88 protein-coding genes are annotated in these 112,578 nt (G+C 34.2%); 39 read left to right on the top strand and 49 right to left on the bottom strand.

Annotated elements, in window-relative coordinates; translation table 11 throughout:
* The coding region (locus tag ABXT06_RS19460; protein ID WP_354592233.1) for a hypothetical protein at nucleotides 1-226 on the top strand (226 nt) is incomplete at its 5' end.
* Between the two features lie 115 nt (nucleotides 227-341).
* Here ABXT06_RS19460 and tnpA read toward each other — a convergent pair.
* The 4 genes from tnpA to ABXT06_RS19440 form a co-directional block, all read right to left on the bottom strand.
* Complete coding sequence (gene tnpA, locus ABXT06_RS19455) at nucleotides 342-776, bottom strand: IS200/IS605 family transposase (RefSeq protein ID WP_354592232.1); 435 nt, start codon at nucleotides 774-776, stop codon at nucleotides 342-344.
* Nucleotides 777-801: 25 nt separating this feature from the next.
* Nucleotides 802-2,160 (bottom strand): oxygen-dependent tRNA uridine(34) hydroxylase TrhO, encoded by a 1,359-nt coding sequence (gene trhO, locus ABXT06_RS19450; RefSeq protein WP_354592231.1) that lies wholly within the window; start codon nucleotides 2,158-2,160, stop codon nucleotides 802-804.
* A 160-nt stretch (nucleotides 2,161-2,320) separates the two neighbouring features.
* The gene (locus ABXT06_RS19445) at nucleotides 2,321-4,000 is read right to left on the bottom strand and encodes a SulP family inorganic anion transporter (RefSeq protein ID WP_354592230.1); all 1,680 of its coding nucleotides are present in this window, start codon (nucleotides 3,998-4,000) and stop codon (nucleotides 2,321-2,323) included.
* 63 nt (nucleotides 4,001-4,063) lie between these two features.
* Nucleotides 4,064-5,026: a polyphosphate kinase 2 family protein gene (locus ABXT06_RS19440; protein WP_354592229.1), complete on the bottom strand. Its 963-nt coding sequence runs from the start codon at nucleotides 5,024-5,026 to the stop codon at nucleotides 4,064-4,066.
* A gap of 257 nt (nucleotides 5,027-5,283) precedes the next feature.
* Here ABXT06_RS19440 and ABXT06_RS19435 point away from each other — a divergent pair, with 257 nt between their 5' ends.
* From ABXT06_RS19435 to ABXT06_RS19425, 3 genes are read left to right on the top strand one after another with little or no spacing between them, the layout of a single operon-like run.
* A complete protein-coding gene (locus ABXT06_RS19435; RefSeq protein WP_354592228.1) occupies nucleotides 5,284-6,429 on the top strand; it encodes an efflux RND transporter periplasmic adaptor subunit in 1,146 nt (381 codons plus the stop codon).
* 18 nt (nucleotides 6,430-6,447) lie between these two features.
* Nucleotides 6,448-9,621 (top strand): efflux RND transporter permease subunit, encoded by a 3,174-nt coding sequence (locus ABXT06_RS19430; protein WP_354592227.1) that lies wholly within the window; start codon nucleotides 6,448-6,450, stop codon nucleotides 9,619-9,621.
* Nucleotides 9,614-10,981, top strand: coding sequence for an efflux transporter outer membrane subunit (locus ABXT06_RS19425; protein WP_354592226.1), 1,368 nt, complete (start codon nucleotides 9,614-9,616; stop codon nucleotides 10,979-10,981). Before ABXT06_RS19430 ends, ABXT06_RS19425 begins: the two co-directional genes overlap by 8 nt.
* A gap of 132 nt (nucleotides 10,982-11,113) precedes the next feature.
* Here the strand turns inward: ABXT06_RS19425 and ABXT06_RS19420 are convergent, their stop codons facing one another.
* The 3 genes from ABXT06_RS19420 to ABXT06_RS19410 all read right to left on the bottom strand — a co-directional run bounded on the left by ABXT06_RS19420 (nucleotide 11,114) and on the right by ABXT06_RS19410 (nucleotide 13,620).
* Nucleotides 11,114-11,524 (bottom strand): BrxA/BrxB family bacilliredoxin, encoded by a 411-nt coding sequence (locus tag ABXT06_RS19420; protein ID WP_111284876.1) that lies wholly within the window; start codon nucleotides 11,522-11,524, stop codon nucleotides 11,114-11,116.
* A 101-nt stretch (nucleotides 11,525-11,625) separates the two neighbouring features.
* Nucleotides 11,626-12,420 carry a tetratricopeptide repeat protein gene (locus ABXT06_RS19415; RefSeq protein WP_354592225.1) on the bottom strand — a complete coding sequence of 265 codons (795 nt, stop codon included), beginning with the start codon at nucleotides 12,418-12,420 and terminating at the stop codon, nucleotides 11,626-11,628.
* Nucleotides 12,421-12,423: 3 nt separating this feature from the next.
* Nucleotides 12,424-13,620 (bottom strand): lycopene cyclase family protein, encoded by a 1,197-nt coding sequence (locus tag ABXT06_RS19410; protein WP_354592224.1) that lies wholly within the window; start codon nucleotides 13,618-13,620, stop codon nucleotides 12,424-12,426.
* Between the two features lie 140 nt (nucleotides 13,621-13,760).
* Here ABXT06_RS19410 and ABXT06_RS19405 point away from each other — a divergent pair, with 140 nt between their 5' ends.
* The gene (locus tag ABXT06_RS19405; protein WP_354592223.1) at nucleotides 13,761-14,981 is read left to right on the top strand and encodes a glycosyltransferase family 4 protein; all 1,221 of its coding nucleotides are present in this window, start codon (nucleotides 13,761-13,763) and stop codon (nucleotides 14,979-14,981) included.
* 316 nt (nucleotides 14,982-15,297) lie between these two features.
* Here the strand turns inward: ABXT06_RS19405 and ABXT06_RS19400 are convergent, their stop codons facing one another.
* The 4 genes from ABXT06_RS19400 to ABXT06_RS19385 all read right to left on the bottom strand — a co-directional run bounded on the left by ABXT06_RS19400 (nucleotide 15,298) and on the right by ABXT06_RS19385 (nucleotide 19,668).
* Nucleotides 15,298-15,762 carry a thioredoxin family protein gene (locus tag ABXT06_RS19400; protein ID WP_354592222.1) on the bottom strand — a complete coding sequence of 155 codons (465 nt, stop codon included), beginning with the start codon at nucleotides 15,760-15,762 and terminating at the stop codon, nucleotides 15,298-15,300.
* A gap of 167 nt (nucleotides 15,763-15,929) precedes the next feature.
* A complete protein-coding gene (locus ABXT06_RS19395) occupies nucleotides 15,930-18,182 on the bottom strand; it encodes a TonB-dependent receptor (RefSeq protein ID WP_354592221.1) in 2,253 nt (750 codons plus the stop codon).
* Between the two features lie 216 nt (nucleotides 18,183-18,398).
* Entirely contained in the window at nucleotides 18,399-19,304 is a 906-nt protein-coding gene (locus tag ABXT06_RS19390) for an NAD(P)/FAD-dependent oxidoreductase (RefSeq protein WP_354592220.1), read from the bottom strand.
* Between the two features lie 10 nt (nucleotides 19,305-19,314).
* Complete coding sequence (locus ABXT06_RS19385) at nucleotides 19,315-19,668, bottom strand: MerC domain-containing protein (RefSeq protein ID WP_160783758.1); 354 nt, start codon at nucleotides 19,666-19,668, stop codon at nucleotides 19,315-19,317.
* A 93-nt stretch (nucleotides 19,669-19,761) separates the two neighbouring features.
* Here ABXT06_RS19385 and ABXT06_RS19380 point away from each other — a divergent pair, with 93 nt between their 5' ends.
* The 3 genes from ABXT06_RS19380 (at nucleotide 19,762) to ABXT06_RS19370 (ending at nucleotide 22,856) form a co-directional block, all read left to right on the top strand.
* Nucleotides 19,762-20,154, top strand: a complete 393-nt coding sequence (locus ABXT06_RS19380) for a Fur family transcriptional regulator (protein ID WP_095930227.1) — start codon at nucleotides 19,762-19,764, stop codon at nucleotides 20,152-20,154.
* Between the two features lie 74 nt (nucleotides 20,155-20,228).
* Complete coding sequence (locus ABXT06_RS19375) at nucleotides 20,229-22,097, top strand: Nramp family divalent metal transporter (RefSeq protein ID WP_354592219.1); 1,869 nt, start codon at nucleotides 20,229-20,231, stop codon at nucleotides 22,095-22,097.
* Nucleotides 22,098-22,202: 105 nt separating this feature from the next.
* Nucleotides 22,203-22,856 (top strand): metal-dependent transcriptional regulator, encoded by a 654-nt coding sequence (locus ABXT06_RS19370; RefSeq protein WP_354592218.1) that lies wholly within the window; start codon nucleotides 22,203-22,205, stop codon nucleotides 22,854-22,856.
* A 180-nt stretch (nucleotides 22,857-23,036) separates the two neighbouring features.
* On the opposite strand, the gene ABXT06_RS19365 is transcribed toward ABXT06_RS19370, so the two are convergent.
* The 9 genes from ABXT06_RS19365 to ABXT06_RS19325 all read right to left on the bottom strand — a co-directional run bounded on the left by ABXT06_RS19365 (nucleotide 23,037) and on the right by ABXT06_RS19325 (nucleotide 31,024).
* Nucleotides 23,037-24,263: a hypothetical protein gene (locus ABXT06_RS19365; protein WP_354592217.1), complete on the bottom strand. Its 1,227-nt coding sequence runs from the start codon at nucleotides 24,261-24,263 to the stop codon at nucleotides 23,037-23,039.
* A gap of 154 nt (nucleotides 24,264-24,417) precedes the next feature.
* Nucleotides 24,418-24,816 carry a hypothetical protein gene (locus tag ABXT06_RS19360; RefSeq protein WP_354592216.1) on the bottom strand — a complete coding sequence of 133 codons (399 nt, stop codon included), beginning with the start codon at nucleotides 24,814-24,816 and terminating at the stop codon, nucleotides 24,418-24,420.
* A gap of 220 nt (nucleotides 24,817-25,036) precedes the next feature.
* Nucleotides 25,037-25,819 carry an enoyl-CoA hydratase/isomerase family protein gene (locus tag ABXT06_RS19355; RefSeq protein ID WP_354592215.1) on the bottom strand — a complete coding sequence of 261 codons (783 nt, stop codon included), beginning with the start codon at nucleotides 25,817-25,819 and terminating at the stop codon, nucleotides 25,037-25,039.
* Between the two features lie 11 nt (nucleotides 25,820-25,830).
* Complete coding sequence (locus tag ABXT06_RS19350; protein WP_308067912.1) at nucleotides 25,831-27,246, bottom strand: ATP-binding protein; 1,416 nt, start codon at nucleotides 27,244-27,246, stop codon at nucleotides 25,831-25,833.
* 221 nt (nucleotides 27,247-27,467) lie between these two features.
* Nucleotides 27,468-28,016 carry a CopD family protein gene (locus ABXT06_RS19345; RefSeq protein ID WP_286969792.1) on the bottom strand — a complete coding sequence of 183 codons (549 nt, stop codon included), beginning with the start codon at nucleotides 28,014-28,016 and terminating at the stop codon, nucleotides 27,468-27,470.
* Complete coding sequence (locus ABXT06_RS19340; RefSeq protein ID WP_354592214.1) at nucleotides 28,016-28,588, bottom strand: hypothetical protein; 573 nt, start codon at nucleotides 28,586-28,588, stop codon at nucleotides 28,016-28,018. The genes ABXT06_RS19345 and ABXT06_RS19340 overlap by 1 nt, the downstream gene beginning before the upstream one ends.
* Nucleotides 28,589-28,603: 15 nt before the next feature.
* Nucleotides 28,604-29,623, bottom strand: coding sequence for a ferrochelatase (gene hemH / locus ABXT06_RS19335; RefSeq protein ID WP_354592213.1), 1,020 nt, complete (start codon nucleotides 29,621-29,623; stop codon nucleotides 28,604-28,606).
* 159 nt (nucleotides 29,624-29,782) lie between these two features.
* Nucleotides 29,783-30,145: an FEKKY domain-containing protein gene (locus ABXT06_RS19330; RefSeq protein WP_354592212.1), complete on the bottom strand. Its 363-nt coding sequence runs from the start codon at nucleotides 30,143-30,145 to the stop codon at nucleotides 29,783-29,785.
* A 3-nt stretch (nucleotides 30,146-30,148) separates the two neighbouring features.
* Nucleotides 30,149-31,024 (bottom strand): helix-turn-helix domain-containing protein, encoded by an 876-nt coding sequence (locus ABXT06_RS19325; protein WP_198855130.1) that lies wholly within the window; start codon nucleotides 31,022-31,024, stop codon nucleotides 30,149-30,151.
* A 227-nt stretch (nucleotides 31,025-31,251) separates the two neighbouring features.
* On the opposite strand from ABXT06_RS19325, the gene hemA reads away from it, so the two are divergent.
* From hemA to ABXT06_RS19275, 10 genes are all read left to right on the top strand, one after another.
* Entirely contained in the window at nucleotides 31,252-32,502 is a 1,251-nt protein-coding gene (gene hemA, locus ABXT06_RS19320; RefSeq protein WP_354592211.1) for a glutamyl-tRNA reductase, read from the top strand.
* Nucleotides 32,503-32,618: 116 nt separating this feature from the next.
* On the top strand, nucleotides 32,619-33,542 hold the full coding sequence (gene hemC / locus ABXT06_RS19315) for a hydroxymethylbilane synthase (protein ID WP_354592210.1): 924 nt from the start codon (nucleotides 32,619-32,621) through the stop codon (nucleotides 33,540-33,542).
* Nucleotides 33,542-34,207, top strand: a complete 666-nt coding sequence (locus ABXT06_RS19310; protein ID WP_354592209.1) for a uroporphyrinogen-III synthase — start codon at nucleotides 33,542-33,544, stop codon at nucleotides 34,205-34,207. The genes hemC and ABXT06_RS19310 overlap by 1 nt, the downstream gene beginning before the upstream one ends.
* 106 nt (nucleotides 34,208-34,313) lie before the next feature.
* Nucleotides 34,314-35,339, top strand: a complete 1,026-nt coding sequence (gene hemE / locus ABXT06_RS19305; protein WP_354592208.1) for a uroporphyrinogen decarboxylase — start codon at nucleotides 34,314-34,316, stop codon at nucleotides 35,337-35,339.
* A 106-nt stretch (nucleotides 35,340-35,445) separates the two neighbouring features.
* Nucleotides 35,446-35,997, top strand: coding sequence for a transposase (locus ABXT06_RS19300; RefSeq protein ID WP_354592207.1), 552 nt, complete (start codon nucleotides 35,446-35,448; stop codon nucleotides 35,995-35,997).
* Nucleotides 35,998-36,112: 115 nt separating this feature from the next.
* Nucleotides 36,113-36,490, top strand: a complete 378-nt coding sequence (locus ABXT06_RS19295; protein ID WP_354592206.1) for a hypothetical protein — start codon at nucleotides 36,113-36,115, stop codon at nucleotides 36,488-36,490.
* A 1-nt stretch (nucleotide 36,491) separates the two neighbouring features.
* The gene (locus ABXT06_RS19290; RefSeq protein ID WP_354592205.1) at nucleotides 36,492-37,037 is read left to right on the top strand and encodes a GNAT family N-acetyltransferase; all 546 of its coding nucleotides are present in this window, start codon (nucleotides 36,492-36,494) and stop codon (nucleotides 37,035-37,037) included.
* A complete protein-coding gene (hemF, locus tag ABXT06_RS19285) occupies nucleotides 37,034-37,936 on the top strand; it encodes an oxygen-dependent coproporphyrinogen oxidase (RefSeq protein WP_354592204.1) in 903 nt (300 codons plus the stop codon). Before ABXT06_RS19290 ends, hemF begins: the two co-directional genes overlap by 4 nt.
* A gap of 153 nt (nucleotides 37,937-38,089) precedes the next feature.
* Entirely contained in the window at nucleotides 38,090-39,025 is a 936-nt protein-coding gene (locus ABXT06_RS19280) for a DUF4421 family protein (RefSeq protein WP_354592203.1), read from the top strand.
* Nucleotides 39,026-39,107: 82 nt separating this feature from the next.
* Nucleotides 39,108-40,004 (top strand): fructose bisphosphate aldolase, encoded by an 897-nt coding sequence (locus tag ABXT06_RS19275; RefSeq protein WP_354592202.1) that lies wholly within the window; start codon nucleotides 39,108-39,110, stop codon nucleotides 40,002-40,004.
* 94 nt (nucleotides 40,005-40,098) lie between these two features.
* Here the strand turns inward: ABXT06_RS19275 and ABXT06_RS19270 are convergent, their stop codons facing one another.
* The 5 genes from ABXT06_RS19270 to ABXT06_RS19250 all read right to left on the bottom strand — a co-directional run bounded on the left by ABXT06_RS19270 (nucleotide 40,099) and on the right by ABXT06_RS19250 (nucleotide 45,053).
* Nucleotides 40,099-41,976, bottom strand: a complete 1,878-nt coding sequence (locus ABXT06_RS19270) for a hypothetical protein (RefSeq protein ID WP_354592201.1) — start codon at nucleotides 41,974-41,976, stop codon at nucleotides 40,099-40,101.
* Nucleotides 41,977-41,980: 4 nt separating this feature from the next.
* A complete protein-coding gene (locus ABXT06_RS19265) occupies nucleotides 41,981-42,613 on the bottom strand; it encodes a hypothetical protein (RefSeq protein ID WP_354592200.1) in 633 nt (210 codons plus the stop codon).
* Between the two features lie 106 nt (nucleotides 42,614-42,719).
* Nucleotides 42,720-43,481: a DUF3952 domain-containing protein gene (locus ABXT06_RS19260; RefSeq protein WP_354592199.1), complete on the bottom strand. Its 762-nt coding sequence runs from the start codon at nucleotides 43,479-43,481 to the stop codon at nucleotides 42,720-42,722.
* A gap of 5 nt (nucleotides 43,482-43,486) precedes the next feature.
* Entirely contained in the window at nucleotides 43,487-44,260 is a 774-nt protein-coding gene (locus ABXT06_RS19255; protein ID WP_354592198.1) for a hypothetical protein, read from the bottom strand.
* Between the two features lie 43 nt (nucleotides 44,261-44,303).
* Nucleotides 44,304-45,053: a hypothetical protein gene (locus ABXT06_RS19250; protein ID WP_354592197.1), complete on the bottom strand. Its 750-nt coding sequence runs from the start codon at nucleotides 45,051-45,053 to the stop codon at nucleotides 44,304-44,306.
* A 274-nt stretch (nucleotides 45,054-45,327) separates the two neighbouring features.
* Between ABXT06_RS19250 and hemB the strand changes: the two genes are divergently transcribed.
* The 3 genes from hemB to ABXT06_RS19235 all read left to right on the top strand — a co-directional run bounded on the left by hemB (nucleotide 45,328) and on the right by ABXT06_RS19235 (nucleotide 47,298).
* Entirely contained in the window at nucleotides 45,328-46,323 is a 996-nt protein-coding gene (gene hemB / locus ABXT06_RS19245; protein ID WP_354592196.1) for a porphobilinogen synthase, read from the top strand.
* Nucleotide 46,324: 1 nt separating this feature from the next.
* Nucleotides 46,325-46,723 carry a c-type cytochrome gene (locus ABXT06_RS19240; RefSeq protein ID WP_354592195.1) on the top strand — a complete coding sequence of 133 codons (399 nt, stop codon included), beginning with the start codon at nucleotides 46,325-46,327 and terminating at the stop codon, nucleotides 46,721-46,723.
* A 128-nt stretch (nucleotides 46,724-46,851) separates the two neighbouring features.
* Nucleotides 46,852-47,298: a GyrI-like domain-containing protein gene (locus ABXT06_RS19235; RefSeq protein WP_354592194.1), complete on the top strand. Its 447-nt coding sequence runs from the start codon at nucleotides 46,852-46,854 to the stop codon at nucleotides 47,296-47,298.
* A gap of 56 nt (nucleotides 47,299-47,354) precedes the next feature.
* Here ABXT06_RS19235 and ABXT06_RS19230 read toward each other — a convergent pair whose 3' ends face one another.
* On the bottom strand, nucleotides 47,355-49,412 hold the full coding sequence (locus ABXT06_RS19230; protein WP_354592193.1) for a M13 family metallopeptidase: 2,058 nt from the start codon (nucleotides 49,410-49,412) through the stop codon (nucleotides 47,355-47,357).
* A gap of 226 nt (nucleotides 49,413-49,638) precedes the next feature.
* On the opposite strand from ABXT06_RS19230, the gene ABXT06_RS19225 reads away from it, so the two are divergent.
* The 5 genes from ABXT06_RS19225 (at nucleotide 49,639) to ABXT06_RS19205 (ending at nucleotide 54,145) form a co-directional block, all read left to right on the top strand.
* Entirely contained in the window at nucleotides 49,639-50,304 is a 666-nt protein-coding gene (locus tag ABXT06_RS19225; protein ID WP_354592192.1) for an SCO family protein, read from the top strand.
* A gap of 103 nt (nucleotides 50,305-50,407) precedes the next feature.
* Nucleotides 50,408-50,647 carry a FeoA family protein gene (locus ABXT06_RS19220; RefSeq protein ID WP_008465698.1) on the top strand — a complete coding sequence of 80 codons (240 nt, stop codon included), beginning with the start codon at nucleotides 50,408-50,410 and terminating at the stop codon, nucleotides 50,645-50,647.
* Complete coding sequence (gene feoB / locus ABXT06_RS19215; protein ID WP_354592191.1) at nucleotides 50,647-52,746, top strand: ferrous iron transport protein B; 2,100 nt, start codon at nucleotides 50,647-50,649, stop codon at nucleotides 52,744-52,746. The genes ABXT06_RS19220 and feoB overlap by 1 nt, the downstream gene beginning before the upstream one ends.
* A 6-nt stretch (nucleotides 52,747-52,752) precedes the next feature.
* Nucleotides 52,753-52,878, top strand: a complete 126-nt coding sequence (locus ABXT06_RS19210; RefSeq protein ID WP_201999258.1) for a FeoB-associated Cys-rich membrane protein — start codon at nucleotides 52,753-52,755, stop codon at nucleotides 52,876-52,878.
* 340 nt (nucleotides 52,879-53,218) lie between these two features.
* On the top strand, nucleotides 53,219-54,145 hold the full coding sequence (locus tag ABXT06_RS19205; RefSeq protein WP_354592190.1) for an alpha/beta fold hydrolase: 927 nt from the start codon (nucleotides 53,219-53,221) through the stop codon (nucleotides 54,143-54,145).
* 409 nt (nucleotides 54,146-54,554) lie between these two features.
* On the opposite strand, the gene ABXT06_RS19200 is transcribed toward ABXT06_RS19205, so the two are convergent.
* From ABXT06_RS19200 to ABXT06_RS19190, 3 genes are all read right to left on the bottom strand, one after another.
* Nucleotides 54,555-55,208, bottom strand: coding sequence for an HD domain-containing protein (locus tag ABXT06_RS19200; protein WP_354592189.1), 654 nt, complete (start codon nucleotides 55,206-55,208; stop codon nucleotides 54,555-54,557).
* Between the two features lie 169 nt (nucleotides 55,209-55,377).
* Nucleotides 55,378-56,373: an acyl-ACP desaturase gene (locus ABXT06_RS19195; protein ID WP_354592188.1), complete on the bottom strand. Its 996-nt coding sequence runs from the start codon at nucleotides 56,371-56,373 to the stop codon at nucleotides 55,378-55,380.
* A gap of 45 nt (nucleotides 56,374-56,418) precedes the next feature.
* Nucleotides 56,419-57,165 carry a lysophospholipid acyltransferase family protein gene (locus tag ABXT06_RS19190; RefSeq protein ID WP_354592187.1) on the bottom strand — a complete coding sequence of 249 codons (747 nt, stop codon included), beginning with the start codon at nucleotides 57,163-57,165 and terminating at the stop codon, nucleotides 56,419-56,421.
* 125 nt (nucleotides 57,166-57,290) lie between these two features.
* Here ABXT06_RS19190 and rnpA point away from each other — a divergent pair, with 125 nt between their 5' ends.
* From rnpA to ABXT06_RS19170, 4 genes are all read left to right on the top strand, one after another.
* Nucleotides 57,291-57,695 carry a ribonuclease P protein component gene (gene rnpA / locus ABXT06_RS19185; protein WP_354592186.1) on the top strand — a complete coding sequence of 135 codons (405 nt, stop codon included), beginning with the start codon at nucleotides 57,291-57,293 and terminating at the stop codon, nucleotides 57,693-57,695.
* A 70-nt stretch (nucleotides 57,696-57,765) separates the two neighbouring features.
* A complete protein-coding gene (locus ABXT06_RS19180; protein WP_354592185.1) occupies nucleotides 57,766-58,617 on the top strand; it encodes a DUF4349 domain-containing protein in 852 nt (283 codons plus the stop codon).
* Between the two features lie 2 nt (nucleotides 58,618-58,619).
* Nucleotides 58,620-60,257, top strand: coding sequence for a S41 family peptidase (locus ABXT06_RS19175; RefSeq protein ID WP_354592184.1), 1,638 nt, complete (start codon nucleotides 58,620-58,622; stop codon nucleotides 60,255-60,257).
* Between the two features lie 3 nt (nucleotides 60,258-60,260).
* Nucleotides 60,261-61,064 (top strand): OmpA family protein, encoded by an 804-nt coding sequence (locus tag ABXT06_RS19170; protein ID WP_354592183.1) that lies wholly within the window; start codon nucleotides 60,261-60,263, stop codon nucleotides 61,062-61,064.
* 77 nt (nucleotides 61,065-61,141) lie between these two features.
* On the opposite strand, the gene ABXT06_RS19165 is transcribed toward ABXT06_RS19170, so the two are convergent.
* The 12 genes from ABXT06_RS19165 to ABXT06_RS19110 all read right to left on the bottom strand — a co-directional run bounded on the left by ABXT06_RS19165 (nucleotide 61,142) and on the right by ABXT06_RS19110 (nucleotide 94,818).
* Complete coding sequence (locus ABXT06_RS19165) at nucleotides 61,142-61,588, bottom strand: GNAT family N-acetyltransferase (RefSeq protein WP_354592182.1); 447 nt, start codon at nucleotides 61,586-61,588, stop codon at nucleotides 61,142-61,144.
* Nucleotides 61,589-61,730: 142 nt separating this feature from the next.
* Nucleotides 61,731-62,372 carry a DUF1579 domain-containing protein gene (locus tag ABXT06_RS19160; protein WP_354592181.1) on the bottom strand — a complete coding sequence of 214 codons (642 nt, stop codon included), beginning with the start codon at nucleotides 62,370-62,372 and terminating at the stop codon, nucleotides 61,731-61,733.
* A 220-nt stretch (nucleotides 62,373-62,592) separates the two neighbouring features.
* The gene (locus ABXT06_RS19155) at nucleotides 62,593-63,561 is read right to left on the bottom strand and encodes a DUF4837 family protein (RefSeq protein WP_354592180.1); all 969 of its coding nucleotides are present in this window, start codon (nucleotides 63,559-63,561) and stop codon (nucleotides 62,593-62,595) included.
* A gap of 46 nt (nucleotides 63,562-63,607) precedes the next feature.
* Complete coding sequence (locus tag ABXT06_RS19150; RefSeq protein ID WP_354592179.1) at nucleotides 63,608-65,419, bottom strand: LysM peptidoglycan-binding domain-containing protein; 1,812 nt, start codon at nucleotides 65,417-65,419, stop codon at nucleotides 63,608-63,610.
* Nucleotides 65,420-65,529: 110 nt separating this feature from the next.
* The gene (locus tag ABXT06_RS19145; RefSeq protein WP_354592178.1) at nucleotides 65,530-66,717 is read right to left on the bottom strand and encodes a phosphoglycerate kinase; all 1,188 of its coding nucleotides are present in this window, start codon (nucleotides 66,715-66,717) and stop codon (nucleotides 65,530-65,532) included.
* Nucleotides 66,718-66,875: 158 nt separating this feature from the next.
* Complete coding sequence (locus ABXT06_RS19140) at nucleotides 66,876-67,856, bottom strand: PorP/SprF family type IX secretion system membrane protein (protein WP_354592177.1); 981 nt, start codon at nucleotides 67,854-67,856, stop codon at nucleotides 66,876-66,878.
* A 43-nt stretch (nucleotides 67,857-67,899) separates the two neighbouring features.
* Nucleotides 67,900-86,220 carry a T9SS type B sorting domain-containing protein gene (locus tag ABXT06_RS19135; RefSeq protein WP_354592176.1) on the bottom strand — a complete coding sequence of 6,107 codons (18,321 nt, stop codon included), beginning with the start codon at nucleotides 86,218-86,220 and terminating at the stop codon, nucleotides 67,900-67,902.
* 122 nt (nucleotides 86,221-86,342) lie between these two features.
* Nucleotides 86,343-90,923, bottom strand: a complete 4,581-nt coding sequence (locus ABXT06_RS19130) for a PorP/SprF family type IX secretion system membrane protein (protein ID WP_354592175.1) — start codon at nucleotides 90,921-90,923, stop codon at nucleotides 86,343-86,345.
* Nucleotide 90,924: 1 nt separating this feature from the next.
* Nucleotides 90,925-92,388: a gliding motility protein SprC gene (gene sprC, locus ABXT06_RS19125; RefSeq protein WP_354592174.1), complete on the bottom strand. Its 1,464-nt coding sequence runs from the start codon at nucleotides 92,386-92,388 to the stop codon at nucleotides 90,925-90,927.
* Nucleotides 92,385-92,795 (bottom strand): hypothetical protein, encoded by a 411-nt coding sequence (locus ABXT06_RS19120; RefSeq protein WP_354592173.1) that lies wholly within the window; start codon nucleotides 92,793-92,795, stop codon nucleotides 92,385-92,387. Before ABXT06_RS19120 ends, sprC begins: the two co-directional genes overlap by 4 nt.
* 100 nt (nucleotides 92,796-92,895) lie before the next feature.
* The gene (locus ABXT06_RS19115; RefSeq protein ID WP_354592172.1) at nucleotides 92,896-94,188 is read right to left on the bottom strand and encodes a beta-helix domain-containing protein; all 1,293 of its coding nucleotides are present in this window, start codon (nucleotides 94,186-94,188) and stop codon (nucleotides 92,896-92,898) included.
* A 177-nt stretch (nucleotides 94,189-94,365) separates the two neighbouring features.
* Complete coding sequence (locus ABXT06_RS19110) at nucleotides 94,366-94,818, bottom strand: hypothetical protein (RefSeq protein ID WP_008465732.1); 453 nt, start codon at nucleotides 94,816-94,818, stop codon at nucleotides 94,366-94,368.
* Between the two features lie 447 nt (nucleotides 94,819-95,265).
* Between ABXT06_RS19110 and ABXT06_RS19105 the strand changes: the two genes are divergently transcribed.
* The 4 genes from ABXT06_RS19105 (at nucleotide 95,266) to recA (ending at nucleotide 98,579) form a co-directional block, all read left to right on the top strand.
* Nucleotides 95,266-96,414, top strand: a complete 1,149-nt coding sequence (locus ABXT06_RS19105; RefSeq protein WP_354592171.1) for a DNA polymerase III subunit — start codon at nucleotides 95,266-95,268, stop codon at nucleotides 96,412-96,414.
* A 6-nt stretch (nucleotides 96,415-96,420) separates the two neighbouring features.
* Nucleotides 96,421-96,804, top strand: coding sequence for a DoxX family protein (locus ABXT06_RS19100; protein WP_095930182.1), 384 nt, complete (start codon nucleotides 96,421-96,423; stop codon nucleotides 96,802-96,804).
* A gap of 112 nt (nucleotides 96,805-96,916) precedes the next feature.
* Nucleotides 96,917-97,426 carry an acyl-CoA thioesterase gene (locus ABXT06_RS19095; protein ID WP_008465736.1) on the top strand — a complete coding sequence of 170 codons (510 nt, stop codon included), beginning with the start codon at nucleotides 96,917-96,919 and terminating at the stop codon, nucleotides 97,424-97,426.
* A gap of 145 nt (nucleotides 97,427-97,571) precedes the next feature.
* Nucleotides 97,572-98,579, top strand: coding sequence for a recombinase RecA (recA, locus tag ABXT06_RS19090; protein WP_111368298.1), 1,008 nt, complete (start codon nucleotides 97,572-97,574; stop codon nucleotides 98,577-98,579).
* A 562-nt stretch (nucleotides 98,580-99,141) separates the two neighbouring features.
* Here recA and ABXT06_RS19085 read toward each other — a convergent pair.
* Nucleotides 99,142-99,882: a lysophospholipid acyltransferase family protein gene (locus tag ABXT06_RS19085; protein WP_354592170.1), complete on the bottom strand. Its 741-nt coding sequence runs from the start codon at nucleotides 99,880-99,882 to the stop codon at nucleotides 99,142-99,144.
* A 262-nt stretch (nucleotides 99,883-100,144) separates the two neighbouring features.
* Here ABXT06_RS19085 and ABXT06_RS19080 point away from each other — a divergent pair, with 262 nt between their 5' ends.
* From ABXT06_RS19080 to ABXT06_RS19070, 3 genes are all read left to right on the top strand, one after another.
* On the top strand, nucleotides 100,145-100,522 hold the full coding sequence (locus tag ABXT06_RS19080; protein ID WP_354592169.1) for a GxxExxY protein: 378 nt from the start codon (nucleotides 100,145-100,147) through the stop codon (nucleotides 100,520-100,522).
* A 123-nt stretch (nucleotides 100,523-100,645) separates the two neighbouring features.
* Complete coding sequence (gene trpS, locus ABXT06_RS19075) at nucleotides 100,646-101,620, top strand: tryptophan--tRNA ligase (protein WP_354592168.1); 975 nt, start codon at nucleotides 100,646-100,648, stop codon at nucleotides 101,618-101,620.
* 121 nt (nucleotides 101,621-101,741) lie between these two features.
* Nucleotides 101,742-101,864 carry a hypothetical protein gene (locus ABXT06_RS19070; RefSeq protein ID WP_354592167.1) on the top strand — a complete coding sequence of 41 codons (123 nt, stop codon included), beginning with the start codon at nucleotides 101,742-101,744 and terminating at the stop codon, nucleotides 101,862-101,864.
* Between the two features lie 18 nt (nucleotides 101,865-101,882).
* On the opposite strand, the gene dprA is transcribed toward ABXT06_RS19070, so the two are convergent.
* Nucleotides 101,883-102,983, bottom strand: a complete 1,101-nt coding sequence (gene dprA / locus ABXT06_RS19065; protein WP_354592166.1) for a DNA-processing protein DprA — start codon at nucleotides 102,981-102,983, stop codon at nucleotides 101,883-101,885.
* Between the two features lie 238 nt (nucleotides 102,984-103,221).
* Between dprA and ABXT06_RS19060 the strand changes: the two genes are divergently transcribed.
* Nucleotides 103,222-104,193: an HU domain-containing protein gene (locus ABXT06_RS19060; RefSeq protein WP_354592165.1), complete on the top strand. Its 972-nt coding sequence runs from the start codon at nucleotides 103,222-103,224 to the stop codon at nucleotides 104,191-104,193.
* A gap of 120 nt (nucleotides 104,194-104,313) precedes the next feature.
* Nucleotides 104,314-104,751 (top strand): hypothetical protein, encoded by a 438-nt coding sequence (locus ABXT06_RS19055; RefSeq protein ID WP_354592164.1) that lies wholly within the window; start codon nucleotides 104,314-104,316, stop codon nucleotides 104,749-104,751.
* Between the two features lie 46 nt (nucleotides 104,752-104,797).
* On the opposite strand, the gene ABXT06_RS19050 is transcribed toward ABXT06_RS19055, so the two are convergent.
* The 6 genes from ABXT06_RS19050 to mnmG all read right to left on the bottom strand — a co-directional run bounded on the left by ABXT06_RS19050 (nucleotide 104,798) and on the right by mnmG (nucleotide 112,285).
* Nucleotides 104,798-105,559 carry a hypothetical protein gene (locus ABXT06_RS19050; RefSeq protein ID WP_354592163.1) on the bottom strand — a complete coding sequence of 254 codons (762 nt, stop codon included), beginning with the start codon at nucleotides 105,557-105,559 and terminating at the stop codon, nucleotides 104,798-104,800.
* 78 nt (nucleotides 105,560-105,637) lie between these two features.
* A complete protein-coding gene (locus ABXT06_RS19045; protein WP_354592162.1) occupies nucleotides 105,638-107,917 on the bottom strand; it encodes a helix-turn-helix domain-containing protein in 2,280 nt (759 codons plus the stop codon).
* A gap of 103 nt (nucleotides 107,918-108,020) precedes the next feature.
* Entirely contained in the window at nucleotides 108,021-108,605 is a 585-nt protein-coding gene (locus ABXT06_RS19040) for an OmpH/Skp family outer membrane protein (protein ID WP_066033199.1), read from the bottom strand.
* 238 nt (nucleotides 108,606-108,843) lie between these two features.
* Nucleotides 108,844-109,692, bottom strand: a complete 849-nt coding sequence (locus ABXT06_RS19035) for a class I SAM-dependent methyltransferase (RefSeq protein ID WP_354592161.1) — start codon at nucleotides 109,690-109,692, stop codon at nucleotides 108,844-108,846.
* A gap of 85 nt (nucleotides 109,693-109,777) precedes the next feature.
* The gene (locus tag ABXT06_RS19030) at nucleotides 109,778-110,248 is read right to left on the bottom strand and encodes a GNAT family N-acetyltransferase (RefSeq protein ID WP_354592160.1); all 471 of its coding nucleotides are present in this window, start codon (nucleotides 110,246-110,248) and stop codon (nucleotides 109,778-109,780) included.
* A gap of 165 nt (nucleotides 110,249-110,413) precedes the next feature.
* On the bottom strand, nucleotides 110,414-112,285 hold the full coding sequence (gene mnmG, locus ABXT06_RS19025) for a tRNA uridine-5-carboxymethylaminomethyl(34) synthesis enzyme MnmG (protein ID WP_354592159.1): 1,872 nt from the start codon (nucleotides 112,283-112,285) through the stop codon (nucleotides 110,414-110,416).
* Nucleotides 112,286-112,578: the final 293 nt, after the last annotated feature.

Raw genomic sequence — 112,578 nt, 5'->3', positions numbered from 1 at the left:
GTTTTTCTTTGCGTATATATTGTCAAATATAGCCCGTGGTTTCAACCACGGGAAACGTATCGGATTCAATCCAAAAAAATGGATAATCGTTGAGGAAATTTCTTGCGTCCATGCCGTTGAAACCGCAGGCTATGTTTTTCTTTGCGTATATATTGTCAAATATAGCCCGTGGTTTCAACCACGGGAAACGTATCGGATTCAATCCAAAAAAATGGATAATCGTTAAGGAAATTTCTTGCGCCCATGCCATTGAAACCGCAGGCTATGTTTTTCTTTGCGTATATATTATCAAATATTTCCCGTGGTTTCAACCACGGGAAATGTATCATTAAGTCAAGCTATCATTTATCCTCTAACCCATGCAATTTTACAAACTCATCAAATTCATCTTGTCCATTTTTCTTAAGATGATGTTGCTTTTGATTTTTAATGTAATTGTAAACAGCATTTAACTGAGATTCACTGACAGAGAAAGCACCAAAACCGGTTTGCCATGCAAATTTTTCAAGGATAAATTCTCCTCTATTCATAAAATGAGAAGAACTTCCTTTGATTTGCTTTACAATATCTGTGATTGTTTTTTGTGGATTTTGCAAAAACAAAACATGCACATGATCTGGCATTCCATTAATGATTCTAACTGGGCAACCAAGTTCTGTTAACTCTTGCCAAATATAATCATAGAGGTTTTTCTCAATTGAAAAATCAATTAATTCTTGACGGTTTTTGGTAGCCCAAATTACATGAATCCATAATTTGGTAAACGATTGCGACATAAATAAATTAGCATAAAAATTTTTGCTAATTTACAATTTTATACAACTTATCTGACAAACGAATGCGAAAAGGAACCTCAAAAGTCACCTTATCACCAATTTTAGCAGTTTGAGTTTCTGCACCGTTAACAATGATTTTGTCTAAAACCAATTCCTGTTCACCAGTTGTAGGGCCAGAAATAAGGATTCTATCACCGCTGTTTAATTCGTGATTTTCTACAGTAAATTGTCCAACTTGTGCTTTTACATAATAATGTTCTGCTTTTCCAAGAAGTACTTTCTTTACTTTTATTTTCTGACGGATATCAGCTGGTTTTTGAGCTGTAGCTAAAGCAGTTTCAGGAAGTTCACCTGAATGTTTGAATTTCAAGTTTTCAGATTTTCCTTTTCTAAACACTTTATTTCCAACTTGTTTTCCAGTTCTTAAACGAACTTGGTCAACTAAAGGCATGTGGATGATTTCTAGACATTCTGTAGAACAGCAATTTTCCATTGCGGCTTTACAATCATCACATTGAATGAACAATAAATGACAACCATCGTTTTCACAATTTGTATGATTATCGCAAGGTTTTCCGCATTGATGGCATTGCGAAATAATATCATCTGTGATTCTTTCGCCCAGACGATTATCAAATACGAAGTTTTTACCAATGAATTTGCTTTCTATACCTTCTTCTTTCAATTGTTTAGCGTAATTAATGATTCCGCCTTCTAACTGATAAACGTTTTTGAAACCTTGATGCTTAAAATAAGCACTCGCTTTTTCGCAACGAATACCTCCAGTACAATACATTACCAGATTTTTATCGTCTTTGTGGTCTTTAAGCTGTTCGTTGATAATTGGTAAACTCTCTCTAAAAGTTTCAACATCTGGAGTAATCGCACCTTTAAAATGTCCTACTTCACTTTCGTAATGATTTCTAAAATCTACTACAATTGTGTTTGGATCATCAAGGATTTCGTTAAATTCTTTGGCTTTCAAGTGAACGCCAATATTAGTAACATCAAAAGTATCATCGTTTAAACCGTCGGCAACGATTTTGTGACGCACTTTGATTGTTAATTTTAAAAAGGAATGATCGTCTTGTTCTACGGCAACATTCAATCGTATGCCTTTCATGAAATCGTAAGCTTCAAGCGTTTCTCTAAAAGCTTCAAAATTTTCTGCAGGAACACTCATTTGAGCATTAATTCCTTCATTGGCAACATAAATTCTTCCTAGTGCATCGAGCGCGTTCCAGGCAATGAATAAATCGTTACGAAATTTTTGTGGATCTTGAATTTTGGCATACGCATAGAAAGACAACGTAAGTCGTTGTTGTCCTGCATCATCGATCATGATGGCTCTTTCTTCTGCGCTCAAAGTGTTATACAGTTGCATGCTATAAACAGTTTTAAGTTAAGAATATATATGTTTTTTAGATTTTCTTTAAAATCTGCGGCAAATTTAGAGTTTATTTTGAGATTAAAAATGGCCTTCCCCTAATTATCTGATTTTTTTAACATCTTTCGATACTTTATATATTGATTTACAACACATTTTAATGCTTTTGATGTTCTTTTATAGAAAGCTGTACTAAGTCATCTACAGAAACAGAGCGGCTAATATGTCCAAATAGAATTTCAAGATTTTCTGCCCGCAGGCTATCTCTAACATCAGAACGAGCTTCGGCAATTTTTAGGGTAATGTTCTTTGTCTGCAAATCAATAAATAAGTTTTTTAAGAAACGTGCGCCGGCAATATCTATACGAGGTGAAGAATTGAGGTCTAATATTACTGTTTTTAAAGAATCTTGTTCGTTGTAGATTTTTTCCAAGATTCGTTCTTTGATATATTCCGAATTGAAATAAAATATAGAAGATTCTACTCTCACAATCAAGATGTTTTCCATTTTTTCGTTATCCGGATGTCTTTTCAGGTCTGTATAAACCCTAGTTCCCGGAACTCTTCCTAAAAAAGCTACGTGAGGTTTTGAAGCCGCTTTTAATAAAAGCAATAAGGTTACAAGTGTTGCAAGTAAAACTCCCGCGAGAATTCCCCAGATCAATACTCCTGCAAACGCAATCATTACAACAGCAAATTCTTGTTTGTTTATTTTATAAAGGTGTCTCATTTCTTTCCAATCAAAAAGACCTCTTATCGCTACTAAAACAATAGCGGCCAGAATTACGGTCGGTAGATTTTGAAGATATCCTGTCAAAAACAAAAGACAGCAAGCAATTGTAGCCGAAGCAAACAAAAGTGACAATGGCGTTTTAGCTCCAGCAGCATCATTTACAGCGGATTGAGACAAACCGCCCGCAACAGGATAACCATGCCCGAGTGAAACAGCCGCATTGGCAACTCCAAGTGCTAGAAGTTCTTGTCGCGGATTGATAACATATCCGTTTTTTTGTGCTAAGGTGCGTCCAGCAGAAACACTTTCTATATAAGACAATAAAAAACAAGCCATTGAGAGTGGCAAAACTCCTTCGACATCTCGAATTCGGAGAGAAGGTAAATGAAACTCAGGAAGTCCAGTCGGAATAATCCCAACGGTATGGAATTCGGCATATTTTAATGAAGTGCTCGAAATAAGTATAATAGATAAAATCACTATTAATATGGCAACCGGAAACTGCGGGGCTACTTTTTCTCCTATGATTAATATCAGAATTGCAATTATTCCAAAAATAAAAACAGCAGTATTCATGTCTGGAATTTGATGGAAGAGAATAACAATCCTTTCAATAAAATTATCTCCTCCTCCTTTAACTCCAAACAATTTCGGCAATTGTGTTAAACCAATAGTGATCGCCGCACCCGCTTTGAACCCAACCAAAACAGTCTCACTGATAAAATTAATGATGCCACTTAACCTCAGCAGATAGGCTATGATAGCCATTCCTGCAAACACTAATGCCGTAAGCGAGGCAATTTCTGACCATCGTTGCACATCACCGTTTGCCATGCCTGATATAGTTGTGCCTACTAATAAAGAAATTGCAGATGTTGGACCTATTGCAAGCTGCCTGCTAGATCCTAACAAAGCATAAAATATTCCGCCAATGAGATAACCGTAAATTCCGTATTGGGGAGGTAAACCTGCAAGAGTTGCATAGGCAAGAGAAACAGGAATTCCATAAGCGGCAAGGGTTACACCTGCAATAAAATCTCTTTTGAGATTCTGTTTTTCATAATTTTTAATCCAATATAGTGAGGGTAAAAGCTTAGAAATCATATTAAGAAAGATTAAGATAATACTAATTCACAATTATAAATGAATGTTTATAGTTGTAAAAAGTTACTCTTTCTCTTCTAACAATGCTTTTTTAACTTCATTGAGTTCTGCGATTTTTTCAGCACTTACTTTAGGATATTCCAAATCCATTTCGTCTAAAGCATGAATGATTGCAGAAGCAATTGCAATTCGAGCATACGATTTATTGTCGGCGGGAATTACGTACCAAGGCGATTTTTTGGTAGATGTATTTTTAATCAATTCTTCATATGCGTGCATGTAGTCATCCCAATAGCCACGTTCTTTGGCATCGGCTGCACTAAATTTCCAGTTTTTATCAGGATTGTCGACTCTTTCAATAAATCTTCTCTTTTGTTCATCTTTAGAAACATTCAGAAAAAACTTAATCACAACTGTTCCGTTTCTGTTTAAATATTTTTCAAAGTTTCGAATGTCTTCAAAACGATTCTCCCAGATATTTTCCTTTATCAATTTCTCAGGGATTTTTTGACTCCTTAATATTTGTTCGTGAACACGAACCACCAGTACTTCTTCATAATAAGAACGATTGAAAATCCCTATTCGGCCTCTTTCTGGAAGATGTTTTTGACAGCGCCACAAATAATCATGGTCTAACTCTTCTGAACTTGGTCCTTTAAAAGAAGAAACTTGACAGCCCTGCGGATTAATTCCTGACATCACATGTTTGATTGCACCGTCTTTTCCAGCTGCATCCATCGCTTGGAATATGATAAGAACGGACCATTTATCCTGCGCATATAAAATATCTTGCATGGTAGCGAGGGCCTTTACGCCCATTTGCAGTGTTTTCTGAACCAATTCTTTATCTTCATTCCCCAAATGAGATGTTGGTTTGCCTTTTAAAGTAAAATCTTTATCATCTCCAACACAATATTGCTCAGAAAATTTTTTGGCTCGATGTAATAATTCCTTTTTATTTAATTTTTTTAAATCATTATCATCATCTTCAGTTTTTTTGTGTTTTTTCTTGTTATTTTTTGACATGATTACAAAAGTTTTTGAATTATTATTACTATTCTTTAAATAATTTATTCTTACAAAAATGCAGTTTATCGGCAGTTAGTAGCACTTCATCCGATTTTCAATTATAAACTGATAAACAGATAGATAAAATTTTAACTAAAATTAACAAAATCTGCACAATATTTATTCACCTAAACAAAAAAACGCTAACTTAGCTATTGCACTTTATTGGTTTTTAGTCAGTTGTATTTAATGAATTTTATCTAAAGAATTTAACAATGAACAAAATCTATTCTTCAGCAATTTTATTAAGTTTCTTATTTTTTTCCTGCAAAAAAGAAACCCCGCCAGCGCCCAAACCATTAGAAATTTCAGTTACTTCAGTCTTACAACAAGATGTAGATTTAGAATCTGAATATACGGGGCAGACTTTTGGTCAATCTGACATTCAAATTAACCCTCGAGTTGATGGTATTATCGAAAGTATGAACTTCAAAGAAGGAAGTTTTGTCAAGAAAGGACAAGTTCTTTACACAATTGACCCTTTGCCATACAGAGCAAAACTTAACGAAGCTCAAGGAGTTGCCGCAGAATCGCAGGCGAGATTATCTAAAACTAAATCAGATTTGGATATGATTACTCCTTTAGCCAAAATGAATGCTGTCAGTCAGAGAGAATTGGTTTCGGCAAAAGCAGCGTACAACGCTTCACTAGCACAGATTAAAGCATCTGACGCTTCGGTTCAAAATGCTCAGATAGAATTGGGCTATTGTCAAATTTTAGCACCAATTTCAGGATTAATTGGTATTTCTAAAGTTCGTGTTGGTGATTATGTGAGACCTGGCGCCATGTCTATTCTAAATACCATTTCTGATCTTGGAGATGTGAGAGTACGATTTACGATTAGCGAACAAGAATTTCTGCGTCTCTTTAGAGAGTTTAGCAAACCAAATTCTGCTTTAAAAGGTTCAGGCGCAACAGTCACTATAAAATTGTCTGACGGTTCTATCTATCCAGAAAAAGGAAAAGTAAGCTTTGCTGACAGACAGATTGATCCTTCTACAGGAGCAATCACATTTGAAGCTACATTCCCTAATCCAGATAAATTGCTTCGTCCGGGTCAATATGTAAAAGTTGCATTGCTTACAGATATTCGCAAGGACGCCATTGTGATTCCGCAACGCGCAGTGATTGAAGTCCAAGGAATTTATCAAGTTTATGTAGTAGGTAATGACAACAAAGTTCAAATGCAGATTGTAAAACCAGGACCTTCAGTTAAGAACGGTTATATCATTGAAGAAGGATTAAAACCTGGCGATAAGATAGCCATGGGAGGTACTTCACTATTGAAAAACGGAAGTGTCATTACCCCTAAAATTGTTCAATGGCAATTGGGCGATCCAGAAACTATAGTTGCAAAGTAACCTAAATCACATACTATTATGGGAGAATTTTTCGTCCGAAGACCGATTGTTGCCATTGTAATTAGTATTATTATTGTGATACTTGGATTACTGGCTTTACAAAAAACACCTATTTCGCAATATCCGGATATTAACCCGCCTGTTGTAAAAATTACCACTTCTTTTACTGGAGCAAATGCGCTGAATGTTGAACAGGCAGTTGCTACTCCGATCGAGCAAAAAGTAAATGGTGTTGAAAATATGTTATACATGAAATCGATCAATACTTCTGATGGTGCTTGTACCATTGAGGTAACTTTCGACGTAGGAACAAATCTGGACAACGCCAATATGCTTACGCAAAACAGACAAAACCAGTCTGCTCCCTTTATGCCTTCGAGTGTAAAACAACAGGGGGTTGTGGTAAAAAAATCGCTTTCGTTCCCAATGATGCTTTTTACCATTACATCTACCAATCCGAAATATGATGCTAAGTTTTTAAATAACTACGCTAGTATCAATGTTGTTGACCAGCTGGCTCGTATCAAAGGAGTTGGAGAAGTTGCTCTTTTTGGTGGTAGTGATTACTCCATGCGTATTTGGCTAAAAGCTGACATAATGAGTAAACTCGGTGTAACAGTTGAAGATGTAAAAAATGCGTTAAACGCACAAAACATGATCAGTCCAGGAGGAAAATTTGGAGCTGAACCAGCACCTCCTAATACTGAATTCACATACGGTGTAACACTTCAAGACCGATTGGTAACCGAAACAGAATTTGGAAATATCGTAGTTCGAAGCAAAGAAGATGGAGCACAAGTTTTACTTGCCGATATTGCCCGAATCGAATTAGGAACAGAAAATTACAGTTCAACAGCCAGAAGAAACAGTTCGCCAAGTGCTGTTATTGCTATGTACCAAATGCCAGGAAGTAATGCTCTCGAGGTGGCAGAAATTGCAAAAGCAACGATGAAACAATTGTCTGAAAGATTTCCACAAGACATCGAATACCAAGAATCTTTAGATACAACACTTGCTATCACTGCAGGGGTTGATGATATTGTTCACACTCTTTTTGAGGCTATTATTTTAGTTATTATAGTAGTATTTATATTCCTGCAAAACTGGCGCGCTACTTTAATTCCATTAATTACGGTTCCTGTTTCGCTAATAGGTACTATTGCGGTTTTCCCAATGTTGGGATTTTCGATCAATACACTTTCACTTTTAGGATTAGTACTCGCAATTGGTATCGTGGTCGATGATGCGATTGTGGTTGTAGAAGCTGTAATACATCATATTGAACATGGAAAAACTCCTAAAGAGGCTACCGTTCAAGCGATGAAAGAGGTTTCGGGACCAGTAATTGCCATTGCATTAATTCTCTGTGCCGTTTTTATTCCAGTTGCTATGACACCCGGAATTACAGGACGTTTTTATCAGCAATTTGCCATAACCATTGCCGTCTCGGTCGCCTTTTCGGCATTTAGTGCTTTGTCTTTAAGTCCGGCCCTTTGTGCTATGTTATTAAAACCAACAAAACCTCTCGATCAGCAAAAAGGATGGCTTGCTAAATTCTTTTCTTGGTTTAATAGAGTTTTCGAAAATGTGACAGGAAAATATATTGGTGGAGCAACATTTTTTGCAAAAAAAGCAATGCGTATTGTTGTTTTACTAGCTGTTATTCTGGTTTCTATTGTGCTTTTAGGCAAAAAGATTCCGTTAGGATTTATTCCTGAAGAAGATCAAGGTTATGTTTTAGTAAATATTGCTTTGCCGCCTGCATCATCTTTACAGCGTACCGACGAAATATCTAAAAAAGTAGACAGCTTCCTTAAAGAAGAAAAGTCTATTCTGTCTTATACCACGATAAACGGATTTAGTATGCTTACAAACTCCTATCAGCCAAACAACGCTTTCATCTTTATTTCCTTAAAACCTTGGGAAGACAGAGCTGAAACGGCTAAACAGTTTGTAGATCGATTCAATAAAAAACTGGCTACACAAATTACAACTGCAACCTGTTTTTCATTTGGTCCTCCCGCGATTCAAGGTTTGGGTGCTTCTGCTGGATTTAGTTTGATGCTACAAGACCGCGGAGGAAATACGCCTCAATATCTAGCAGAACAGACGCAAAAATTTATTGCCGCGGCACAACAGCGTCCTGAAATAAAAAGAATTTACACCACTTTTAATGCTGGAACCCCACAAATTAAGCTGGATATCGACAATGACAAGGCAATGAAATTAGGAATACCTGTTTCTAAAGTTACCGAAGCGCTTGGAGCCTTTTTAGGAGGAAGTTATGTAAATGACTTTAACCGTTTCGGGCGTCAATACAAAGTGTATGTGCAGGGAGAAGCCTTTAATCGTGTAAAGCCGGAAGATTTAAACATGATTTATGTCAAAAACAATAAAGGCGATATGCTTCCAGTATCTACACTTGTTACAGCAACCAAAGTATCTGGACCCGATTTCACGAACCGTTTAAATTTATTCCGATCTGCTGAGATTGGAGGAAGTCCGAACGATGGTTATAGTAGTGCGCAAGCTTTAACTGCATTAGAAGAAGTCGCCAAACAAACCTTACCTGCCGATATGAGTTTTGACTACATTAACTTATCTTATCAGGAAAAACATTCACCTGGAGGATCTTCTGTATTTATTATGGCATTGGTGTTTGTATTCTTAATCTTAGCCGCACAATACGAAAGTTGGAAACTGCCATTTAGTGTACTCCTTGGAGCGCCTTTTGCGGTATTTGGAGCATTTTTAGGACTTCTTTTAGCAAGGTTTGGAAGTGATGCTTATGTCAACAACGTTTTTGCGCAAATCGGACTCGTTTTACTTATCGGATTAGTAGCGAAAAATGCCATTCTGATCGTTGAGTTTGCCAAAGAAGAATATGAAAGAGGGAAACCTCTTTACGAATCGGCAATGTATGCAGCAAGACTTCGTTTTAGACCAATCCTGATGACTGCTTTTGCATTCATTCTTGGAGTAGTTCCGTTACTGACTGCTACAGGTGCGGGGTCACAAGCTCGTATAGTAATGGGAATGGCCGTGTTTAGCGGCATGTTGATCGCCACCGTTCTCGGTGTATTAATTGTACCAGGTCTATTTGTTATGATTGAAAAAATTGGACACAAGAAAGAAGAAACAATCGTAGCAGGAGAAAACAATGTAGAATCAAATACTACAGACCATGAGTAAGAAATATAAAATAATCGTTATTGTATTGGCTCTTTCCTTATTTCCAATGGGATGTATGGTTGGTCCAAAATATAAAAAACCTGAGCAGTTAAAATCAGATTCTTATAAAAACGAAAGAAATTTAGACAGTCTCGCTTCGGTAACCAATCTAAAATGGTTTGATTTGTTTAATGATGATGTTTTAAAAGGTCTTATTCAAAAAGGCCTTGAGAATAATTATGATCTAAAAATTGCGGTTTCGAGAATTGAACAGTTTCGTGCTGAATTAGGTTATTCCAAAGCAGATTTATTTCCATCTTTTCAATATGGAGCTACCATAAACAGCAACAAGAAATACATTACTCCATCGACAGCGGGCGCAACTATGTCTTGGGAACTTGATTTCTGGGGGAAATATCGTCATGAAAATAATGCTGTTAAAAATGAACTTCTTGCCACAGAAGAAGCTCGTAAAGTAATATTGTCCGATATCGTCGCCAACATTGCAATAGCTTACTTTCAGATGCGAAATTTTGATGATCAGCTGGAAATAACCAAACATACTCTTGAAACCAGAGAAAAGTACTATCAAATCATAAGCGAGAGATTTGAAAAAGGGTATATCTCAGAAGTTGACAAAGTGCAAATTGAGCAACAGGTTGCCATTGCCGAAGCTGCGATTCCGAATATTGAAAGACAAATAACCTATCAAGAAAATGCAATTGCATTGCTTACTGGTCAGCTTCCTACTGAAATTCCGAGAGGAAAAAGCAATACAGAGTTACAGATAGTCAGTAAAATTCCGTTATCAATTCCGTCTGCCTTATTAGAAAACAGACCCGATGTAAAAGCAGCCGAATTAAGATATGCTGCAGCAAACGAAAGAATTGGCGTAGCTCAAGCAATGCGGTTTCCATCTATCAATCTTGCTGCCATTGCCGGATTTGCAAGTGCAGATTTGAGTAATCTTTTTCTAGGAAGCTCATATATGCAAAATGCTTCTGGCGGAATTGCAGGACCAATATTTGCATTCGGAAAAAACAAAAGAAGAGTTGAAATAAACAGACAACAGGCAGAACAGTTCAAATTTCTTTATCAACAAAAATATATTGATGCCGTTTCTGAAGTAGAACAATCTATACAAAACGTTAGAACTTATCAAGAAGAATGGAAAGCCCGCAATAGACAAGTGCAAGCTGCTTTAATAAACTACAAATTATCTCATGAAAGATATGACAGTGGTTACGTTTCTTACTTAGAAGTTTTAGATGTAGAAACGAATCTTTTTAATGCTCAGTTAAGCCTTGCACAATTATCAGAAAGACAATTAAGTTCAATGATTGAACTGTACAAAGCACTTGGCGGGGGATGGAGTCTCTAAAGGCACAAAGGTTCAAAAGTGACAAAGGTCCAAAGGTTTCTCAACTATTCTAAAAAAACAAAAAAGCACTATAAAATAGTGCTTTTTTTAATCTTTGTACCTCTGTACCTTTGTCTCTTTGAACCTAACGAATTAACAAAATTCGTTAAACGCATCCTGCAAATTCTCAGCAATTAATTCAGCTGGGCGTCCTTCGATGTGGTGACGCTCTAACATGTGAACCAATTCTCCGTTTTTAAACAAAGCCATAGATGGCGAAGATGGAGGAAATGGAAACATATGTTGCCTTGCAGCATCAACAGCTTCTTTGTCAACACCTGCAAAAACAGTGATTAAATGATCTGGTTTTTTAGCATTATCCAAACTCATTTTTGCTCCTGGACGTGCATTTCTTGCAGCACACCCGCAAACAGAGTTTACAACAACTAAAGTGGTACCTTCAGCTTTGATAGCATTCTCAACAGCCTCAGCACTATGTAAATCTTGAAAACCTGCAGCTGTTAATTCAGCTTCCATTGGTTTTACCATATCTAGTGGATACATATTCTTTTGTTTTAAATTGTACTTTTTGAACTGCAAAGTTACAAAGTTTACTCGCAACTAGTTACTTTGAAGTATAAAGTTTTGTTATAGTTTGATTGTTATTATCTTAATTTCTTTTGATACGGATAAGTTTCATAAACTGTATTGTCTTCATTAATTGAAAATCCTTTTTTAGCATCTTGTTTTCCCTCTTCAATCAAAGCCATTATTTCCTCTTTTGGTTTACCTTTTTTATACCAACAGATTGCCTTATAATATTTTACATCTGAAAATTGAGGATATATTTTTAATGCTTTGTCAAAAATTACAATAGCCTCATCTAACTTTTGAAGTTCATACTTTGCAATTCCTTGATAAAAATATGCCGTAGGATGTTCTAATTGATTTCTGTTTTTGTAAATGTCATTCACATAATCATCAAAAAGCTTTTCTGCTTTTTCATATTCATTTAATTGTAAGTAGCAAAGTCCAATGTAAAAACGATATGTATGATCCATAACATAGCTGTTTCCATACAATTTAATGCATTCTTCAAAATCTGTTATGGCACTTTTATAAGTTTTGGCAAAAATACATTTTATAAACCCTCGATACGGGAGCCATTCCTGTTTATTGTACAGAACTGCTTTATCCAAATAAGGCATTCCAACTTCGTATTTTTTACATTTAAAATACGGCATGGCTTTTAACTGCCAGAGTTGAGCAATTGTGCTATCTTTTTTTAAACCTTCATCAAGGCATGCTTGCCATTTGGCCATTTCAATATTGTAGTCATGTTTTTCCGCACAATCGGCTACAAATTCTTTCAAAATTGCGTCCTGAGCTTTATCAAAAGAAACTTGCGAAAAAGATAAAAGAGTAAAAAAGAAACTGAATAATAGAGTAATGTTTTTCAATGGCTACGTTTTTGAGTTAGATTTATTTGAAAGAAAAATCACTCTAAATAACGCCTTAATAAATGGAATTTTTGGACACTTTAAAATAACTTTAACATCTTCAGAAAAACTCGTCTCTTCGTCTAAGAATTTGAAAATCAATTCAGGATTTCCTTTTTTAAATAGAGAAGAGAAAATAGAACTTCCCACTTCGTTATGTCGATAAAGAATATCCAAAAGCAATAAATCGTAAAACCAAAACCTGCTTTTTTTATAAAACGATGTCATGCTGAGCGGAGTCGAAGCATTTTTTTCCTCAAGGAATTCAATCAATTTCGAAGATTTTTTATCTGAATTTTTGAAAGTATAACCTGTGCTAGCTTTTGTCCAACCGCCAGCTGTACCAATATTCAGAACCCTTTTGGTATTTTTTTCCCAGAACGGATAGCAAGTCATGGGAATACTTCCTTCCTCTTTTTCAAGAATTTGATATTGGCTTACACCAAGTTTCTTCAAATAAACTTGAATTTCATTTTCGTACTCTTCTTTTGGAAGTAATTTTTCCGAAAACAAAGTATATTCAACCAAAGCTTCGGTTTTTGAAGTCGGAAGAACGTACATAAATCTTGTATTGCCTTTTTGTTCAACCGAAAAATCCATGAAAGTTACTTCTTCAGGATTGAAAACTTCTTCTTGCGTTTTGACAAACCAACCCACGAAATGCTGCTGCAAAACGGGAAATTTATTTTGTCCTTCGGCGAAAGCCTTAGTATAAATACTATTGAAAAGATAATGGCAAGTGTATCGATTTTCTTCTGTCCCAACAAAAACATGCGTTTCAAGTTCGTTGATATCGGTTACTTTTTCGTTTAAAAAAGTAATGTTGGACTGATTTGAAATAACTTCGAAAACGAAATTATAAAAATCTAAACCGTTGATTTTATTATAAGAATACGGTTTTAGATCCAAATCGCGTCTGAAATTTTCATTGGCAAAAAACGCCAAATCCCATTTTTTTGAAACCACCGAATTCCAAATACTTTCTTCCTTTTCCCAAAAGCACCAAGTTCTGTCGTTGATTTTCTTTGAATCCTGATCTAATAATAAAATCAATTTATCAGAGAATTTCCCAGACAGAATCATTTTATAAACTGTCATCAAAGAAGCGAGTCCCGTTCCTGTAAAAATGTAGTCGAAATGTGGAATTTGCGAAGAGTTCATTTTCAAAAATAAGAAAATTTATTCTTTCCTTTTTTCTAAAAAAATCAAAAAGAGACCGCAATTTATTATTTCACTTTGCCGTTGTTTACAAAATGATTTAATTTTATCCTTTAGTATTACAAAAACAAAATTTCTGCCGGATGCATAAATTAGTCCCTTCCATTAAAACTTATGAGCCTGATCTTAAAACAGTTTATAAACTTTTAGATTCTACTGATGAGTTTAACAAAAACAACATTCCTGTTGTTATTTCTGAAATTAAACCATTCGATAAAAGACTTCAGCTGATAAAAGCAAGAAAAGTTTATTTGGTATTTCTAAACGGAAAATCTAATGCAGGCGGTGCTGAACGCATGGTTCATTATTTGGACGAATATCTCAAAAGCCGAAAGATTCTGACTGAAATAATTGATGAAGACCGTTTAAAAAATAGTTTCATAGGAAACTTATACTGGAAGTTATTCAATATAAGACATTTCGAAAAAAGAAGAGCAAAATATATCGCAAGATATATTACAGCGTTTCTTTGGCTACATTATCGTTCGAACAAAAAGGTTATAAGTAATGGTGAACCCACGGCATATTATCCGACTGATTGTGTAATATCTCACGGCTGTTTTCATAAAATGGAATTGGACTACGGTCGAACAAATCCCAAATTAAGCAGAATTGCAAAACTTCAAATGATAGCCTGCAGAAATGCCAAGAAAATAATCGCTGTTGAAGACAATGTCAAAAAAGACCTGATACAATACTATGGAATTAATCAAGACAAAATAAGTGTAGTGCCAAACTGTATTGATAAAACTAATTTTTATCCAATAAAAAAGCCATCAACTGACTTTAAAACAATTGTATATATTGGCAGACTGGAACACGGAAAAGGCATAGCCGAATTGCAAGAACTATCTAAACTTGTTGAAAAGCAAAACGGTTGGAGGCTTCTTATTGCCTCAAACAATCCATCAAATAGTGAACTTTTTCAAAATTTGCATAACACTGAAATTTTAGTCGGATTAACAATCGACAACATCAACGAACTGACTTATTCTCGAGCAGACATTGTTTTTTATCCTTCCTATTCAGAGAGTTTTGGAATGGTTACTATTGAAGCGCTTGCCTGCGGAAGACCAATTGCAGGAAATCCTGTTGGTGTTTTGCCCAAATTAGCCAAAGACGAACAGCCTGGTGCTTACTTGCTTCCAAAACAAATCGATGAGAATATTTTTCAGTTTTTTGATTATTGCATTGAAGACTCTAGAAAATTTACGCCCGAAGAAATTCATGAATTTGCAATGAAAAAATTTAGTATCGAGTCTTATTTTGAACAAATGGACAAACATTTTCTCAAAAATAGCTGATCATCAAATTATTATTTCATGAAAAGTTATCATTCCTATGAGAGTTTTATATTTCTATTCAGAGAATCCGTTACTTAAAACACAAGAAAAAATGATAAAGCTTTGGCGTTCCTAGAATATTTTAGAAACAGAAATGCTGAAGTCGATCTTGTAGGCGTTGCAACAGACATATACAGCAAAAAAAATCTAATTGATTATCGGAAAATTTTGATTTGTAAAGCTTTACAACAATTTACAAATAAACTTTAAAGCGCGCATCGAAAAACACCTTATTTAATTCATTATCAAAAAACTACTATTTTGTTATCATAAAACACTACTCTTTCAATTTTTCCAAAAGAACTTTAAACTCTTTTGCACTCAAATAAATATTATACTGAAAAATGATTTCGTTTTTATCATTCAAAACACATAAAATTGGATATGCAATTTGATTATTGATTGTTCCCAATTGCAATGCCAGTTCATGAACTCCGACATTATTCCCCGAAGGCTTGTATTTGAAAGTGTGATTCGCGAATGTGATATCTCTCTTTTCCTCTGCATTGAAGTCAATGAAATAGAAATCGGAATTTAATTTTTCTATTATTTCTTGATCTTTAAATGTCGTCGCTTTCATTCTTTGGCAAAACTGACACCAATCGGTATGAATGAAAACAATGGTTTTCCTTTTTTGAATTTGCTGTAGACTGTCTACTTCTTCAAAAGTCCTGCTTTTTAATTGGCAAAATCCTGTTGAAGTTATTCCGAAGAGAAAAATAAATAGAACTAACTTTTTCATTTTTTGTTTTGTTTGCCAAAGATTAAAAGGATTAGAAAAGATTTTTTTTTTTCGTTTGTCTCCCTGAGGGAAGTCGAAGGGCGCTCCAATTGGAACGGGGCTTCGACTTCGCTCAGCCTGACAAAAAGAATAATCCTCTTAATCTGTGCAATCTGTGGCATATAAAATTACCTAAAAGTATATCGTAATCCCAAAAATCCGCGAATTGTTTGGTTTTGTCCATAAACATAAGTCGTGTCAAATGTCAAACCGTACGGATTATCAGGTGTAACCAGCACTTTTCCTGCCGAATCGTATTGCACATTTTTGTCAAAAGGGTCATTTGTTCTTGAAATCAAAAACGGATTATTCTGTTTTGGAGTAAAGTTCAGCAAATTTTTGATTCCGCCATAAACTTCAAAATCTTTCCAACCCGAATAGGTAAACTGAATATTCTGAATACTGTACCAAGGCGAATTCGGACTTCTCGGATCGGTTTCGCTCAACAAAGGCAATTTCATCGGACTGTAAACATTTCCTGTGTAATCAATCGATAAATCCCAAGGTTGAATTTTGTATGAAACACTCCATGTTGCAGTGAAATTCTCCGTTAAAAAAGGTCTTTCAGAAATTCCATTTTCAACATTTTTATTATCCAAAACCGTTGCTCCGACAATAAATTTTAATCCCGAAGGGAAATTAAGATCAATATTTGTGCTGATTCCTTGACTTATTGCATAACCATCAATATTGTCGTAGATAATTTCGTTTGGATTGGTCTCATAATCTGAAATGATTTTATTGCTGAATCTCGTATAAAAAGCTGTGGTTTCAATTCCCATAAAGGTTCCGTTTCCGAAATTGATTTTCTGAATGTAGTTCAAATTCACATTTATAGATTGTTCGGGTTTCAAGTCGTTTTTAATAATGACATCTCTCGAACCTGTTAAGGCAGCATGATCTTCGGTAAACAAATTCACAACTCTGAATCCAGTTCCAGCATTTAATCTAAAAATAGTATTTTCATTTGCTTTAAATCTGTAAGCAAAACGCGGTGTAAAAATAGATCCATGAATCGAATTGTAATCATAACGCATTCCTAGCAAAACCTGACTTTTTGGAGAAAACGTAATTTCATCTTGAACAAAAATTCCTGGAAGCCAAGTATTTTCAGCTTCTTTGGTTGCAGGCGTATTATCATCATAATGCGTATATCGGCTTGCAATTCCCGCCAGCAAATCGTTTCGACCTATTTTTTTATCCCATGTCAGCTGTAAAAACCCAATTTTCTGATTGGCAATATAAGATGTCGTGCCGTAACGGCTGTCTTGATAATGAACATTTCCAGAAAACGAAAGCATCAGTTTTTCTTCAAAAGGCAATTGATAACTTCCAATCAATTCAGCTCTTTTGGTATAAATGCTTTCGCCGTAGATTTCGTCTCCACCACGATATTTTTTCTCCCAACGAATGTCTCCTCCCCAACGATCTTCATACATTCCGCGTGCTGCGATGGTAAAAAGGCGATTATGATTTCGCTGAAAACTCCATTTATTAAAAACCGAAATTCGTTCAGAAAGCGTGACATCGGTAAAATTGTCTTTGTCTTTATCAATTACTTGATCGTAGTTGAAATAATTAACACCAATAAGCGAAATAGCTTTTTTGCCTACATTAAACTTCATTCCCAAATCGAGATTGCTCTCAAAATAAGAAGTCGTAAAATAATCGGCAGAAAAAACAGGAGCATTCGTAGGGTTTTTAGTAATGATATTGATTAAACCTCCAACTGCTTCACTTCCGTAAAGAGATGAAGCTGGACCTTTTACAATTTCTATTCGTTCTACCAAAGAATTCGGAATTCCAGACAAACCGTAAACAGTAGAAAGACTGCTCACAATTGGCATTCCGTCAATCATAACCAAAGTATATGGCCCTTCCAATCCGTTTATATGAATATCTCCTGTATTACAAACACCGCAATTAAGCTGCGGACGAACTCCATTTATATTCTGAAGCGCATCATAAATACTTGGCGTTGGATTTTTCTTGAAGAAAACTGGCGAATAAACCTCAACCGGAACGGCGCTTTCTAATCTCTTAACGGGTTTTAAGGTTCCTGAAACTACCACTTCGTTCAATTCGTTATTATCTTCTTCTAATTCAAAATCAAGATTTAAATTTTCATTTTCTAAAACAGAAATCCTTTGAGTTATAGATTTAAATCCTGATGAAGTTATCGCGATTTTATAATTCCCTTTCGGAATATTTTGGAGTTTATAAAATCCAACCGAATCGGTTTGTGTTTTAAAGTTTGTATTTAATAAACTAACATTAATTTCCTGACCTACAGGAATTGATAATTTGACTTTTCCTGAGATATTTTGCGAGTATAGGCTTTTAGCTGAAATTAATAATATTGTCAAAAATAAATATTTCATTATTATAAAATTAAATTTAGACAAAACTAAAAATTAAATTTGACAAATAATTATTCTTAAAACAAAAATTTTCAAACTGATTGAATTCAATATGTTACATTTCTATTTTTAAGAATCGTAGACATTTTTGTTTAATCTCGCAAAGACGCTAAGTCGCAAAGCTTTTTTATAAAACTTGGGGACTTAGCGTCTTTGCGAGAGAATTTTACGAATGCATTAAAAATCTTCGTCAATAAGTTCTTTATTTATCACCGCTCCAGCGAAAGAACCGGTCGAAACAGCAATCGCCACAGATCGCATTTGAGTTGTGCAATCTCCACTTGCAAAAACACCTGAAATATTTGTTTTTTGCATAGCGTCCACTTTTAACAAACCTTGTTCATTTATATCGCAACCTAAATCTATGGGCAACGAACAATGCTGTTCAAAAGGCGGTCTTGCGTAAATAGCTTTAACCTCAACTTTTTCTCCATTTTTAAAAATGATGTTTCTAACATAACCTTCATTATGTTCAAAAGAATCTATTTTTTCTTCTAAAATTAAAACGCTATGATCTTTAAGCGTTTGTATTTGCTTCGAAGTCAATTCCGATTTTCCGTTGGTACATAATCTCAAGTCTTTTGTCCAATTGGAAATCAGTTTCGCGTATTCAAACCCCATTTCTCCGTTGGCAATAATCGCGGTTTTCTCATTTTTAACTTCATAACCGTGACAATACGGACAATGCAAAACCGAAATTCCCCAACAAGCTGCAAAACCTTCAATTTCTGGCAGCAAATCTTTAACTCCCGTTGCAAACAATACTTTTCTTGAAGTAAAAACAGCGCCAGATTCGGTTGTGATTTCAAAACCTTTGCCTGTCTTTAATACTTTTACAGCAAGCCCATTATAAAATTGAACTGTTTTATAAATGTCTACTTGCAATTTGGCTTTCGCCGAAATAACCGCTGGCTTTTCGCCATCTTGTGTAATAAAATTATGAGAATGCGGTGTTTGTCTGTTACAAGGCAAACCGCTGTCAATGACTAAAACCTGACGTAAAGAACGTCCCAAACTCATTGCGGCAGACAATCCGCTGTAGCTGCCGCCAATGATAATCACCTCAAAATGCTTCTGTTCCATATTTCTATTTTTAATGATTTTGATTTCTATGTAATTTATAGTTGATTAAGTGCCCGATGATCATTCCGAATCCTCCGAAATAAATCAAATCAAGATGAATATCTAAAAGAAGTTCTGTCAAAACACTAATCCAAATCAGCGCCATCGAAACAACTAAAATGGACGATACCAAAAGAGATGATTTTTTTATAATTTTGAGAATTGCAAATAAACCTATCGAAGCAAATAGTAAATCTATAATTGGATTGTGACTCAACCCTAAAGGTAGAATCGTTAAAAGAGGAAAAATCAAACAATGAACCAAACAGATGGTCGCGCTTGAAATTCCTAAAATATCGTAAAAGGATGTGCTTATTTTCTTCATTTCGTGTACATTTGCTTAATGCAATTTTGTTGCAAATATATACAATTTTATCAATTGCAACATTGTTGCGTTTAATTTTTAATTTCATAAAAGATGAAAACTACACGTAATACCGCAGCAAAGACAGCTGTTTTAGAGGTATTTGAAAAATCTAAGACGGCTCTTTCGCATACCGAAATTCACAAACAATTAAATGATTTGTGCGATCGCGTTACCATTTACAGAATTTTGGATCGTCTCATTAATGAAGATGTTATTCATAAAATTTCGAATCTTGACGGAACAGTAAAATATGCAAAATGCAACCATTCGCACCAGCGCGTGCACATTCATAATCATGCACACTTTAGCTGCGAGAATTGTCATGAGATTACGTGCCTTGAAACGGTTAAACCGAGTTACATTATGCCACATAATTATAAAGTGAACGAAATCAATTTTACGCTATCAGGATTGTGTCCGAATTGTTTAAATTCTAACATTTAACTTTTAGACTCGTCTAAAAATATTGTTTCGCGAATATAATTTTTCTCTATATTTGTGAAAACAATACTTTTACAATGACCAAATCTTTAGAAGAAGTCCACGAATCGGTTTCTACAGAAAATAAAAAAAAGGGTTTTAGAAAAATTTTAGCCTTCTTAGGTCCCGCTTATCTTGTAAGTGTCGGCTACATGGATCCAGGAAACTGGGCAACCGATATTGCCGGCGGAAGCCAATTCGGATACACTTTAGTCTGGGTTTTATTGATGAGTAATTTAATGGCTTTGCTTTTGCAGAGTTTAAGCGCTCGTCTCGGAATCGTAACACAGCGCGATCTTGCACAAGCCTCTCGAGAAACGTATTCCAAATACATCAACTACATTTTATATTTCCTTGCCGAAATAGCAATTGCTGCCTGCGATTTGGCAGAAGTTCTAGGAATGGCAATCGGAATTAATCTTCTTTTCGGAATTCCGTTACTCGAAGCAGTTCTAATTACCGTTTTAGATACCTTTTTATTGCTTTTCCTGATCAATAAAGGAATTCGCAAGATGGAAGCCTTCATTATTGCTTTAGTTGCCATAATTGGCTTTTCTTTCATTTTCGAAATGATTTTTGCAGAACCCGAAGTTCATAAGATTTTTGCAGGACTTATCCCTTCAATTCCAAACTCTGCAGCTTTATATATTGCGATCGGAATTATCGGTGCAACTGTGATGCCGCACAACTTGTATTTGCACTCGTCCTTAGTACAAACACGAAAATTTGACCGAACTCCAGCTGGAATTAAACAAGCTTTAAAATACAATTTGATCGATTCGACGATTGCTTTAAATCTTGCTTTCTTTGTAAATGCTGCCATTTTAATTCTTGCTGCCGCCACTTTCCATAAAAACGGAATGTTTGAAGTCGCCGAAATTCAGGACGCACACCAATTTCTTGAACCATTGTTAGGAACGAAATGGGCGCCTATTTTATTTGCTGTCGCTTTAATTGCTGCTGGACAAAGTTCGACCGTAACTGGCACGCTTGCCGGACAAATTGTAATGGAAGGTTATCTGCATTTCAGAATTCAACCTTGGGTTCGTAGAATTATAACCCGTTTGATTGCCATTATTCCTGCCGTAATCGTGATTTTAATTTATGGCGAAAGCGTAACGGGGAAATTGCTAATTCTAAGTCAGGTTATTTTGAGTTTACAACTCGGATTTGCCATTATTCCACTGATTCATTTTGTGAGTGATAAGTCTAAAATGAAAGGTTTTCATATTTCCAGAACTACGCAAATTGTTTCTTGGATAATTGCCTCCATAATTGTTTCTCTAAATGCGAAATTGGTTTATGACGAAATCACGTCTTGGTTGGCAAATTCAGATCATCCAATGGTTCTTTGGTTCACGGTTGTTCCGTTGGCTTTTGGATTCTCGGTTTTATTATTGTACATCGTCTTCAAGCCTTTTATTGCTAAATTCAAATCAAAAGCTATAAACCATTCACCGCACCATCTTAAATTAAAGTTTTCGCCAAGAGAAAGCCAGAGCATTAAAAACATTGCAGTTTCTGTCGATTTCTCACATGCTGATGAAGCTGCTTTGAACAAAGCCTTTGAATTGGGAGGCATTGACACAGAATATACCCTCATTCACATTGTAGAAACAGTTGGAGCTTTAATGTATGGAGTTCATGTGCACGACCATGAAACCACAGTCGATGAGAAATTATTATTGAAATATAAGGATATGCTTTCAGAAAAAGGATTAAAAATCAAAACTGAACTTGGTTTTGGAAAACCAAACAGCGTAATTCCGAAAATTATAAACGAAGGAAGTTTTGACATTCTCGTCATGGGAACCCACGGCCACACTGGATTAAAAGATATTCTTTTCGGCACAACGGTAGACAAATTGAGACATAAAATTTCGATACCTTTGTTGATTGTTAAATAAAAGGTGCTGAGGTACTGAGTTGCTAAGGTTCTAAGGTTTCTCTCGAAAACTTTAAAACAAAACCTTAGAACCTCAGCCCCTTAGAACCTTAGAACCTCAAAAGAAATGACTTTTTCAGAAGAAAATTACCTTAAATCGATCTATCATCTGACTGCAGCATCAGAAACTGAAGTGAGTACGAATGCCATTGCGGAAATTATGGAAACAAAAGCTTCCTCTGTAACCGATATGCTTAAAAAGCTGGCAGAGAAAGATTTAGTAAATTACAAAAAATACCAAGGGGTTTCTTTGACTGAAAACGGAAAACTAGCAGCCAAAATGATTGTGAGAAAACATCGTTTGTGGGAAGTTTTCTTGGTTGAAAAACTAAACTTTAGCTGGGATGAGGTTCACGATATTGCTGAACAATTGGAACACATCAAATCAGAACAATTAATTAATCGTTTGGATGATTTTCTTGGAAATCCGACCGAGGATCCACACGGTGATCCAATTCCAGATGCAAATGGGCGAATCATTAAAATCGAAAAACAACTTCTATCTGAATTGGAGGAAAATCAAACAGGAGTTTGCGTTGGGGTAAAAGATACTTCTTCGGAGTTTTTGAAATATTTAGACAAACAAGAAATTGCTTTGGGTTCTAAAATTGAATTTCTTTCTAAAGAATCTTTCGATTTGTCAGTTCGAATTAAAGTTAATGGAAGAGAATTATCGATTTCTAATAAAATTGCCTCTAATTTGTTTGTGAAACTGGTTTAAAAAACAACATCTTAGAATAAAAAAAGATCTGCTAAATCAAGTATTTGGCAGATCTTTTTTTATTAAGGTATTATTGAAGCAGCAGATAACATGTATTTGAATTGTGAAAGAAATCTAATTATCCAAACCATTTTTTACACTTTATTCTTTTGCAGAAATCGTATCCGTATCCATTTATTTTTAATTTTTTTTATCAACTACAAACCAAGGAATATCAAATTTTCCTTTAAATGAATAAATTGCCACTTCTTGTCCGTTACTTACCGAATTAAATAAATCAGCATCTATCGATACTTTTTCGATTTCTTTTTTATGATTCCAAGGGGCTAGATATAAATAATAACTGACGTATTTCCCGCGATTAACTTCTTTATTTATAATTTCTGTTGAAAACAATTCTGGATTAGACTTATCAAACACACAATTTGTGCATACGACAGTACCGAATCCATATATAAACGTAAACATAGCATAACTTAAAATTGAGAATATGTCCTTACCTTTCTTAAAAGATAGATGCTTACTAAATGACAGCAGAATTCCTGTATAAATAATTGCAATTAGAACAACAGGTAACCAAACATTCGCATAATTATCAATCGAAAAATCCAGCATAACGCGCAAAGAAAGTGCAATTCCAGGCGCTACTAACGGATATGCAACATTTGGATACACACTATTTTTTGCTCCATCAATTCTAATTAATCCTTTCCAGAATTTTATAACTATCAGCGTTATTATTGGTAGTGCAATACAAGCAATAACTGCATATTCATACGGTCTTGGGAAAAATATTGTCCACAAGGTTACCAATATTCCTGCACCGATTAACAAATAAGATGTAAACTTTGCTTTTTCCAGCTTACCTTCTCTTTCTTCTAAAGAAATTCCAAATTCTTGGTTTGATAGTATTTCTTGTTTTTCTTCTTCCAAAGTTTTCTCAACTTCTTCTCTTTTTTTCTGATCAAGATCCGCTAACTTAGAACTCAAAAAAGCTTTAATTTCCGAAGAATTTTCAATCATATTATTAAACACAATAGCCTTCTTTTTACGATCTATTGGTTCAACTCCAATATGTTCTAAGAAAGTAATTTTAGGATTTGTCGCAGTATTAAAACCTTTTATTTCATTAAATTTTAATTCTCGGGTTCTCAAAAAACCAAATAAAATGATAGAATTCTCACAAACAACTACTTTTCGTTTTGATATAGAAATAATTGCTATTATCATCAAGATAACCATTACTAAAAATAAAAGTGGAAGCCATAATTTTTCTTCGGGAGTTTCTGCAATCGTATTAAAAGGAGAAACAATTAAAATTGCTAGTCCTCCATATAATGAAATTACTAATGATGCTAAAACATAAATTAAAATTCTAATCCCTTTTTTTATTCTGTATTCTTTCATTTTAATAAGCATTAATTTTTTTGCAAAATTACTGCTCGTTTTTATGTTTGTATACCCGTAAAAGGCTTATAACTAATAGAAAAAGCCAAGAAAAAACCCATAAAAACCATTTTGGAATTTACGGGTTAGATTTTTATTAGCCAATACAAAGATTTTACACAATCCCTTTTTCAATCATTTCTAGCATTACTGGCGAAGCATTTTTAAAAGTTGGTGCTTGCTCTATAATACTTCCCGCGTTCTTTTTATTTACTTTAAACGTAACATCATCTTCAGTTGTAAACAAAAGCGCAGTCAGGAAAGGATTTTTAATATGTGAACCTAAAACCAATAAAGCTTCATCTAAAGTATGGATACTTTCTATTTCTTCGGATTTATATCGAAAGGTTAGCGAAATTGAGAATGTATTATCTTCATTTAAAACCAATCGGAAATAAACATTTTTAAGCTCTGTATCGCCCATAGTTTTGGCCAAAGTCAGTTTTGCGAAAGTTCCGTTTTGGATACTTTCTTTAACTCGTTCACAAAAAAGGGCAAATATTGGTTCGTACATTTTTTTTAAGGTGCTAAGGTTCTGAGATGCTGAGGTTCTAAGGTTTTAAAATCGTTGTCTATTATTTTAACCGCAAAGGTCGCAAAGATTTACGCAAAGAACACAAGAATTGAGCAAAAAAATCAGCCACAGATTATAGAGATTAACACAGATTTCCATAAATCCTTTTAATCCAAATAATCTGTGGCTAAAAATTAATATTTTTTTCGGTTAAGAAAAATTATTTTCCTGTAAATTCTGCTTTACGTTTTTCTAAAAAGGCCGTTGTTCCTTCTTTGAAGTCTTGAGTTCCGAAACACTCTCCAAATGATTTTATTTCGGTATCGAAACCATTTTTACCGTCTTTGAAGTTCGCATTGATGGCTTTTATTGCTTTTCCAATAGCAAATGGCGCGTTTTTAATGATTTTTTGAGCAATTACATTTGTAAATGACAAAAGCTCTTCTTGAGGCACTACATGATTTACCAAACCGTACTCTTTTGCTTGTTCAGCAGTAATCATTGCGGCAGTCATAATCAATTCCATTGCACGGCCTTTTCCAATTAATTGCGGCAAACGTTGTGTTCCTCCGTAACCTGGAATCAAACCAAGAGTCACTTCTGGAAGTCCCATTTTTGCATTATCAGAAGCAATTCTGAAATGACAAGCCATTGCTAATTCTAGTCCGCCCCCAAGAGCGAAACCATTTACGGCAGCAATTACTGGTTTCTTTAGATTTTCGATAAAATCAAATAACGATTCTTGTCCCTCAGATGCCAATTGCGCGCCTTCAACAGTTGTATAATTTGCAAACTCCGAAATATCTGCTCCAGCTACAAAAGCTTTTTCTCCGCTTCCGGTTAAAACAATAACACGAGCATCATCATTTTTAGCCAATAATTGAATGGCATCACTCAGATCACTAATTGTTGCTTTGTTTAAGGCATTCAATTTAGTTGGTCTGTTAATCGTAATTGTAGCAACTTTTTCTTCGATTGAAACTAAGATATTTTCGTAATTCATGACGCTATATTTTATGAGTTCGTGATAGGGAGAGAAACTGTAAACGTAGTTCCTTTTCCGTAAGTTGATTCAAAGGTAATTGTTCCTTTGTAATTTTCGATAATGTTTTTGATAATTCCGAGCCCAAGTCCCATACCGCTTGTTTTGGTAGTAAATTTTGGCTCGAAAATTCGTCCTATATCTTGCTTTTGAATTCCGATTCCGTTGTCCTTTACTGCGATTTCAACATTGTTGTCTCTTCTTTTTACCGATACAACAATTGATTTCTGAAACTGGCTTTCTGGAATGGCCTGAGTTGCATTTTTGACCAAATTGGTAATAACACGAATTAGTTGCGTACGATCCATTTTGGAAATGATTTCTTCTTCTTCTTTTTCAAAAGAAATATAATCTTCGTTGAAAATATCTAAAGCCAGTTCGACAACCTCAACAACATTCAGCGTTTCATTTTGCTGAGCTGGCATCGAAGCAAAGTTCGAAAATGCCGAAGCTACAGCAGTCATGGTATCAATCTGCTGAATTAAAGTTTCGGAGTAATCATTCATTTTTTGCTTCACATCTGGAGCAGAAGGATCAAATTTTCTTTGGAAACTCTGAACCGTTAAGCGCATCGGCGTAAGCGGATTTTTAATTTCGTGTGCTACTTGTTTTGCCATTTCGCGCCAAGCTTCTTCACGTTCGCTTTGCGCCAATTTGATAGCACTCTTTTCCAATTTGTCCACCATTCCGTTATAAGCTGTAATCAAAAAATTAACCTCTTTACTGTTGGCTTCCAAAACAATTTTCTCGTTTTTCTGGTCTAGATTGGTTTCTTCTAATCTTTCAGAAATCGTTTTTAGTGATTTTGTAATGTAAGTTGAAAGGAAATATGCTAACGCGAAAGCCACAATCAACATGAAAGAATACACCTGGCTTAAACGAATCAAGAAAGTATTCAGCTCATTGTCATAATATCCATCATCTTCTAAATAGGGAAGATTAAGGATTCCGAGTGGTTTGAATTTTTCGTCTTTAATTAAACTGTACGAAGATCGGTTTTTGACTCCGTCAATCGTTTTAATATCTACAAAACGTTTTTCGATAGAAGAACGAACCAGTTTAAGAATATATTCTGGAATTGGAGGCGCAATTTTATCAACCGCAAATGACTCTTTGGATGATTTAAGCAGTTTTCCATCCAAACTGTAAATATTGATTTCGATTTTATGAATCTGCGCCAACTCATGAATTTTATCTTTAAAAATTAAATCTAAATTCTGAGTTTTTAACGGATACGTTGTAGTTGCCAGAACGTAATTGATATGCTCTTTTACCGCATTTTCTTTTCGTTCTAAACGTTCCTGATGGTATTCTTTGGCCTCAGTTTTAAACTGAATAATCGAAATCGAAGCCAATAAAAAAGATGCCACTACAATCAATACAATCATCGACAGGAAAATCCTGGTACGAAGCGACAGCATTGACATTTTGAAGTTTAGCATATTTTTTTGTTTTTGCCACGAATTACACAAATTCGCACGAATTAAATTTTGATAATTTCAGCCACAGATTAAAATGATTTTTTAAAGTAATCTATAAATCCAAATAATCCTTTTAATCTGTGGCTAAATAAAATTAGTGCCAATTCGTGTAATTCGTGGCAACCTCTTTATTTTTTTTCTCGAATGCGCTTATAAAAACGGAATCCCAACATTATTAAAACCGAAAACAATATAATTCCGATTACGCCGAAAATCCAGTTGATGGCACTTTTTAAAACTACTAAAAAGACAACGGCAAATAGAATAATCGTAGCGCCTTCGTTCCATAAACGCATGAAATTGTTGGAATATTTTACCTCATCTCTTTGTAATTGTTTAAAAATCTGATGACATTTTCCGTGGTATAAATATAAAAGGAAAACGAAACACAGTTTTACGTGCATCCATGGCATTTTGATCCAAACGCTTCCTGCATCTGTAAAAAACAGCATCCAAAAAGCAAATATACTCGCCAAAACTGCCGATGGCCATGTAATGATATACCACAAACGGTAGGCCATTATTTTGTATTGTGCCTGCAGAATTTCTTTTTCTGGCGAAGGTTTCTCATTGGCTTCAATTTGGTATACAAACAAACGCACAATATAAAAGAGACCCGCAAACCAAGTTATCACGAATATAAGATGCAGTGATTTTAGATAATTATAGTATTCCATCATTCTTTAAAAATGGATTTTTTAAAAAGATCAATCATATCTTTGCCATAGTTTTCATCTTCATACACTATTGAAGCGATAAAGATTTTATCTCCAAATCCTTTCGAAAAAATTACTGCTGTAGCAACTGTTTTTCCGTCTTCAGTAACTTGGATTTTAGATTTTCTAAATTCCAAACCCGAAATTTTTTCACTGCTTACCGAGTAATCTCCCATTTTACCTTTTGGGTAAACTTTTCCAATATCTTTTAAAAGAAGAAAATCTTTTAATCTCATCTTTAGATCAGCTCCACGAGCATCTCCGGTAGGATAATTTTCGTAATTTGCAGAAAAGTAATTTGCTTCATCTCTTTTAAAAGCTACAATGGAGTTTTCTTTTTTAACCAAAGCCGTATCTCCTTTTACTTCTCCTTTTTCCTTTTGAATTACTTTTTCATAATCATCAGGAATTGTAATTTCCCAATTAAATGTTTTATCAAAAAAACGATTGTTTTCAAAAGTGTTTTTCTTTTTGCATCCAATAATTGTTACTAAAGCAAAAAATAAAATCGAAAAATATTTTAATCTATTCATTTATAAAAATTGAAATTATTTGGCCCAATCATTAATCCAAGAAGCAACCGTTTCGCACCATTCCTCATCATCGTTCAAGCAAGGAATTGCAAGAAACTCTTCTCCTCCATTTGCTTCAAAATCTTCTTTTGCACGCATGGCGATTTCCTCTAAAGTCTCTAAACAATCGGTAACGAAAGCTGGAGTTACAACCGCAATTTTCTTAATTCCGCGTGCTGGCATATTGTCAATTTCAACATCTGTGTAAGGTTCAAGCCATTTATCGCCCGCCAATCTTGACTGGAAAGTAACACAATATTTGTCTTTTGGAATTCCCAATTGTTCAACTACCAAACGAGTTGTTTCGTAGCAATGTGTTCTATAGCAGAATTCGGCTTCTGGAGTTCCCACTTCACAACACATTTCGTTGGTAACAAACTTTTTATGAGATTTCGTTTTATCGGTTTTGCGAACATGACGCTCTGGGATTCCGTGATATGAAAACACCAATTGGTCATATTCAAAACCTCTTAAATGTTTTTCAATTGAATCAGCTACGTTTTTGATGTAATCCGGTTTGTTGTAAAACGCTGGAACATCTGAAAATTTCATGTGAGGAAATTTCTTTTTGCGAATTTCTTCTGCCAAAACCAAAATGGTCAAAGTGGAAGCCATTGCATATTGAGGATATAATGGAAAAAGCAACACATCGGTAACACCTTGATCACTTAAATCCTGCAAGCCTTTTTCGATTGTCATAGATCCATAACGCATTGCAAGCGCGACTGGAATATTTGATAAAGGCTGTACTTTTTTGTGCATTCTTTCAGAAAGAACGATTAGCGGAGAACCTTCTTCCCACCAGATTTTCGCATAAGCGTGAGCTGATTCTTCTGGTCTTTTTCTTAGAATAATTCCGCGAACCAATAATGCTCTCAATAAATACGGAACATCAATCACGTATTTATCCATTAAAAATTCATCTAAATAAGGTTTTACATCTTTTGGAGTTGGACTATCTGGAGATCCTAAGTTTATTAATAGTGCGCCTTTCATTATGTATTTTTTGCTTTAGGCTTTAAGCTCTAGGCTTTAAGCTTTTTATTTGTTTTTAAAAATTTCGACAAAAGTAGAACATGCAACTTTTTCGAAATATGATAATTATTACTTTTTAATTATGTTCTTATTTATAAAATTGATTCCTATTTTAAGAACTCATTTTATATTATTAACTTCTATATTCATTTTTTCCTCCCAGCCTTTTCCATTTCGTTTCTCAAGATAATCATCGGTTATTTTTCGATATTCATTTGCGGCAGCATCTAATTCTTTATCACCAACAATGCATCCGAGATTCTTAATGTATAATCCATATTTTTGATAGATAGTCGTTTTTCTGTTATTCCTTGATAATTCTAATGAATCTCTTGGCGGAAGCGGCAAACCAAAACCAAATGTCTTTACGCTATCGGCTTCAATATCATGAAATGCCATATTTCTATATTCAGTGACGAGTGGACTTTCTTCTGATTTGCAACTTAAAAAAACAATTAAAATCGGGAAAATAACTTTATTCATTTATTAAACATTAGCATTAATCGACATTAAATACTTTTTTGGAGTAGTGGCAAATTTTTTCTTGAACGCCGCGATGAAATGACTTCCTGTACTGTAACCAATTTTCAATCCAACTTCGTTTACATTATATGAACCGCTGTCTAACAGTTTTCGAGCGAAATCCATTTTGTAATCGAAAAGGAAACCGTAAACTGTGTCGCCGTAAATTTGTTTGAAACCCATTTTAAGTTTCTTCAAATTCAAACCAATTTCATCTGCCAATTCTTGCAATCCTGGCGGTTCGGCCATATTGGCGATGATAATTTCTTTGGCTTTTCTGATTTTTAGAACATTGTCTTCATCAATCAAAAACGGACATTGTTCTGCATTTGGGTCCTCTGTTCTATTAAAATACAAACTCAATAATTCGTATCCTTTTCCTTTATAATAAAGGTTTTTTATGGATGGATGAAGATTGTAATGAAACAACTGACTCAAAACAATTGCCATTGACGGACTAATGTTTCCTTCGTTATAATACTTTTTATCCTTATTGTCAGGACTTAGAAAAGTAATATAATCAGCTTCAGCGGAAAATAACGCATGAAATTTCTTGATTGAAACAATTACTGAAATCGCCCACGAGTTTGGAGCCAGCTCTAGATTTAGCGGCAATTCTTTCTGAGGATTGTATAAAAGCAACGATTTTTCTTCTTTCAATTCTAAAGCGTAATTGCCTTGATTGAACAAAAATTTTGCATTGCCTTTTATCCCGAAGTGAAACTGTATCAGGCCAGTACCTATTATTTCATGCTGTGCATAAAAAGGTTCAGAACCATCGTTTTGAAAACGAATCAGCGTAAAGTCGTCTTCAATTTTTATAACTTCTTGAGAACTCATAGCGATATTTTTTTGAAACGAAAATCAAAACAAAGTCAAAATGTTATTTAGAACGACTCTAAACTAATCACTTCAAACGAGTTGATTTTGCTACAAAAGTAGTCCTTTTTACTCAAAAACACCTATTTAGGTTCAAAAAAACATACAGCGACATAAAAAGTACTTTTAGCGTTACTTTTATCGGTGGTATAGTAATAATTTTGTTGCACTTTTATGAAAGTGAATTTATGGAAAACAATAACGTACCGAAACACCTTTATTTTTACTCAGTTGGTCTGAGTTATAAAAAAGCTGATGCTGAGGTTAGAGGTCAATTTAGTTTGGATGCTGTTGCTAAAACGCGATTGCTGGAACAGGCTAAAAACGAGGGAATCGAAAGTTTAATAGTTACTTCAACTTGCAACAGAACCGAAATCTACGGTTTTGCTGAACATCCATTTCAATTAATAAAACTTATTTGCGATAATAGTAACGGATCTGTAGATGCTTTTCAAAAAGTAGGTTTCGTTTACAAAAATCAAGAAGCAATCAATCACTTATTTCGTGTAGGAACTGGTTTAGATAGTCAGATTTTAGGCGATTTTGAAATTATATCTCAAATAAAAACCAGTTTTACGCATTCAAAATCAATGGGATTGGCCAATGCTTTTATGGAAAGATTGGTAAATGCGGTAATTCAAGCGAGTAAGAGAATTAAAACTGAAACAGAAATTAGTTCTGGAGCTACTTCGGTTTCTTTTGCTTCAGTACAATATATTTTGAAGAATGTTGAAGACATTAGCAATAAAAATATTTTACTTTTCGGAACTGGAAAAATCGGAAGAAATACATGCGAGAATTTAGTAAAACATACTAAAAACGAGCATATTACTCTAATCAACAGAACAAAAGACAAAGCTGAGAAATTGGCTGGAAAACTAAATTTGATTGTTAAAGATTATTCTGAATTACATTTAGAACTTCAAAAAGCCGATGTTGTGGTTGTTGCAACAGGTGCACAAAACCCAACAGTTGACAAAGCGATTTTAAATCTTAAAAAACCTTTATTGATTTTGGATTTATCGATTCCGAAAAACGTAAACGAAAACGTAGAGGAATTAGAAGGCGTAACTTTAATTCACATGGATTATTTGTCTCAATTGACGGATGAAACTTTGGAAAACAGAAAATTACACATTCCGGCTGCAGAAGCAATCATCGAAGAAATCAAAGAAGAATTTGTTACTTGGATGAAAGGCCGAAAATTTGCTCCAACAATCAACGCTTTAAAAGAAAAGCTAAACGCAATCAAAGCTTCAGAATTAGATTTTCAAAGCAAAAAAATTGCTGATTTTAATGAAGAGCAAGCTGAAATCATCAGCAACAGAATCATCCAAAAAATCACTACACATTTCGCAAATCATTTAAAAGACGACGACACCATGGTCGATGAAAGCATCGAATGGATCGAGAAAGTCTTCAAAATAAAAGCATCTTAAATAAAATTTTAAACCATATAAGTTATATAAGTTCATTTAATCGCAACGCTTAATTGTTGTTTTTAAGTTCAAACTGCTTAAATTACCTTATATAACTTATGGTGAAATTCAACAAAATGGCTGAAAAAACAATCAGAATTGGAACGCGCGATAGCGAATTAGCACTTTGGCAGGCACATACTGTCGAAAAACAACTTAACGATTTGGGTTATAAAACTTCAATTGTTGCCGTTAAATCTCAAGGTGATATTATTCTGGACAAACCTCTTTATGAATTAGGGATTACTGGAATTTTCACTAAAACGCTTGACATTGCAATGATCAACGGTGATATTGATATTGCAGTACATTCGATGAAAGACGTTCCGACTGCTTTGCCAAAAGGAATTGTTCAGGCAGCAGTTTTAGAAAGAGCTAATGTTTTAGATATTTTAGTTCATAAAGGAAATCCTGATTTTACAAATCCAAGTACGATTGCGACAGGAAGTTTACGTCGTCAGGCGCTTTGGTACAATAAATACCCAAATCATACGGTGGTTGATTTACGTGGAAACGTGAATACACGCATGCAAAAATTGCAAGATAATAATTGGGACGGAGCTGTTTTTGCAGCTGCAGGTTTGGAGCGAATTAACTTAAAACCTGAAAATTATATTAATTTGGATTGGATGATTCCCGCGCCGGCACAGGGAGCAATGCTTGTTGTGGCGATGGAAGATGATAATTTCACTTTAGATGCACTTTCGCAATTGAATCATATTGAAACTGAAATCTGCACTTATATTGAACGTCAGTTTTTACGAACTTTAGAAGGCGGTTGTACAGCACCAATTGGAGCTTTGGTAACTTATAATGAAGACGAAGACACGCTTCATTTTCAAGGTGTTTTACTTTCTGTTGACGGAAAACAAAAACTGGAAATCAACAAAACAGTTGATATTTCAGAATGGAAAAAATTAGGTTTTCATTCGGCTCAGGAAATTTTGAATAATGGCGGAACTGAATTGATGGCATCTATTAAAGAATCCCTGAAGAAATAATGGCAAACCCAGTTCAAATACTATCTACCAAAATATTATCTCCTCTTCATAAACAAGAGCTAATGAAATATGGCGTTGAATTGATTGAAGCCGATTTCATTAGAACCGAAAACAAACCTTTTGAATTAAAAGACCTCAACGAAAGTTTAATTTTTACAAGTCAGAATGCTGTTCATAGTGTTTTATCTGATCCCAAATCAGAAGAATTAAAAAAGAAAAATGTCTATTGCGTTGGACTTAAAACCAAAGCTCTTTTAGAAGAAAACGGATTTAATGTTGTGGCTTACACTGGTTACGCTTCAGATTTGGCTGAAATTATCACCTTAATTTATGGCAATGAAAGTTATACTTTTTTCAGCGGAAACTTGAGAAGAGATACCTTGCCAGATGCCCTGAAAGAAAACGGAATTAAATTCAATGAAATTCAGGTTTACGAAACCACATTACAACCTCAGAAAATAAAAGCAAATCCTGAAGCGATTTTGTTTTTTAGTCCATCTGGAGTTAAAAGCTATCTGAAACAGAATACCATCAATAAACAAATCTGTTTTTGCATTGGTGATACGACCGCAGAAGCTTTATCAAAAATCACAAAGAATATCATCGTCGCAGATCAGCCAACAATTGAAGATGTAATTGAAGATGTAATTCACGAATACAAATAATGTTTACAGTGTCCTGCAAGGTTTTCAAAACCTTGTAGGTTTAAATATAAATCAACAAACAATACCTACAAGATTTTGAAAACCTTGCAGGAAAAACAAATAAGAGATGTTAAAAAACGACCTATTTTTAAGAGCATTAAAAGGAGAAACAGTTCAACGTCCGCCAGTATGGATGATGCGTCAGGCGGGAAGATATTTACCAGAATTTAGAGAACTTCGTGATAAATATGATTTCTTTACACGTTGTGAAACTCCAGAATTAGCTGCTGAAATTACAGTTCAACCAATTCGCCGAATTGCTCCAGATGCTGCGATTTTATTTTCGGATATTTTAGTTGTGCCTCGTGCAATGGGAATTCACGTAGAATTGAAAGACAATTTAGGGCCAATCATTCCAAATCCGATTCGTTCTTTGGCAGATGTTCACAAAGTTTTTGTTCCAGATGTAAATGAAACTTTAGGTTACGTTTTTGACGCAGTGAAATTGACTAAAGAAATGCTGAACGATGAAGTGCCTTTAATTGGTTTCGCAGGTTCGCCTTGGACCATTTTCTGCTATGCTGTTGAAGGAAAAGGTTCTAAAAGTTTTGATACTGCAAAAGGATTCTGTTTTTCAAACCCAGTTGCTGCGCATACTTTATTACAAAAAATCACAGATACAACTATTTTATACTTAAAAGAAAAAGTGAAATCGGGTGTAAATGCCGTTCAGATTTTTGATTCTTGGGGAGGAATGCTTTCTCCTGTTGATTATCAGGAATTTTCATGGAAATACATCAACCAAATCGTTGACGCTTTAGCTGATATTACGCCTGTTATTGTTTTCGGAAAAGGATGCTGGTTTGCCCTTGGCGAAATGGGTAAAAGTAAAGCTTCAGGTATTGGAGTAGATTGGACTTGTTCTGCAAGAAATGCTCGTTATTTATCTGGAGGACAAAAAACATTACAAGGAAATTTTGATCCATCAAGATTGCTTTCTCCAATTCCAACGATCAAGAAAATGGTTCACGAAATGATCGACGAGTTCGGAAAAGATAAATATATCGTAAATTTAGGTCACGGAATTTTACCAAATATTCCTGTAGATCACGCAAAAGCGTTTGTTGACGCTGTTAAGGAATACGGGAATTAAGTTCTGATTTGATTACCGTTCCTGCAAGGTTTTGAAAACCTTGTAGGTATAATATTTGTTTTATATTTGCAGTAAAAACTTACAATAAATATACAGCAAATTAAAAATGAAACTTGAAGCATTACAGAAAGACTGCTATTATCATATTTATAATCGTGGAATTAATGGAACAAATATTTTTAAAAATGACGTTAATAAACTTTATTTCTTAAAGCAATTAGCAAAACATTTGGAAAATAAAATTTCTGTTTTAGCTTATTGTTTAATGAATAATCATTTTCATTTGGTAATTCGAGTAAATACTGAAGAAAAGGAAGTTACTCAAGCATTTTCGAACTTGTTTAATTCATATGCGAAAGCATTTAATAAGCAAAACAATAGAACAGGAAGTTTATTCGAAAAGCATTTTAAAAGAATAAAGTTAAATGATGAAAATTATTTAAGACGACTGATTGTTTATGTTCATTTAAATCCAAGACATCATTTTGATTTAGATTTTACAGACTTTAAGTTTTCGTCTTTTCAAGCTTTTTTATCTAATCGCGAAACAAAAATAGAACGAGATGAGGTTTTAGATCTTTTTGGAGGTTTTCAAAATTTGATCTTTTGCCATAATCAAAAGAATGAGTTTTTAAACGAAACATATACTTTTGAATGATTTAGGTTTGTCCTGCAAGGTTTCCAAAACCTTGTAGGTCTAAATAGAGGTTACTATATTTAAGATCTAACAGAAATACCAACAAGGTTTTGAAAACCTTGCAGGAAAACTAGACATGTTAAACAAAGGTTTAAGAGATGAAGAAAAAATAAGAATCGATAACGTTCTCAAAACGTTACGAACGCTTGTTTATGTTCCTTATCCTTTAAGCGATTTACAAAAAATAGAAATTGAAAATCAATTGAAAGAATTTGGTTTAAACATTGAAACTTTAGACGATTATTCAAATGACAATTTAATCACATTATTAATGCTTCTTCATTTTGATTGGGATCAATTAGAACAATTTGCTGATATTTTAATTGAATTTTCTAAAACAGAAAGTTATAATTTTTCAGAAAAAGCATTGGCAATTTATCAATATATTCAGCAAGAAAGCAAGGTCTTTTCTTTTGGGATAAATACTAAAATTACATCTTTAAAAAACAAATAAAATGAGCTTTACAGATTGGAAAACAGATCGAATTGAAAATATTATTCCTAAAGAGTTTTATAAACTCATTGACAAGAATAAAAATCATATTGAAAAAACTTTCCCTGTAACGCTAGCTAATTCTGACTCACCAGAAAAAGCAGAAAATTTTATCTCATTTAATAAAAACAAGGAAAGAAATAGCGAAGGATATTATTTCTTCGCCCGAGATATACAAACCAATAATCTAATTGGTTATTTATGTGTAAAAACTATAGATTACCGCATTTCAAAAAGCGAACTAGGTTATTTTATTGACGAAGATTTTCAAGGAAAAGGAATTACATCCAAAATGGTTTCTGATGCACTTGATTTCTGTTTCAACGAATTAAACCTTAATAAAGTTTTCATTTGTACATCTGAAGTTAATTTGGCAAGCCAGCGAATTGCATTAAAACATAATTTTAAACAAGAAGGAATTTTAAGAGACGAATTTAGAAACGGTGACGGCACATTGCAAAACTCAGTCTACTTCGGACTACTTAAATCAGAATATATTAAATCATGAAAGACAAATTTTACGCATATATACAAAATTTACAAGACCAGATTTGCGCTGGATTAGAAACTGTTGACGGAACTGCAAAATTCCGTGAAGACTTATGGAAACGTCCTGAAGGCGGTGGCGGAAGAACTCGTGTTATTGAAAACGGAGCTGTTTTCGAAAAAGGCGGTGTAAATATTTCAGCCGTTCACGGAAAACTTCCAGATACCATGCAAAAAATGTTTGGCGTTGGCGAAGCCGATTTCTTTGCTTGCGGATTAAGTTTGGTCATTCACCCGAAAAACCCAATGGTTCCGACGGTTCATGCGAACTGGCGTTATTTTGAAATGTATGACGAATCCGGAAAAGTAATCAATCAATGGTTTGGTGGCGGACAAGATTTAACGCCTTACTATTTGTTTGAAGAAGATGGAAAACACTTTCACCAAACGTGTAAAACGGCTTGCGATAAACACAATCCGGAATTTTACCCACTTTACAAAAAGAAATGTGACGAATATTTCTGGAACGCACATAGAAATGAAGCCCGCGGACTTGGCGGTTTATTCTTTGATTATTGCAAAGCAAATGAACAAATGACGATGGAAAACTGGTACGATTTTGTAACAGAAGTTGGTAATAGTTTCCTTGAAGCTTACGTTCCAATTGTGGAAAGAAGAAAAAATCTAGAATATACTCCAGAACAAAGAACTTGGCAAGAAATCCGTCGTGGTCGTTACGTTGAATTTAATCTGGTTCATGATAAAGGAACTTTATTTGGTTTAAAAACAAACGGAAGAATTGAAAGTATTTTGATGAGTCTTCCTCCTCATGTTCAATGGGTTTATGATCATCATCCAGAAGCAGGAAGCAATGAGGAAAAATTGATTGATGTGTTGCAAAATCCAATTAATTGGGTTTAATCTTAAACCCTAAAAATTTATTTAACACATAGAAACATAGATTTAAAGACCTATCTTAGAGGAGATTTTAAAAAATACATTTTTTCACATAGCATTATGTGATTTATTTTGAATGAAATGTCTTTTTTAAAACAATCCAAAAACTATGTTTCTATGTGTTTAAAACTGATTTGTGCCACATTCTTTGCCAGCATTTTTGGTTGTTTCGCCCAAAACGATTCCTTGCAAAACCCGTATTTTAAATCCTATAACGATAAGATTACTGCCAGTATTTATTATCTAGACACTTCCAATAGTTTTCAGATTGCTTCAGGTCAGGATTCGAAAACGTATGTGAATCTAATTCCAAATCGAAGAGAACAGATTGGTTTTACATTAAACTATAAAATCATTGATATCACCATTGGTTTTGCTCCAAAATTTCTAAGTCAGAATAAAGGCGATTCTCATTCCAAAAACTTTAATTTCCATACCCGTTTTTATTATAAAAAATGGATGCAGTCGTTCACTTTTATCAATCAAAAAGGATTCTATATTAGTGATGATAACATTACAGCTCAGTTGCCTAATATGCGTACCACAAAAATTGGCGGATCGACTTCTTATGTTTTCAATGATAAATTCTCTTTTAGAACACTGGTAAGCCAAAACGAATGGCAGACTAAAAGTTCAGGAAGTTTCATTCCGTCGTTCTCTTTTTATTATACAAACTTAGACTTAAACACTCCCGATTCGTCTCCTGGTGATCTGTATGTTTTAACACTCGCTCCCTCCTATTTTTACAATTTCGTAATCAGTGATCGAGTTTTAATTGGTGCAGGACTTGCTTTGGGTGGCGGGCTTAATATTATTGATAAAGAAACCTCAGCTTTATACCAAGCTGACTTCAATTTAAAACTAGCCTATAACAAAGACCGATTTTTTGGTTTTGCTAGCATCAACACAGTAGCTTTTGCGCAAGACGATAAAGTCGATCCACGATTGAATGATAATATTTCTACTCTAAAATTGTCTGTTGGTTATCGATTTGATCCTCCAAAAAAAGTAAAAGAAGTCTACGATAAGGTTAATGAAAAAATAGGCCTGTGAGAAATCTTAATCTGAAATAAACAACAAGCCCGATAAAAATGCTTAAATTACAGAGATTTACGAAAAACTAAAATTCATTATTATGGAAAATAGGAATACAGAACAATTAAATCTCATGCATTCGGGAAAAGGTTTCATTGCAGCGCTAGACCAAAGCGGCGGAAGCACTCCAAAAGCCTTATTGCAATACGGAATACAAGAAAATCAATATTCTAATGAAGAAGAAATGTACACTCTTGTACATGAAATGAGAACTCGAATTATTAAAAGCCCTGCTTTTGATAGCCAATATATTCTCGGTGCTATTTTGTTTGAAAATACAATGGATCGTAAAATTGACGGACAATGGACAGCAGATTATTTATGGGAGAAAAAACATATTATTCCGTTCTTGAAAGTAGATAAAGGACTTGCAGATCTTGCAAATGGCGTACAATTAATGAAACCCATTTCTGGTTTAAACGAATTGCTAGATCTTGCTGTGGAACGAAATATTTTTGGAACTAAAATGCGTTCTGTCGTTAAAGAAGCCAATCCCAACGGAATACGAGACATTGTTGCACAACAATTTGAAATTGGGAAACAAATTTTCAGTAAAGGTTTAATTCCAATTATAGAGCCTGAAGTAGATATTTACAGTCCTGATAAAGAAAAATCGGAACAGATTCTGAAAGAAGAAATTCAAAAACAGCTTAATTTATTGGATAAAGAAATAAAAGTAATGCTGAAACTTTCGATTCCGACTGTTAACGATTTTTACAACGATCTTATTTCAGATCCGCATGTTGTTCGTGTCGTTGCACTTTCTGGAGGTTATTCTAGAGAAGAAGCAAATCAAAAACTCTCACAAAACCACGGATTAATTGCCAGTTTTTCGAGAGCATTGTCTGAAGGACTTACCGCTGGCCAATCTGATGAAGACTTTAATGCTGAATTAAAAGAAACCATCAAAGGTATTTATCAAGCTTCTATTACTTAGCAAACTAAAAAAAACAACCGTTCCTACGGAATGAATTATAATTAAAAAAGAAAATCCCTGAAACAATATTGTTTCAGGGATTTTCTTTTTTAATTTATTTCGAAGTCATTTCTTCAGCTAAATCTAGTGTCTGCAAAATGATGTTTTTATCAGACTTAAAAGAGTTTAGTTTAAAAACAAACTTCAATTTATTGTCAATTAGTTTTTTAGGCGATTCGATTGACACATCTGAAAACTGAGATGAAATTTTAGTCATTCGATCCAATTCGGAATCTTTTGCTTTTTTACCAAATGTTTTCACCGTTTGCGCAATATCCAGTTTTCCAGAAATGTAATTTTTGCTTAATTCTTTCTTTGCGTCTTTAGCGAAAGAGCCTTTTCCTGATCCAAAGTACTCTTTTGTATTGGCAACAATTACGACATCTTTGTCTTTTGCAATAAAAATATCACCATATTCTTGAGTGCCAACCACAATGTATGAATTTCCATTTGGAACCAATACTTTTTTGCGAACGCCCAATTGCAGTAATTTATCTCCAAAAGTTGGATGAGTTGAAGTAAAAATCACAGAAAACAACGGAATATCTTTTTTCACTTTTTCCTCAGTTATTTTTTCTTCATAATTCTCATCATAATCATACTTTTTAGTCATAATCTCAACTTCTTTCGTATCGTATAAAAAAGCGCTTAAATCGCCATCAAAAAGCTTTGCTGTCGCTTCTTCGTCAACAATCGTAGAAATCAGATCTGTGATTATTGCAATATCTTCTTTCGCAAATTTGGGATTCTGAAATAATTCGGTCATTAACGACGGAAAATTTTCAAGTGCTGCTTTTGTATTCGCATGATACGAAACATAACCTAATGGTTTTTCCGAAGGAAAATAATTAAAAATGTTTTTGTTGATTTTTCTATCGCTGATTTTGCTTACAACAGCAGCAATCTCTGGAGCATATTCAACCACTTCTTCAATTCGAGAATTATCATTATCAAAATAAAAATCCAGATTGATGCCTTTTACAAAATTCCCGAAATTCTTCTGCATAGGCAGGTATTTATCATAACCTCCAAAAAGCGCCAAAGGATAATTGTACAACGAATAAAAACTTGACATCAATCCGCTGTAATTTACCCAAGACGAAATATCTGCTGAAGCATTTATTTTTGAAAAACTTGGCGCTGTAAAACCATTTTCAAATAAGCCTTTTATAATTTCCCTTTGCTGTTCTGCCAGTTTTTTATCAAACTCTGCTTGTTCAACTGTATATTCTTCATAAGGATTTCCATCGTACAGATAATCTTGTTCCGTCGTTTCCACTGATCCTGCTGGCACATCAGCTACCATCGGTTCATCGCGCATTACAGACGGTTCTGCAATTTTTGGCGGATTTGGCGCTTCTTCTACTCCGTATACTTTCGGTGTATCTACAATTACCGTTTCTTCGTACGCCTCTGAAATTCCTATCGAATCATTTAAAACTGGTGGCCCATCAGGAGAGGCATAAAATTTATTCGGAAGTCTTTTTGTCAATTCAAATATCATCAAATAAGTATCATTCCATACAAATGATCTTTTTAAACCGCTTGGTGTAAAAACAGCATATTTTCCGAATTCTTCAATTGTGCCATTCTTATCATTTGCTCCTTGTTTTTCAATCAGATATTGTCTTACTGCTTCTTTGTTTTTTATCGGAATGGTAACCTGATAAAACGGAACGCTATCCAAGAAATTCCCATGAATCGTAATTTTTTGATCTAATTGAATGATCGACGTGTACTGGCGAAGATCAAAATCAGGTTTTTTGCTGGTGTATTTCGTAATAATTGAATGGTTCAGCACTTCATCTATGCTGACTTTTTTAGAAAGCTGATTTCCGTTAAACTGTACAAAATAATCGTATTTGTCTGGACTAGTCTGTCCAAAAGTGAAATACGTGGCAAATAGAAAAATTAGAGTGTAAAAATGCTTCATAAAATCAAGGCGTTAATTGGATGGTATTATTCATTAAAGTCGATTTCTTAAATACGCTGTACATACTTTGTTTTAAAAAAACCGTCTTTTTATTTTTTGAAATTTTGCTGTTTGCATTATCAACAGCTACAATATCTTTATCGAAAGTATAAATAGAAATAATGCTGGCTTCTTCGAGATCTTTCTTTTTCTTTGGGTCGTTTACTACTTTTTCGGGAACGGGATACGAGGCAATTCTTTCGAAAGTTTTGCCGCTTCCGCTAAAGTGAATCTGATCACGCTGATTGTTTATTGTATTGACAACAGCGTTGAGTGCTTTCAGATTGGCGTAGTTCAGTTTGATGATAAAGACATAATTATCAAAATCTGTTTTGGTGCTAACATTGGAAATTCCGTTAATCTTTAAAGCTTTTTCTTTAAAGTCGTTTAGTTTAGCCGTAATTTCCTGTTCGTTCGGAATTTTTACGCCATCGACTTCTTCGAGCCAAATAGCCGATTTGGTTTTAAACCAAGATTTAGAAAAGTCCACAATTAGAGTATATTCACCACTTTGATCGTCGTGATGTTTGATTCTTTCTGTAATCTCAAAACAACTCGTTAAGAGCAAACAGCAAAATAAAGCGAGAATTTTCTTCATTAGACAAATTTAGATGGAATATTCTGAAAAACCATGATATCTCTAAATTCTTGGTTCGATAACGTAGATTTGCAATCAGCACTATATGGTGATTTTAAATTATTTCTCATTCATTAAATCGCTTTTTATCTAAAACAAAATCATATTTAGCACTTTCATTATCTTCTTTTCGACTAATGTATATGCTATAATATTGATGTATTTTGTCATATTTTTTTTGATCATTTTTCTTTTCGTAATCAATGCCAATTCCAATCTGACTAATGCGACTTGGTTCTTCACCTGTTAGATAATGAAATCCGATTAGGATAGTTGCATATTTGAAATGATCATATTTTATTTTCAAATCATCATTTATAATATTTTCAAATTCTTTTTGATTTAATCTATAAAATAAAGATGGTGGCTGATCTAAACCATAAGTATAGGCTGCAGGCTTTACATTTTGCAAACCTTGTAACTTTCCAAATAAAAAAACTGAAAACAACTTTTCGTTATTTTTACATACATATTGTTCATTCCTGTATATAAACTCAGTATTTATCTTTTCTACAAGACTGTCTTTTTCAGAATTTTTTATTTTTTCGTTGACTGACTTTTCAACCCTTCCGTAACCAATATTATCTGAAATACTAAGACATCCAGAAATATCTTCTTTAGTGGTCTTTTTATATCCAAAATTGTTCTCAGTAATTATAAATGACATACCCGATAAATGAACATATTTATCTTCATTAGCATTCATAATTTTAGACAAATCTCCTTCGTTTAATTTTTTTGAAATGGCAACATAATCGATTTCCTTTGTACAGCTTGAAAATTGTACTGCGAAAACTATAAGGATAGCTATATTTAATTTCTTTTTCATTCACCTTATTTTTCAATAAAAATAGTAACCGGAAAATTTAATTTTTCTGAAAACTCCCTTTCCAACCGTGGAATCAATTCTTTCTCTAAATAACTCTTTTTACGCATTTCATTTTCACGGCTTACATAATTGCCTTTTTCATCAAATTCTGATTGATGTCCAATTTCAAAAATTACAGCATTATTCCAAGCTGTTTTTTTACCGTCTTTGCTATACAGTCCTTTTACAGGCAAATTTTCTTCGGGAAAAACTCTAATTATATCTGGATAAGTTTCTTTTACTACTTGAATTAATTTTTCATCTACATCAAGTTTATGATTGTCTATTCTGTTTTGCAAAAAAGACAATGTATTTCTATCTAGTCTTTCAATATAAATATTGTTGTGCAGATAAATATAAGATAATGAAAGCGTAGAGGTTTGCTGATAAAGATTTTGCCGATCATTAGTTCTTTTAATAAATCTCAAACTGCTATTTGCGAGAAGATCGTCATACATTTTTAAATTCAATTCATCAAGCAAATATTGATCAAGTCCCTTTCTGTATAATGCTTGAAGATATAAATAGTCCAAACAAACTTCCTTATTGCTACAAATTCCCTTTTCAGCAGCAAGCGTAAAATTATATGACTGCGGTAATACTTTTTTTAGCTGTTCTGTTTTCGGTATTTTTAATTCTTTTAAAAGCGTTCCTTTATCATCTTCATGTCCTGTCTGTTCTTTTTTTATTAAACAACTTGTCAGGAATAAAAAACCACATAAAACGAGGATTTTCTTCATTGCTTGTGAATATAATTTATAACTCAAATTTCGACTGCTCGCATTATTTCCAATAATTTTCCAATTGTTTATAATCTCCAAACCAAAATTTAAAAGCTTCCTTATTGATTCCGTCCTTTCCAATCCAGAAATCTACAGGATATCTCCAATCTGAGCTATGTGTTTTTCGTTTAGCAATAGCTAGATTCGTATATTCTTTTAATAGACCTTTGTATTTTGTTGTTTCCAAAATACTACAATATCCAAGAGTTTCTAATAAAACTTGGCTTTGTTCTTGTCCTGTTTTGAAACCTTTGATTTTTTTCATACTTCTAAGTACTTCTTTCTTTAAAGTATCATTCTCTTCTACATTTAGAAGAATATCTAGTATTTCTGAAAAGATCCTAATATCTTCATCCTCCACCCCCATAATTTCATCACTTTTGTTATTATTAAATGAATGCAAATAATAATAATAGTCCGATAAATCATTTCCAATTAATCCTCCCGAACCTATACATAAATTCAAAATTTCTTTCTCTTCGCCATCTAATTCTTTTGGATAACCAAAAGCTGTAGAACAAATTGCACACGGAGATTCTCTTATTAAAGTTTGATCTTCGACCAAAATAAATTCATGATCAGGTAGAGTTTGCATAATTGCAAAAACAGGTAATCCAGATCTTAACTCTGGTTTGTTTGAACTAAAACTTGCTAAAAAAGAAGCGACAATCTTTTCTTTAGTAGTTTTTTTGTATTCTTTAAACAATTTATCGTTCCAAATGTTATGGAAGTTTGCCAATTTTTCTTTCATAAATCCAAACTTATAAAATAAGATTTTTCCTAATTTTACAAATCTACTTCAAATAAAAATATCAAACCAAATTTTTAGATAATATTAACTCATTCTACAACAAGCTAAACGCCTTATTTTGTTCCTTTTTCTTTAACTTTGCGCCACTCATTAAAAATTGAGGTAAACTTCAAAAAAAATAAAAACAACTGCAGTTTTAGAAATAGATTCTCAGTCTGATTTCAGAGAAATCAACTAAAAAATCTAAAATCTAAAATCTAAAATCTAAAATTATATGTTCCCATTACAAAGAGGCAGAAGATTAAGAGTAAATGAATCCATTCGTTCTTTAGTTCGTGAAACCAGTTTAAGCCCATCGGATTTTATGTTTCCAATGTTTATTGCTGAAGGCGAAAATGTAAAAGTCGAAATTCCGTCGATGCCGGGAATTTTCAGAAGATCAATAGATTTAACAGTTGAAGAAGTAAAAGAACTTTATGATTTAGGTATTCGCGCCGTAAATATTTATGTAAAAGTTAGCGAAAACCTTAAAGATAATACTGGAAAAGAAGCTTGGAATGCTAACGGATTAATGCAACAAGCTATTCGTGCTATAAAAGCGGCTTGTCCAGAAATGATCGTTATGCCAGATGTGGCTTTAGACCCATATTCTATTTATGGTCATGACGGAATTATAAAAAATGGTGATGTAGAAAACGACAGCACAGTTGATGCTTTAGTAAAAATGGCCATTTCTCACGCAGAAGCGGGTGCCGATTTTGTTGCGCCAAGTGATATGATGGACGGACGTGTTTTGCGCCTACGTGAAGGTTTGGATGCGGCAGGATTTCAGAATGTTGGAATCATGAGCTATTCTGCTAAATATGCTTCTGCTTTTTATGGTCCTTTTAGAGATGCTTTAGATTCTGCTCCAAGAGAAGCTGATGTTGTGGTTCCAAAAGATAAAAAAACATATCAAATGGATTATGCAAACCGAATCGAAGCGATCAAAGAAGCTTTGTCAGACGTTGAAGAAGGTGCAGATATGGTTATGGTAAAACCGGGAATTGCTTATTTGGATATTGTTCGCGAAATAAAAAATACAGTACATGTTCCTGTAACAGTTTATCAGGTTTCTGGAGAATATGCCATGATTAAAGCGGCATCTGAAAGAGGATGGCTTGATCACGATAAGATTATGATGGAACAATTAATGTGTATCAAACGTTCGGGTGCAAATCTTATTTCTACTTATTTTGCTAAAGAAGCAGCAATTCTTTTAAAGAAATAAAATGAAAAAGGTTTTATTTTTATCTGCTGTTTTAGCTTTTGCTTCTTGTAAAAAAGAAGCTTCTGAATCTACAAATACAGCAACAGAATCTGTTTCTGAAGGCGAATCGGCGAAGGCCAAAAGTCCAGAGGAATTGGGAAAACAAATATTTGAAAGCACAGGAAATTGTTTTGCTTGCCATCAGCCAGATCAAAAGGTGGTTGGACCAAGCATTAAAGAAATTGCCAAAATCTATAAAGATCAAAAAGGCGATATTGTTACTTTCCTTAAAGGAAATGCAGAACCAATTGTTGACCCGAGTCAGTTTGAGGTTATGAAAACCAATTTTGCGATAACAAAGGAAATGTCCGACGAGGAATTAAAAGCAATTGAAACTTACATTTACAGTCATTTGAAATAATTGGCTTTATTGATAAATAGAAAAGACGCTCATTCAGCGTCTTTTTTTTCGCTTTATTCTTACACTACTGACATACTGTTGTCACTACCTGTTTCTAAGTTTGAACCTCAACAAAATAATTTATACAAATGGAAATTAAAAAATTCAATGTAATTGGAATTTCAGTAAGAACAACTAATGAAAATGGGCAATCAGGTAAAGATATTCCTGCACTTTGGAATCAATTTTTAAAGGAAGAAATTAGCGCAAAAATTCCAAACAAAACAAGCAACGACATTTACTGCATTTACACCGATTATGAGAAAGATCATACTAGACCTTACACGACAATTTTAGGTTGTGCTGTAGAAAATCTAAATGAAATTCCGAACGGAATGATCGGAACAACAATTGAAGGAAATCATTATCAAAAATTTACAGCGAAGGGAAATCTTTCTGAAGGAATTGTTTTTAATGAATGGCTGAAAATTTGGAACTCCGATTTGAATAGAACTTTTACCGCTGATTTTGAAGTTTACGGAGAAAAAGCACAGAATCCGAGTGATGCAGAGGTAGAAATCTATATCGCAGTTTAGTTGCAATAAAAAAAGGCGCTTTTTCAAGCGCCTTTTTTAGTATTATAAATTTCTGATTACCAGATTTTAACTCGTTTTTCTGGTTCAACATACATTTTATCTCCTTTCTTAATATCAAACGCTTTGTAAAAAGCATCAACATTCTGAATTGGCACATAAGCTCTGTACATTCCCGGTGAATGTGGATCTGTTTTTACTTGATTTTTGATTGCTTCATCTCTAGTTTTTGTTCTCCAAACGGTAGCCCAAGAAATAAAGAATCTTTGTTCAGGAGTAAATCCGTCAATTAAGCCTGGGTTTCCATGTTGTTTCAAATACAATTGCAATCCATCAAATGCTGCATTGATTCCGCCTAAATCTCCAATATTTTCACCTAATGTAAAATGACCATCAACGTGAATGCCTGGCAATGGCTCAAGAGCACTGTATTGATTTGCTAAATCATTTCCTAAAGTTGTAAATTGTTTCAAATCGTCTTCTGTCCACCAATCCACTAAATTTCCTTCAGCATTGTAACGTGCTCCAGAATCATCAAATCCGTGAGAAATCTCGTGTCCGATTACAGCACCAATTCCACCATAATTAACAGCTTCATCAGCTTGATAATTGTAGAAAGGCGGCTGTAAGATTGCTGCTGGGAATACAATTTCGTTATAAGATGGGTTATAATAAGCATTTACGGTTTGCGGAGACATATGCCATTCTGTTTTATCAACTGGTTTAGACAGTTTATCTACGCTTTTCTTAAATCTCCATAACGCTAAGTTTTTAGAATTCTCAAAATAGCTTCCTCCTTCTGCAATACTTTTAATTTCTAAAGCCGAGTAATCTTTCCATTTATCAGGATATCCAACTTTAATAGTTATTTTATTCAGCTTTTCGATTGCTTTTGCCTTAGTATCTTTAGACATCCAGCTTAAATTGTTAATACGATTTTGGTAAGCCGTAATAACATTGTGAATCATATCAACCGCTTTGGTTTTAGCTTCAGCTGGAAAAACTTTTTCTACATAAAGCTTTCCAAGAGCTTCACCAACATTTCCATTAACAACATTAAGCGCTCTTTCTTCAGAAGGAAGCTGTTTTATTGCCCCTCTTAATGTTTTGCTGTAAAAATCAAAATTAGCATTATCAATTTCAGTTGTCAACTTACCTGCTGCACCGTTAATCAAATCCCATTTCAGATATTCTTTCCATTGCGCCACTTTATTTTCCTTAAAAACAGTTTCTAAGGCAGTCATATATTTAGGTTCGTTTACAATTACAGTCTCTAATTTAGTAATTCCTAAACCAGCAAAATATTCGTTCCATTTAATGGCTGGAGTTAATTTTTGAAGCTCAGCAATTGTCATCGGATTGTATTGCAAACGACTGTCTCTTCTTTCAACTCTGTTCAATCTCGGTTTTGATAATTCTGTTTCTAAAGCCAAAATTTCAGTGGCGCTTTGTTTTGCTTTTTCTGGAGATTCTCCAATAAACTGAAGCATTCTTGCAACATGCAATTCATATTTAGCACGTTTTTCTTTAGAATCTTTATCATCAGCAGTATAATAATCATTATCTGGAAGTCCTAATTGGCTTGGACCTAAATTTACAGAGTTTTTAGAACTGTCTTTATCATCAGCTCCAATGTAAATTCCGAAAAATCCAGCATTGCTTTCTTTTTCCATTTCAACCAAATATTTCTGAACATCAGCAATGCTTTTAATTGCATCGATTTTTTTCAGATATGGTTTTAAAGGTTCGATTCCTTTCTTATTTCTTCCAACAGAATCCAAGTAAGTATTAAATAAATTAACGGCTTTTCCTTGATCCGTATTCGATTTGTATTTAGGATTTTTGGAAGCTTCTTTTAAAACCTCCATCACATCTTTGTCGGTTCTTTTAATTAGTTCATTAAAACTTCCCCATGTCGTACGATCGCTTGGAATTTCAGTTTTTTCCAGCCAAGTGCCGTTTACATATTTGAAAAAATCCTGACTTGGGCTGATTTTCGTATCCATATAAGATACATTAATACCTGGCTCTTTCGGCGCTGTTTGAGCTTGAGCTGCAGTTATTGCAAACATTGCAGATATCACACCAAACACAGGTTTAGCAAATTGTTTTTTCATAAAAAATTATAGTTTAAGGGAAAATACAAACATATTGTTATTATTTTAAAAAATGTGTTAAAATTCTAACTGTACAGTCAAAAAGACGGATAAATTTCACAAATAGAACTTAAACATTGAGGTATATGTCTATATATATTAGTAAAAGTTACAAAAGCCTGTTAAAAAAATAATACAGTAAAGTTTTTAAAATCTGCTTTTTGTATTTTTGCGCCAAATTATTTTTATGAAATCGCTTTTATACAAATACCGCAAATTCTTTATTGTTTTAATAGTATTTTCGGTTGTTACGATATCTTTGTTTTACTCAGCTTTAAAACCAAAAAAGACACTTCCGATTTATAATCCAGCCGATGTAAATCCTGAATTGGTCGACAGTACCGTTCAATATAAAAGCAAATACCACACAATTGCCGATTTTTCTTTTATCAATCAAAATGGCGATACGATTACCCAAAAAAATTACGAAGGAAAAATTTATGTTGCCGATTTCTTCTTTACAACCTGCGGATCGATCTGCCCAAAAATGTCAACCAATTTAGTTGATGTTCAAAAAGCGGTTTTAAACAATCCAAAAGTGATGCTCTTATCGCATACCGTTTTCCCTGAAGTGGATAGTGTTTCTGTTTTAAAAGCTTATGCTATAAAATACGGCGTTGTAGATAGTAAATGGAATCTGGTTACAGGCGATAAAAAAGAAATCTACAAAATGGCCAGAAAATCTTACTTGGCTGTAAAAATGGGAAGACCAGATCAGCTTTATGATATGGTACATACAGAGAATTTTGTTTTGGTCGATCAAAAACGCCGCGTTAGAGGTTTTTATGACGGAACAAATAAAGAAGATATAAAACGTCTTTTAGAAGACATCGAATTCCTTTCTCAAGAGTAAAATCCCTTATTTTTAGAAACATTTAGCATTTGTCGAAGTGTTAAATGCCTTGAAATAAAGAATAATTGCCTACTTTTGCAATCTAAATTCAATCTAAATAAGCTTGCAAAATACAATACACACTCTGAAAAAAGGCGAAAAAGCCATTATCAAAGATTTTGATATCGATCTTATTCCACTAAAATTATTAGAAATGGGTTGTCTGCCTGGCAGCTTAGTTGAATTACTTCAGGTTGCTCCTTTTGGCGATCCGTTATATTTGGACATTAATGGTTCTCATGTTGCAATCCGTATTGAAACAGCTCGTGAAATTGAAGTTGAACTTATCAAAACCAATTTGTAATGAGTGTTCAGAATATCAATGTTGCTCTTATCGGAAATCCAAATACCGGAAAAACTTCTGTTTTTAATCAATTAACAGGCCTTAACCAGCAAGTGGGGAATTACCCAGGAATTACGGTTGAGAAAAAAATGGGTTTCTGCAAGCTTCCCAATAATGTTAAAGCCAATATTCTAGATTTACCAGGAACGTACAGTTTAAACGCCAGTTCGATGGACGAAAGCGTAGTAATTGAACTTCTATTAAACAAAAACGATAAATTATATCCAGATGTAGCAGTAGTGGTAACAGATGTTGAAAATCTGAAACGAAATTTACTGATTTACACTCAAATAAAAGATCTTGAAATTCCGACGATTTTGGTCATAAATATGTCCGATCGTATGGAACGCAAGGGAATTTCATTAGATATACCGTATTTAGAAGAAAAACTAAAAACAAAAATTGCTTTAGTAAGTTCAAGAAAAGGTTTAGGAATTGATGAATTAAAAGAACTGATTGTTTCTTATAAAACGATTCCACACGAACCATGCTTAAATGCATCAGTAATTGATCCTGAATATTTTAAAAAATTACAGCATGCTTTTCCAAATCAATTGATGTACAAATTGTGGCTGGTAATTACGCAGGATGTTAACTTTTTGAATTTAGACCGTAACGAAATACGAAGCACTTTTACCAAATCTCATTCCGAATTAAAACGTCTTCAGCAGAAAGAAACCATCAAAAGATATCAATTTATTAATGATGTTTTGAAAGAAGGTTTAAAGATTGATGCTTCGATGGCGAAAGATATTCGAGCAAAACTAGACCGTGTTTTAACGCACAAGGTTTGGGGTTACTTTATTTTCTTTGCCATTTTGTTTTTGATTTTCCAATCAATTTTCAGCTGGTCGACTATTCCAATGGATTTTATTGACAGCACTTTTGCTTCTTTAAGCAGTTGGGTTGCAGAAGAACTGCCAAGCGGTATTCTAACCGATTTACTTTCTCAAGGAATTATTCCTGGTATTGGCGGAGTTATTATTTTTATTCCGCAAATTGCTTTCTTGTTTTTATTTATTTCGATTTTGGAAGAAAGCGGTTATATGAGCCGTGTCGTATTCTTAATGGATAAAATCATGCGCAAGTTTGGACTTTCAGGAAAAAGTGTCGTGCCTTTAATTTCAGGAACAGCTTGCGCGATTCCGGCAATTATGGCAACTCGAAATATCGAAAACTGGAAAGAACGTCTTATTACGATCTTAGTAACGCCATTCACGACTTGTTCGGCAAGATTACCTGTTTACGCGATTATCATTTCGCTTGTTATTCCGAGCAAAAGAGTATTTGGAGTATTAAATCTTCAGGGATTAACTCTTATGTCGTTATATGTTTTAGGATTCTTTATGGCTATTTTATCGGCTTACATTTTAAATAAGGTTTTAAAACTGGAATCTAAAACGTATTTCGTTGTTGAAATGCCAAGCTATAAAATGCCTCTTTTCAAAAACGTCGGAATCAATGTGGTAGAAAAAACCAAAGCATTTGTTCTTGGTGCGGGTAAAATTATTTTAGCGATATCGGTTATTTTATGGTTCTTGGCTTCTTACGGTCCTGGAAAAGAATTTAATGAAGCTGAGACGATCGTTAAAGAAAGATTTGCCAACACAACTTTAGATGAAACGCAATTTGAAAATGAAGTTAATTCTCAAAAATTGGAGAATTCATATATCGGTTTAATGGGTAGAGCAATAGAACCAGCCATTCAACCTTTGGGTTACGATTGGAAAATCGGAATTGCCTTAATCAGTTCGTTTGCTGCCCGTGAGGTTTTCGTTGGAACTTTAGCAACCATTTATAGTGTTGGAGATACAGATAACGAATCGACTATAAAAAGCAAAATGCAAGCAGAAATTCGCCCAGATACTGGAAAAAAAGTATTTGACTTTGCAACCGGAATCTCTTTACTGCTGTTTTATGCTTTTGCAATGCAATGCGCCAGTACATTGGCAATTACAAAAAAAGAAACCAATTCATGGAAATGGCCAGCAATGCAGTTAGTTTTCATGAGCGGATTAGCTTATTTTACCGCATTAATTGCGTATCAACTTTTAAAATAAAAAGTTATGTTTCAAGAAATAATAGCCTTTGCAATATTAGGATTTGCAGTTGTCTTTTTGATCAAAAAGTTTTTCTTTAAATCGAAAAAGAAAAAAGACTGTGGCGGAGGAACGGATTGCGGATGTTCTTAATTTTTTAGGGACAAAGGTTCATAGGTACAAAGTAAAAAGCTGTTCATTTTGAACGGCTTTTTTTATGAGAAAATGTCCTATTCTGTTGTTTTAAAAGCCAAAAAAAGCTGATTAGTATATTTTCTAAAACTACTTTTACCTTTTAAATATATTAAAGATGACACCAGAAGATAGAATGGAAATAATACGAGATAATAGAGTTGCTCGATTATTGTGGTTTGCAATAGGTTTTTTCTGTGCAACGATTATAACTTATTTGATAATGAAAAATCATCAGTAGTTTTTTCTCTGCTGTTTTAATTATACTTTTATCCAATTAAAACAGCAAAAAAACTTTCAAATGAACCCAAGAAACCCATTACTTTTCTTTCTATTTTTATGTTTTGCCCAAAGCGGAATTTCTCAAACAAAAACAAGTGCAAAACAAGATGCCATTACTACATTCCAAACTTCTGATGGAGTTCCTTTATTTCTAAAAGTTTCAGGCAAAGGCGAAGTTTGCATTTTTGTACACGGCGGTCCTGGCGCGTGGAGCAAATCTTTTGAAGAATTTGGCGGAAATGTACTAGAAGATAAACTTACTATGTGTTATTTTGACCAAAGAGGTTGCGGTAGATCTGGATCTCCTACAGATAACAATTACAGCATGGACCGAATGATTGATGATATCGAAGAAATTCGAACTCATCTTAAAACGGATAAGGTATTTGTAATGGGACATTCTTTTGGCGGAATTTTAGCCACTAAATATGCTGAAAAATATCCTCAACATGTAAAAGGCTTAATTCTATTGAATTCTACTCTTGACATCAATGACTCTCTTTTGAATCAAATTGCTTTTATGGGCAAAACTCTTGAGAAAGATTTCCCTGTAAAAGACAAGGGTTCTATATTAAACACTTTTTTTGAAGCTAAACAGCAAATTAAAAAAGCCGATCTAGATTATAAAATGTTATCTGACAATAGAACTAATGTTGAGAAACTGGATAGCATTGATAACAGCGAAAAAAGAAATTCTTCGTTTGCACAACATGCTTTAAGTGGCCCTTTGTATTTTAGCGATTTTACAAAAGAAACGGCTTCGATTAAAGTTCCGACATTAGTAATCTCAGGAACAAAAGATAACAACATTGGTCCAGAACATTATCGTTTGTTTAAATTTCCAAACCAAGAAGTTAAGATTATTAATGGCGGACATATTTTGTATTACGAACAGAATAAAGAGTTTAAAAATACTATTGAGGGATTTGTTCGTTCTAGAAAGTAAAGATACAAGAAGTAAGAAGTAAGAAGTAAGAAGCAAGAAGTAAGAATATAGAGTAAAGAATATGGACTGTAACTCTGAATGAAAACTGAGACTGAAAACTGAGATTAAAAAATGTCTTATTATAATGGTTTAAAAGCTTTTCAAGGCACCATCATACCTTAAGTCAAATTATTTTTGAATTATTAAAAATACATTTGAAATGACAAGGTTTGAAAAAAGGGAAATGATTCGAAATATCAACATAACTAGGACACTATGGTTTTCAATTGGTTTTTTATGTGCTTTTGTAATAATTTGCTTTTTAAAATCCCGATTATAATCCTTTAAAGCTTCTGATATACATTATCTTAAAATAAAAAACGGCTCTAGATTAGAGCCGTTTTTTATGTTTATAATCTGAATGTAATTTCTATTTCAACCCTTCCCATTCGGCATAAAACTGAGCTAGAAAAGTTTCCATAAAACGATGTCTTTCGGCAGCTATTTCTTTTCCTTTTTCGGTATTCATTTTGTCTTTTAAAAGTAAAAGCTTTTCGTAGAAATGATTAATAGTTGGAGCGCTATTTTTTTTATATTCCTCTTTGGTCATATTGGTAACTGGCGTAATTTCTGGATTATATAATGCTCTGTTTTTAAAACCTCCATAATTAAATGCTCTAGCAACCCCAATTGCACCAATTGCATCTAAACGATCGGCATCTTGAACAACATTCAACTCGACAGAAGAGAATTTTCTCTCGAAATTTCCGCCTTTATAAGAGATATTTTCAATGATATTGACAACATGGCCAATTATATCCTCAGAAACATTTTGAGCTTCTAAAAAAGCTCTTGCTGTTTTTGGCCCAATAGTTTCATCTCCATTATGAAATTTACTATCGGCTATATCATGTAATAAAGCTCCTAATTGAACAACTATAAGATCACACTCTGTTTCTTTGGCTATTAAAATAGCATTTTTGTAAACACGCTCTATGTGAAACCAATCATGACCGCCTTCGGCATCGTTTAGTTTTTCTTTTACAAAAGCAATGGTTTTAATAATTAATGCTGAGTCGCTCATACAGAAGTTTTTACGGTTTATAAAAAATGTTGATTGCCAAAGATTTAAAATCTCCAACAATCAACAAATATGTTTTAAAGCAACAATGTTGCTTTGTTTAAATTTCAATATTTTAAATTCAAAATTCCAACAATCCAGAATCTGAAATCAACATTCTAAAATCTAAAATTTAAAGTCTTGCTGGCTCAACCCATTTAAAGATATGTGATTCTTGTGGAATAACAATTCTTTCAGAAATTTTAGCCATACGAGCAGGTAATTTCATTAAATAATCACGTGCTTTTTCTGCTTCATCAGTTAAATTAGAAATTTTTTCAATTTCCCATTTGTTGATTAATTTCTGCATGATTTCAACATAATCGTTTGCAGTGTAGACTCCAATACGCTGAGCTGAATCAGAAAACTGCTCAAAAGCTGTGCTGATTTTTTGACCAGATTCTCTCAAGAAGTGAGCAGGCATAACGATTTTTTGCTTCATCATGTATTGAAAAGCCAACATCATTTCGCTTGGATCTACTTGAAAAATTCTAGTAACAAATTCGCTATATGCGTGGTGATGACGCATTTCATCACCTGCAATCATTTTACACATTTTAGACAATTTGTTATCGCCAAATTTCTTAGCTATCTGGGCTACTCTATTGTGCGAAACATAAGTTGCTAATTCCTGAAAACTAGTGTATACAAAGTTTTTGTATGGGTCAGTTCCAGTTCCAATATCAAAACCGTCGTTGATCAAATGCTGTGTTGTCATTTCGATTTCACGCATATTTACACGACCAGACAAATACAAGTATTTATTTAAAAGATCTCCGTGACGGTTTTCTTCTCCAGTCCATTGTTTTACCCACTTAGCCCAGCCGTTTCCTTGACTTCCTTCTTGCTGATCTATTCCTTCTACATCCATTAACCATGATTCATATGTAGGCAATGCTTCTTCTGTGATGGTATCACCAACAAGCGTAACCCAGAAATCGTATGGAAGTTCTTTAGCAATTTCGCGTAATTCTTTTACCTCTTCAAAGAAGTTTTCTCCTTGAGAATTTGGTAAGAAATCCGACGGCTGCCAAATTTTTTCCACTGGAATTAAATACTGTTCAACGAAGCTATCCACGTTTTTTTCCAAAAACTGCATTACTTCTAATCTAATGTTTTTTATAGACATTACTTATTATAGATTTGAGTTGTACGTTTTAGCTCGGACTAAAACTTAAACTTGTTTATATTCATTTATTCCTTCTTTAACTGCTTTTTCAGTAATCTCCATCAGCTCTTCAAACTTATAATCTTTAACAGCCAAAGCTTTGTGAGCCGTAAATTTGAGATGATTTCCTAAACCAACAGGAAAAAAACCAAATTTTACCATTTTCCAAGAATTATTGATGCTTACCGGTACAACGTATGCAGATGGCGCATATTTGCATAAAATTTTTAAACCGCTTTGCGCAAATTCTTTTGGTACTCCTGTCTTACTTCTTGTTCCTTCTGGAAAGATAACGGCAGATCTTGTGTTTTTTTCGATATATTCAGACAAGCCTTTAATAACTGGTATCGCTTGTTTAGGGTCTTTTCGGTCAATTAGGACAGATCCTCCATGTTTCAAATTATAAGAAACACTTGGAATTCCGCTACCTAACTCCTTCTTACTTACAAATTTACAATGAAAACGTCTAAAGTACCAAATCATTGCCACGATATCGTACATACTTTGGTGATTTGCCACAAAAATGATTGGCGCACCTTTCGGAACCGTGTCTACGCCTTCAATTGTATATCTTGTACCAACAAGATTTGTACATTTTAAAAGGCAGAAATTTAAATAATCAACACTTTTTTTGTGAGCCTGGTAACCAAAAACATTTAAACAAATCCACTGAATTGGATGAAAAACAGCCAAACACAAACCAAATAATAAATAGTAAATTACCGATATTGGATAAGAAATAATTTTTTCCATGCTTCAAAAATTAATGCGCAAAAGTAGTAAATATATTTTTAGACTTATTAAAATTGAAAACAATAACTGTTTTTATGGTTTAATTGTACCTTTGTATTAGAATTTGCAAATCTTTTCTGAATTAAATGAACTTTACATACCCTAAAAACGAGCGTTTAAAAAGCAAAACGACAATTGGATTGCTGTTTTCTGAAGGAAAATCGGTGTCCAAATATCCGATTCGTTTGGTTTACCGTCAAGCGAAAGCAAATTCAGAAGAACAAACCAAAATTGGCGTTTCCGTTTCTAAAAAATATTTCAAGAAAGCTGTTGATCGAAATTACTTCAAAAGAGTTTTGAGAGAAACGTATCGATTGAACAAACATTTACTTTTGAATAACCTGAATCAGCCACATTCGATAATGCTTTTTTATCAGACCAAAGACCGTTTATCTTACGAAGAAATCAATACCAAAATGATTCAATTGTTTGAGAAATTTGCAGCTCAAATCAACAAACCTCAAGATTCTGATACGAAAACAGAAGCGTAAATTTCAAAACGTAAGATTATTATTCAAGTTAGACAAAAAAATCGTAGTTTTAGCTCTAAATTGAAATTTTATGCGTCAACTTTTCTTTTTATCAATATTCTTATTAGTTCTTTTCGGTTGTAAAAAAGCTGAAGCTATAAGTGAAGAAGCTTATGCAATTCAAACTGTGCAAATGCCTGCAAAAGCAGAAAATGTTGCATATGACAAAAAAGCAGATCCATCATCTCCGCAGCCACCGCCGCCTCCAAGGATAGATCAACAAATCGAGCAAAAAATCATAAAAGAAGCAACTTTAAAATTTGAAACTGATAATTTAGAAAGTTCTTTCAGCCAAATTCAAAAAGCAGTCTCTGCTAGTAAAGCAAGAATCATTAATGATTCTGAGGGAAAAGATTTTGCAACTGTTTTTAGAAATCTTACTATAAAAGTTCCAAGCCAAAATTTTGATCGTTTTATAAATGACGTTTCTAAAGGTGTTTCTTATTTTGAAGTTAAAAATATCTCCGCAGAAGATGTTACAGAACAATATATCGATTTAACTTCACGATTAAAAACCAAGAAAAAGCTCGAAGAACGTTACCTTGAAATTTTAAAGAAAGCAAACAAAGTCAGTGAGATTTTAGAAATTGAAGAACAGATTTCAACGATTCGTGAAGAAATAGAAGCCAAAGAAGGCCAGCTGAAATATCTGGAAAGCCGAGTTTCTGAAAGCACAGTTACTATTGAATTTTATAAAACAATACCTGAAAAAGAAGGTGTTAAAATATCATACGGCTCCAAACTTTGGAATGCAGTAAAATCAGGATTCTATACTTTATCCGATTTGTTGATTTCATTATTAAGCGCTTGGCCGTTTGTAATTTTGTTTGTTGTATTAGCCTATTTTATTAGAAAAAGATTTAAAAGAAGAAAAAAAGAATAATCATGTATCCGTATTTCAAAAAGAAATTTATTATACCAGTCGCTGCGGCGGGAATGTTGTTTGTTGGAACCAGTTTTAGAGAAGATTTTTTTGAAATTGCCAAACAGATCGAGATTTTTACGACTTTGTTTAAAGCCGTAAACACCAATTATGTTGACGAAACCAATCCGGGAGATTTGATGGACAAAGCCATTAAAAACATGTTGGGAAGTTTAGATCCGTACACAGTTTATTTTAATGAACAGGATGTTGTAAACTTTAAAATCAATAATACAGGAGAATACACAGGAATTGGTGCATTGATTTCTAGAAAAAAAGACCGTCTGATTGTTCGCGAACCTTACAAAGATTATCCTGCCGACAAAGCAGGACTAAAAGCAGGTGATGAAATTATCCAAATCGGCGATGTATTGATTGCTGATTTTAAAGACGATGCTTCTCAATTATTGAAAGGAACAAAAAATACTAAAATCAATATCAAATATCTTCGTCAGGGAAAACCAAATACTACTGTTTTAGTTTTGGATGAAGTGGATATTAAGTCGGTTCCGTTTTTCGGAAAAATTGATGACAAAACAGGTTATATTGTTTTAGCCCATTTTAGCAGAAAAGCCTCAGCAGAAGTAAAAGATGCTCTTGAAAAATTAAAAGCTGATGGAGCTAAACAGATTGTTTTGGATTTAAGAGGAAATCCAGGTGGTTTATTAAACGAAGCTATTGATATCTGTAATTTGTTTGTTCCTAAGAATGAAGTAATTGTTACGACTAAATCTAGAATTGAAAAACACAACAATACTTATAAAACACAGAAAGAACCAGTTGACACTGAAATTCCATTGGCTATTTTAGTAAACGGAAGAAGCGCTTCGGCATCTGAAATTGTTTCTGGCGCTTTACAGGATTTAGATCGTGCCGTTATTCTAGGAAGCAGAAGTTTTGGAAAAGGTTTAGTGCAGCGTTCTGTTGATTTAACTTATGGAACGCAGTTAAAAGTTACTATTTCTAGATATTACACGCCTTCTGGAAGATGTATTCAAGCTTTGGATTATGCACATAAAGATAAAAATGGTATAGCGCAAAAAACAGACGCTAAAAATTTTAATGCTTTTAAAACCAGAAAAGGAAGAACGGTTTATGATGGCGGAGGAGTTTTGCCTGATATTGAATTGGAAGAAGCAAAAACGAGCGCCATTGCAACAGCTTTAATTAAAAATGATGGCGTTTTTGATTATGCTACAACATATTATTACAAAAATCCAAATTTGGGAGATAAGATTCCGACTTTGACTGACGCAGATTATACTGCTTTCAAGCAATATCTGAAAACTAACAAAATCACTTTTGATACTGAAACCGAAGTGGCTTTGAAAAATACTTTAGCAGCAGCTAAAAAAGAAAAAATAGACGAGACCATTACTGCCGAATATCAGCAATTGTTAAATGCTTTAGAAAAAAGCGAGACTACTTTACTGGATAAAAACCAAAAAGAAATCAAAAACATGATTTTGGAAGAATTGATTAAAAGATATCAATATCAGGAAGGTTTATATCAGTATTATCTAAAAAACAATTCAGAAATTAAAAGAGCAGTTAGCGTATTAAATAACCAGACAGAATATAAAACGATTTTAAAAATGTAGTGAATGAAGATAACTCTAGCCCTGATTCTTTTTTCATATTGTACAGTAACGGCACAACAAAAACCTGTTGAAACTATTTACTTTGAATTTGACAGGTATGATTTAACAGACAAACAAATTACTGTTGTTTCAAACTTTATAAAAAACATAGACACAGCAAAAGTTGAGTCTATACAGATTTATGGCTATTGTGATGATCGCGGAAATGATGAGTATAACTTTAGATTGTCTAATAATCGGGTTAATACGATTCAGAATCTATTAACTGCGAAAGGATTTAAACAGAGTAAAATTGTTATTCTTGAAGGAAAGGGACGTGTTGTTGTAAAAGCAGATACGGTAGAGAATCTGTATGAGACACGCCTCAGAAATCGGCGGGTTGATTTAATCGTTGTTAAGAAAAATAGTTTTGGAAAAGGGGTTTATACTTCCTTCAAAGACAATTTAAAAGTAGGCGATAAAATATATCTAGAATCTATTTTATTTGAAATTGGAAGCGCTAAACTAACCAACAATTCTAAAAAAGAATTGGATAAAATTGCAGTTATACTTCAAAATCACAGAAATCTATATTTTGAAATTAGAGGCCACGTCTGCTGTACACCAGAAATTTACAGCGACGGAATAGATAAAGACACCAAAGAAAGAAGACTTTCTTGGAACCGCGCCAAAACTGTTTTTCATTATTTAATGTCCAAAAAAGTATCCAAAAGCCGCATGACGTATATTGGATGCGGCAATCGATATCCTTTAGGAAAAGGTGATAATTATGATCGGCGGGTGGAATTTGTAATTACTAAGATCTAGTTTTTTTAAAGGTTCTAAGATGCTGAGTTGCTAAGGTTCTAAGTTTTTTGCTTATTGGAATGTGAACATTCTTTTAATCATTCTCGAACCATTTCTATATGCGGAATATCATCTTCTAGATACATTTCACTAGTTTGAACAAAACCGTGACTTTCGTAGAATTTCTTTAAATATAATTGCGCGCCAATTGTAATTTTATCTTGTCCAAAATTGGATTTAATTCCAGCTACGGCTTCACGCATTAATTCGTGTCCCCATTTTCTATCTCTATAATTGGCGTCTACTACTACTCTTCCGATTGAAGCATTATCAAAACTAATTCCTGCGTCGAATAAGCGCGAATAGGCCACGATTTTACCTTCAAACTCTCCAATTAGATGCAAAGCTTTCTTGTCTTTGCTGTCAAGATCCAAATAAACGCAGTTTTGCTCTACTACAAAGATTTCACTTCTTAATTTGAGTAAATCATATAGCTCGTGAACAGTTAATGCCTCAAAAGGCTTTATTTTCCATTTTAATTCCATTCTTGCTTTTTTTTGCCACGAAGGCATGAAGACGCTAAGTTATATTATTTTTTTAGCTCGGCTAAAGTTTCTAATAGAAATCGAAAAGGCACAAAGCTATATCACTTTGTGCCTTTGTTTCTTTGAATCTCAAATAGAAAAACTATTTTTTCGTCATTACGATTTCCATGCTTTTATATTCTGTTCCGTTTTTTGTATCGTACATTTCCATTTTTCGGGTTTTAGCATCTACAATGGTGTAAACTTCTCTATACTTGGTATTTTTAGCTGTTACTGGATCGGCCATTTCTCCATTAAATTCTATACTTTTTGTACTTTCATTATACTTTCCTGTGCTAGTCATCATTCCAGTTCCCATATTATCAATAAATGTGGAGATGTATTCTTTGCTAGCATTATTATAACCAACTGTTCCTTTACCCTCAAAGGGCTGTCCCATCATAGTTCCTTTATAAGTTGCTTCTTGAAAACGTCCACCTAAAATCATTTTGATTTCGGCCACAGAAGTTTCTTTTTCAGGTTTTGCATTGGCATCAGACCAAAATGTCATATCGCAATTCCATGTACCCACCTCATCAGCCAGCATTTTATGCGGATCTCCTGGTGTTGCATATTCCTGCCAAGCTTTCATCTGTGCCGCAGAATCTAATGGTGCTTCTGTAACAGGTTCTTCTGTTTTAATAGAATCTGTTGCTGCTGGAGTTGCTACTTCTTCCTTCACTTCTTTTTTACAAGAAATAAAACACAGGGTTATTATTGCTAAGGTTGCGGTCAATTTTTTCATAACTATTTGTTTTTATGTTTGTTATAAATAAAAGTACGAAAAATTTTGTTTGTTTTATTTTGTTTCATGTTTCAAATTGATATACTTTGGCCATTTAACCGCAAAGTTCGTAAAGGATTTACGCAAAGGAGACTAAGCTATATTGAGAAGGTGAAGTTCTCTAAGAAATACGCACATTTAATCGTGAGATTTTGAAACCTCAAACTTGAAACAAAAATCCTTAGCGTTTGTCGATTCTCACTGTTTTTATGATTGCTTCAAGTTCTAACATTAGATCACGTTCTTGATGTGAGGGTGAATAAGAGAATCCTTCAATAACCAAAACTCGATTAAAAGTTGGATCCATTATTGCATAATTGATAAATGGCCCGGTCATGAAATCATTTTTCAACTCCCATGTTCCCTTTGTTTCAAAAGCTTCTTTATTGTCCAACATTATTTTTGAAAAATACGGCGCGTAAGCTTCACTTGTAATCATTTGTGTATTGGGTTCGCGTCCTTGAATATATTTACCAATCGAATCACGCATTTTGACAATAGCATTTACAACATCTTTTTTCTTTGTGAAGTTGTAAAGCGGAATCTGGTAAATTAATAAACTAGTATTACCGCTTATAATTTCTTTTTTAAGCCAGATGAATTTCTTTTTATGCAACATGTATTCATATCCTGTCGGGATTTGAATGTTGATGTGAAATTTGTTTTTTATGATGGCTTTATTTAGCAATGAAGCACTGTTATCTTCTTGAATTTTTTGGATTTCGGCATCGTGAATAATTTTTATTATTTGCGGTGCGTTCAATTCTAGACTACAAATAATGTCGTCAACAGATTTTCCGTAAATGCGAAAAGTATTGTGAGGTAATGTTTTGCTTCGAATGATTTCGAATTTATCTGTAGGAGCTTTTTTGACTACAATAATGCTTCGGCTATCTGTCACAAAACCTTCAAGCAATCTAGCAGGATATTGATTTATGGTAAAAAGCGGTTCTTCTTGGGTAAGTCCAAGAACTGGTGAGGCAAATTTATTTCTGATGCTATCGCCTACTTCCCCATACCACAATTGGTCATCAATAATGACCGAGATGGTGTTAGTTTTTCCAGAAACTGGTTCGTTTTGTTTTTCACTTTTGAAACAAGAAGTCAGGAAAAATGGAATTAATAGCAATAAAAAATGGGTTTTATTCATTTTTTTAATTTATGAAATAAAACCCAAATTTAATAAGATTATTCTATTATCCGTTTATTTTAAGTTTCATTCCCGGTTTAATATCTTCATCTTTAATACCATTCCATTTTTTAATATCTGAAATTGTTACTCCAGGATATTTTTTAGAAATGCTATATAAAGAATCTCCTTTTTTAACGTAATAATCTTCACTTACATTTTTAGAAGGTGCTTTTTTCTTGAATGAATCAACCGAGTTTGATGCAATTGCTGTTGAAGTTGGCTCTTCTATAACGATCGCTGCTTTAGAAATAATTAATGTTTTTCCTAAACCAATGTTATTTGAAGTTAAATTGTTAAGTTCTTTTAACTCCACAATAGTCGTACCGAATTTCTTTGCAATGCTGCCTAAATTATCTCCAGCCATTACAACATAGTCCATATCTACGGCCGTTTTCTCTTTATTCTCAACAGATGCAATTGCTTGTTCTTTGTCTACAGCAGCGGGAATATTTTTACCAGGAGTCTCCTCTTCTGCCTTAATTTTTAGGCTTCTACCAATTGCTACAGCATTTGTTTTTAAGTTATTCCATTTTTTAATATCCGAAATACTTACGTCATACTTAGCGGCAATCGCTCCTAAGTTGTCTCCTTTTCTAACTTTATAAAATTCAAAATCACCATTATCAACCGCTGCAGGTTTTACGACTGCAGGTTTAGCTTTTGGTGCGTATTTTACAGCTAATCTAGAAGAAGTGGCTCTAAAGTCTTTATCATATTTTACGTAAGCATAAATTTGTTCTTCGTTTGAAACAAATGTTGCTACTTTATCTTTTGGAAGTCTAATAAAATGTTGTTCTCCTTGGTAAAAAGGCACAACTCCCATTTTATAAGATGGATTTAAAAGCTGAATCTGAGATTGTGGCATATCTAATAAATCGGCAATCTGTTTGAAAGACATTTGATTTTTGACAGCTACTGTATCGGTTTCAAAGTTTTTAACTACAGCTCTTTCTGGATTGATTCCGTGCTCTTTATGGTATTCAAAAAGGTACATTGTAGCTAAGAAAGCTGGCACGTAACCTTGAGTTTCTTTTGGAAGATAATTACGGATGTCCCAATATGAAGTTTTTCCGCCAGAACGACGAATTGCTTTGGTAACATTTCCTGGACCTGAATTATAAGAAGCTAAAACCAGTTCCCAATCACCAAAAATATTGTACATTTTGGTCATGTATTCTGACGCTGCAGCTGTAGCTTTAAGAGGGTCACTTCTTTCGTCGATATAAGAATCGATTTTAAGTGCATATTGTTTTCCGGTTCCGTACATAAACTGCCAAAGACCCGTAGCGCCCATTTTAGAAACTGCTTTAGGGTTTAAAGCAGATTCTACAACGGCTAAATACTTTATTTCCAAAGGAACGTTCTGTTTGGCAAAAGCGTCCTCAAACATTGGGAAATAATATTCTGATAAAGCCATTAATCGAGAAAACGATTTTTTACGGTTCTTAAGAAATGACTTTATTATATTTTCTAAACCTTGATTGTATTGTATCTCAAAAGGTGATTTCTGATTCATCGCCGCCAAACGCTGTTTTAGCAGTTCGGTTGGAAGTTCTTCATCAACAGTAACATCTTTGTTAATGGTTTGAATGTCTTTGGTCAGATCATCATAAATATCCAGACTTACTAATTCGTTCATCCATAAACTATCTACTTTGGTAGCAAGATCGTTCTTTTTGAATGTGCTTTTAATAGAATCTAAATATGAAAGCTTAACCTCTGGCTTCAGTTCAACGTCTGTCTTTGCCGTTTCCTGTGCACAGACAGCCAACGAAAAGAAAGCCGAAACCACTAATGATAATTTTTTTACAATCATATAACATTATTTTAAAATTCTGTAATTCAAACAATTACAAGAGTTGTATTTTTGCAAATCTAAGCCCTTTATTGAAGAAAACTGTTTAAAAAAATGTTAATTGTGATTTTTTAGTCTAAAATCGCTGCGATTCCAGGTAAAATTCTACCTTCTAACATTTCAAGCATAGCCCCGCCACCAGTGGAAACATAGCTCATTTTATCTTCAAATCCGAACTGTTTTACTGCTGCAACAGAATCTCCACCACCAACTAATGAAAATGCTCCATTTGCTGTAGCTTCTGCGATATAATCACCTAATGCAATTGTTCCTTTAGAGAACGTTTCCATTTCAAAAACTCCTAATGGACCATTCCAAAGAATTGTTTTTGACTCTAAAATTACTTTTTTGAAGTTCTCTAGAGATTTTGGACCTGCATCTAAACCTTGCCATCCGTCAGGAATTGCAGTTACATCTACAATCTGAGTATTTGCATTGTTTGAGAAATCGTCTGCCGCAATAACATCAACAGGAATATGAACCTGAACTCCTTTTTCTTTAGCTAATCTTAAAATTTCAAGAGCTAAATCTAATTTGTCATCTTCGCAGATAGACTCACCGATTTTTCCGCCTTGAGCTTTAATGAAAGTAAAAGTCATTCCTCCTCCAATAATCATGTGATCTACTTTATCTAAGATATTTTCGATAACAGTAATTTTAGAAGAAACTTTAGAACCTCCAAGAACAGCAGTTACAGGTTTTTCACTGTTTTTAAGAACTTTATTTAAACTGTCAATTTCTTTTGCCAATAATGTTCCGAAACATTTATCGTTTGGAAAAAATTGTGCGATAATTGTAGTAGATGCGTGCGCTCTGTGAGCAGTACCAAATGCATCGTTTACATAAATATCTCCAAGAGAAGCCAATTCTTTAGCGAAAGCTACATCTCCAGCTTCTTCTTCAGCATGAAAACGTAAATTTTCTAATAAAAGAACTTCGCCTGGTTTTAAATCTTTTGCTGCAGTTTGAGCTGGTTCTCCAACGCAGTTTTCAGCAAATTTTACTTGTACTCCTAAAATATCAGAAGCTGTTTTTAGAATATGTTTTAGAGAGTATTTCTCTTCTGCTCCTTTTGGTCTTCCAAGGTGCGACATTAAAATCACACTTCCACCTTGTGCTAAAATAGCATCAATTGTTGGTTTTGCCGCTTCAATACGTGTTGTATCTGTTACATTAAAATTCTCATCCAATGGCACGTTGAAGTCAACACGGATAATTGCTTTTTTATTTTTAAAATCGAAATCGTTTAAAGTTTTCATCTGCTAATTTTTTTAATTTTTTGAAAGAATAACAAATATAGAACTTTTACAGTAGTCTAAATTTCAAAAAAGCAAAAATAATCCATTAATAAAAACGAAAACGTTGTAAATTATGAAAACAAACAAAATAATTCTTAAAGATGATAAAAATTATTTGTTTAATCGTGAACAGGACTTTGTGTACAAGGACAGTTACTGATTGATTGCAAGAAGTCAAATCCAATTGTGATTGAATGTGTTCCTGAATTGTAACTTCCAAGGCCATTAAACATTAACTGATAAGAGTATGCAAAATAGAATTTAGATTTCATAAAACCAGCCATTGGTCCCATTGCCAAAGGTTTTGGAAATTGGTCGTTTAAGAAACGGTAAGAAACTCCGATCCAATAATAATCTTCGTAACGGTTGTAACGTCTGTATTTGAAGTTAAAATCGGTTGTAGAACGTCCATCACTTGCAAAATACTGCAAGAAAACAGATGGTTCATATTCTATACGTCTGTTTTCACCATCTTTAAAAGTGAATCCAGAATATACTTGAAAGTTAGAAAGCAGATCTGGTTCGTTTACTCTTTCAAGACTAATATTCTTTTTCAATACGTTATTGGCATTGAAACTAAAATAAAATCCTCTGTTACGATACAAGGCACTAATATCAAAGTTATTATTGGCGCTATAGCGATTATCTGTTGGTTGCTGTCCACCAACTGGCGGGTTTCCATTACTACCGTCATCAAAATTTCCTGTTTCAATTCGGAAACTATTAAAGTTGTAAGAGATACCAAAAGATAAATACTGCTCTGTACGATAATCTAAAATCAAGTGGTGAGCGAAAGAAACTTTGGCTCCTGTTTGTCTTGTATTACCGTTACTATCATTATACAATGACAACCCAACTCCCGAACGATCTAATACACGAAAATCTGCATACAATGATTGGTTATCTGGCGCATCTTTAATTCCGACCCACTGCGTTAAACCGTTGGCTCTAATACGGAGATTATCTCCAATACCAGCATAAGCAGGAGAAAGAATAAAAGGGTTATCAGCTAAATACTGCGTAAACACTGGTAGGTTTAACTCTTGGCTGTAACTTGTTGTTACAGCCATGAGTACTAAGGATAAAATAAGCTTTTTCATTGTATTAATTTTTTTAGATAACATCATTGGGGCTATAATTTTGTTATCTGTATAGTGTGAAATGTCCAACAAACTCTCTTGGATCTTTCGGATCATTTAATTTAAGAACATACCAGTAATCTCCTGTAGGCAATTCTTGTCCATGATATCTACCGTCCCATTTTCCACCTACACGGTATTTCGCAACTACTCTACCATATCTGTCATAAATATCGAACGTTAACTCTTTGTATGCTAGTGCTCCACAATCTGGACCAATTGTAGTACCAGTACTACCGTTTGGTGTAAAGTAGTTTGGCATACAGAAGTCATAGAACGTAGCAGGAATAATCATTTCAAACGTACATCCATTTTTATCTCTTACGATAACTTTATACTTGTCTGTTTTATAGATTCTATAACTGTTAGATGATGTAAATGCTTCGTCATTGAAACTATACTCATAAGGAGCAACTCCACCAACACCTTGAACAACAATTGTATTGATGTCTTTGCTTTGGTTTGTTAAGTTTATTGCGCTTAACTCTGCCACTGCATCTACTTCAAATAAATCTGTTGTTACCTCACATCCGTTTTTATGTTTTACCGTAATGTAATGAGGTCCTGCAGCAACATTTGTGAAGATATTGCTAGGTTCGAACGTTCCATTATCCAAAGCATAAGTAATTAGTGTTGGATCTGTATTTGACTCATCTATTTTAACCTCAACCATGTTTGCTTGTGCATTGTTCACACAATCATAGAAAACTTTTACAGTAGGATTAAGTGTTACTGGTAATGGTACATCAACTTCTACTTCCTGAGGACAGTTTCCGCCATCTTTCACAAATACTGTATAAGTACCACCTGCAAGATTCGCGAATGTATGTTGTGTTCCGTTAACCGGTTGATAAGTACCATTAATATCATTTAAACTAACCATATAAGGAGGTGTACCACCCGCAATGTCAATTGTAAATGCACCATTAAGTTCTCCAGCGCATTGTTCAGGGAACGTCATTCCAGGAGTTTCCACAACTGAAAGTGGTGCATCAGGTTGTTTAACCTCAACTACTTCACTATCATAACATCCATGTTCATCTGCCGCCATAACAGTATAGAAACCAGCTTTTAATTTCTCAAAAATATTACTGTCAAAGAATTGATCGTTTCTTGGAGAAATAGAATATACATACTTCCCTGTTCCTCCTTTACCAATTACTTCAATTCTTCCATCATTACCGCCAAAACATTTAACTGGAGTAGGGATAAATTCGGCTGAGAATGCTTCTTGAGGTTGCTTAATTGTAACATCCTCTGGTAAAGTTTCGCAATCGCCACTTTTCACAATTACTTTATAATCACCAGCTAAAAGCTTATCAAATCTGCCTTGTGGCTGTGGTCCTTTTAGTACGTTTCCTGCACCGTCTAACAACGTGTATTGGTAGTTTCCTAATCCTCCTGAAGCATTTGCTACAATTACTCCAGTTGGTTCGTCACGACATAATACTACTGCGTGCTCTATATCTAAATTAGCTAACAATGGCTCAAGCGGGTCAATTGTAATTTCATTAGAAACAAAATCAACACATCCGTTAGCATCCTTCACATAGTATTTGTATACACCAGGAGTAACATCAAACGAAACAGAACTTGTAAATGGAACTGTTGAATACGTTACATCATCACTACTATAAGTGTAAGGAGGTGTGCCGCCCTTAGCGCTTAAAGTAAGTTGAGTCTGTGTAAGACAAGTCATTTTTCTAGTTTCAGCCAAACTTGGTTTAACTTCAGAAGGCTCATTAATTGTTATAGGAGCTGATTCACCAACGCAATTGAATCCGTCAGTTACAGTTATCGTATAAGTTCCTGCTCCTAAACCAGCAAATGAAGGTGTCTTTTGAGGTCCTGAAGATCTTACAGGAGTAACTGAAGTAGTATTTAAAGTATATAAATAATTACTTCCCTGACCGCCTGTAACCGAAGTAGCAGTAATAGTCGCACTCATATCTCCATTACATAATAATAATGTTTTGTCTGCCGAAGCTGTAACGACAATTGGTGTTGGAACTACTAAAGTAACTTGATCAGTATCAATACAACCACCAGCATCTTTAACAGAAACTGTATATAATCCTGCTTTTAATCCTGTGAATACGTTTTGAGCAGAAAAATCTACTGTAACTGGACCATCTAGTTTATATAGATAATCTCCTGACCATCCGCCTTGAGCGCTTATACGGATTTCTCCATCATCATTACCTGTTACACAAGTAATGTCTTTTTTAGACGCTAGAATTTCTAATTCTGTTGCTGGTCCGCTGATGCTAAATTCAGTTTGAACGTCACAGAAAGGAGAACCTAGTAATGTTGCAACAACAGTATACTTACCTCTTTTTAGGTTCGAAAGTTTTAATTCTGTTGTTGTAGTTCCTCCATTTATAACTGTTCCAGATTCGTGTGTAATCACATAACTAAATCTACCTGCGTCATCTTTTGGAGTTGGAATATTATCAACTAACGTTAATGTAATTGCTCCATCTTCATCACTATAACAAGTAAGGTTTTTAATTTCAGAAGCTACAAATTTGAATGTGTTTGGCTCGTTAACAATATAGAATTTTTCAATACTACATCCCGTTACCGGATTAGTCACAACAATTTTATAATTACCTACTTTCAAGTTAGTCCATGATCCATCTAGACTCGTTGTAAGAGGATATGTATTACCATCTATTCCAACAATAGTATAATTTAAAGTTGGTAATGTTCCTGTTGTAGCGATTGCAGTTACCTGAATAGCTTCATCGTTTATACAAGTAATTTGCGTAGCAACAATTTTTAAATCAGCAATTCCAATATAAGGATCGATTGTTACTGTAGCGTAAGTACCCTGACATCCATTAGAATCAAATACATTCACGATGTAGTCACCACCTAAATAATCAGTCTCGGTGTATGTGTTTCTATCATCATTTTGTACACGAACTCCATCTCTCAAGAATTCATATCTGATATAATTAGTTGAACCACCTGTCACAGAACCAGGCGCTACAGTAATTGTAGCGTTACCTGCAGTATTTGTTCCTGAAGAACAAACGTATTGTGTAACTGTAGGTTTAGCAACAACCATTAATGGTGGCTGACCAACTGTAGCTGGTGCTGTTGCAAAACATCCTCTTCCAGAAGTTACCGTTACAACGTAATTACCAAATGGTAAGTCGTTGAAAATTGGGCTATCCTGAGGTAGTCTGCTTACAGGTCCAGAAAGACTATATCTGTATTTAGGATTATTATTTGATGTTGCGATTGTTACAGAGATACTACCATCAGCATAACCATTACAAGATGTAGGAGTCGCTGTTGCAACAATTCCTGTAACATCAGTTGGCATATCTATTGTTTCTTCAATCTCTACCTCACAATTTGTATTAACATCTCTTACTTTAAAAGTATATTTTATTCCAGGAGCTAATCCTGTAAATACCGGGCTTGTACTTGTATTAATCCAATTATCTCTTGTGTAGACATAACTTGGAGTTGGCACTTTTCCGCCAGAAGCGAATAAAGTGATTGTACCATCGGCAGCTTTACAAGTAGGCATTTTTGTAACCTCTGCACGTAACGCAAGAGGCTCATAAATTGTAACTGCAGCAGGAGCTGTTGTTGTACACTTATTAGCATCTCTTACCGTTACAATATAATTTCCTGGAGCAGTAACAGTAAAGAAACTAGCGCCTTGGAATTGTACTCCGTCTAAACTATATTCTAGAGTACCGACACCATTTGCAGTAACGTCGATTCTGTAACCTGCAGCATTATAACATTGACTTGCAACCGCAACATTTGTAATTGCAGGTTTTGGATCTAATGAAATATTTACTGTTTTAAACTTAGGACAACCGTTACCATCTTTTACATAAACATCATACGAATCAAACAATGGTGCTATTTGAGTTGTTGCAAATGTTTTAGTGTTTGAAGATGAATATTGACCCGCTGTTGGAACTGTTCCTGCTGGTACGAAAGCAAATGTAAATCCTGAACCAGGAGTTCCACCTACAATTGTAGAAGCATTAGCAGTAATAACTGCTCCAGTTGTCCAACAATTTTGGTTTTTAACATCAACAACCATATTCGTTAGATCTAATACTGGCGGTTCAGTGATGTTTACATCAGCAGATGTAATATCACAGAATGGATAAGCCGTTTCAGTAATTACAACTGTATACTTAGCTCCCGCTGAAAGTCCGAAAGGAATTGTAAACGGATTTGCTGTTGCAGTAGTTCCAGATCCTGAAGCACCTGTAACCGCTGCTCCATTGTTGTAAACCTGATAGGTATATGGACCGCTGTAATCTACAATATTGAATGTGATTTTACCATCGCTTAGACCATTACAAGAAACTGACGAAGAAGCATTTGCAATAACTTTAGCAATATTGAATACTGGTACTTCGTAAGGATCAGTTGTAATAGAACATGATGTTGTCAAGTCAGTTATTTTAAACTGATAGAAATGACCAACAGTTGGAGCTAGATAACTAAATGTATTTCCTGTCACAGCATATGGGCCACCGCTTAATAAAACGCCATCCTGATATACTTCATATTGGAAGTTCGCCGGACTTGCTCCGCCATTGATTACAACATTAATAACTTCGCCACCATTGTTACAAGCTGCTCTTGTTCCTTGTGTAACTGTAGGTTTTTTCAATATTGGGAATGGATCCACAGTAATCTGAACGTCAGCAATACATCCGTTTTTATCTCTAACATAATATGTCAGGTTTTGAACGCTTTGGTTATCAACTACTGTAAATGTATTGCTTGTTTCCCATTTTGTTTTGTTATTACTATAAGTATAATCTCCAACTAAACCTGTACCTGCACCAAATTTACCAGTAACAGTAACAATCGTTTCGTTAATACTTGTTCCTGTACAAGTAAATTTTGTAGCCTCAGCTTCTGCCACAACTGCAACTGGAGGATTAATCACAACGCTTGTTGGATTATCACACATTCTGTCAGATATAACATTTACTGCATAAGTACCAGCACTTAATCCTGTAAACAACGGATTGTTTACTTGTGTTAATACTAAACCAGTAGTAGGTGCCGTACGTTGAACAGTGTATGTGTACGGTGGGTTATCATTACTTGTCGGTAAAGTGAATAAGATAGAGCCATTATCAACATTTCCTTGAGTTCCTGAACAGTAAGGAGACGTTGGAGTTGCAGTAAACGTAACTGCAGTTGGCGCTACCATATTCACTGTACTAACTGGAGTTGGACAGTTATGAGCATCATACACTACAAAATCGTATGTACTTGTAAGAGGAGAAACAACTGTATAATCAGAATATGTTCCGTTTACAAATGGAATTGGAGCAGAAGCTATACCTCCATTTATGGCTACAGTGTAGCTATAAGGTGCATATCCACCAGATGCTTTTACTCTAATTGTACCTTCAACTATACCAGTACAGAAAATATCTTTTGTTTTTTCTGCTGAAGAATAAAGCTGTCCTTCAATTGTAGTAATTGAAGTAGTACCAGTACATCCAAATTTATCTCTAACTGTAAATGTATAATCTCCTGGAGTTAAATCAGTAAATGTATTATTATTAATTTGCCATGTCTGACCACCATCAATACTATAATCATAAGTATCTGTTGGCAATGCGAAAGGCGATGTAGATGAAGCAATTACTACAATAGTTGCTTTATCAGCATTTGTATAACAATAATCTGTTGCAGGGTCGATACTAGCTATTGGAGGAACTGGTGTACTCAAATTAAATGAATCAGTCACCTCACAACCATTAGCGTCTTTTACAGAAACTTTATAAGATCCTGCAGGCCCTACTTGGTCAAGATTATCAAACTTGCCATCTTTATTTGTTACAACTGTTAAATCTGGCTGAGTTAAAGTATAGGTGTAATCACCCCAACCATCTTTAGCATTTACTACGACAGCTCCCAAAGTAGTACAACCTAATGGTGTAACAACTAATGGATTTAAAGCTAATGCAGCCGTTGGCTCTTTAATAATTACTACGTTCGAAACAGAAGGACATTTTGGATGACCCGTTTCTTGAATGTGTACTGTATAATTATTTCCTGCAGGTAATCCGAAAGGAATAACAAATGGATTTGAAGTAGCAGTATCATGAGAACCGTTTCCTAAAGGTACTGCAGTCAATCCATCAAAAATTTGATAATCATACGCTCCTGAATAACCAGCGATGTTGATTTGGATAGTTCCGTTATTATCTGATATACATTTTACATCAGAAAACGTAGTAGCACTTACGTTAATAAGATCGAATACAGGAACCTCATAAATGTTAGTTAAAATCTCACAACCTGTTTCATTATCAATAATTTTAAACTGGTACTTACTACCCGCTGCTGTAGCATTATAAGTATATGGTGTTCCAGCAGAATTTGTAAGAGTTGTATAAAAAGCTCCGTCAATTGAAACTTGATATGTGAAATCAGCTGGAGTTGATCCTCCAACTACATCAATTTGAATTACTTCTCTACCGTTTTGACAATCAATTTGAGATCCTGCTAAAGGAGATCTTTTAGCTGTAGCTGAAATTAATTTTGGTAATGGGTCTAATGGTGTAACTAAACCACTTGTCTCATAAATACATCCATTAGCATCTTTCACCCAATAATGAGGGTTTTGAATACTTCCTATTTCAGGCAGTTCAAATGTGTAATTATCGTCAGCTGGTATACTATTACTTGTAAAATAATTAGTACCATCTTTACTGAAAGTATATGTTCCGGTTCCTGTACCACCTGCAGCTGCTACAACAACTGTAGTTTTAGTAGGGTCAACTACACAACTAAATGGTGTTGCAGTAGCGGTTGCATAAACCGCACTTGGAGCAGGTACATTAGCAGGCACCTCAAATTCACAACCTCTAGAAGAAATAACTTTAACATTATAATCTCCTGCCGTTAAACCTGTAAAATAATTATTATTAACCTGCGTAATAGCCGGTCCCGTAGGCAATACGGGTGTCAGGATAAATTTATAATCCGGGTTGTCATTAACAGCTCTTAAATTAACCGTAAGAGTTCCGTTATCATTTGTTCCTTGTGTACCATTACAATCTACTGGAGTTGTCGTAATATCACCTGGAACTAAATCTACAAGAGTTGGTACAAGTAAATCAACAGTAACTGATTTAGAACAAGTTGTGTTTAAATCCCTTACCGTCACGGTATAATTACCTGCTGCTTGACCTATAAATACAGGATCGTTATTTTGTACAACATCTGGAGTAACTACTGTATTATTTTTTAAAGTATATACAAAATTATTTGGTGTAAATCCACCAGTTACAACAGCAGTAATTGTGCCGTCAGTATCTCTACATGTAGGCTCCGTAGTAAATTTAGCTGTTATGTTTAAAGGTACAGCAATAGGGTTTAATATTACTTTGTTACCGCAACCATTAAAATCTCTCACTTCTACAGTATGGTTTCCTGAATGAAGATTCGATATAGAAAATGACGTTGAAGGCATTGGCTCAAAATCAAGACCATCTAAACTATAAGTATATGGAGCAATACCGAATGTTGTCATATCAACATCGATTACAAAAGAATCTTCTGCAGCACAAACACTGTTTACAACAGCTTTTATCACTGGAGTTGGATCTAATTCTACTTCAACAAACTCTACCTGAATACAGCCATTTGCATCTTTTACATAAACTAAATAGTGACCAAATTCTTTATTAAAAGTACTGCCAGTATGAAGAGCTGGATCGAAAGATGCAGCAAGTGCAGCATCAGTCACAGGTTTATCTGAACCATCAATTACACCAGCTACACCTGTATCTGGGAAAATTTGATATAAATAAGGCGCTGGAACTGTTATAGTTTTTGTAGGATCCGATGGATCAACGACTACTTTGGTAACCGTTCCTCCTTGTCCAAAAGCTTCAACTATACCTTGATCATTTCCACAATTATCATGTTTAGGAGAACTAACCGATAATGTTAAAGGAACAACTGATTCACTAATCGTAAAAGTTTTAGACGTATTCATACAAACTACAGTTGAAGTATTATCCAACTCTGTAAATAAGATATAATATGTCCCTGGAACCAACGGTCCTACATTGGTTGCCGAATTGCTTGGTAAAGTCACAGTGCCACCAACTGAAGGAATAACAAGTGTATTACTTTGCGAATTATAAACGTCGTATTTAACTGCTGTTGTTGTTGGTTGTGTGCCAGTAAACGTGAATGAAACATTTCCGTCTTTGGCTCCCTGACAAGTTACATTAGCAGGTGTTACGTTAGTTTTTAAAGTAGACGAAGTCAATGTCGCAGCTTCTGCTTGTTTAAAGAAATAACAATCTGTTGCTTCATCATAAACGATAAACGAATAGGTAACACCCGGAAGTAAACCGTTGAAAGTTGATTGTGTATATTTCGGATCTGCAGGATCAGTTGAATCTGCATCTTGGTAAGATCCCATATTATCCGCGTATTTGTATGGCGGTGTAGAACCTGAATTGATCGGATAAAGAGCAAAATGATAAGCTCCTCCAATAATTGGTGTATTTACAGTCACAATAAGACTTGCTGTTGTACATGATTCTGTTCCTGCTTTAACCTCAATTTTTAAATCTTCTGGTTTTGATGCCATTGGGATCGTTTTGGTAATAGAACAGCCATTTTTATCAGAAACCGTTAATTGATAAATACCAAAATTTAAAATATTAAAAGTATAATCACCTCTAACATCTGAGATTGCATGTGGTGCAACTTGCGTTGGCTCTCCAACATTATTTGTCAAAGTATAAGTAAATGGTCCTAATGGAGCTGTATCACTTGAACCTCCTATAAAATTCTTAACTGTAATAGATCCGTAAGATATTCCGCTACCACTAGTATCACAAGTCATAGGTTTAACATCAGCATCGAATTCAATTTTCTTTGGTTGTACAATAGTTGTCGTTTTCTCAAGATAACAACCTTTATCATCCGTTACTCTTACTGTATAATCGCCAGCTGGAAGACCAGTAGTTTGTGCGCCATAAGAGGTAGATGTTGTTGTATTGTAAACAGAGATCGTATAAGGAGCTACTCCTTTTGTTTTGTCAATTGTTACTGTAATAGAACCCGTTGCATCTCCGTTACACAAAATAGTTGAATTAGGAGTTAACGTAAAATCAGGATCTGTTCTTGGCCCTACAACAACGGTAGATGTAAGGCTACATTTAGCAGCCGATGCATCCGTTAAAGTAAATATATAAGTTGTATTTCCAACTTGCGGAGGATCTACAGGATCTGTATAAGTAAAGGTTGTACCTGTTACCGGTATAACTGTTGGATCTAATACTCCATTTTTAGTTACAGTATAAGAATAATTAAGTTTCCCTCCTGAAATAGTACCTTTTATTTCAGTATTCTGAGTAAGACAGTTTGCTGATTTACTCAAAGTAGCTTTGAATTTCAATTCAGATTCAATATCTATTGCTGACAATGGTAAAATACAACCTGTAGCCATATCTTTTACTTTAACAGTATATTTTCCTGGCTCCAAATTAGGGAAAGTACCACTACTTTGATAAATACCATCATTGATATTGTACATATAAGTTGGAGATGGAACTGTAGGTGTAACTACAATTGTAGCTTTACCAACTGAATCATAACATAAATCCGAAGCTGTTAAATCGATACTTGCACTTGGTAATACTTTTGCATCAACACTAAATGTATCAGTAACAGTACATCCGTTTCCATTCAAATCTGTAACAGAAATACCATAATTACCTGACTGAGTTATATTGGCAAAAGTTGAATTTGCTTGAGGTCCAACTACACTTCCATCAGGTTGAGTAAGTGTATATCTATTGTTACCCCAACCTCCAGTTGTATTAATAACTATTTTACCATTGTTTGGTGAACAAGTGATTGGAGTAATCGTTGGTGCTATAAGAGCCAATGGATTTTGCGGCTCTTTAACTTCAAGAACCTTTGTTGCAGAACAAGTAGTTCCTGAATTTGTAACTTTAAATGTATAAGTATCTGCCGATAATCCAACATAATCAATAACATTTCCTGTTTTTGAAGATTGAATAATTGGTACAAGTGCATTTAAGCTGTTTCTTAGTTCATAAGTATAGGTTGCACCTACATTACCAGAAACTGTAAAACTAAGTTTACCATCTGATGCACCTTTACAGATTACATTTGAAATCACTGAACCATTAGCAATCGGTAATTCAACTTTTTCAATTTTGTAATCTCCAGTCGTTGTACATTTATTAGCATCTGTAACTTTAAAAGAATAATTACCTGGAGCTAAGTCTTTAAATACATAAGACTGAGCCGTTACACCAGTTGCAACAGCAACTGCTGGAGCTGGAACTGCATCTGTAGATGTAATTTCAACTCTAAATGGTCCCACACCTCCTGAATAAGATACTGTTAAATCTGTATCTAATTCTGTAGCCTTACAAGAAATAACATTGGCTGGTGAGAAAGCCATATTTGATGGCGGATTTAATGTATTAACCACCGGTGAAACTAGAACTCTATAAGGGCAATTATTTGCATCAAATACATCAACTGTAACTGGACCAGAAGTGGTAGTTGTGTAGGTATTTGATGTTCCTGCTGGTAAAACTCCGTTGAAACTGTATCTGTATTTATCAGTTCCGCTATATGGTGTTCCTGGCAATAATACCGTAACTGTAATAGTAGCAGCTTGTGTAGCATTTGAAGCTCCACAACTTAATGGTACGCTAACTTTGGCTTCAGCAGTTAATTGTGGCGGGTTTGAAACAGTCGTTTTTGCTGTTACAAACTGACATTTTTTAGAATCCGTAACTCTAAACCAATAATCTCCAGCCGTAGCATTAGAATATGTCTTACTAGTCATGGTACTAAATGGTCCTGCAGCAGAAACTGTTGAAACTTCGTAAGTGTAAGGTGCTAATCCTGAACTAGCGTTTACGATAATAGAACCATTATTTCCATTATAACAAGTAGGATTTGTTGGTGTCGTTGTAGCTGTTGGAGATACTCTCGCCGCGATATTTTGCGTTAAAGTAGTTCTACATCCTTTACTGTCAAATATTTCAAATTCATAAGTTGCAGCTGCAGCACCTGTAGTTGTTTGGTACGTAAATGTAGTCGCACCAGCACCTACTGGAATATTAGAACCGGTAAATCCACCGCCATTTGTACTTACTCTATAGCTATAATCTGGATAACCATCTTTTATAGAAACTTCAATAATTGCATTTGGGTTTGTAGCATCACAAGTTAAATCTTTTACTAAAGGATTTAATTTCGCTGATATTGGTGAATTAATTGTTGGTACAGTTAAATCAGTATAACATCCTGTAGAAGTATCAGTCACTCTAATCGTATGGCTAATTCCTGGAGTTACTCCTGTAAAAGTTCCATTGTTTTGAGCTGTACCGTTATCTAATTTGTACATATAATTAGGAGCACTGTTAGGCGATACTACAATTTTTGCTCCAATACCTGTAACACAGAAATTTGAGTTTGTAAGATCAATGCTTGCAGTAGGATTAACCTTATCATTAATAGTAAAAGTTCCTGTTACAATACAACCATTTAAATCTTTTACAGAAACAGAATAGTCACCCGCATTTAAATTAGAAAATACATTTGTTGTTGTTTGAACAATCTCTGTTCCTGCTGGAGATGTAGGTTTAACTGTATATTCATAAGTTCCCCATCCTCCGACTACATTAATTGTCGCTTTTCCTTTATTATCACAAGTTACGTGTTCTAATGTTGATGGATTTAATACCAATGCAGCAGGTGGCGCCGCAATCGTAACTGTTTGAGATTGTTTACAAGTTGTAGCCGTGTTTGTTACTACAATTGTATGAAGTCCTGCACTTAAATTTGATACAGGAATCTCAAATGAACTTCCCGCTGCAGGAGATGTCCCACTAACTGGTGCTAAAGCATCTACTTTATAGCTATAGTCAACATTGTTTCCTAATCCTGTAACTGTAAAGATAGCAGAACCATCTGTTGAAGTAGAACAACTAATATTATTCTTAGATGTAGAAGATACTGTGAATACTGGCAATGAAGGTACATCAAGTATTTTTTCGTACACACAGAAATTAGCATCTCTAACTTCAAAAGTATATGTTTTACCTGCTGCCAATCCAGTAAAAGTATTACTAGTTTGGTAAGTAGACGTACCTGGAGGTACTGGAAGTTTAATTCTATATTCTAAACCTGTCGTAGGTACAGCAACTCCTGCAGCATTAACAACATTTGTAATCGTTACATCTGTTGTGTTGCTTGGACATTTTACAGCCGTTGGCGTAAGTGTCATTCCTTTTGGAGGATTCAACGCATTAATAGTTCCAACAACTTTTGTTATTGGACATGATTTACTGTCTGTTGCTGTTACTTCATAAGTTCCTGCAATAGTTAAATTATTAAATATACCTGTAGTATTAGTTTCTATAGTAGCGCCAGTAGTTGTATTTTTTAATACATAAGTAAAACCACCGTTTCCGTTACCTGCGCTTGCTGTAATAGTAGCCGCATTAGTGGTACAATTATAAGGCGTTGAAATAGAAGCTGTAAGTGTAACAGCAGCTGGTTGGGTTACATAGAAAGTATATTGTTGTTGACATCCTAAGGCATCCTCTACAATATAAGTATATTTTGTACCGGCACCAACAGAACCTGGTAATGAAGCATGGCGAACAGGTGTTGTTGTTACTGTTGTAAAAGCTCCTGTACCATTAAATTGGATTTTAAATGGTGCGACACCATTTTGTGGTGTAATATCAATATAACCGTCTCCCTTGCCGAAACAAGTAACTGGGTTTACTGTGTGAGTAGCAGTAACCGGAACTTTAGCAAGCACTTCTTTTTCTACAGTAATAGGACAACCATTTACGTCTTTAATTGCAAACACATAAATCGCAGCCGTTGTAGCAGAATAAGAAAATGTTGGGCCAGCAGTAGTACCATTATTTACTAGTACTACACCTGTTCCTTTATTTGTAACAGTATAAGTATAAGGTGATGTTCCGCCATCTATAGTAACATCTATAGTAGCATTTGCAGCAGTACCTGTTTTACAAGATAATGGAGCAGAAACATCCGCTTTTGCTGTGATTGCTTTATTAATTGTTTGACTTACTGCTATAGCCTCACAATTATTATGGTCAGAAATTAAGAAATCATAAGTTCCAACAGCTTTTGCTGTATACGTAAATGTTGGACCGTTAAAAGTTGGACTTGGATCACTGTATGTATTACCTCCATCTGTACTAACCTGATAGCTGTAAGGGCCAACACCTCCGCTTACTTTAACTGTAATTTTAGCGTTTGTATTATCAAAACATAATCCAGAGTTTGGAACTATTGCCGCAGTCGGCTTTTGAGGGCTAGCAATAACTAAATCTGTATCTCTTGCATCTAAACATCCATTAGCATCTTTTCCTGAAACTGTATAAGTTCCCGGTGGAATATCCGTTAGAATTAAACTACTTGGGAACGTCTTAGTAAATGCAGAGTTTTTATCCTTAATAGTAAGTGTATAATCTGGTGTACCTCCAACAGCCGTTGCTGTTACCGTGGCACCAACTTTACAAGTTGCTGTACCAGCCATAGCGTCTACAACAAATGCCTGTGGAGTTTTAACAACCGTTGGAATAGTAAAACTACAAGAGGCAGCATTATTATCATAACGAACTCTAATATCATAACTTCCCGCTGGTTTGTCATTAAAATCAAGTGGAGATGTCATAGATTTTACCCATGTTGGAGTGGTAGCAGAACCGTTTAATGTATACCAGAATCCTTTTGTTGGATCAAAGTTTTTAGCTACAATACTGAAGGTACCGTTTGCATCACCTTTACATAAAACTCCTTTTAGATTTGTTACTTCAGCTGTAAATCCTTGTCCGCTTTGAACTTTTAGATTTAAAATCTTATCCTGCAAACATGATTTTGGCAACTGACGTACCCAAATATCATCTATTACTAAATCGTTTCCATTAAATACTTCACTTCCTGAACGTACCACAAAAGTTAAATTGGTATTTGCTCCAGGATTTAGTTTAATACTAATTGGAACCCATTTTTTTCTATCAGGATGATTTAAACCAGGCGCAATTTCACCCGTATTATCTCTCGCTACTACATTACCTTTAGAATCAATTAATTCAATTCTAATAATTGGAGCCGCACTATTATAAGTAGGCATTAATAAATTTCCTACATAAAAGTCGACAATAACATCTTGATTAGGTATAACATCTACAATTGGTTTACTGTATAAAATACCATACTTTCCAGCAGCATTACCAACATTTACTAATAAATATCTACCATTAGGATCTCCTGTGTTATCTAAATTATTAGGGTTTGTAGTATGATCTTTATAGTGGAACCAAGCTCCAGAATTATTACTACTTGGGTCGTCGCCTCTCCAGAAGAAACTCGCTACAGAATATTGATTATCTTCAACAGATTGACTAGGAACCCCATAAGGATCCAAACAAGTAAAAGGTTTCGTTGTTCTCTGGTCATTAAAACAATATGCTGTTGCAATTCCTGGTGCTGTTGTTGGTGGTCCACTTCCAAAATCTTCTTTTAATAAATTACTAAAAGTTGGAGCAGATACTAAATTGTATTCTACTTTAATTTTATAATCTCCAACCGGAATATCTTTAAAGATATTAGCCGGAGAATTCGTATTTAGAGTATAAATGTAATTAGAAGGGTTTGCCGGATCTGGTTTACCTAAATAGTAAGAATAGCTATAATTTGGGTTTGCATCAGCATTTACCGTTACTGTAGCTGTACCTTCTCCTTTACAATTATAAGTTAAAACAGGCTCACCAAACATAGGATCAGCCGGTTTTTCTTCTAAAATAATACCTGACATTGGGAAAATACACCCAGCCGCATCTTTAATATATAATGTAATAGGAGATGTGCTTGGGTTTATGTAAGCAAAATTCTCTTTAATATAAGTAACTCCTCCATCAAAACTATATCGGTATAAATCTGGTGCAGGAAAAGGCACACCTCCTTGAGGATTAGTAATTCTTACCATTCCTTGTTTAGTATTCCCTGTCGGGCCACAACCAGATAATTCAGCAACACCTGCAGAAGCGCTTAGTGTAGCTGATGGTCCTGTAATCTTAATAGTTTTTTCTGGGTCACTACAATCTACTCCGTTTATTGTATATTTTACAGTAACTTTATAATCCCCAGCTGGTAAACCTGTTGTTGGTAAAGTTGTATATGCGCCGCCAGCAACACCAGCAACACTGTAAGAAACAGTATAACCAGAATCTGCAGGAGTAACTGTAATCGAAATTTCTCCTTCTTTAGCGTTGTAACAATTTAAATTTTTTGAATTTATAGTAACTGTTGGTTTAGCAATAGGATTTACTGAAAATGTCGGAATTGTATAGGTACAGTCATTCTTGTCGACAACTTTAATAATGTAGCTGCCTCCTGGGTCTTTAACCGTAATTTTATTCTCAGAAACATACGGTTGCCCATTTATAGAGTAAGAATAAGGTGCAGTACCTCCTTTAGCATTTATTGTAATTTCTCCATCTGAACATGCCGTTAGTGATTTTACATCATACGTAGCAGTAAGCTCATCTGGCGCAACTATTTTTACATCGCTTGTATTGGTACAACCATCAGAAGTTGTTACAATAAGTTCATAATCTCCTGCAAGTAAATCAAATTTTGTTTTATTATTAGAAACTGGTCCAACACTTTGAACTGTTGTAGTACCTTGTTTAATAACAAAAGTATAATTTGGATTTACATCATTTGCAGCAACCTCTACACTACCTTTTGCACCAGCGCAAAGAGGTTGTGTTATCACTTTCTTAACATCAACATCTCGTTTTCTAATAAGAATGTTTTCAACTTTAAAATCACATGGAAACGTTGTTACATTAGTTTGTTTAATATGTACGGTGTAAGAACCTTCAGCGCTAATCGGAAATATATTACTTGTCTGATATGCTCCTATAGGCCCATTAGGGTCTTTACTGATTGCATACTCGTATCCAGCGGGAACATCTTCAATGGTAATACTACCATTTGTTGAACAAATAATATCGGTGTGTTTTTCTTTTGGAGTTAATGGATTCTGATAAACATCAAAATAAAAACGATTGAAACAAACTCCGCCTTTATAAGTAACGGTTAATCTGTATCTTCCTTTCGCATTTGCAGTATAATCAGATCCTCTTCCTACTTCCTCCCATTTACAAAGCTCACTCGGATTTCCAGTACTTGTCAATGCATCGTTTGGACAGTTTTTTCCTGTTGATACTGTACAGCTACCTTCAATGAAACGTTCCCATACTATACTGGAAGCATCTGTGATATTTGTTTTTATTTCTTTTTTATCATTACCACCACACAAATAAATGTTTGGAAATGGTTGACCAGTATCAGCGCAAATTACTTTTTCACTTGCGAATTCTAAAACAGGATTTGTAGTTGTACTTTTAAAACGAGTTACCACAAAAGATTGAGAGATAGATCTACAAGGTGCTTGTGCTAAGTTATACACATAATATGTTCCTTCTTTACTCACAGTAAATGGACTTCCTTCACCTATTTTATTGGTCATTTTGGCATCACTATACCATGTGTACTTATCATATCCTTTTGCAGGAATAAGATCTACAGTATCTGTACATAAAGTTACATTCTCTGTATATTGACAACCATCTACACCTACTAAAAAGTTTGTAGCTTTTGGTGTTACAGCACATCCTTCCGTTGAGTTAACACTTCCTTGAGGATCTGTTTCATCGATTGAAAAGTTGGTGTTTTCCTTTCCTTTATAAGTAGCAAAAGCTTGGTTGTCGATACTGTTAGAGCAAGCCTCACTCAGTGAATGACAATCAGGAACTACCTGAACTTTGAAAGAAATTTTACTAATAGTAGGATTATTCTTTGTTACTAATTTAGGATCTGTTACCTCAAAAACAATTTTTCTTGTAACTGGATCATAATCTTTTTTAACTTTAATTCCATCTGGCAATGGAAGTAGGTCATTTTTTTGATCAAAAATAACGTTTATTGGCAACTGATCAGTAATAACTAATGAAGTTGCATCGTCATTACCTTTATTTTGAATCGTAATTTCATAGACCAATTGCTGACCAAGAGTCACATTCTTTCCTCCAATATCTTTTCCTTCTGTGTCTTTTACAATTTTTGTCAGAGCAATTTGAGGGGCTATAACTTCTACGTTAAAAGCGTTAAAATAAACACCATAACCATCTCCGCTGGTCGTTAATTTTAAATTAGCTTTAGTATCTCCATTTTTAATAATAGCGTTATCCGCATTATTCAACTCAATAATACCCGCATCAAAACCAAGCGTATTTGTACTGGCTGGCGTTCTTGCAAGATTGTGTCCCGAAAGATTATTAATTACACTACAAAAGAAATTGTTTTTTGCACGTTCGGTAGTATAAACCTGCGTACCATTTACAGAGTAAGTATCTCCTGGCGTATTTTTATCTCCCTCTAAAGCTGCGAAAGCTAATTTTACCTTTACATTTCCTGTTGGAATGGTTTTAAAACCTGAAACTGAATAAGTCAAAGGATCTCCATTAGCTTGAATCCAGCTAAAACCATCATAAGCTGTAATATATTTTGCACTTGAGTTTGGATCTTCATAAATAACAAACAAGGACCACCCTGCTGCATATCCTCCGTTAGATAATTTACCTCGAGCAGAATTAATATTTGCAACAGTGTATTCTCCTTCAGGATTTTTTGAAGCTTTTAGTAAGTCTGTTACATTATAGTAATAAGCATATGGTATTTGATCACCATTTGTAGTCTTAGGATTACCAGTGTAATAATCATAAATTACCGTTCCAGTAATATTATTATAAGTTGTTTCGTTAGCAAGCTTAAACTTTATATTACCTAATTCACTGCGTTTTACAGATTTGTCATCTAAAGAGGCTTGTGTATAAACACCAGACCAATACAATCCAGCATACACGATATTATAACAAGCTCTACTCGCATCTGGCACCTTTAAAGTTGCAGAACTTGAACTAAAGGTATCAGAATCATTGTCAATATCAATGTATTGCATGTTCTCCGCGTTATTATCTGTACCTCCAGTAAAAGCATCGTTTGCATACTCTTTGGCTTTACCGTTATCTCTATTAACAATACTATTACCAATAAGCATCATATCTCCTCTAATACTTGTCTCAAACCTTGGCTTAAAATCTACAAAGGTTTTTTGTCCAAGCATTAGATAACTTTGCAATAAAAACAAAGTCAATAAAAACAATCTTAAGTTAGTAGGCTTTCTCATAATCTTTTTTTTGTTTACTTACATTTTATCCTCTAAGGGGCATTAGTGAATAAAAAAATTTGTATTTGATAACATTTATTTCAAAGTCTCTCTTCCCTTTTTAAGAGAGACTACTGCTTTTACTAATTCTCTACTTTTACGATGGCCATTTTACCATTGTATGGTTTACTACCTTTTGCATCTAGTGCTTTTGTTCCCTCTTGTAAACCATCAAATTTCTCATAATAGATGTAATACTTACTCGTTGCTACATTATAAAAGAAATTAATATCTGAACGTCCAGCAGCAACTGCTTTCTTTAAGAACTCATCACGTTTCTCTACACTATTATGGACTGCTATAATCATGTAATACCCGCTATCAGAATTCTTAATATTCTTGATAATCTGCATGTTCGACTGCTCTTCACCAAAGTCAAAATCATTCGCTGTTAATGGCGTGCTGCTCAGTTTTGTTGTTTCCTTTATTCGTTTAAGAGCTGCAACGTCCTGCGCATATCTTCCTTCATCATTCTCATAAGCTGCACGTTTAATTCTACGTTTACGCTCAATTTCAGTCTCTGTTTTAATACGCTCTAAATCGGCAATTAAAGCAGCTCCTTCTCTTTCCATTTTCAACTGAGCCGCTTTCAACTCATTTATCTTTTCAAGATATGCTTTATTCAAAGGATCATCTTTAGGGAACTTTTTAAGTCGTTCATTATAAAGATTAGTTAGCTTCGCAATCTCATTCTTCATACTGTTATTTGCATCAGCAATCTGAACTTTCAATGCCTCAATCTGACTATTTTCTGCCGCCACACTCTTAAATGGTTTTGGCTCTCTATAAATACCCTTTTCACTTAAATCATTCTCCTCCTTTAAATCGTTCAAGTCTTTTTGCTTATTTGCAACTGTTGCCTTAAACTGATTTAATAGATCTGTTTGAATGTTACTTGTTCCTTCAACAGATTTAGTCAAGTTTTCTATAGCTTTTCCAGTATCATCCTTTGCTTTAGCCGCTAATGCTGCTGCTTCTGCATCGGCTTTTGCTTTTTCGGCTGCTAATCTTGCTTGACGCTCCTCTTCTTCTCTTAAACGTCTCGTTTCTTCTTCAGCTTTTAACTTCTCTGTAGCTTCAGCATCTGCTTTGGCTTTTGCATCGGCTAGAAGTCTTGCTTGTTCAGCTGCCATATCGGCTTTTGCTTTAGCGTCTGCTGCAAGTTTAGCTTGAAGCGCTTCTGCATCAGCTTTGGCTTTTGCATCTGCTGCTAACTTAGCTTGACGAGCTTCTTCATCTAATCTCGCTTTTTCCTCTGCAGCTTGTTTCGTTTTCAATGCTTCTGCATCAGCTTTCGCTTTTGCGTCTGCAGCCAATTTCGCTTGAAGTGCTTCTGTATCTGCTTTGGCTTTTGCATCTGCTGCTAACTTAGCTTGACGAGCTTCTTCATCTAATCTCGCTTTTTCCTCTGCAGCTTGTTTCACTTTTAATGCTTCTGCGTCTGCTTTAGCTTTTGCGTCTGCAGCCAATTTCGCTTGAAGTGCTTCTGCTTCTGCTTTGGCTTTTGCATCTGCTGCTAACTTAGCTTGACGAGCTTCTTCATCTAATCTCGCTTTTTCCTCTACAGCTTGTTTCGCTTTTAATGCGTCTGCGTCTGCTTTAGCTTTTGCATCAGCTGCTAATTTCGCCTGACGTGCATCTTCCTCTTCCTGTAATTTTTTCGCTTCTGCTTCAGCTTTCGCTTTGGCTGTAGCTTCTGCGTCGGCTTTTACTTTTGCATCTGCTAATAATTTTGCTTGTAAAGCTTCCATATCCGCTTTTGCTTTAGCATCGGCTGCAAGTTTAGCTTGTAATGCTTCTGCGTCGGCTTTAGCTTTCGCATCTGCTGCTAATTTCGCTTGGCGAGCCTCTTCTTCTACTCTAGCTTTTTCTTCAGCGGCTTGTTTAGCTTGTAATGCTTCTGCATCGGCTTTCGCTTTAGCTTCTGCTGCCAATCTTGCTTTTTCTGCTTCTGCATCGGCTTTTGCTTTTGCTTCGGCTTCCTGTTTGGCTTTCAATGCTTCTGCATCAGCTTTCGCTTTTGCTTCGGCTGCAAGTTTTGCCTGACGTGCATCTTCTTCTTCCTGTAATTTTTTCGCTTCTGCTTCGGCTTTTGCTTTGGCTGTAGCTTCTGCATCGGCTTTTACTCTAGCATCTGCAATTAGTTTAGCTTGTAAAGCTTCCATATCTGCTTTTGCTTTAGCATCGGCTGCTAATCTCGCTTGCTCCGCTTCAGCGTCAGCTTTGGCTTTTGCTTCTGCCGCTAATCTTACTTTTTCTGCTTCTGCTTTCGCTTTGGCATCTGCTTCTAATTTTGCTTTTGCAGCAGCTTCTGCATCTGCTTTCGCTTTAGCATCTGCTACAAGTTTAGCTTGAAGCGCTTCTGCATCCGCTTTCGCTTTTGCTTCTGCAGCTAATTGTGCTTGTCTCGCTTCTTCTGCTTGTTTTATTTTTAGTGCTTCAGCATCGGCTTTTGCTTTTAATTCTGCAGCTATAATTGCTTGTCGTGCTTCTTCGTCGGCTTTTGCTTTTGCTTCTGCGGCTAATTTTTCTTTAAGCGCAGCTTCTTCTGCCGCTTTTGCTTTTAAATCTGCTGCGACTTTGGCTTTGTTTGCTGCATCGATAGAAGATTTTGTTTTAGATTCTGCTGCGGCTTTTGCTTTTGCTTCAGCAGCTAACCTTGCTTGCAATGCATCTGAATCTGCTTTTGCTTTTGCATCTGCAGCTAATATTGACTGCATATCTGCTGCCTCTGCTTTTGCTTTTGCATCTGCTTTACGTTTTGCTTCTGCAGCATCTGCTTTTGCTTTATTATCAGCAATTAATTTTAATCTCGCCGTTTCTGCATCTACTTTTGCTTTTTCAGCTGCGGCTAATCTTGCTTGTCTTGCTGCTTCAGCGTCGGCTTTTACTTTTTCAGCAGCAGCTAATCTCATTTTTGCTGCAGCTTCTGAATTTGCTCTTGCTCTTTCTATTGCTAGTTGTGTAGCCGTTTTTTGTTGTGTTGGTGCTGCTGCATTCGCTGCGGCCGCTTTTGCTTTTGCAGCTTCTGCATCGGCTTTAGCTTTATCTGCTGAAGCAACTTTTGCTTGTAAAGCTTCTGCATCTGCCTTAGCTTTAGCATCAGCAGCTAATTTTATTTTTAATGCTTCTGCATCTGCTTGCGCTTTATCTGCTGCTAATTGTTCAGGCGTTTTTTGTGCAACTGCACCAGATTTATTTGCTGCGGCTTGTGCCCTTGCTGCAGCTGCTGCATCTACTCTTGCTTTATTATCAGCAGCAAGTTTTATTCTACGTTCTTCTGCATCTGCTCTAGCTTTATCTGCTGCTAGTTGTGCTTGTGTTTTTTGTGTTTCAGCTACAGCTTTGTTCGCTGCTGCAGTCTGTGCTCTTGCTGCGGCTGCGGCATCTGCTTTTGCTTTTGCCTCTGCAGCTAATCTTATTTTAACAGCTTCAGCATCTGCTTTCGCTTTATTGTCTGCTTCAAGTTTTGCTTTTGCTGCTGCTTCAGCATCTGCTTTTGCTTTATTATCTGCTTGTAATTTGGCTTTCATTTTAGCCTCTGCATCTGCCTTAACTTTTTCGGCAGCTGCTAATCTTGCTTGTTTTGCTTCAGCATCTGCTTTTGCTTTTGTTTCAGCGGCCAATCTGTTCTTTTCCGCAATTTCAGCTCTGTTTACCTGAGTTGCTTCTGAATTTGGTTTAGCTGGAACTCGCTTTGGCTTAGCCGGATCAATCAATGATCCTTCATCATCATCTCCGTAATAGTAATTTCTATTTTTGAATTTATAAGCAATTGCGAACTCATGCGAACCACCTAGATTTGAGAAATTACCCATTCCTCTTTCGTAATTGTATTCAATAGCGATGCTTGGAGAAATATTAATCCCAAGACCTGCAGAAACTCCATATAATGTATTATATCCAGCCTGTGCCCAAACTCCTTGCTGAAGTGCCAGCATAGCAAGTCCAGAAATGACTGTTTTATCTTTCTTTATTTCTGTTCTAACAATCCCAGAAAACTTACTTCTGTCAAAAAAACCGTAACTGTCAATATAGCCAGTATACATGGCATGCAATTGAATCGCTCTTTCTGGATCTTCTTTTACCATTCCAGATCCGAAATTATAAAGCACTAAATTGTTAACTGCTAATCCAAAATCTAAAAATTCTGTACCATAATTAATTCCAGGATTTACCGTCAGTAATGTGCTTTTTGGAAAATCTCCTGTCAAAATAGTAGAATCATCAGATATAATTTTTCCTGTATTGATACCGCTTTGGTAGATTCCAACATTTAAACCAAAAGTCAAATTATTATCCTCCTGTAAAACGATGTTGTGAGCAAAGTTTCCAACTCCCCCAAAAACAGTCATTAATCCATAATTCTGTTGAAATAGGCCGACAGCAAATGCTTCATTCTCTCTAAATCGTCCAGAATAATTAGCTAAATAAGTCTGTGGAGCATTTTCGAACTGCACCCATTGTCTTTTATTATAGAAACTTGCGTATGGGTTTGATTCTCTAACAAAACTAAACGTTGGGTTAATTAAATATCTATTAAACTTTAGAGAATTTCTAATGGGTAATGAAAACGAAACAACTCCATCCTCAGAAGCGTCTTGAGAATAGAGTACATTTGATAAACCGTAAAATAACGTGATGAATAGTAAAAGTTTCTTCATATTATTTTATAACCGTTATTGATCCTTTTTTTTCACCTGCATCGCCTTGAATGACATAGTAATAAACGGGATTTACATTCTTAAAATCTATATTGTTTTGAGGCCAATCGCCTTGGTAATTCACTACATCCAAAACCATTTCTCCGTTTGAACTAATGATCATTACCTTCGTATTTGCATTTTTATATTCATCTGGAATATTCCAATAAGGGTTCATTCCGCTTAACTTAATAATATTCGGAATAACGCTTGATGGTCCAGACTCACCATTTATTCTAAATGAAAACTCTTTATTTGCAATACATCCAGATGCTTGAGAAATTTTCACTTTATAATTACCTTTAACAGCTACAACATAGGAGTTTGATGTTTGTCCAGAAATTAAATTGCCATTTAGAAACCATTCGAAAGTAGGTGCAGTAGCATCTGTTGTAACATTAACCGTTATCGTTTCCCCTTCACTTAGCTTATAACCGTCTTGAGCGTCAATACTAGCTTCAAAACTGTTACTTTGCAAATTAATACTACCTGTAGCTATACATCCTCCAAAATCGACATCAACAGAATAAACTCCAGATTCGTTTGTAGAATACGTACGATTTGTCGCTCCTGTAATGGAATTACCGTCTTTTTTCCATTGATAGCTATTTCCTGAAGTTGCTGTTAAAATTGTTCCTGTACCACTAGCACAAAAAGGATTTCCTAAAGACGAGTTTATTGTAACCGCAGAACCAGAAGATGATGACGAAACAGTAACTCTATTTGAACTAAAATTCACATTCGAACATTCGCCATAATCAAGTTCTGCAAAATAAACGCCAGCAGAATTTACTACTAAAGAAGACAAATTTTGCCCTGGAATTAGAACATCATCTTTATACCATTTGTATTTAACATTCGGATAATTTGCAGGCGATGATTCTGCTACTTCCGGAGTAAGATTATCAACTGATAAAGTATAACTTCCTCCAGAACAGAAAGCGGCAGTATTTCTATTTTGATTTATTAAAAACGAAGATACATAGTCTTTATAATAAACTGAAAAAGAGTAAAATCCTGAAAAATTTTGTGCTCTAGGACTATTAACCCCGTTACTACTTACTATTCTTAAACTGTAAGTATTAGAACCTTTTAATGTCGTAGGAATTGCGAATTTAATTGTTTGTTCAGTACTTGATAATTGAATAACATCAAGAGTAGTAGTAGATGTTGGGTTGGTAAAACTACCAAATTCATCAGATAATTGAACAGAAAAAGTAATATTTGAAGCAAAATTTAAATATGAAAATGTTGCCAAATATTCATTGTATTTAGCACCATCAACAATATCTCCAGCACAAATATCTTTAAAAGGTAATTGCTGTGGAGATATTGATGATTGCGCATAAATACTTGATCCAGTAAAAAAGATTATGCTGAATAATAGTAAAACTTTAAAAAAAGATAAAGTAATTTTTTGAATCATATAGTGCGTGTTCTTGCTAGATCTATACGCTCAAAAAACAAGATATCTATGAATGTTTCAGAGAAATCATACTTGTAGTTTTCAATCACTTCTTTTGCAAGAATTGAAGTTGCTGCAAATGATGAATTCTCTTCGCAATCATTAGATACAGTATTTGACTCAGCCGCTATAGTAAGGCCATCCTTGGGGGTGGACATCCCTACTATAGACTGATTTAAATTACTTGATTTGCCGTTCTCAATAACAGCATTATTATTGTTTATTTGGTTATTATTAGCCAAAGTTAAACCACACTCAGAAACAGCAGCCTTAGTAGGTTTTTCTGCTGTGTTCTGTGCATATAAAGTTAACGATATAGGCGAAACCAAAAATATTATATATAAAAAATATTTTTTCGTAGATACCATTATGTCTTGATCTTTATTTTGGCCCGTAAGACGATACATAAATTGTGTCTGGGGACTTAATTAATAAAATTTACGCGTGGGAAATAAAAATCGAAACTATTTATCTATTACCGCTAGAAGCTGTGATTTTTCCTAATTGTAATCTGAAATCTGGTTTTTTAGGATTGAAGATATCAATGAATGTTTCTTTGTTGTCACTTTGTGAGTAAACGTTAAAGAAAACACTGTTTCCATACCAGCTTTCTAAATCTTCATTGTTAGAGTTGTATTCAGTAAAGATGTTTCCTTTACATAAGTTGAAATACATTTCCTCAAATTTGATTTTTTTAAGGTTGGCATCATTGATTTCTGTTTTGCTGTCTAATAATACTGCAGGGTTGAATCCAGAGATTACACTTCTTTTCATTTCAAGAGAAGCATTTTCGGCTACGTAAACAGCCTCTTTTACTAAACCTGCTTGAATGTCAGCGTTAATGTTTTCACTGTCATTAACCATTGTAATATTGCTCGCAACAACTAAAGTTTGTTTTTTAGTGAAATCTGTTTCACTTTTCTTTTCAAAAGATCTTACCTCCATACAACGAGATCCGTCTTTAGTACTTGAGAAGTAAGAAGATCTAACTGCTAGAGAGTTGAAGAAACGACATTGAACTCCTTGAGAGAATTTAAAGTCATCGTTAACTGATTTATAAGAAACGAATTTTGTAGCATTTAAGTCACCACCTAAGATTCCGAAAGAATCTCCACCAGCGTAACTAACCATGATGTTTTCTAAAATTGTTTTGTTACCAACAGCTGCTAAAGTCAAAGCATTGAAAGTATCAGCTCCTTTTACTTTTTTACCAGCAAACTCAATTCTAACAAATCTTAAAATTCCTGAGTTTGAAGCTACATTGTCTCCACCATAAGTAGTCATTGTAGGATCAAGATCTAGGTTATAAGAACCTACATTTCCGAATTTGTTAATTGGTGCATCTCCAAGAATTACAATTCCACCCCAATCACCAGCTTTTTTCATACTGCGGTTTGAAGTAAATACAATTGGATCAGTTTCTAGACCATCAGCTACTAATTGAGCACCTTTTGTAACTACCAATGTTCCTTTTGTTTCGAAATCACCGATAATTACTGTTCCTGGTTCAATAGTTAAAACAGCATTATTTGTAACATAAACGTTTCCTTGCAAAACGTAAATATTCCTTTTCAGCAATTTAGTATTAACAGAAATATTTCCTGCCAAAATTTGGTTTGCTTCTCCATAATCAACTTTGTTAGGCTTAAACTCAGTCCAGTTGTTTAACCAATTGGTGTAGCCCATAATTCCTTTCTCTTGTTGAGCATTCATACTCGCAACTGTCAAAAGAACGCAGATCAATTGAGTAATTTTTTTCATGATAAGGGGGGTATTACGGTTAATAATAAATTTGGGTATGCGTAAATGTAAAACTGCTCTCGAGTTTTCTGATATTTCAGAACCCTCGAGAGTGAGTTTTTTTATTTTGTTTTTTAAAAATGCCTAGCTGGTATTCACTTAGACTTTCTCAAAAAAGATTTTAAAAAAAATGCTTTATTACATTTCGTTCAAGTCGTTGAACTCGTGTAATGATTTCAATGTACTTTCGTAGAACAAAATTGCAGCGATTAGATTTCCTTTATCAGAGTAAGGCATCATTTTTCTTTGGAATTCTACAGTTGTATCCAAAAATGTTGATGTACCTACTGCCTGAGCATCTAATACTTTTTTGTGTTCGTTATCGTCTGGAATACCAAGGTCGGCCATAGTAACTCCAGGTTTTGTAACCAAAGCAATGTAAGGGAGAGTTTTAACTAATACTTTGATACGCTCGATGTATAATTCCAAAAGTTCACCCTTTTGCATACCACTTAATTCTTTTTGATCATGGTATTTTCGGATAAGAGCAGTTGTACTGATAATACTTCTCGGTGCGTTTTTAGCTTGTGCTGAAACAGCCGCAGTAGTTAAGATAAAAAAAGCACTAAATAGAATAATTTTCCCTTTCATAGATTCTTATTTTATAATTGGTTGTTGATAAAAACAAAAATATAGAAATTAACTTAAATTACAACTGTAATGGATTTTTTTTTCAAAAAATTTCCTTAAAAAAACCTTAAAAATCAGCCTTATGTCGAGAAAATGTGCGTTTTAACGGGCTTTTTGTTAAAAATGTTAATTTAAAATACGTAAGATATTAACTATAAAAAATATAAAATTGACTCTATAAATAATCAAAAAATAACGTTGATTAACGAATTTCGAAAAAAAATATTAACAAAAACATCTTGATATTTACTCACTTGAAGATATTTATTAACAATATTCTGTCGAAAGTGAAGCAAAAAAAATCAAAAAATCGTTCTAAAACCTCAAATCTAAATTTGAAAATTATTACGAATAAATAATCTTACTTCTGAAAATTTTTGACTACACATTTTCTTCTATCTTTGCGCCATGCAATTTTCTCAAATTTTAGGTCAAGATTACATCAAAAGCCACTTGATAAAAAGTGCTGCTTCTGGTAGAATTCCTCATGCACAATTGTTCGTTGGCCCAGAAGGAAGTGGTACTTTAATTTCGGCCATAGCCTACGCCCAATACATTTTATGCAATAATACTGGTAATGAAAATTCAAACGGAAATGATTCTTGTAATCTAAAGTTTGACAACATCTCTCATCCCGATCTGCATTTTATTTATCCAACAGTTACAACCGAAGACGTAAAAACAAAACCAAAAAGTTTAGATTTTATTCAAGATTGGCGCAGTTTCATTCAAGAAATGCCTTATGGAGGTTTGTTTGATTGGTATAAAATTCTCGGTGTTCAAAACAAGCAAGGAGAAATTCGTGTCGAAGATGCACAGGAGGTTTTAAAATCGCTTTCGCTAAAATCTTACGAAGGCGGATACAAAATCATGATCATCTGGATGGCTGATAAAATGAATATTGCCGCTTCCAACAAACTCTTAAAGCTTTTGGAAGAGCCATCAGATAAAACCATGTTTATTCTGATTTCTGAAAACGAAGAAGACATTATACAAACTATCCGTTCTCGATGCCAAGTAATTCACTTTAGTGCACTACCAGAAAAAATCATTGCCGATGCTTTGGTTGCTCGAGAAAATATTGACGCGGGTCTTGCTAAAAAAATTGCACATCAGTCTCAAGGTAATTTTAACAAAGCACTGCATTTGTTAAAAGAAGACGATGACGATCTTCCGTTTGAACAATGGTTTGTCAATTGGGTTCGCGCTGCTTTTAGAGCAAAAGGAAATGCTGCTGCCATTCAGGACTTAATTTCTTGGAGTGAGCAGATTGCAACATTGGGGCGCGAAAGCCAGAAAAAATTTATCCAATACTGTATCGAAATGTTCCGACAAGCTCTTATGCTAAATTATCAAGCTCAAGACTTGGTTTATATCGAACCAAAAGTGGATAAATTCAAACTAGAGAATTTTGCTCCGTTCGTAAACGGAAATAATATCCACGAAATATTCAAAGAACTTTCGGATGCGATGTATCACATTGAAAGAAATGGAAATGCAAAAATAATCCTTACCGATTTATCGATCAAATTGACTCGTTTAATTCATAAAAAATAATTCATAATGAACAATGTTGCCTCAATTTTGCTTTTAGCTTTTCTAGCTTTAACTTTTCTACAATCCGGTTATGAAAAGATTTTTTACTGGAAAGATAATGTTGCCTGGCTTAAAGAACACTTTGCCAAAACACCTTTAAAAAACCAAGTTCCGCTAGCTCTATTGCATTTATTGATTTTAGAACTAATTTCAGGAATTTTATGTGTTGTGGGCGGAATTCAGTTGTTTACAAATAATGGAAGAGAATTTGGTTTTTACGGAGCTATATTTTCTTGTATCTGTTTGCTAATGATGCTTTTCGGACAAAGACTTGCAAAAGATTACGATGGTGCGAGAACCATTGTTATATATTTTATTCCTGCTGTAATGGCAGTTTACTGGTTGAACTAAAATATGCCACAGATTTCACAGATTAAAATGATTAAAAAATCTGTGTGAATCTGTGAAATCTGTGGCAAAAAAAAGCCCTTTTTGGGGCGTTAAAACAAATTTTCTTAAAAAAATGAATCCAAAACATCCTTCAGAATCCTTAACTATTTTAACTGATTTAGTTTTACCGAGCGAAACAAATCCTTTAAACAACCTTTTTGGCGGTGAATTATTAGCCAGAATGGATCGCGCGGCTAGTATTGCAGCCCGCAGACATTCGCGCCGAATTGTAGTAACGGCCTCTGTAAATCACGTTGCTTTTAATAGAGCTATTTCGCTTGGAAGCGTTGTCACTGTAGAAGCAAAAGTTTCAAGATCATTCAAAAGTTCGATGGAAGTTTTTATCGATGTTTGGGTAGAAGACCGCGAATCTGGAAATAGAACAAAAGCCAACGAGGCCATTTATACTTTCGTAGCTGTAGACGATACCGGAAGACCAGTTGAAGTTCCTGCAATTGTGCCAGAAACCGAATTGGAAATTCAGCGTTTTGATGCTGCGCTTCGTCGTAAACAATTGAGTTTACTGCTTGCTGGCAAGATAAAACCAACAGATGCAACAGAATTAAAGGCTTTGTTTGTATAGAACGATTTTGTGACAATTTGGAACAATCAAACTTCAAAAAAAGAAGTAATTTTACAAATTATAAAACTGACTAATAAAAATATAGCAGAATTTTCTTATTTTTATCCAGAAAGACAAAATAATAATTTAAGATATTTAGAAAAAAATGAGTTCAGAGAAAGAAGCCAAATTAAAAGCACTACAATTAACGCTTGATAAACTTGACAAAACCTACGGAAAAGGAACCGTAATGAAAATGGGCGACAGAGCCATTGTAGAAGTAGAAACGATTTCTTCTGGCTCACTAGGTGTAGACTTAGCTCTTGGAGTAAACGGATATCCAAAAGGAAGAATTATAGAAATATATGGTCCAGAATCTTCTGGAAAAACAACTTTGACGCTTCACGCAATTGCAGAAGCTCAAAAAGCAGGAGGTATTGCTGCTTTTATCGATGCGGAGCACGCTTTTGATAGAAACTACGCAGAAAAATTAAACGTTGATATTGAGAATTTAATCATTTCTCAACCAGACAACGGGGAGCAAGCTTTAGAAATTGCTGAAAACCTTATTCGTTCTGGCGCTATAGACATTGTTGTAATTGACTCTGTTGCAGCTTTAACTCCAAAAAGTGAGATCGAAGGCGAAATGGGAGACTCTAAAATGGGGCTTCACGCACGTTTAATGTCTCAAGCTTTGAGAAAACTTACTGGAACTATCAGCAAAACAAACTGTACTGTTTTCTTTATCAATCAGCTTCGTGAAAAAATTGGTGTTATGTTCGGAAATCCAGAAACAACAACTGGAGGTAACGCACTTAAATTTTACGCTTCTGTACGTTTAGATATTCGTCGTTCTGCTCAAATCAAAGACGGTGAAAATGTAATTGGTAACAGAACTAAAGTTAAAATTGTTAAAAATAAAGTGGCACCACCTTTTAAAACTGCCGAATTTGACATAATGTACGGAGAAGGAGTTTCAAAAACTGGTGAAATCTTAGACCTAGCTGTTGAATTTGACATCGTTAAAAAAGCAGGATCTTGGTTTAGCTATGGCGACACTAAATTAGGACAAGGACGTGACGCTGTTAAAGCTTTAATTAAAGACAATCCAGAACTTGCTGAAGAACTGGAAATTAAAATTAAAGAGCATATGAAAGAATTGGCAAATGCCTAAAAAATAAGTCTAAAAGACGCTCTAAAAAGCCAAGTGATTACACAAAAAATCACTTGGCTTTTTTATTTTTGAAATAAAATTAAAAATTTCACGCAACCTTTTTACTAAACCTTCATCTATCTAAAAAAGCAGTTTCGTAATTGGTACTGCCATATATCAATTTCGGTTTTTTTTTAGAATTTACGTTGATTGGTTATTTGAGTAAAAAACCCGTTAGTTTGTTCAAACTGACGGGTTTAAATTATTTTTTTTTCAATTCCAACGCAACCTTTTTGACTTTTCTTTATCTATATTAATGTGAAATTAACTCGAGTTATAACCAAGCTCTTTATTATCAACCGTTAATATTTTTAATCATGAAAGAAAAAATAGAATTGTTGTACAATAAAAACCGAAGAAAAACCAAATTGAAATTTAAGAAAGTATTGCGTTTTATTTCAGAAAAGATAATTCACAGATAATAACTTTTGAATAAAAATAGGGGTTTTTAATTCAAAGAAAAAGCCGGTAGATCAAGTCAAATCTACCGGCTTTTGTATTTTACATAATATAATACTGTTTATTATTTTTCAAAATCTATTAAACCTTTGTAAATTAAATTTCTAACCTGATCTTTCAACTCTTTTCTATGATCACTTGTTAGACCTTTTGTTTCTACAAATGGCAAAATATGTGCACGCATTTTTCCTGGGCTTCCGCTCATGAAAGTATATGAAAAACGTTCTTTGTTATCTGGAAAAACAATGGGTACAATCGGAATCTGGTGATCTATTGCTAATCTAAATGCGCCATCTTTAAACTCATCCAACAAAATGCTTTCATCATCTGGCACTCCTCCTTCAGGAAAAATACAAATACTTAAACCTTGGTTAAGACGATTTTGCGCTCTTTTAAAAACTTCATTTTTACTTTTAGAAGAATTTCTGTCAACCAAAATACAAGTTCGTTTATAGAAAAACCCAAAAAGCGGAATCTTAACCAACTCTTTCTTTCCGACAAAAACAAACGGATTTTTTATAAGCACCAACATCAGCATAATGTCGGTCATAGAGGTATGATTGGCCACAATCATATAACTTTTGCCTTTAATGAGCTTCTGTTCGCGTTTTACGGTGTAATAAAAACCCATTCCGAAAAGGATGAATTTAGCCCAAATGCGGGCCATTTTAAAGAAATATGGATATCCTTTCTCAGAAAGGATAGAAACGACCAGAAGAGGGAACATAATGAGTATCGGAATCGCCATTAAAACGTAAAACCAAACTCTCCAAAGAATCCAAAAAGCAATTTTAAATATTTTCATAGCTTCAAATGTAAGAAAACAGAAATGAATTTTGTGAATATTTTAATATTGATAAAAATCAACTCGGTATTTTTTTTGTAGCGCAAAGATCGCTGAGTTTTTTCGCTGAGTGCGCGAAGTTTTTTTTGAGAAAATGCTTTGCTAAAAAGTTCACAAAGCCGAATTTCTAGTCCTCATAAAATGTAAAGAAAAAATTTTATCATTCTTTCGCATAAAACTATTAATTTTATACGAAATTCTGCGTTAAATTTAAAATACAAAAATGACTGAAAATGAGATTTCAACTATTGTAATTGGTTTAGCAATTGATATACATCGAAAACTTGGACCTGGTTTACTAGAAAATGTTTATAAAGAATGCCTATTCTACAAACTCAGACAAAAAGGTCTCATGGTAGAAAAGGAAAAATCGCTGCCCTTAACTTTTGAGGAAATAAAATTAGACTGTGGTTATCGCATAGATTTATTAATCGAAAATAAATTCATAATTGAAATTAAAGCTGTTGAAAGTTTAACGGTAAATCATTTAGCCCAAACATTAACCTATCTCAGATTAGCAAAGTGTAAACTAGGTTTACTAATCAATTTCAATGAAGCACTTTTAAAAAATGGCATCAGAAGAGTTATAAATAATATCTGAAAAACTAGAAAAGTACTGTGAACTTTAAAAAACTCAAAAAATCTTCTTAAACTCTGCGAAAAACTCTGTGAACTCTGCGCTAAAAAAACGAACTTTGCAGATCAAGTATAAGAAAAAACTAGAATGGCAAAAATACTTACTGGTGTTCAAAGTACAGGAACACCGCATTTAGGAAATTTATTAGGAGCAATTATTCCGGCAATCGAATTATCAAATGATCCGACTAACGAATCTTTTTTGTTTATTGCTGATTTGCATTCAATCACTCAGATTAAAGACGGAAAAACTTTAAGAGAAAACACTTATAGCACTGCTGCAGCTTGGCTTGCTTGTGGTTTAAATCCTGAAAAAGTGACGTTTTACAGACAATCTGATGTGGTTCAAACTACTGAATTGACTTGGTATTTAAGCTGTTTCTTCCCTTTTCAAAGATTGACTTTAGCACATTCGTTTAAAGATAAAGCAGATCGTTTGGATGATGTTAACGCTGGACTTTTCACATACCCAATGTTAATGGCTGCCGATATTTTATTATATGATGCTGAATTTGTTCCTGTTGGAAAAGATCAATTGCAGCATTTAGAAATTACTCGTGATGTGGCTGCGCGTTTTAACCACCAAATGGGCGAAACTTTTGTACTTCCAGAAGCTAAAATTCAGGAAAACATCATGTTAATTCCAGGAACAAACGGCGGAAAAATGAGCAAATCTGCAAACAATATCATCAACATTTTTTTGGACGACAAAACTTTACGCAAACAAGTTATGAGTATTGAAACAGATTCTACTCCACTTGAAGCTCCAAAAAACCCTGATACTTGTAATGCTTTCGCCATTTATTCTTTATTAGCAAACGAAGAACAAGCTGCCCAAATGAGAGCAAATTATTTAGGCGGAAATTATGGCTACGGTCACGCAAAACAAGCTTTGTTTGAATTAATTACAGAAAAATTCAAGACCGAGAGAGAGAAATATAACTACTACATCAACAACCTTGAAGAAGTTGACGCTTTGTTGAAAAAAGGTGCTGCAAAAGCTTCTGTAATTGCCGATGGTGTTTTAGCAAAAGTTAGAGAAGTTTTAGGTTTTGAAAAATAATTCAAAAACTATCTTTTAAAGAAACGCTGATCATTTTAAAGTTGATCAGCGTTTTTCTTTTAAGGCATATTTTAATTAATTTTTGTAACTTCAAGAATATTAATCATTTAAAAACAAAAAAATGGATAAGTATATTGAAGATTATAATGTTCCTCCGTATGTATTTCAAATCTTAAATATAATTTTTGGCTTACTGCTGATTTATATTCTATACCGATTGTATAAACATTTTACGAGAAAGTAATATATAGGGTTTTCTGCGTTAAATTGATTCGAAAAGTTTTCCAGGCAAAGGCCTAATCACGCCTTTTAATTCCATGCCAATCAGAATTCCAGATACTTTGAAAATCGGAATTCCACATTCGATTGCAATGATGTCTAATAACTCTTTTCCATTTTTTAAAAGGAAATCATAAACCTTCTGTTCTTCGGGTTCTAATTCTACAAAAAGCTGTTTCTGAATGTTTTTTGGTTTTTCTTTAATATCCCAATTTAGCATATAAATTAAATCAGCAGCATCTGTCAACACATTTGCTTTCTGCGTTTTAATCAAGTTATTGCAACCTTGACTGTATTTATCAGTCACTCTACCAGGCACAGCAAAAACATCACGATTGTACTCGTTGGCCATATTTGCAGTTATTAAAGATCCTCCTCTATCGGCAGATTCTATTACAATTGTAGCTTCTGTCATTCCTGCGACAATACGGTTTCTACGGACAAACTTCTCTTTATCAGGATTAGAATCACTCCAAAACTCTGTAATAAATCCTCCGTTCTCTTCCATTTTTGCCATGTATTTTTTATGAGTTCTCGGATAAATTTGATTTAAGCCATGAGCCAGCACGCCAACAGTTTGCAAATTAAAATCAATTGCCGCTTGATGTGCTATTATATCAACTCCATAAGCAAATCCGCTTACAATTACAGGATCTAAAGGAGCCAAATCTTCTATCAACTTTCTACAAAAATCAGTTCCATAAGAGGTAATTTGTCTTGTACCAACAATACTGATTATTTTTTTATTTTTGAAATTCAAATTTCCAGCAGTAAAAATCAAAATTGGTGCATCAATGCAATGCTTGAGGCGTTCTGGATAATTTTCGTCTTGAAAAAAAGAAACTTGGATATTGTTGCTTTTTATAAATGAAAGCTCTCTGTCTGCTTTTTCAAAAACACTTTTATCTTTCAAATTTTTCAATAAAACAGACCCAATTCCATCAACGGCAGCCAATTGAGAATTCTTTGCTTTAAAAATAGCGGAAGCATCACCAAATGAATTAAGTAATTTTTTACCCATTATGTCTCCTACTCCATCGACCTTCAGTAAGGCAAGTAAATTAAACAATTCCTGATCTGTCATTTTGCTTTAACATTATGTAAAATAGAAAAATTAAATCTACTTTTATTGAGGCGCAAATATCTATAAAACAAAGTAATTTCTTAATAAAATTACAAAATATTTTTGAAGCGTCTTATTTAGAAAGAAAAACTAAAAAGTTAATATACTGAAAACGAATTGTCTAAAAATAATTCTGAATTGTTAATAAAAATTGTGAATAAAATTTTGATAACTATGCGCGTTGGCTAACTTTGTTAATATGAAAATCGAAGTATATATCTCACAGTTATTGTATCGTTATCAGTGTGTAACGGTTCCAGGATTTGGTGCATTTTTAACCGAAACGCATTCGGCGCAGCTAAATGAAAGCACTAATTCGTTTTTTCCTCCAAAAAAAACCATTTCTTTCAACAGCCGTATCAAAAATAATGACGGATTGTTGGCAAATCATATTGCACAAGCTGAAAAAACATCTTACGGTTTTGCAGTTAGCGCAATTGCTTTTGAGGTTTTGAACTGGAAAAAAACATTGGAAGAAGAAGGCGTAATTCTTTTAAAGAACATTGGAGAACTACGTTTAAATTCTGAAAGCAATATCGTTTTTAAACCAAACGATCAAACCAATTTTCTATCTACTTCGTTCGGATTGAGTCCTTTTGTTTCTCCAATGGTGAAAAAAGAGGCATTCGAGAAAAAAATCGAAAAAATTGCAGCAAAAGAAAAAGATGCTGTTTTATTATACGAAAACGAAGAAGAAACCAAATCTTCAAATCCGTTCTTGCGATATGCTGCGATTCTTGTTTTAGGGCTTGGAATTACAGGAAGCATCGGTTACCCATTATATCAAAATCAAATTGATAACCAAACTCTTGTTGTAGAACAAGCTGTTCAGAAAAAAGTACAGAACAAAATTCAAGAAGCCACTTTCTTTATCAAAAGTCCACTTCCAGCTGTAACTCTTTCTGTTGATTCAGCTAAAGTAGAAACTGTTGAAACCACAATGCCTTATCACATTATGGCTGGTGCTTTTAGAAGTGAAGCAAATGCAAAAAAAGCTTACAACCAGTTAATTAAAGATGGTTACAAAGCAAGAATGCTGAAAGAAAACAAACACGGTTTATTTCCTGTTTTATACGGAAGTTATGCTACAATGAGAGAAGCAGAACAAGCTCAAAAAGAAATACAAAAAGGCGAAAATCCACAAGCTTGGATTCTAGTCGAAAATCTATAAATCAAAAAAATCCCGTTTTCTAAAACGGGATTTTTTTTGTCCTATTCTGTTATTTAAAAAATTTTGACTGGCTATCTTTGATCATTCCATAAGATAAATTAGCCTGAAAAATTAAACGTTATGGACAAACTTTTAAAAACATTAGTTCTCTTATTATTGCTGAGTTCACAATCATTTTTTGCCCAGCAAATTTCAAGTACTACACAAGAAATCGAACGCCAGAAAGCCGATTTTGAAACGCAAAAAAGTTTAAAAGAAAATTATAAAAAACTAGATGATAAACTTGATCAGCTGAAAAAAGAACAGAAAGAGTTGGAAATCAAAAGAAAAACTCTTTCTAAATCTGAAAGCAATTTGAAATCAACTAAGGAAAAAATCAGTAAACTAGAACTTGCTAATCAAAAAATTGAAAACAAAATCACTACAACTTATGTTTCTGATGAAGAAATTCAAAAACAGAGAATTAAAACCAAAGAAAATGAGGTCAATATTCAGAAATTGAAATTAACTCAAATTACACAGGAAAAAGAGCTAGAAAAAGCAATGTCAGCTATATAACTAAGAAAGCCTAATTCTTTTTGAATTAGGCTTTCTTTTTAAATGTTTATCGTGAAACAATTTTCGCATTTTGAGATAAAATTTCTTTTCCGGATTGATATACTAATAATGCCGCAGGCGCCGAATTTTTTTCGCCTAAAACAATGAAATGACATTCATACCTAAAGTTGCCTTTTTTGAACTCGTAATGATGATTTCCTCCTGTCCCATGTGCGAAGAAAACACCATTTTCAATTATAAGATCTGGAGCATCAATCATTTTCTTCTTGATAGACCATGAAGCATATCGATAATTATCATTTCCTAAATCATCAATTCTGATTCTGAATTTTGAAGTTTCCAGAATTGCGACAGGTTCCTTAAAATTTGAAAGTGAATAATTTAAGCTTTTCTTCTGCTTATCGATTAATAAATTTTTCAGTTTCAATTCTTCATCAGATTGACGATTGATGCTGATAATTTTTCCATCGGTATCAATCCATAAATCACCACTATTGAGCATGATTCCTCTCCAACCTACTTCTGACCAATCTTTTGCAGGATCCGATTTGGTTATTTTTTCAATCAGAACTTTATCAAAAATTTGGTTATATCTTTTTATAAAATCAGCCTTGTCTTTCACTGATGGAATTGGATATTCACGTTTGAACGGAAATTTTATTCGCTTTGCAATTGCTTCTTTATTGTTGCTTTTTACTTCCAGAATAAATTTAGAAATAAACTTTTGATATTCTGACTTCAAATCTTGAGCGTTCAAAAATGAAGAATTACAAACTAAAAATACTAAAACTATTTTAAATGCTTTCATATTAAAATGGGTTTAATTCGTTAAAAATTAGATTTTTGTAAACCAAAAACCAATGTTTCACGTGGGACGTTCAAAAATTTAATTAATGCTAGCTTTGAACATTTTCAATTCATCCCAAGTAAATTCATCACCATGTTTTTCTTTTAAACCGCTCAAAGATTCTTCTTGGTAAAATTGAAATGCTTCGCGTAAAGCCAATATTTTATCATAAGGTAAAACATCGGTAATTTCAATCTTTTTTGACTGAATAAGTCTTATCAAATGGCCTTCGATAGTTTGAACATTCAATTTACGCATTCTTGCAATATCTTCAACCGAATTTTTATCCATCCACAAATCGTATGTTTCTTCGACTGTCGTTTTTTTAGCCGTTTTAAGCTCGCTTTTTTCTGCTTTAGCTGATTTGTATCGAACAACAGGTTCTTCTGTCCTAAAAATGTCTGTATTTGTCGTTCTCAGCTCTTCCCGGATTCTTTCCGCTTTGTTAATTTTATAATTTCTAATAACTGGCGATGATAATTTTTCTTTGGAGATTGCTTCGCCCGAAACTACAACTTCGATCAGCAATTTGGCTTTCATCAATCGTAGAACTGCTTTGGTCTGCAAGTCTTCCAAAAAATTCAGCTCTTCGTAAAATTCCTTGACTTTTTTAAATTTCTGAATTTCATTTATTTTATAAATCAGATCATCGACTAATTTGTCCATTGGTTTGAAAAAATAATCATAGGCGGCTTCTACCCTTTCTTTTACAAAAATTAAATCGACCGTTTCTTTGATGAAAATTTTATTGAGCTGCGTAATGAATTTCTGTGAAGGATCTAAAAGCTGTTCGATCGTTTCCATTCGTTTATGCGCCCAAGCTGTGTGTTTTGTTTTTTCCGAACCCGCCGCATTTTCTTTATAACTGAAACGATGATTTCGCCATTCTTGCGCCAATTCACCCCAATTAAAACTGTTTATCAAATAGTTGTGGATAAAATTCTTGGTTTCGAAATGGAGCGAATTCTTCAAATCTTGTTCCGTTGCTCTGTTCAAAGCATAATCCATCACATCTTGGTCGTTCGAAATACCATTCATCTGCATCGGAGAAAGCAAAATAAGCCCTTCTAACGAACGCAAACGCGAAAGTGCCACATAAGCTTGTCCGGGCAGAAAAACTTGCGATACATCGAGCGCTGCTTTTTCAAAAGTCAAACCTTGGCTTTTATGCACTGTAATTGCCCACGCAAGTTTAATCGGGTAATGTGCAAAAGTTCCTAAAACTTCTTCTTCGATATCTTTAGTTTGTTCGTTGACTTTGTATCGGATGTTTTTCCATTCGTACTTTTCAACCTCAAGGGTCATATTCTCTTCTGGAAAGTGAACAAAGATTTCTTCATCAGAAAGCGATTTGATAACTCCCATCTTTCCGTTGAAATATCTCTTTTCAAAAGACAAGTCATTTTTGACGAACATAATTTGTGCTCCGACTTTCAATTTCAATTCTTCTTCTACCGGAAAGATTTTTTCTGGAAAATCACCTACCACAAATGGCGTATAAATGTATTCTTTACCATCTAAATCATTGATTGACTGTGAGTTGATAGAATCTGCTTTTGCATTATGTGTTGTCAGCGTGATATATCCTTTGTTCTCTTTGAAGTCGAAATCTGGCTTAACATACTGATTTAGAACGGATATATCTTCTGAAGTGATCTGATTATTACGAAGATTATTCAAAACCGAGATAAAAGCATCGTCTGTCTGACGATAGATTTTTGACAATTCAATATAAATCGGCGGATACGTTTGGAGCACATGAGAATGGAAAAAGAATTTCCCGCGGTAGTAGTTTTTCAGCGTTCGCCATTCTTCATCACGAATAACCGGTGGCAATTGAAGTAAGTCGCCAATAAACAAAACCTGAACTCCGCCAAAAGGTTGCGTGTTTCTTCGAACAGTCTGCATCATGAAATCGACCGCGTCCAACAAATCGGCACGCATCATGCTGACTTCATCAATAACTAGAAGCTCCATGTTTTTGATTACATTTCGTTTAACGTTATTCATTTTGAAATGACGACGAAGCGATTCTTTATTTTCAAACTTTACTGTTTCTGTAAATTGCGCACTTGCTTCGTACGACGGAATGAATGCAGAAAACGGAAGTTGAAACATCGAGTGAATAGTAACGCCTCCTGCATTCAAAGCTGCAATTCCTGTTGGCGCCACAACCACAGTATTTTTATGCGTTGTTGCGATGATTTCGCGCAAAAGCGTAGTTTTTCCTGTACCTGCTTTTCCCGTTAGGAAAATAGATTTCTGAGTCTGATTGATGAATTGTAAAGTATAAGCTGCCGCTTCTGAAACGTTTTGCATTGGGCTTGTATTAAAAACTAAAATTACCGCATTTTTATAAAAAGAAAAAACCTAAATCGTAGTGGATTTAGGTTTTTAGTAATTTAGTTAGTTTGGTAGTTTTTTATTTTTTTGCTTCGCCTTCTTTTGTTTCAGCTGCTGGTTTTGCATCTGCTTTTGGCTCTGCTTTGTATTTATCATTTAAAGCTTTGATAATTTCTTTTGTGATATCGTATTTCTCTTCAGCATACAAAATTGTTGCAGCATCTCCTGTTCCGTAGATGTAAGAGTAACCGTTTTTCTTTCCGTAATCTTTAATGAATTTTTTAACTCCACTAACAAGAGAATCCATTTCAACTCCACTTTCTTGTTGTAGTTGTTGTGCTAATGCTTGTTGTGCATAACCTAATTGCTGCTCTCTTTTTTGCAATTCAGCACCTCTTTGCTGTGCCCAAGCCTGACCATTTGCTTGCGCTTGACTTTGAAAATTAGCGGCGTCTTGTTTAAAACGTGAAATCTCAGCTTGTAATTGTCTACCTTTTTCTTCCGCTTGAGCTTTGTACTTTGCCTCTAAATCTTTTGCCTCAGTGTATTCTTTCATCAAAACCGAAGTATCCACGTAAGCTGTTTTTACTTCCTTTACCTCTGCTGTTTTGTTACAAGAAACTGCGAAAACTGAAAGTGCGATAATAACTAATGCTTTTTTCATTTTTAATAATTCTATTTTTTTAAGTATTGAAGACAAAAATATAAAAAAATCAATAGCATCAACATAAAGTTTAAAAAATGCGTAAATTTTATGATATTGTTTTTATTTATCGAAAAAAATATAGCCATAAACCAACTTTATCGCTATATTTTAGGTCTTTTTTATCTTGTTTTGGATTAGCCGAAAAAGCCATCTTGTCTTTTAGAGATAAAACGGCTTTAAAATGATTCTTTGATTTTTATTTGTTTTTCAAAACGTAAATATGCGACGAATATTCTTTTGAGCTTTTTGCTTTCCAGTTTGATTTTAATCCAACGAAAAAAGCTTTGATATAATTCATTTTTCCTGTTTTGTATTTTTCAGATAAAAGACTCACATAAAATGAATCGAACTTCATTGGAAGTATCTTTTCTAATTTCATGTCTACTCTTTCAAAAAGCAATTGGATTGATTTTTTCGAAAAATGCCAAAAATGAATTGGCACATCATAAGCTGCCCAAAAAGTTTCATAATGGCCCGCATCGAATGATTTATAATTTGGAACCGCAACAATTAATGTTCCAGTTGGTTTCAATAAACGCTTTAATTCTTGGATCTGATGTTCTAGATTTGGAACATGTTCTAAAACATGCCACATCGTAATTACATCCAAAGAATTACTTTCTATAGCGCTAATTTCTTCTACAAATGAAATTCCTTTTTCTTTAGCAATATTTTTAGCACGATCGCTCGGTTCTACTCCAATAGTTTCCCAACCGTCATTTTTTGCTGTTAAAAGAAAATCTCCAGTTCCAGCTCCAATATCCAAAAGTTTACCTTTTTGAGGTTGTTGGCTATTAATTAAATTCAACTTGTTCTTAAGAGCAATATTTTTCACGAAGTGATATGCTTTTTCAAATAACGAACGTTTGTTGTCTGTGTGCGAAATATAATCTTCGCTTTCGTAGTATTTGCCTAAATTTTGAAGTTCAGGTTGTGGTGAAGTAATTAACATATCTAATTCTTCATCATAATACAAATCAAAAATTTCTTTTGAAACAGAATGGTCTTTTACCGTAAGAAAATGTTTTTTGTTTAAAACGTTCATTTTTTAAATTTAATAGATATTTGGGTTTAATTTATAGCAAATCCTAAAAACGAAATTTTATCGCTTTTAGGATTTTTTGTTTTTGTTATTTGTTATTTTTCCAGTTTATCTTAACAGCTGATATTTTTTCATTTTCTAACCTGATATCATTCAAAACAGAAAAACCATTTAAAACATAAAATTCTAATGGTGATTTATATTTTTCTTCATTTCGTTTGAAATCATTTTCATGATCGATAACCCAACCATTCAAATCTGTATTATTCTTTTTTAATTCTTCTAATAGAATTCTTCCAAATCCTTTTCCTTGAAATTGATAATTCAACATAATTGCAAACCAAATTTCATTGTCACGAAAAAAGGTATAAGCCCAACCTTGAATTTTATTTTTATTATCAATTAGTACATAATTCTTTTGTTCTACAATTGTGATACAATACAATTCGAACTCTTCAAAAGTTTCATGTCCAAATTGAATTGGATATTCATTGTTACGAAGCTGCCATAGTTCTTTTTTTTCTTCTTTAGAGAAAATATCTTTCTGTACAACTTTCATATTGATCTGATATAAATTTTATTAAAAGGTTTCACGTGGAACAAATAGTTTATTTGAGAATTTCAAGTAAATGTTTCACGTGGAACAATCAAAATTTTAGATTTCAGACTTAGGATTTTAGATTCTAAAAAATCTGAAATCAACAACCTAAAATCTAAAATTATATTATCTTCCCATATAAATCAAAAGCACTGAAATATCGCTTGGTGATACTCCGCTAATTCTTGAAGCTTGAGAAATGGTTACAGGACGAATCTTGCTTAATTTCTGTTTTGCTTCAATCGACATTGATTTGATTTTGTTATAATCAAAATTGTCTGGAATTTTTACTTCTTCCAAACGATTTAATTTATCTGCATTATTTCTCTCTTTTTCGATATAACCCGAATACTTAACTTGAATTACAGCTTGCTCCACAATTTCTTCATCTAATTTATTTTCGTCGATATAAGCAGAAACTTTTTCAAACTTCAACATATCTTCTAATTCAATTTGCGGACGAGAGAAAATCTTAAACATTTTATCTCCTTGCGAAATCGGCGCAGATTCTTTTGCTTCTAAAATCGGATTTGTTTCTGCAATCGTTACACTAGTTTCTTTGAAGAATTGAACCATCTTTTCAGATTCGTTCAATTTCTTTTCCATTCTGCGTAAACGAGCTTCAGAAGCTAAACCAATTTCGTATGACATTGGAGTCAATCTGAAATCGGCATTATCTTGACGCAACAAAGTTCTATACTCCGCTCTTGATGTAAACATACGATATGGTTCTTCTGTTCCTTTCGTAATCAAATCATCAATTAGAACTCCAATATAAGCTTCATCACGTTTTAAAATCAATGGATCTTTTTCGTGCACTTTTAAGTGCGCATTTATTCCAGCCATCAAACCTTGAGAAGCTGCTTCTTCATATCCTGTTGTTCCATTAATTTGTCCAGCGAAATACAAACCTTCAACCAGTTTCGTTTCCAAAGTATGTTTCAATTGTGTCGGCGGAAAGAAATCATATTCGATTGCATAACCAGGTCTAAAGAATTTCACATTTTCAAAACCTGCAACAGAACGAAGCGCTTTAAATTGAATATCTTCTGGAAGCGAAGTTGAAAATCCGTTTACGTAAACTTCACATGTATTCCATCCTTCTGGTTCAACAAACAATTGATGACGTTCTTTATCTGCAAAACGATTAATCTTATCTTCAATCGACGGACAATATCTTGGTCCCAAACTTTTGATTCTTCCGTTGAACATTGGAGAGCGATCAAAACCTTCTCTCAAAATATCATGCACATTCAACGAAGTATATGTCATGTGACAAGAACGCTGATGCGTTAACGGAGAAGTCACATCTGAATAAGAAAACTTATCTGGCTTTGCATCTCCTTTTTCTTCGTTCATTTTAGAATAATCTAAAGAACGTCCATCTACTCGAGGTGGCGTTCCTGTTTTCATTCTTCCAGCTTCAAAACCTGCTTTGATCAAATCTTCGGTAATTCCGGTTGCAGCACTTTCTCCTGCTCTTCCACCTCCAAATTGTTTTTCTCCAATATGAATCAAACCATTCAAAAAAGTACCATTTGTCAAAACAACAGATTTGGAACGAATCTCCACACCAAGCGAAGTTCTAATTCCTTTTATCTTTCCATCTTCGATTATCAACCCTTTCACCATCTCTTGGTAAAAATCAAGATTTGGAGTTGCCTCCAACATCATTCTCCATTCTTCTGCAAAACGCATTCTGTCACTTTGAACTCTCGGCGACCACATTGCAGGTCCTTTCGATTTATTCAACATCTTAAATTGAATTGCCGTACGATCTGAAACAATTCCTGAATATCCACCAAGCGCATCAATTTCACGAACGATCTGTCCTTTTGCAATTCCACCCATCGCAGGATTACAAGACATCTGTGCAATGTTTTGCAAACTCATTGTAACCAATAAAGTTTTCGATCCCAAATTTGCAGCCGCAGCCGCAGCTTCAGAACCAGCATGGCCTGCACCAACCACAATAACATCGTATTCTTCTAAAAACATTTTGTTTTATTATTCTCCAAAAACCGCTACCGCGGTTTCTAGAATTACTTTTATATTTTTCTTGTTCCACGTGGAACGGATATTTTTTTGTTTCAAGTTTCAGGTTTAAAATTTCAAGTTTAAATCAGAATCTTCAAATCAGAATCTTCAAATATTGAAATCAATTAAACGTTCCACGTGGAACTATTAAAAAAACTATATCCAAACTAGAACTTTCAAACTAGAACTTTCAAACTAGAACTTTCAAACTAGAACTTTCAAACTAGAACTTTCAAACTAGAACTTTCAAACTA

The sequence above is a fragment of the Flavobacterium sp. UW10123 genome (assembly GCF_040538975.1).
GTDB lineage: Bacteria > Bacteroidota > Bacteroidia > Flavobacteriales > Flavobacteriaceae > Flavobacterium.
The sequence above is the reverse complement of the archived record's forward strand: the minus strand, read 5'-3'. Positions and strand labels throughout refer to the sequence as shown.

Bases quoted from the DNA above. Each gene is read 5' to 3' on its own strand.
- ABXT06_RS19330 (WP_354592212.1), bottom strand. From the start codon at position 30,145: ATGAATAAAGTTATTTTCCCGATTTTAATTGTTTTTTTAAGTTGCAAA.
- ABXT06_RS19445 (WP_354592230.1), bottom strand. From the start codon at position 4,000: ATGATTTCTAAGCTTTTACCCTCACTATATTGGATTAAAAATTATGAA.
- dprA (WP_354592166.1), bottom strand. From the start codon at position 102,983: ATGACAGATCAGGAATTGTTTAATTTACTTGCCTTACTGAAGGTCGAT.
- ABXT06_RS19395 (WP_354592221.1), bottom strand. From the start codon at position 18,182: ATGAAATATTTATTTTTGACAATATTATTAATTTCAGCTAAAAGCCTA.
- ABXT06_RS19375 (WP_354592219.1), top strand. From the start codon at position 20,229: ATGACCAAATCTTTAGAAGAAGTCCACGAATCGGTTTCTACAGAAAAT.
- ABXT06_RS19380 (WP_095930227.1), top strand. From the start codon at position 19,762: ATGAAAACTACACGTAATACCGCAGCAAAGACAGCTGTTTTAGAGGTA.
- ABXT06_RS19120 (WP_354592173.1), bottom strand. From the start codon at position 92,795: ATGGTATCTACGAAAAAATATTTTTTATATATAATATTTTTGGTTTCG.
- ABXT06_RS19300 (WP_354592207.1), top strand. From the start codon at position 35,446: ATGAAACTTGAAGCATTACAGAAAGACTGCTATTATCATATTTATAAT.
- ABXT06_RS19325 (WP_198855130.1), bottom strand. From the start codon at position 31,024: ATGAGTTCTCAAGAAGTTATAAAAATTGAAGACGACTTTACGCTGATT.
- feoB (WP_354592191.1), top strand. From the start codon at position 50,647: ATGAGTGTTCAGAATATCAATGTTGCTCTTATCGGAAATCCAAATACC.
- ABXT06_RS19370 (WP_354592218.1), top strand. From the start codon at position 22,203: ATGACTTTTTCAGAAGAAAATTACCTTAAATCGATCTATCATCTGACT.
- ABXT06_RS19240 (WP_354592195.1), top strand. From the start codon at position 46,325: ATGAAAAAGGTTTTATTTTTATCTGCTGTTTTAGCTTTTGCTTCTTGT.
- ABXT06_RS19060 (WP_354592165.1), top strand. From the start codon at position 103,222: ATGAAAATCGAAGTATATATCTCACAGTTATTGTATCGTTATCAGTGT.
- ABXT06_RS19295 (WP_354592206.1), top strand. From the start codon at position 36,113: ATGTTAAACAAAGGTTTAAGAGATGAAGAAAAAATAAGAATCGATAAC.
- ABXT06_RS19255 (WP_354592198.1), bottom strand. From the start codon at position 44,260: ATGAAGAAAATCCTCGTTTTATGTGGTTTTTTATTCCTGACAAGTTGT.
- ABXT06_RS19040 (WP_066033199.1), bottom strand. From the start codon at position 108,605: ATGAAAAAAGCATTAGTTATTATCGCACTTTCAGTTTTCGCAGTTTCT.
- trpS (WP_354592168.1), top strand. From the start codon at position 100,646: ATGGCAAAAATACTTACTGGTGTTCAAAGTACAGGAACACCGCATTTA.
- ABXT06_RS19355 (WP_354592215.1), bottom strand. From the start codon at position 25,819: ATGAATTACGAAAATATCTTAGTTTCAATCGAAGAAAAAGTTGCTACA.
- recA (WP_111368298.1), top strand. From the start codon at position 97,572: ATGAGTTCAGAGAAAGAAGCCAAATTAAAAGCACTACAATTAACGCTT.
- ABXT06_RS19390 (WP_354592220.1), bottom strand. From the start codon at position 19,304: ATGGAACAGAAGCATTTTGAGGTGATTATCATTGGCGGCAGCTACAGC.
- ABXT06_RS19360 (WP_354592216.1), bottom strand. From the start codon at position 24,816: ATGTACGAACCAATATTTGCCCTTTTTTGTGAACGAGTTAAAGAAAGT.
- mnmG (WP_354592159.1), bottom strand. From the start codon at position 112,285: ATGTTTTTAGAAGAATACGATGTTATTGTGGTTGGTGCAGGCCATGCT.
- ABXT06_RS19275 (WP_354592202.1), top strand. From the start codon at position 39,108: ATGGAAAATAGGAATACAGAACAATTAAATCTCATGCATTCGGGAAAA.
- ABXT06_RS19165 (WP_354592182.1), bottom strand. From the start codon at position 61,588: ATGGAATTAAAATGGAAAATAAAGCCTTTTGAGGCATTAACTGTTCAC.
- ABXT06_RS19115 (WP_354592172.1), bottom strand. From the start codon at position 94,188: ATGAAAAAAATTACTCAATTGATCTGCGTTCTTTTGACAGTTGCGAGT.
- ABXT06_RS19105 (WP_354592171.1), top strand. From the start codon at position 95,266: ATGCAATTTTCTCAAATTTTAGGTCAAGATTACATCAAAAGCCACTTG.
- ABXT06_RS19385 (WP_160783758.1), bottom strand. From the start codon at position 19,668: ATGAAGAAAATAAGCACATCCTTTTACGATATTTTAGGAATTTCAAGC.
- ABXT06_RS19140 (WP_354592177.1), bottom strand. From the start codon at position 67,856: ATGAAAAAGCTTATTTTATCCTTAGTACTCATGGCTGTAACAACAAGT.
- ABXT06_RS19365 (WP_354592217.1), bottom strand. From the start codon at position 24,263: ATGAAAGAATACAGAATAAAAAAAGGGATTAGAATTTTAATTTATGTT.
- ABXT06_RS19050 (WP_354592163.1), bottom strand. From the start codon at position 105,559: ATGAAAGCATTTAAAATAGTTTTAGTATTTTTAGTTTGTAATTCTTCA.
- ABXT06_RS19210 (WP_201999258.1), top strand. From the start codon at position 52,753: ATGTTTCAAGAAATAATAGCCTTTGCAATATTAGGATTTGCAGTTGTC.
- ABXT06_RS19435 (WP_354592228.1), top strand. From the start codon at position 5,284: ATGAACAAAATCTATTCTTCAGCAATTTTATTAAGTTTCTTATTTTTT.
- ABXT06_RS19280 (WP_354592203.1), top strand. From the start codon at position 38,090: ATGTGTTTAAAACTGATTTGTGCCACATTCTTTGCCAGCATTTTTGGT.
- ABXT06_RS19340 (WP_354592214.1), bottom strand. From the start codon at position 28,588: ATGAATAGATTAAAATATTTTTCGATTTTATTTTTTGCTTTAGTAACA.
- ABXT06_RS19405 (WP_354592223.1), top strand. From the start codon at position 13,761: ATGCATAAATTAGTCCCTTCCATTAAAACTTATGAGCCTGATCTTAAA.
- ABXT06_RS19080 (WP_354592169.1), top strand. From the start codon at position 100,145: ATGACTGAAAATGAGATTTCAACTATTGTAATTGGTTTAGCAATTGAT.
- ABXT06_RS19290 (WP_354592205.1), top strand. From the start codon at position 36,492: ATGAGCTTTACAGATTGGAAAACAGATCGAATTGAAAATATTATTCCT.
- ABXT06_RS19170 (WP_354592183.1), top strand. From the start codon at position 60,261: ATGAAGATAACTCTAGCCCTGATTCTTTTTTCATATTGTACAGTAACG.
- trhO (WP_354592231.1), bottom strand. From the start codon at position 2,160: ATGCAACTGTATAACACTTTGAGCGCAGAAGAAAGAGCCATCATGATC.
- hemH (WP_354592213.1), bottom strand. From the start codon at position 29,623: ATGAAAGGCGCACTATTAATAAACTTAGGATCTCCAGATAGTCCAACT.
- ABXT06_RS19400 (WP_354592222.1), bottom strand. From the start codon at position 15,762: ATGAAAAAGTTAGTTCTATTTATTTTTCTCTTCGGAATAACTTCAACA.
- hemC (WP_354592210.1), top strand. From the start codon at position 32,619: ATGGCTGAAAAAACAATCAGAATTGGAACGCGCGATAGCGAATTAGCA.
- ABXT06_RS19175 (WP_354592184.1), top strand. From the start codon at position 58,620: ATGTATCCGTATTTCAAAAAGAAATTTATTATACCAGTCGCTGCGGCG.
- rnpA (WP_354592186.1), top strand. From the start codon at position 57,291: ATGAACTTTACATACCCTAAAAACGAGCGTTTAAAAAGCAAAACGACA.
- ABXT06_RS19100 (WP_095930182.1), top strand. From the start codon at position 96,421: ATGAACAATGTTGCCTCAATTTTGCTTTTAGCTTTTCTAGCTTTAACT.
- hemA (WP_354592211.1), top strand. From the start codon at position 31,252: ATGGAAAACAATAACGTACCGAAACACCTTTATTTTTACTCAGTTGGT.
- ABXT06_RS19085 (WP_354592170.1), bottom strand. From the start codon at position 99,882: ATGAAAATATTTAAAATTGCTTTTTGGATTCTTTGGAGAGTTTGGTTT.
- ABXT06_RS19110 (WP_008465732.1), bottom strand. From the start codon at position 94,818: ATGAAAGGGAAAATTATTCTATTTAGTGCTTTTTTTATCTTAACTACT.
- sprC (WP_354592174.1), bottom strand. From the start codon at position 92,388: ATGATTCAAAAAATTACTTTATCTTTTTTTAAAGTTTTACTATTATTC.
- hemB (WP_354592196.1), top strand. From the start codon at position 45,328: ATGTTCCCATTACAAAGAGGCAGAAGATTAAGAGTAAATGAATCCATT.
- ABXT06_RS19270 (WP_354592201.1), bottom strand. From the start codon at position 41,976: ATGAAGCATTTTTACACTCTAATTTTTCTATTTGCCACGTATTTCACT.
- ABXT06_RS19430 (WP_354592227.1), top strand. From the start codon at position 6,448: ATGGGAGAATTTTTCGTCCGAAGACCGATTGTTGCCATTGTAATTAGT.
- ABXT06_RS19035 (WP_354592161.1), bottom strand. From the start codon at position 109,692: ATGAACGTTTTAAACAAAAAACATTTTCTTACGGTAAAAGACCATTCT.
- ABXT06_RS19310 (WP_354592209.1), top strand. From the start codon at position 33,542: ATGGCAAACCCAGTTCAAATACTATCTACCAAAATATTATCTCCTCTT.
- ABXT06_RS19130 (WP_354592175.1), bottom strand. From the start codon at position 90,923: ATGAAGAAACTTTTACTATTCATCACGTTATTTTACGGTTTATCAAAT.
- ABXT06_RS19440 (WP_354592229.1), bottom strand. From the start codon at position 5,026: ATGTCAAAAAATAACAAGAAAAAACACAAAAAAACTGAAGATGATGAT.
- ABXT06_RS19180 (WP_354592185.1), top strand. From the start codon at position 57,766: ATGCGTCAACTTTTCTTTTTATCAATATTCTTATTAGTTCTTTTCGGT.
- ABXT06_RS19070 (WP_354592167.1), top strand. From the start codon at position 101,742: ATGGATAAGTATATTGAAGATTATAATGTTCCTCCGTATGTATTTCAA.
- ABXT06_RS19150 (WP_354592179.1), bottom strand. From the start codon at position 65,419: ATGATTGTAAAAAAATTATCATTAGTGGTTTCGGCTTTCTTTTCGTTG.
- ABXT06_RS19030 (WP_354592160.1), bottom strand. From the start codon at position 110,248: ATGAAAGTTGTACAGAAAGATATTTTCTCTAAAGAAGAAAAAAAAGAA.
- ABXT06_RS19350 (WP_308067912.1), bottom strand. From the start codon at position 27,246: ATGATTGTATTGATTGTAGTGGCATCTTTTTTATTGGCTTCGATTTCG.
- ABXT06_RS19235 (WP_354592194.1), top strand. From the start codon at position 46,852: ATGGAAATTAAAAAATTCAATGTAATTGGAATTTCAGTAAGAACAACT.
- ABXT06_RS19200 (WP_354592189.1), bottom strand. From the start codon at position 55,208: ATGAGCGACTCAGCATTAATTATTAAAACCATTGCTTTTGTAAAAGAA.
- hemE (WP_354592208.1), top strand. From the start codon at position 34,314: ATGTTAAAAAACGACCTATTTTTAAGAGCATTAAAAGGAGAAACAGTT.
- ABXT06_RS19160 (WP_354592181.1), bottom strand. From the start codon at position 62,372: ATGAAAAAATTGACCGCAACCTTAGCAATAATAACCCTGTGTTTTATT.
- ABXT06_RS19195 (WP_354592188.1), bottom strand. From the start codon at position 56,373: ATGTCTATAAAAAACATTAGATTAGAAGTAATGCAGTTTTTGGAAAAA.
- ABXT06_RS19410 (WP_354592224.1), bottom strand. From the start codon at position 13,620: ATGAACTCTTCGCAAATTCCACATTTCGACTACATTTTTACAGGAACG.
- ABXT06_RS19420 (WP_111284876.1), bottom strand. From the start codon at position 11,524: ATGTATCCACTAGATATGGTAAAACCAATGGAAGCTGAATTAACAGCT.
- ABXT06_RS19190 (WP_354592187.1), bottom strand. From the start codon at position 57,165: ATGGAAAAAATTATTTCTTATCCAATATCGGTAATTTACTATTTATTA.
- ABXT06_RS19055 (WP_354592164.1), top strand. From the start codon at position 104,314: ATGGACAAACTTTTAAAAACATTAGTTCTCTTATTATTGCTGAGTTCA.
- hemF (WP_354592204.1), top strand. From the start codon at position 37,034: ATGAAAGACAAATTTTACGCATATATACAAAATTTACAAGACCAGATT.
- ABXT06_RS19225 (WP_354592192.1), top strand. From the start codon at position 49,639: ATGAAATCGCTTTTATACAAATACCGCAAATTCTTTATTGTTTTAATA.
- ABXT06_RS19135 (WP_354592176.1), bottom strand. From the start codon at position 86,220: ATGAGAAAGCCTACTAACTTAAGATTGTTTTTATTGACTTTGTTTTTA.
- ABXT06_RS19230 (WP_354592193.1), bottom strand. From the start codon at position 49,412: ATGAAAAAACAATTTGCTAAACCTGTGTTTGGTGTGATATCTGCAATG.
- ABXT06_RS19045 (WP_354592162.1), bottom strand. From the start codon at position 107,917: ATGCAAAACGTTTCAGAAGCGGCAGCTTATACTTTACAATTCATCAAT.
- ABXT06_RS19250 (WP_354592197.1), bottom strand. From the start codon at position 45,053: ATGAAAGAAAAATTGGCAAACTTCCATAACATTTGGAACGATAAATTG.
- ABXT06_RS19265 (WP_354592200.1), bottom strand. From the start codon at position 42,613: ATGAAGAAAATTCTCGCTTTATTTTGCTGTTTGCTCTTAACGAGTTGT.
- ABXT06_RS19260 (WP_354592199.1), bottom strand. From the start codon at position 43,481: ATGAAAAAGAAATTAAATATAGCTATCCTTATAGTTTTCGCAGTACAA.
- ABXT06_RS19425 (WP_354592226.1), top strand. From the start codon at position 9,614: ATGAGTAAGAAATATAAAATAATCGTTATTGTATTGGCTCTTTCCTTA.
- ABXT06_RS19145 (WP_354592178.1), bottom strand. From the start codon at position 66,717: ATGAAAACTTTAAACGATTTCGATTTTAAAAATAAAAAAGCAATTATC.
- ABXT06_RS19345 (WP_286969792.1), bottom strand. From the start codon at position 28,016: ATGGAATACTATAATTATCTAAAATCACTGCATCTTATATTCGTGATA.
- ABXT06_RS19205 (WP_354592190.1), top strand. From the start codon at position 53,219: ATGAACCCAAGAAACCCATTACTTTTCTTTCTATTTTTATGTTTTGCC.
- tnpA (WP_354592232.1), bottom strand. From the start codon at position 776: ATGTCGCAATCGTTTACCAAATTATGGATTCATGTAATTTGGGCTACC.
- ABXT06_RS19095 (WP_008465736.1), top strand. From the start codon at position 96,917: ATGAATCCAAAACATCCTTCAGAATCCTTAACTATTTTAACTGATTTA.
- ABXT06_RS19155 (WP_354592180.1), bottom strand. From the start codon at position 63,561: ATGAATAAAACCCATTTTTTATTGCTATTAATTCCATTTTTCCTGACT.